The organism is Aquimarina sp. KJ22-3 (assembly GCF_055808215.1).
This window is the reverse complement of sequence record NZ_CM147859.1, coordinates 1-115,343: the sequence shown is the minus strand read 5'-3', so window position 1 is coordinate 115,343 and position 115,343 is coordinate 1. Positions and strand designations below refer to the sequence as shown.

General features: G+C 37.1%; 81 protein-coding genes, 1 tRNA gene and 4 pseudogenes (1 of these 86 running past the window's edge). 32 read left to right on the top strand and 54 right to left on the bottom strand.

The features are described from left to right. The 3 genes from AC0L3Q_RS00430 to AC0L3Q_RS00420 all read right to left on the bottom strand — a co-directional run. On the bottom strand, positions 1 to 245 hold the beginning of the coding sequence (locus tag AC0L3Q_RS00430) for a DUF4837 family protein (RefSeq protein WP_473284126.1). 649 nt of this gene lie to the left of the window's left edge; only the first 245 of its 894 coding nucleotides appear in the window; the start codon lies at positions 243 to 245; the stop codon falls past the left edge of the window. Positions 246 to 353: 108 nt separating this feature from the next. Continuing rightward, positions 354 to 1,973: a lytic transglycosylase domain-containing protein gene (locus tag AC0L3Q_RS00425; RefSeq protein WP_473284124.1), complete on the bottom strand. Its 1,620-nt coding sequence runs from the start codon at positions 1,971 to 1,973 to the stop codon at positions 354 to 356. Positions 1,974 to 2,202: 229 nt separating this feature from the next. Then, complete coding sequence (locus tag AC0L3Q_RS00420; protein WP_473284122.1) at positions 2,203 to 3,390, bottom strand: phosphoglycerate kinase; 1,188 nt, start codon at positions 3,388 to 3,390, stop codon at positions 2,203 to 2,205. 224 nt (positions 3,391 to 3,614) lie between these two features. On the opposite strand from AC0L3Q_RS00420, the gene AC0L3Q_RS00415 reads away from it, so the two are divergent. Both AC0L3Q_RS00415 and AC0L3Q_RS00410 read left to right on the top strand, forming a co-directional pair. After that, on the top strand, positions 3,615 to 4,769 hold the full coding sequence (locus tag AC0L3Q_RS00415) for a DNA polymerase III subunit (RefSeq protein WP_473284120.1): 1,155 nt from the start codon (positions 3,615 to 3,617) through the stop codon (positions 4,767 to 4,769). 62 nt (positions 4,770 to 4,831) lie between these two features. Next, on the top strand, positions 4,832 to 5,230 hold the full coding sequence (locus AC0L3Q_RS00410) for a DoxX family protein (RefSeq protein ID WP_473284117.1): 399 nt from the start codon (positions 4,832 to 4,834) through the stop codon (positions 5,228 to 5,230). A gap of 50 nt (positions 5,231 to 5,280) precedes the next feature. On the opposite strand, the gene AC0L3Q_RS00405 is transcribed toward AC0L3Q_RS00410, so the two are convergent. The 13 genes from AC0L3Q_RS00405 to AC0L3Q_RS00345 form a co-directional block, all read right to left on the bottom strand. Then, positions 5,281 to 11,118 (bottom strand): T9SS type A sorting domain-containing protein, encoded by a 5,838-nt coding sequence (locus AC0L3Q_RS00405; RefSeq protein ID WP_473287024.1) that lies wholly within the window; start codon positions 11,116 to 11,118, stop codon positions 5,281 to 5,283. Next, positions 11,118 to 12,266: a PA domain-containing protein gene (locus AC0L3Q_RS00400; RefSeq protein ID WP_473284115.1), complete on the bottom strand. Its 1,149-nt coding sequence runs from the start codon at positions 12,264 to 12,266 to the stop codon at positions 11,118 to 11,120. Before AC0L3Q_RS00400 ends, AC0L3Q_RS00405 begins: the two co-directional genes overlap by 1 nt. Positions 12,267 to 12,433: 167 nt before the next feature. Continuing rightward, complete coding sequence (locus AC0L3Q_RS00395; RefSeq protein ID WP_473284113.1) at positions 12,434 to 13,390, bottom strand: PorP/SprF family type IX secretion system membrane protein; 957 nt, start codon at positions 13,388 to 13,390, stop codon at positions 12,434 to 12,436. 84 nt (positions 13,391 to 13,474) lie between these two features. Then, entirely contained in the window at positions 13,475 to 28,591 is a 15,117-nt protein-coding gene (locus AC0L3Q_RS00390; RefSeq protein WP_473284111.1) for a T9SS type B sorting domain-containing protein, read from the bottom strand. Between the two features lie 58 nt (positions 28,592 to 28,649). After that, positions 28,650 to 32,519, bottom strand: a complete 3,870-nt coding sequence (locus AC0L3Q_RS00385; RefSeq protein WP_473284109.1) for a PorP/SprF family type IX secretion system membrane protein — start codon at positions 32,517 to 32,519, stop codon at positions 28,650 to 28,652. Positions 32,520 to 32,523: 4 nt separating this feature from the next. Continuing rightward, on the bottom strand, positions 32,524 to 33,864 hold the full coding sequence (locus AC0L3Q_RS00380; RefSeq protein ID WP_473284107.1) for a T9SS type B sorting domain-containing protein: 1,341 nt from the start codon (positions 33,862 to 33,864) through the stop codon (positions 32,524 to 32,526). Between the two features lie 17 nt (positions 33,865 to 33,881). Continuing rightward, positions 33,882 to 34,580, bottom strand: a complete 699-nt coding sequence (locus AC0L3Q_RS00375) for a hypothetical protein (protein WP_473284105.1) — start codon at positions 34,578 to 34,580, stop codon at positions 33,882 to 33,884. 568 nt (positions 34,581 to 35,148) lie between these two features. Beyond that, positions 35,149 to 35,673: an OmpH/Skp family outer membrane protein gene (locus tag AC0L3Q_RS00370; RefSeq protein WP_473284103.1), complete on the bottom strand. Its 525-nt coding sequence runs from the start codon at positions 35,671 to 35,673 to the stop codon at positions 35,149 to 35,151. A gap of 229 nt (positions 35,674 to 35,902) precedes the next feature. After that, positions 35,903 to 36,772 (bottom strand): class I SAM-dependent methyltransferase, encoded by an 870-nt coding sequence (locus AC0L3Q_RS00365; RefSeq protein ID WP_473284101.1) that lies wholly within the window; start codon positions 36,770 to 36,772, stop codon positions 35,903 to 35,905. A 103-nt stretch (positions 36,773 to 36,875) separates the two neighbouring features. Next, on the bottom strand, positions 36,876 to 37,355 hold the full coding sequence (locus tag AC0L3Q_RS00360; RefSeq protein ID WP_473284099.1) for a hypothetical protein: 480 nt from the start codon (positions 37,353 to 37,355) through the stop codon (positions 36,876 to 36,878). After that, the gene (mnmG, locus tag AC0L3Q_RS00355) at positions 37,356 to 39,227 is read right to left on the bottom strand and encodes a tRNA uridine-5-carboxymethylaminomethyl(34) synthesis enzyme MnmG (protein WP_473284097.1); all 1,872 of its coding nucleotides are present in this window, start codon (positions 39,225 to 39,227) and stop codon (positions 37,356 to 37,358) included. Between the two features lie 76 nt (positions 39,228 to 39,303). Further along, entirely contained in the window at positions 39,304 to 39,732 is a 429-nt protein-coding gene (gene ybeY / locus AC0L3Q_RS00350) for an rRNA maturation RNase YbeY (RefSeq protein WP_473284095.1), read from the bottom strand. After that, a complete protein-coding gene (locus AC0L3Q_RS00345) occupies positions 39,725 to 43,096 on the bottom strand; it encodes a hypothetical protein (protein WP_473284093.1) in 3,372 nt (1,123 codons plus the stop codon). The genes ybeY and AC0L3Q_RS00345 overlap by 8 nt, the downstream gene beginning before the upstream one ends. A 101-nt stretch (positions 43,097 to 43,197) precedes the next feature. On the opposite strand from AC0L3Q_RS00345, the gene AC0L3Q_RS00340 reads away from it, so the two are divergent. The 5 genes and pseudogenes from AC0L3Q_RS00340 (at position 43,198) to AC0L3Q_RS00320 (ending at position 47,971) form a co-directional block, all read left to right on the top strand. Continuing rightward, the gene (locus tag AC0L3Q_RS00340) at positions 43,198 to 44,238 is read left to right on the top strand and encodes an alkane 1-monooxygenase (RefSeq protein ID WP_473284091.1); all 1,041 of its coding nucleotides are present in this window, start codon (positions 43,198 to 43,200) and stop codon (positions 44,236 to 44,238) included. A gap of 126 nt (positions 44,239 to 44,364) precedes the next feature. Beyond that, positions 44,365 to 45,874, top strand: a pseudogene (gene gltX / locus AC0L3Q_RS00335) (glutamate--tRNA ligase). 107 nt (positions 45,875 to 45,981) lie between these two features. Beyond that, entirely contained in the window at positions 45,982 to 46,158 is a 177-nt protein-coding gene (locus AC0L3Q_RS00330) for a hypothetical protein (protein ID WP_473284090.1), read from the top strand. Between the two features lie 65 nt (positions 46,159 to 46,223). Beyond that, complete coding sequence (locus AC0L3Q_RS00325) at positions 46,224 to 47,177, top strand: SPFH domain-containing protein (RefSeq protein WP_473284089.1); 954 nt, start codon at positions 46,224 to 46,226, stop codon at positions 47,175 to 47,177. 284 nt (positions 47,178 to 47,461) lie between these two features. Further along, positions 47,462 to 47,971 carry a hypothetical protein gene (locus AC0L3Q_RS00320; RefSeq protein WP_473284088.1) on the top strand — a complete coding sequence of 170 codons (510 nt, stop codon included), beginning with the start codon at positions 47,462 to 47,464 and terminating at the stop codon, positions 47,969 to 47,971. 32 nt (positions 47,972 to 48,003) lie between these two features. Here the strand turns inward: AC0L3Q_RS00320 and AC0L3Q_RS00315 are convergent, their stop codons facing one another. After that, positions 48,004 to 50,049: a glutamine--tRNA ligase/YqeY domain fusion protein gene (locus tag AC0L3Q_RS00315; RefSeq protein WP_473284086.1), complete on the bottom strand. Its 2,046-nt coding sequence runs from the start codon at positions 50,047 to 50,049 to the stop codon at positions 48,004 to 48,006. Between the two features lie 160 nt (positions 50,050 to 50,209). Here AC0L3Q_RS00315 and folB point away from each other — a divergent pair. After that, a pseudogene (gene folB / locus AC0L3Q_RS00310) lies at positions 50,210 to 50,564 on the top strand (dihydroneopterin aldolase). Between the two features lie 93 nt (positions 50,565 to 50,657). Then, positions 50,658 to 50,728: transfer RNA gene (locus tag AC0L3Q_RS00305), tRNA-Cys, on the top strand. 31 nt (positions 50,729 to 50,759) lie between these two features. On the opposite strand, the gene AC0L3Q_RS00300 is transcribed toward AC0L3Q_RS00305, so the two are convergent. Genes AC0L3Q_RS00300 through rnr form a run of 3 tightly spaced genes read right to left on the bottom strand, consistent with a single transcriptional unit; the run spans position 50,760 to position 54,414 of the window. Next, positions 50,760 to 51,458, bottom strand: a complete 699-nt coding sequence (locus tag AC0L3Q_RS00300) for a LysE family translocator (RefSeq protein WP_473284085.1) — start codon at positions 51,456 to 51,458, stop codon at positions 50,760 to 50,762. A gap of 39 nt (positions 51,459 to 51,497) precedes the next feature. Continuing rightward, positions 51,498 to 52,172 (bottom strand): head GIN domain-containing protein, encoded by a 675-nt coding sequence (locus AC0L3Q_RS00295; RefSeq protein WP_473284083.1) that lies wholly within the window; start codon positions 52,170 to 52,172, stop codon positions 51,498 to 51,500. Between the two features lie 43 nt (positions 52,173 to 52,215). Beyond that, complete coding sequence (rnr, locus tag AC0L3Q_RS00290; protein ID WP_473284082.1) at positions 52,216 to 54,414, bottom strand: ribonuclease R; 2,199 nt, start codon at positions 54,412 to 54,414, stop codon at positions 52,216 to 52,218. Between the two features lie 240 nt (positions 54,415 to 54,654). On the opposite strand from rnr, the gene AC0L3Q_RS00285 reads away from it, so the two are divergent. The 4 genes from AC0L3Q_RS00285 (at position 54,655) to AC0L3Q_RS00270 (ending at position 56,617) form a co-directional block, all read left to right on the top strand. Beyond that, positions 54,655 to 54,834 carry a hypothetical protein gene (locus AC0L3Q_RS00285; RefSeq protein ID WP_473284081.1) on the top strand — a complete coding sequence of 60 codons (180 nt, stop codon included), beginning with the start codon at positions 54,655 to 54,657 and terminating at the stop codon, positions 54,832 to 54,834. A gap of 83 nt (positions 54,835 to 54,917) precedes the next feature. Further along, positions 54,918 to 55,157, top strand: a complete 240-nt coding sequence (locus AC0L3Q_RS00280) for a DUF2007 domain-containing protein (RefSeq protein WP_473284080.1) — start codon at positions 54,918 to 54,920, stop codon at positions 55,155 to 55,157. A 569-nt stretch (positions 55,158 to 55,726) separates the two neighbouring features. Next, positions 55,727 to 56,158, top strand: coding sequence for a ribose 5-phosphate isomerase B (gene rpiB / locus AC0L3Q_RS00275; RefSeq protein ID WP_473284079.1), 432 nt, complete (start codon positions 55,727 to 55,729; stop codon positions 56,156 to 56,158). A 12-nt stretch (positions 56,159 to 56,170) separates the two neighbouring features. After that, complete coding sequence (locus AC0L3Q_RS00270; protein ID WP_473284077.1) at positions 56,171 to 56,617, top strand: GNAT family N-acetyltransferase; 447 nt, start codon at positions 56,171 to 56,173, stop codon at positions 56,615 to 56,617. A 3-nt stretch (positions 56,618 to 56,620) separates the two neighbouring features. Here AC0L3Q_RS00270 and AC0L3Q_RS00265 read toward each other — a convergent pair whose 3' ends face one another. Continuing rightward, complete coding sequence (locus AC0L3Q_RS00265) at positions 56,621 to 58,027, bottom strand: DUF5689 domain-containing protein (RefSeq protein WP_473284075.1); 1,407 nt, start codon at positions 58,025 to 58,027, stop codon at positions 56,621 to 56,623. Positions 58,028 to 58,038: 11 nt separating this feature from the next. Continuing rightward, positions 58,039 to 60,921, bottom strand: coding sequence for a carboxypeptidase-like regulatory domain-containing protein (locus AC0L3Q_RS00260; protein WP_473284073.1), 2,883 nt, complete (start codon positions 60,919 to 60,921; stop codon positions 58,039 to 58,041). Between the two features lie 139 nt (positions 60,922 to 61,060). Between AC0L3Q_RS00260 and AC0L3Q_RS00255 the strand changes: the two are divergent. After that, positions 61,061 to 62,112, top strand: a pseudogene (locus AC0L3Q_RS00255) (endonuclease/exonuclease/phosphatase family protein). A 44-nt stretch (positions 62,113 to 62,156) separates the two neighbouring features. On the opposite strand, the gene AC0L3Q_RS00250 reads toward AC0L3Q_RS00255, so the two are convergent. Both AC0L3Q_RS00250 and AC0L3Q_RS00245 read right to left on the bottom strand, forming a co-directional pair. Beyond that, on the bottom strand, positions 62,157 to 62,411 hold the full coding sequence (locus AC0L3Q_RS00250) for a hypothetical protein (protein ID WP_473284071.1): 255 nt from the start codon (positions 62,409 to 62,411) through the stop codon (positions 62,157 to 62,159). Between the two features lie 120 nt (positions 62,412 to 62,531). Then, the gene (locus AC0L3Q_RS00245; RefSeq protein ID WP_473284069.1) at positions 62,532 to 64,364 is read right to left on the bottom strand and encodes a cation:proton antiporter; all 1,833 of its coding nucleotides are present in this window, start codon (positions 64,362 to 64,364) and stop codon (positions 62,532 to 62,534) included. Positions 64,365 to 64,642: 278 nt separating this feature from the next. Here AC0L3Q_RS00245 and AC0L3Q_RS00240 point away from each other — a divergent pair, with 278 nt between their 5' ends. From AC0L3Q_RS00240 to AC0L3Q_RS00220, 5 genes are all read left to right on the top strand, one after another. After that, complete coding sequence (locus AC0L3Q_RS00240) at positions 64,643 to 65,503, top strand: MBL fold metallo-hydrolase (RefSeq protein ID WP_473284067.1); 861 nt, start codon at positions 64,643 to 64,645, stop codon at positions 65,501 to 65,503. Between the two features lie 16 nt (positions 65,504 to 65,519). Then, positions 65,520 to 67,199: a S8 family peptidase gene (locus AC0L3Q_RS00235; protein ID WP_473284065.1), complete on the top strand. Its 1,680-nt coding sequence runs from the start codon at positions 65,520 to 65,522 to the stop codon at positions 67,197 to 67,199. A gap of 7 nt (positions 67,200 to 67,206) precedes the next feature. After that, positions 67,207 to 69,039: a M1 family metallopeptidase gene (locus tag AC0L3Q_RS00230; RefSeq protein ID WP_473284063.1), complete on the top strand. Its 1,833-nt coding sequence runs from the start codon at positions 67,207 to 67,209 to the stop codon at positions 69,037 to 69,039. Between the two features lie 70 nt (positions 69,040 to 69,109). After that, a complete protein-coding gene (gene rnpA / locus AC0L3Q_RS00225; RefSeq protein WP_473284061.1) occupies positions 69,110 to 69,523 on the top strand; it encodes a ribonuclease P protein component in 414 nt (137 codons plus the stop codon). A 32-nt stretch (positions 69,524 to 69,555) separates the two neighbouring features. Next, positions 69,556 to 71,178, top strand: a complete 1,623-nt coding sequence (locus AC0L3Q_RS00220; protein ID WP_473284059.1) for a S41 family peptidase — start codon at positions 69,556 to 69,558, stop codon at positions 71,176 to 71,178. 79 nt (positions 71,179 to 71,257) lie between these two features. On the opposite strand, the gene AC0L3Q_RS00215 is transcribed toward AC0L3Q_RS00220, so the two are convergent. Further along, positions 71,258 to 75,871 (bottom strand): T9SS type A sorting domain-containing protein, encoded by a 4,614-nt coding sequence (locus AC0L3Q_RS00215; RefSeq protein ID WP_473284057.1) that lies wholly within the window; start codon positions 75,869 to 75,871, stop codon positions 71,258 to 71,260. 289 nt (positions 75,872 to 76,160) lie between these two features. On the opposite strand from AC0L3Q_RS00215, the gene AC0L3Q_RS00210 reads away from it, so the two are divergent. Beyond that, entirely contained in the window at positions 76,161 to 76,343 is a 183-nt protein-coding gene (locus tag AC0L3Q_RS00210; RefSeq protein ID WP_473284055.1) for a hypothetical protein, read from the top strand. Positions 76,344 to 76,352: 9 nt separating this feature from the next. Here the strand turns inward: AC0L3Q_RS00210 and AC0L3Q_RS00205 are convergent, their stop codons facing one another. After that, positions 76,353 to 77,222: an endonuclease/exonuclease/phosphatase family protein gene (locus AC0L3Q_RS00205; protein ID WP_473284053.1), complete on the bottom strand. Its 870-nt coding sequence runs from the start codon at positions 77,220 to 77,222 to the stop codon at positions 76,353 to 76,355. Between the two features lie 222 nt (positions 77,223 to 77,444). Here AC0L3Q_RS00205 and hflX point away from each other — a divergent pair, with 222 nt between their 5' ends. Then, positions 77,445 to 78,653, top strand: a complete 1,209-nt coding sequence (gene hflX, locus AC0L3Q_RS00200; RefSeq protein ID WP_473284051.1) for a GTPase HflX — start codon at positions 77,445 to 77,447, stop codon at positions 78,651 to 78,653. Here the strand turns inward: hflX and AC0L3Q_RS00195 are convergent, their stop codons facing one another. Next, the gene (locus tag AC0L3Q_RS00195) at positions 78,654 to 79,433 is read right to left on the bottom strand and encodes a DUF3078 domain-containing protein (protein WP_473287022.1); all 780 of its coding nucleotides are present in this window, start codon (positions 79,431 to 79,433) and stop codon (positions 78,654 to 78,656) included. A gap of 376 nt (positions 79,434 to 79,809) precedes the next feature. Here AC0L3Q_RS00195 and AC0L3Q_RS00190 point away from each other — a divergent pair, with 376 nt between their 5' ends. Further along, a complete protein-coding gene (locus AC0L3Q_RS00190) occupies positions 79,810 to 80,247 on the top strand; it encodes a GNAT family N-acetyltransferase (protein WP_473284049.1) in 438 nt (145 codons plus the stop codon). A 64-nt stretch (positions 80,248 to 80,311) separates the two neighbouring features. On the opposite strand, the gene AC0L3Q_RS00185 is transcribed toward AC0L3Q_RS00190, so the two are convergent. From AC0L3Q_RS00185 to AC0L3Q_RS00135, 11 genes are all read right to left on the bottom strand, one after another. Further along, on the bottom strand, positions 80,312 to 81,256 hold the full coding sequence (locus AC0L3Q_RS00185) for a DUF3078 domain-containing protein (protein ID WP_473287020.1): 945 nt from the start codon (positions 81,254 to 81,256) through the stop codon (positions 80,312 to 80,314). Positions 81,257 to 81,436: 180 nt separating this feature from the next. Then, entirely contained in the window at positions 81,437 to 81,946 is a 510-nt protein-coding gene (locus AC0L3Q_RS00180) for a DUF2480 family protein (RefSeq protein WP_473284047.1), read from the bottom strand. Next, the gene (locus tag AC0L3Q_RS00175) at positions 81,946 to 82,161 is read right to left on the bottom strand and encodes a PaaI family thioesterase (protein WP_473284045.1); all 216 of its coding nucleotides are present in this window, start codon (positions 82,159 to 82,161) and stop codon (positions 81,946 to 81,948) included. Before AC0L3Q_RS00175 ends, AC0L3Q_RS00180 begins: the two co-directional genes overlap by 1 nt. Beyond that, a complete protein-coding gene (locus AC0L3Q_RS00170) occupies positions 82,133 to 82,384 on the bottom strand; it encodes a hypothetical protein (RefSeq protein WP_473284043.1) in 252 nt (83 codons plus the stop codon). Before AC0L3Q_RS00170 ends, AC0L3Q_RS00175 begins: the two co-directional genes overlap by 29 nt. Before the next feature lie 34 nt (positions 82,385 to 82,418). Then, positions 82,419 to 82,745 carry an SUF system Fe-S cluster assembly protein gene (locus tag AC0L3Q_RS00165; protein WP_073316059.1) on the bottom strand — a complete coding sequence of 109 codons (327 nt, stop codon included), beginning with the start codon at positions 82,743 to 82,745 and terminating at the stop codon, positions 82,419 to 82,421. Positions 82,746 to 82,790: 45 nt separating this feature from the next. After that, a complete protein-coding gene (locus AC0L3Q_RS00160) occupies positions 82,791 to 83,213 on the bottom strand; it encodes a SufE family protein (protein WP_073316060.1) in 423 nt (140 codons plus the stop codon). A gap of 40 nt (positions 83,214 to 83,253) precedes the next feature. Next, the gene (locus tag AC0L3Q_RS00155; protein ID WP_473284041.1) at positions 83,254 to 83,508 is read right to left on the bottom strand and encodes a hypothetical protein; all 255 of its coding nucleotides are present in this window, start codon (positions 83,506 to 83,508) and stop codon (positions 83,254 to 83,256) included. Between the two features lie 50 nt (positions 83,509 to 83,558). Further along, positions 83,559 to 83,963, bottom strand: coding sequence for a DUF4377 domain-containing protein (locus AC0L3Q_RS00150; protein ID WP_473284039.1), 405 nt, complete (start codon positions 83,961 to 83,963; stop codon positions 83,559 to 83,561). A gap of 4 nt (positions 83,964 to 83,967) precedes the next feature. Next, positions 83,968 to 84,921, bottom strand: a complete 954-nt coding sequence (locus AC0L3Q_RS00145; protein WP_473284037.1) for a zinc metalloprotease — start codon at positions 84,919 to 84,921, stop codon at positions 83,968 to 83,970. 263 nt (positions 84,922 to 85,184) lie between these two features. Then, on the bottom strand, positions 85,185 to 86,330 hold the full coding sequence (locus tag AC0L3Q_RS00140; RefSeq protein ID WP_473284035.1) for a poly(ethylene terephthalate) hydrolase family protein: 1,146 nt from the start codon (positions 86,328 to 86,330) through the stop codon (positions 85,185 to 85,187). Between the two features lie 290 nt (positions 86,331 to 86,620). Beyond that, a complete protein-coding gene (locus tag AC0L3Q_RS00135; protein ID WP_473287018.1) occupies positions 86,621 to 87,835 on the bottom strand; it encodes an aminotransferase class V-fold PLP-dependent enzyme in 1,215 nt (404 codons plus the stop codon). Between the two features lie 78 nt (positions 87,836 to 87,913). On the opposite strand from AC0L3Q_RS00135, the gene AC0L3Q_RS00130 reads away from it, so the two are divergent. Next, entirely contained in the window at positions 87,914 to 89,266 is a 1,353-nt protein-coding gene (locus AC0L3Q_RS00130) for a serine hydrolase domain-containing protein (protein ID WP_473284033.1), read from the top strand. A 56-nt stretch (positions 89,267 to 89,322) separates the two neighbouring features. Here the strand turns inward: AC0L3Q_RS00130 and sufD are convergent, their stop codons facing one another. The 7 genes from sufD to AC0L3Q_RS00095 form a co-directional block, all read right to left on the bottom strand. Then, complete coding sequence (gene sufD / locus AC0L3Q_RS00125; protein WP_473284031.1) at positions 89,323 to 90,636, bottom strand: Fe-S cluster assembly protein SufD; 1,314 nt, start codon at positions 90,634 to 90,636, stop codon at positions 89,323 to 89,325. 4 nt (positions 90,637 to 90,640) lie between these two features. Next, entirely contained in the window at positions 90,641 to 91,393 is a 753-nt protein-coding gene (gene sufC, locus AC0L3Q_RS00120) for a Fe-S cluster assembly ATPase SufC (RefSeq protein ID WP_073316065.1), read from the bottom strand. A 53-nt stretch (positions 91,394 to 91,446) separates the two neighbouring features. Next, on the bottom strand, positions 91,447 to 91,836 hold the full coding sequence (locus AC0L3Q_RS00115; RefSeq protein ID WP_073316066.1) for a hypothetical protein: 390 nt from the start codon (positions 91,834 to 91,836) through the stop codon (positions 91,447 to 91,449). Positions 91,837 to 91,861: 25 nt separating this feature from the next. Continuing rightward, on the bottom strand, positions 91,862 to 93,307 hold the full coding sequence (gene sufB / locus AC0L3Q_RS00110) for a Fe-S cluster assembly protein SufB (RefSeq protein ID WP_473284029.1): 1,446 nt from the start codon (positions 93,305 to 93,307) through the stop codon (positions 91,862 to 91,864). Positions 93,308 to 93,351: 44 nt separating this feature from the next. Continuing rightward, positions 93,352 to 93,681 carry a HesB/IscA family protein gene (locus AC0L3Q_RS00105; protein ID WP_473284027.1) on the bottom strand — a complete coding sequence of 110 codons (330 nt, stop codon included), beginning with the start codon at positions 93,679 to 93,681 and terminating at the stop codon, positions 93,352 to 93,354. 158 nt (positions 93,682 to 93,839) lie between these two features. After that, positions 93,840 to 95,171, bottom strand: coding sequence for a hypothetical protein (locus AC0L3Q_RS00100; RefSeq protein WP_473284025.1), 1,332 nt, complete (start codon positions 95,169 to 95,171; stop codon positions 93,840 to 93,842). Between the two features lie 7 nt (positions 95,172 to 95,178). Next, positions 95,179 to 96,429 carry a choice-of-anchor B family protein gene (locus AC0L3Q_RS00095; RefSeq protein ID WP_473284023.1) on the bottom strand — a complete coding sequence of 417 codons (1,251 nt, stop codon included), beginning with the start codon at positions 96,427 to 96,429 and terminating at the stop codon, positions 95,179 to 95,181. A gap of 178 nt (positions 96,430 to 96,607) precedes the next feature. Here AC0L3Q_RS00095 and AC0L3Q_RS00090 point away from each other — a divergent pair, with 178 nt between their 5' ends. The 3 genes and pseudogenes from AC0L3Q_RS00090 (at position 96,608) to thiL (ending at position 99,545) form a co-directional block, all read left to right on the top strand. Further along, positions 96,608 to 97,852, top strand: coding sequence for a serine hydrolase domain-containing protein (locus tag AC0L3Q_RS00090; RefSeq protein ID WP_473284021.1), 1,245 nt, complete (start codon positions 96,608 to 96,610; stop codon positions 97,850 to 97,852). A 40-nt stretch (positions 97,853 to 97,892) separates the two neighbouring features. After that, positions 97,893 to 98,411: a PPC domain-containing protein gene (locus AC0L3Q_RS00085; protein ID WP_473284019.1), complete on the top strand. Its 519-nt coding sequence runs from the start codon at positions 97,893 to 97,895 to the stop codon at positions 98,409 to 98,411. An 82-nt stretch (positions 98,412 to 98,493) separates the two neighbouring features. After that, positions 98,494 to 99,545, top strand: a pseudogene (gene thiL / locus AC0L3Q_RS00080) (thiamine-phosphate kinase). 7 nt (positions 99,546 to 99,552) lie between these two features. On the opposite strand, the gene AC0L3Q_RS00075 reads toward thiL, so the two are convergent. Together AC0L3Q_RS00075 and AC0L3Q_RS00070 are read right to left on the bottom strand one after the other, a co-directional pair. Continuing rightward, a complete protein-coding gene (locus AC0L3Q_RS00075) occupies positions 99,553 to 99,825 on the bottom strand; it encodes a hypothetical protein (protein WP_473284017.1) in 273 nt (90 codons plus the stop codon). 201 nt (positions 99,826 to 100,026) lie between these two features. Further along, positions 100,027 to 100,809, bottom strand: coding sequence for an alpha/beta fold hydrolase (locus tag AC0L3Q_RS00070; RefSeq protein WP_473284015.1), 783 nt, complete (start codon positions 100,807 to 100,809; stop codon positions 100,027 to 100,029). A gap of 37 nt (positions 100,810 to 100,846) precedes the next feature. On the opposite strand from AC0L3Q_RS00070, the gene brnQ reads away from it, so the two are divergent. Beyond that, on the top strand, positions 100,847 to 102,127 hold the full coding sequence (brnQ, locus tag AC0L3Q_RS00065; RefSeq protein WP_473284013.1) for a branched-chain amino acid transport system II carrier protein: 1,281 nt from the start codon (positions 100,847 to 100,849) through the stop codon (positions 102,125 to 102,127). 117 nt (positions 102,128 to 102,244) lie between these two features. After that, positions 102,245 to 103,588: a cytochrome-c peroxidase gene (locus tag AC0L3Q_RS00060; protein WP_473284011.1), complete on the top strand. Its 1,344-nt coding sequence runs from the start codon at positions 102,245 to 102,247 to the stop codon at positions 103,586 to 103,588. On the opposite strand, the gene AC0L3Q_RS00055 is transcribed toward AC0L3Q_RS00060, so the two are convergent. The 4 genes from AC0L3Q_RS00055 to AC0L3Q_RS00040 form a co-directional block, all read right to left on the bottom strand. Continuing rightward, complete coding sequence (locus tag AC0L3Q_RS00055) at positions 103,585 to 103,968, bottom strand: VOC family protein (protein WP_073316077.1); 384 nt, start codon at positions 103,966 to 103,968, stop codon at positions 103,585 to 103,587. The genes AC0L3Q_RS00060 and AC0L3Q_RS00055 overlap by 4 nt on opposite strands. Positions 103,969 to 104,043: 75 nt before the next feature. Next, positions 104,044 to 105,339 (bottom strand): aminopeptidase P family protein, encoded by a 1,296-nt coding sequence (locus AC0L3Q_RS00050; protein ID WP_473284008.1) that lies wholly within the window; start codon positions 105,337 to 105,339, stop codon positions 104,044 to 104,046. Positions 105,340 to 105,452: 113 nt separating this feature from the next. Beyond that, the gene (locus AC0L3Q_RS00045) at positions 105,453 to 106,151 is read right to left on the bottom strand and encodes a LytR/AlgR family response regulator transcription factor (protein WP_473284006.1); all 699 of its coding nucleotides are present in this window, start codon (positions 106,149 to 106,151) and stop codon (positions 105,453 to 105,455) included. 2 nt (positions 106,152 to 106,153) lie between these two features. After that, on the bottom strand, positions 106,154 to 107,131 hold the full coding sequence (locus AC0L3Q_RS00040) for a sensor histidine kinase (RefSeq protein WP_473284004.1): 978 nt from the start codon (positions 107,129 to 107,131) through the stop codon (positions 106,154 to 106,156). 222 nt (positions 107,132 to 107,353) lie between these two features. On the opposite strand from AC0L3Q_RS00040, the gene AC0L3Q_RS00035 reads away from it, so the two are divergent. From AC0L3Q_RS00035 to AC0L3Q_RS00020, 4 genes are all read left to right on the top strand, one after another. Next, positions 107,354 to 108,214 carry an ABC transporter ATP-binding protein gene (locus AC0L3Q_RS00035; protein WP_473284002.1) on the top strand — a complete coding sequence of 287 codons (861 nt, stop codon included), beginning with the start codon at positions 107,354 to 107,356 and terminating at the stop codon, positions 108,212 to 108,214. 12 nt (positions 108,215 to 108,226) lie between these two features. After that, entirely contained in the window at positions 108,227 to 109,774 is a 1,548-nt protein-coding gene (locus tag AC0L3Q_RS00030; RefSeq protein WP_473284000.1) for a hypothetical protein, read from the top strand. Between the two features lie 90 nt (positions 109,775 to 109,864). After that, on the top strand, positions 109,865 to 112,717 hold the full coding sequence (locus tag AC0L3Q_RS00025) for a VPS10 domain-containing protein (RefSeq protein WP_473283998.1): 2,853 nt from the start codon (positions 109,865 to 109,867) through the stop codon (positions 112,715 to 112,717). Positions 112,718 to 112,853: 136 nt separating this feature from the next. Further along, positions 112,854 to 113,204 carry a helix-turn-helix domain-containing protein gene (locus AC0L3Q_RS00020; RefSeq protein ID WP_473283996.1) on the top strand — a complete coding sequence of 117 codons (351 nt, stop codon included), beginning with the start codon at positions 112,854 to 112,856 and terminating at the stop codon, positions 113,202 to 113,204. A gap of 69 nt (positions 113,205 to 113,273) precedes the next feature. Here the strand turns inward: AC0L3Q_RS00020 and AC0L3Q_RS00015 are convergent, their stop codons facing one another. The 3 genes from AC0L3Q_RS00015 to AC0L3Q_RS00005 form a co-directional block, all read right to left on the bottom strand. Continuing rightward, positions 113,274 to 113,468, bottom strand: coding sequence for a class I lanthipeptide (locus AC0L3Q_RS00015; protein ID WP_473283994.1), 195 nt, complete (start codon positions 113,466 to 113,468; stop codon positions 113,274 to 113,276). Between the two features lie 102 nt (positions 113,469 to 113,570). Continuing rightward, a complete protein-coding gene (locus AC0L3Q_RS00010) occupies positions 113,571 to 113,852 on the bottom strand; it encodes a helix-turn-helix domain-containing protein (protein WP_473283992.1) in 282 nt (93 codons plus the stop codon). Further along, positions 113,804 to 115,306 (bottom strand): tetratricopeptide repeat protein, encoded by a 1,503-nt coding sequence (locus AC0L3Q_RS00005; RefSeq protein ID WP_473283990.1) that lies wholly within the window; start codon positions 115,304 to 115,306, stop codon positions 113,804 to 113,806. The genes AC0L3Q_RS00010 and AC0L3Q_RS00005 overlap by 49 nt, the downstream gene beginning before the upstream one ends. Positions 115,307 to 115,343: the final 37 nt, after the last annotated feature.

Genomic DNA, 115,343 nt, shown 5'->3' with positions numbered 1-115,343 from the left:
TTGGTAAGTACTTGAAAATTGTTTTCTCCTCCCTTATTGATTTGTAAAAACGTTCTATTCTTTCGAGCTAGCCCAGAAAAGGCTGTTTTTGGCATTTGACGCATCGAAAACAAAGGCTCTTCCTGTGGAAGTCCTGGAACTTCGGCTCCAAAATATTTACGTATGGTATCCCCTAGTTTCCCTTTCCATAAATCATTATCAATAACAACAGAAAGCTCATTGATCTTTCCAACAGAGTGGGCCATCGCCCCTTGCGAAGACTTCTTTTTTCAGTTTTGGTTTCTGTGCATGCAAGTAGACACAGCGCACCAATAATGGTGAGTGCTATTTTTTTCATAAGATATTGTTTGCGGTTATGACTTCGAAAGCTTCAGTTTCATACCTGGCTTTATACCACTACCGCTAATATCGTTCCAATTTTTAAGATTTTCGACGCTTATCCCCTTAAATTTTTGCGAAATACTCCATAAGGTATCTCCAGACTTGACAACGTAAGTCTCTATATTAGGGTCAATAGGCTTACTTTTTACGGATGTCTTCTTTTTTACAGGAGCGTCTACAACAGGTCTTCTTGGATAAATAGTAAGTCGTTGCCCTATCCTTAGATTATTGCTTCGCAAACCATTCCATCGTTTAATCTGGCTTACTCGTACACCATATTTTCTTGCTATTCTCCCTAGATAATCTCCACTGCGAACGCGATATCTGATTCTATCATTAGCTTCAAAATATTTTGGCAACGGTTTTTCGCGCTTATCGAATTCTGCCTTAGCCCTTGCGTAAATTGTATCCTCGTTGGCTACAAAGGCTCCCACCTCATTCAAAGGCAATCGAAGTACATAGTCCTCGTCCTTGATGTATGGAATAATATCTAGCTTGTAAGAAGGGTTTAAGAATTGTAATTCTTCAACATCGATATTCATGTATTCTGAAACCTGATCCAAAGTGATCATTTGTTTTACCTTGATCGTATCGGTTTCAAAATATCCAAACTCTGGTCTTTTGGGTTTGAAACCATGCTTGTCGGCATACTCAAAAATGTACATCGTAGCTAGAAATGCTGGTAAATACCCAGCAGTTTCTCGAGGTAGGTTGTGTCGTATATTCCAATAATTGGTATATCCTCCACTGCGTCTAATCGCTTTGGTTACATTACCTGGCCCAGAATTATAAGAGGCCAAAGCCAAATCCCAGTCTCCAAATATTTCATACAGCTTTGCCAAATACTTACACGCCGCTTTGGTGGCCATGATGGGGTCCATACGCTCATCTACATACGAACTTACTTCTAATCCATACATTTTTCCTGTTCCGTACATAAACTGCCATAATCCTGTAGCTCCTACTCTAGATTTTGCTCTCGGCTTCAGTGCAGACTCGACAATGGCTAAGTATTTAATTTCTAAAGGAATATTTTGGTTATCTAGCTCTTGCTCAAAAAGTGGGAAGTAAAAATGACTTAGCGCCATAAGTCGCTCCAGATGCTCATGTCTATTTTTAAGGTATCTCTTGATCACACTTTCCAGAGAAGGATTGTATTCTACATTAAAAGGCGTACGTGCGTTAAGTTCTGCCAATCGGGCCTTCAGTGTATCTGTGGGTAAGTCTACATATTCTACCGGTTCGTATTCGAGTTCGGTTACCGATTTATAGATGCTATCAAATAAACTAGAATTGTATAGTTCTTGTTTCCAAAGAGAATCCAGACGAGATAACTTTGGATGATCCTTTGCAGCATAAATCACACTATCCTTAACACTGGTAGAAGTAACCGTTGTTGTTTGTAACTCAATTCCTGTTTTGATAATCTTGGTGGTATCTATGACCGTTACTGTATCTTGTTGAAGGCCCACATTTTTTTCCAGTACAATTTCCTTGGTGTTCTCTGGATCGGTTTCAGGTGTGGGTTCCTGAGCCGAAACTGTAGTTAGTATTGCCAAAAAACAAAAAAATAATGCATACTTATTTTTCATTCCAATCATCTTACGATACGGTTTAATTCTTTTTACAACTATTTAGGGAATTCTGGGGTAAAAAGCATTGCTGTCAACATGTTATCAACAATACATCAGCGAAAATCGCATTTTTTTCTAAAATCCAAAAGATCAAGACGTTAAAAACATTAAAAAACCGGTTCAAATGACCGGTTTTATCTTAATTCTTACAAAAAATGTTGATTTTCCTACTAAAATCTGCTATTTATTAGTTTTCTATTGCTGCAATTCCAGGAAGTGTTTTTCCTTCTAAACTTTCCAGCATCGCTCCTCCACCGGTAGATACATAACTCACTTTATCTCCAAAACCGAATTGTTTTACCGCTGCTACCGAATCTCCTCCACCTACTAGTGAAAATGCTCCATTTTGTGTAGCTTCGGCAATCGAATGTCCAAGTGCTATCGTTCCTTTGGCAAAACTTTCCATTTCAAAAACACCTAATGGACCATTCCAAAGAATGGTTTTTGATTGCAAAATAACGTCATGAAAATTCGTTAATGTTTCAGGTCCTGCATCCAATCCCTGCCATCCTTCTTTTATGGCATCTACCTTCATGATTTCAGTATTGGCATTGTTATCAAAAGCATCTGCTCCCAAAACATCTACAGGTAAATGTATCTGAACTCCTTTTTCTGCAGCCTTCTTTAAAATTTCTAGTGCCAATTCTTGTTTATCATCTTCGCAGATCGAATCTCCGATTTGTCCACCTTGAGCTTTTACAAAAGTATAGGTCATTCCACCACCAACGATCAAATGATCTACCTTATCCAAAATGTTTTCGATAATTGTAATTTTTGAGGACACTTTTGATCCTCCTAACACTGCAGTAACAGGTTTCTCTCCGCTACGCAATACCTTATCAATACTTTCGATCTCTTTGGCCAATAGGCTTCCAAAACATTTCTGATCCGGAAAAAATTGAGCCACAACCGTTGTAGAAGCATGAGCTCTGTGCGCAGTTCCAAAGGCGTCGTTTACATAAATATCTCCTAGTTTGGATAATTGCTCGGCAAAAGCTTCATCTCCTGCTGTTTCGCTAGGATGGAATCGTAAGTTTTCTAACAACAATACCTCTCCTGGGTTGAGTGCTTCTACAGCATCTTCGGCTTCCTGACCAACACAATTTGCTACAAACTTTACCTGCACACCCAATACTTCGGATACTTTTTCTACAATATGACGTAACGAAAACTCATCCTGAACCCCTTTTGGTCGCCCTAAATGCGACATCAAAACCGCACTACCTCCATCTTCAAGAACTTTGATAATGCTAGGCTTGGCTGCCTGAATTCTTGTATCATCGGTCACCTCGAATCCTTCATTCAAGGGCACATTAAAATCAACTCGTATTAGGGCTTTTTTATTTTCGAAATTATAGTCACTGATTGTCTTCATTTTACTGGTATTGGATTGAGCAAACGAAAATAATTTTATTTCATTAAAAACCTCTGAATTATCAAGAAAAAAATCTACGAAAACGATAGTAAATTTTAAGTTTTATTGATTTTTTACAAAAACTGCTTTTTTGATGGAAAAATGATATTCCATAAACTTGTCACAATCCTAATTAATAGTGCTTCATTTTATGGGGTACCTCATACTTCTTTTTATATTTGCCTATGCTTTTTTCCGAAATTTTAGGACTGCAACATATCAAAAGTTATCTCACTACAAGTGCAGATCGACAACGTATCCCGCATGCACAACTTTTTGTAGGTCCTAATGGGAGCGGCACACTCCCAATGGCAATTGCCTATGCGCAATATATTTTATGCCAGAATAAAAACGCAGAAAACACAGAAGGGAACCACGCCTGTAATATCAAATTTGATCATCTGGCGCATCCGGATTTACATTTTGTATATCCCGTAGCTATCAATTATAAAGTCAAAAAGCATCCTACATCAGATCAATTTGCTGAGGAATGGAGAACATTCGTTAAGGAGAATCCCTACGGAAGTATCTTTGATTGGTATCTCTCTTTGGGAATCGAAAACAAGCAAGGGCAAATAGGAGTTGATGAAGCCTTGGAAATTGTAAAAAAGCTTTCGCTCAAAAGTTATGAAGGTGGATACAAGGTGATGTTGATCTGGATGGCAGACAAAATGAATATTGCGGCTTCCAACAAGTTGTTGAAACTTATCGAAGAACCCCCAGAGAAAACCATATTTATCTTGATTACCGAGGATCAGGAACAGCTTATCCAAACGATCAGATCCAGATGTCAGGTTTTACATTTCCCTCCTTTGGGTGAGCAAGTGATTCAGGAAGCGCTTCAAAAAAACGAAAATCTATCTGATACACAAGCATTAAAAATCGCCCACCAGGCCAACGGTGATTACAGCAAGGCATTACACTTATTGCACCACGATGGTGGTGATGAACAATTTGAAGAATGGTTTATACAATGGGTACGAACAGCCTTTAGAGCCAAGGGTAACAAATCTGCTGTAAATGATTTGATCACCTGGAGTGAATCGATTGCCAAAACAGGTAGAGAAACCCAAAAACGTTTTTTGAACTATTGTCTGGATTTCTTCAGACAAGCACTCTTACTCAATTACGGAGCCGAACAATTGGTGTTTTTGGAACCTCAAACTAGTGGATTTCAACTCGAAAAATTTGCACCTTTTATACACGGAGCAAACATCATGGATATTTGTAATGAATTGCAGGATGCTGCTTATCATATCGAACGTAATGGGAATGCAAAGATCATACTCACGGATCTCTCAATTAAACTCACACGATTGTTGCATCGCAAAAGTGTTTAAGTCCATTATTTTATCTTCTTAAATCTTACCTCTATATTTGAGCTTTACAAAATCGCTCAACTATGGATAATTTTATGACGCATATCGTCTCAATTACTATTCTATTATTTCTCTTAATCACCTTTTTACAATCTGGGATTGACAAATTAGTAGATTGGAAAGGAAATCTTTCTTGGTTAAAAGAACATTTTGCAGCCACTTTTATGGGTAAAATGGTACCACTTTTACTATTGGTTGTTTTGGTGATAGAGGTTGTAACCGCTGTATGCAGTATCATTGGTATTTATCATCTCATTATGGATAACAACACCTATTTTGGTACGCTGGCTATGTTTTTGGGATGTATTACACTCTTGCTCCTTCTTTTTGGTCAACGTGTAGCCAAAGACTATCAGGGAGCACTCACTATTACCTGTTACTTTATTGTTGCTATTTTTGGATTGTATGTAATCACACCATAAAAAAAGGAGCATCGGTAAATGATGCTCCTTTTTTCTTATCAGTTGACTCACTATTCTTTGATGAGTTTTACAATCACTTCTCTACGGTTCGGAGTTTTGATTTTTGCGAAATAGATTCCGTTACGCAAACTAGCGATGCTATATGAGTTTTGATTGGTTTTCATCACCAGTTTCCCCATTACATCATAGATCAATACTTCTTCTACTTCTGTATTTAATCGAACCCTACCTTTTGAAGGATTAGGAAATGCTACAATCTCTTTATCTATAGTAGCTACTTCACTTTTTACTCTGAAATAATAGATTTTTTCGTTGTTCCCAGAACGTGTGATAAAGTTAACTACTACTCGATATTCTCCTGCTTCAGTAAAGGTATTGCTCGTTCCATTTCCTATGTCAAACCAATCTGAAGTACATACAGAGTCTGAGGTTGGGCAGTTATCTTCTAATTCGATATCACAAGTAATCTCATCCAACTTCTGCCATACTATTGAAAGTACATTGAGTAAAGGAAGATCTACCACTTCTCCTTGTTCGTCCTGTATGGTAACTACCGGATAACTTTGACCAGTAATGGCACAAACTAAAATCTCTTCGGCATAAGTAACAATTGGATTTTTATCTTCTTCAACAATAGTTACTGTTGCAGTTTGTACACTACACCCTCCATTATCCGAAACTACTATTTGATGGTCTCCAGCTGCTACCTGGGTAAAGACGTAATTGTTGTCCTCTACAATAATTGGAGCCTCATCATCCAAAGCAATACTGAACGGCCCGTTTCCTGTGATAATATTAACCAGGATTTCTCCATTTTCTCCTGGGTTGGTAGGATTCGTGCCTTCTACCACAATACTTACTTCTTCATACTCTTCTACCAGAATCGTTCCCACAGAGACTTCGCATCCACCTGCACTTAGGGCGCTTCCTTCGTACTCACCAGGCTCCACAGCAAATATTCCTGATGTATTACTCGTTTCTGAAGGATTTGGAGTTCCATTAATTCCCGCTAGCGAGTAAATCACATCTGTGTTTGGTGTATTACTGTCCAATTCTATACGAACTTCATAAACCGGTGTTGGTGTACCACTATCCGAAGCACATGCCGAATTAGCGATTAGTGTTCCCCTAAAATCAATTCCTTCTGAAATTTCTATCGGAAGCGTAACTCTGCAACCATTGGCATCACTAACAAAAACAGTGGTAATACCAGCAGGTAAATTTGTATAACTGAATTTATCGATTACAAAATCAGCATCATTATTAGTGATATTTGTCAAATATGGTGGCGTTCCCCCTGAAATGGCAATAGTAAATTCCCCATCACTATTTCCTGAACAGGTCTCAGGGATTATATTGATCACATTTGCTACAATTGGTGTGGGCTCAGGAATCACAACACTAATTATCTGACTACAACCATTGGCATCCTGAACTAACACTTCATAATTACCAGCAATTAGTCCTTCAAAAGTATGAGCGTTTAACACTCCATCGGATTCATCACTAAAAAACAGACCTGGATTTGAAGCCAAAGCATACGAATATGGTGGTGTCCCCCCTGTTACTTGTACTCTTATGGTCCCATCATTATCTCCTACACATAAAATCGAAGTTGTTATATCCGCTGCCCCAACTAACTCTTGAGGCTGCGTAATCACAAAAGGAATGGTAGACGAACTAACTCCATCGCTAGCCACCGTGTAATTATAATTTCCTGCAGCCAAATCTCTAAACTCACTATTGGATTGTGGTCCAACAGTAATGGTGCTTCCAAAGAAATTAGTTCCAGTAAGTATATATTGATAATTTCCTGTGCCTCCTGTTACATCAGCACTTACCACAGCTGTGCTTTGTGCATAACAATTGATAAAGGTGGATCCAAGATCCAAAGTTACCTCAAGGTTCTCTATTACAGGCTCTTGTAAAGTTACTGGAAATTCTACACGGCAAGAATTACTATCATCGATGCTAACTACATAATCTCCAGGATCCAAATCAACAAATAAATTGGACGTAGCAGTAATTGGCCCAATGCCATCACCGGTTAATGTATAGAAATAAGGCGGTGTTCCTCCCGCTGTATCTATCTCAATTTGCCCTCCGGTTTGCGCGGTTGGATCAGTTACTGTAAAACTGGCTGTTATGGGTTGTGGTTCTGAAACTACTACGTTTGCAGCAACGTTACAAAATGGTGCTTCGGTAGCAGTTATTTCCACGGTATACACTCCGGCCAACAAATTAGTAACAACAAAAGGTCCCGCATTGGTATTTCCTGTTCCTGAAATGGTGGTAACATTGGTTACATTATAGTCATACGATCCTGTATATCCTGAAACTTCAATTGTAATTGAGCCATCACTATCTCCAAAACAAGTAATGTCTGAAGCGACCAATGCCTGTATTTCAATACTGTCAAAAGGATCAATTGAATACGATGGTGTATCAAAATTACATCCTGTCGCCAAATCTGTAATTCTAAACGTATACGATCCTACATTCGATAATGGGAATACTGCAGTTGTTTCTATTCCCGCAGTCGCTCCGTTATCACCAGTGCCCTGGGCAACGGTTTGACTTGTAACAGCTCCATTAAGCTCCTCAAAAAGAAAAGGACCAACACCTTCGGTAATAGAAACAATTACCGTTTCTGGGTTATTACATGAAATTTGTCCTCCATTTATTGCAGTAGCATCTCTAACCACTGTTGGATTATTAATCGGAGACGTAGCATCAAAAGTAAAGCCTTTACTTAATGTACAAGAATTATCAGATCTTTGGGCTGTAAATGTATAGTTCACTCCACCATCCAAAACAAAAATTCCTGAATTCGCATCTCCAGAGATAGGAGCTGGTATAACCGAATATAGATACGCTGGTCCTGCTGGTAAAGCAGAAACAGTTACTTCAATGTTTTGGGTATTGCAATCTATATTTCCAATCGTTGCATTAATGTCATCTATTTCTTGTAATGGATTAACAGTGATAGCAAAAGATGTTGTACAATCACTAGTCCCTTGATTTCGTAAATACAAGGTATAATTGCCTGCAGTACTCACAGGAATATCAAAAGGGTCTGCTACAACTGTGGTAAATCCTCCTGTTGGACTAAGGCTCCATTCGTAGCTTCCTGAACCTCCAGAAATGGCATTAACGTTAATAATTGCATCTTCGGTTCCTGGACTACAACTTAATTCACGCATTACGGATACCGTTGCATTTATTGGTGACGGTATTGTAACGGTTTGCACAGCCGACGTAACTGCACATATAGGATCTCCTGACGGATCGGATGTATTGTTATGCAATACTTCGATATAATAAGATCCCCCAGCAACATTGGCAAACGTTAAATTTCTCTCTGTACTGGTTAGTTTTTCTATTTCTGCATCTGTAGAAGCATCTACCAATCGATAGGTATACGTTCTTCCTGCCACTGCTGGAGATACCTGAATACTGATCTCTCCACTATCTGTTGCACAAGCAGCATTAATGGTCTCTACGTTATCGACGTTTATCGCACTATAAGGAACGATACCCGTAATATTAGCTTCAATAATACAAGGAGGGGTTCCTGCAGGAACATTAGTATCGGTGACAAAGAAAGTATATGTAGCACTTGGATCAGCAGAAATAGGAATTTCAAACACATTATTGGTTTGGAAATTGTCTGAACCATCATCATACAAATAGTCTCCCGCTCCCGAAGTTACATTTACCTGAACTAAAGCCCCTGTATCACATGTTTCCGGAGCTATTAACACTGCCTCTGCTGTAAAATTTGGTGCGCTATTAATGGTCACTGTTTCGGTAAACACACAATCCGTCGCTGGAAGATTAGTAACCACCTCAACTGTATAAGTTCCTGGCGCAAGACCAGTTTGTGTGTAGATTCCATTATTAGCATCACTATTGAGAACAACAATTGGTGAGCTCAAATTCCCTCCAGAAATAGTGTATTGATATTCTGGTATGCCTCCAATTACTTCTATGTTGATTCTTCCAAAACCATCACCATTGGCATCGTTGATACAAGTGGGATCTGTAGCCGTAATCTGTACTGTTGGATTAATTTCAGGAACATTGATGGTTGCTGTATACTCGCATCCTGGGAATGTGGTATCTATGGCATACACCGTAATGTCTCCTCCACTTCCTGAAGGTATAGGGAAAACAGGTGTATTACTATACGGTCCACCTGAAGTCAAACTAAACTCAAAATTTAAAGGCGCATTGGTTACCTCAACGCTTCCAGCATTGCCGCATTCTATAGGTTGCATAGTGAGTTCGGGCTGATAATCGGTTTTGGATACACTAAAATAAAATGGAGTAAAACATCCCCCGTCAAACTCTGCCAGGATTCTATAGTCTCCTTCTTCAGAAACTGTAAAACTAGGCGTATTCCCTCCTGGTTCCTCTACCCAATTTGTATCCGTACAGTCTCCTGATAATAAAGAACAAGGATCATTTGTATCTGATACACATGCACCACTTGGTGCTAATCGTTGCCACGAGAAGGATACTAAATTAAGCGTTGGATCAAAATTAGTTTCTAATAAAAAGTCCTGATCTCCACATAGCAGAATTTGTGGAATTTCTATACCACTACAATTTTCAGAAATGACATTAGTTCCGTTTACATAATCCAAAATCGGATTAGAAATGGCTCTAAAACTTGAAACATTAAATTCTTCTGTAAGCGCTACACAAGTTCCATCAGCTGGATTTGTATCTTCTTTAATTACGGTATACGTTCCTTCTTGAGCGTTGGCAAGGTCAAGAATATTGGCATTAGCTCCTGTTTGAACTATTGGCGATATTATTCCCGGCCCTGACCATGTATATTGATCGTATCCTAATCCTGCAACCAATTGTAAGCTATTCGAACATATCGTAACATCCGTACTACAAGCAGGGATACTTAGCAAAAAGGTTGTTGATTGCCCATTTCCAACCCCACAGCTATCAGAAGCAGTGCTACTTGGAGTTCCAGTTACCGAAACCCCCGACAATTCTCCCACATAAGAAGAGATCGCAGAACTTTGGATATTCTCTGAGCAAGTATCTCGAAGAGATGCACAATCACTTACCAATTGAGCTCTGTATCGAATAAAGATGGGAGCATCTGACGTCTCGACAATCCCTGCAGGAATAGAAAAATCTATTTTACCGGGTGTCGATTGATCATACACCACGCCTGCTGGTAAAGTTGCATCTACTACATTTACCAAATCCATATTTGCAGGGATTTGTGCAGAAACGACTATTGTACCATCCAATAAATTTTCATTTCCGGTATTTTTTATCTCTAACTCATAAAACAATTCATCACCCAACTCTAAAGTGGATCCAGTGATGTCTGTTGTGCCATCTGTTGCGCTTATTCCTCTTTTAAGTACTCTTAGCTCGGGTTCGACAATTTCTGTCGCAAAAGCCGTTAGAAACACCCTGTAGCTATCTTGATCTGTTCTCAGTCTAAAACTTACTTCTTCCTGATCATTTCCAATCAAAGTATTTCCTGCATTTGGTAAATCAAAAATGTCAATATCAAATCCAAGGGTATTTTCTGAACTTGGATTTCTGCTCGTTACAAAAGCATTATTGTTTGTAATTGAACTGTTGAAAAAATTTGAAGAAGGATTATTTCCGCTTACCTCTCCTAAAGGTACATATATGCTTGAGGTATTTAAAATACTCACACCATCTCCTCCGAGGCCTTGATCTCCTTCTAGAGACGAAATTCCAAACTTGGCATTGATTGGTAGCGGTGCAGGAAGTGAAGGCACCCCTGTGTAGGTAAAATCTATATCTGGATTGCTACTTACAATCTGTACGAAACCATCGTTGGTACTAATAAACTTTGGTGTTGCTTGTGGATCTTCATACACTATAACCAATGTCCACCCCCTACAGCTCCAGAAACTCCAGAAGTTTGACCAATTGTAGCATTCATATTAGCAATAGTAAACGTACCATTGGTGTTGTTTTGATCAATAAGATTCGTAATATCTGCGTAACACACGTACGGCACATCGTCTTGTGCAACGTTAGATGGATTTGTTGGTGTATTTCGATATCCGTCGTAAATTATAGAAGTAGCAGTAACATCCGTATAAGAACCTCCAGGCACTTTTACTTTGATGTTTCTAAAATCCGCATCCCCCACTTTTCTGGCATCAAGCAGTGATAAATCAGTTAACTGTTCATCTCCAGTGGTAGTATTGACTACATTGGCCAAAGTTGCATTAACTGTATTTAAAGCCATTTCTGCAATAATAAGATCTCCGTCTTGCTGGCTAAGTCCTACAGTGGGAATGGTAATTGCAGCATCCCCTCCTGCCGGGGCTACAGTTCCACTTTGATTATTTACTATAATAACGGCAATTGCGCCTGCATTTTGCGCATTGATGACCTTTTGTGTAAAAGAACAACTTCCGCGTCGCAATACGGCAATATTCCCTGTTAATTCGGCTCCATTTACCAAAGCGGTGCATCCATCTTCAGTGGTATCCGTATTATCATCTACCAATACCAAATTAGCGGTAATTCCAGGATCTGCTGGAATTTCGACATTTCCGGGAGAAAATTCATTGTCAACTACAGCATAATTGCCTGCAAGGGTAGTGTTGTTGATGCTAAATGTCAATTCGGTTTGCGGAATTCTTTCAAGGTAATACGTAGCAGACCAATACAGTCCCGCATAGGCAATGGTAGTACAACTTGGGTTTGGTGTTACCAAGTCTGCACTACTAGAACTAAATGTAGATGCATCACCATCGATATCGATATAAGCCGAAATGCTATTTCCATTGTTCAAATTTCCATTGTAAGCTGCATTTGGGTCATACACTATATTATCTGTAAAACTATCCTCTAATCCAACGATAGAATTTCCTATCATGGTGAGATCTCCTTGGACCTGATTTAGCTTTACCCTTTCCGCAAGAGGAACAATCTCTTGAGCATAACTTCTTAGGCCATTAAAAATTAATAGTACTCCTAATACCAATAATTTAAAGTGTAATGGTTTTTTCATTCATTTATAGGTTAGTTAATAAAATTAATTTAGGTGTTGTTTCTATAAGTGTCGGTTTTCGAAAAACATTACCCTAAAAAGTGAGAAAAATTTTAAATGGATAAATAAATAATGTTTTGGCGTAAAAAACCACCCTATTTGGGTGGTTTTTACCTGTATGTATTTTCTTAGTAAGTACATCCACATTTACTCTGCCTACAACCAAAGTCAAGTCCTAATGTAATCAAATGTGATCCAGCTGCTGTGGTTGGCTGTAATACTTCATTTACATTCACTTGATATCCATAGGCTACATAAAAATTAGCTTTTTTGATTCCTATCATAGGAGAAACTGATAAGGGTTTAAAATCCTGATCTACCAATGATCTAAGGCTAATTCCTGCCCAATAGTAGTCTCCTCGATGCAGTTTACGCACCTTCAGGTTCAAATCGGTAGTAGAACGGCCATCTCCTGCAAAATTCTGATACAATACCGAAGGTTCTATCTCTATATCACTAAAACGATGATAGAACGTATATCCGGTATAGATGTAATAATTCTGGATGGTAGAAGGTTCTGTTGGATTAAAGTCGTCTATTTCCTTTTGTAATAAGTTTACCGCATTGGCACTCAAAAAGAATCGTCCTAAACGATATAGCAACGCAATATCAAAATTAGAATCATTTACGCTGATATCTGCCAATCCAGGAATTACCGGATTGTCAGGGTCACCATTGTTAAACTCTGAAGTATCAATACCAAACTGGGTAAACTTATAGCTTATACCAAAAGAGAGGTACTGATTATTATATTCACTCAGTGTTAAATGGTGCGCAAATGACAACTGAATCCCTCTTTGGGTAGTAAAACCATTCTGGTCATTAAACAGAATAGCACCTACTCCCGAACGATCTGATATCCGACCATCTATCGAAAGGGATTGTGTTCCCGGAGAGTCTTCAATACTTACCCATTGTTCAAAACCAGAAGCTCTGATCTGCCAACAATCTCCGATTCCCGCATATGCCGAGGATATCAAGTAAGGGTTATCTGCGATGTATTGATTCTGCACAGGAGCAAAAAACTCTTGAGCAAAGGTGCAATAGCTTGCAAACAGACTTAATATTACAATATACTTCTTCATCTACTATTTTTAATTACTGACCACTGACTTTTCGGTCGTTTGGCTATATCCACTTTGTTTTATAACTCACTTCTAATCTATATATTATCTATACAAGGTGAAGTGACCGGTAAACTCTCTATTGTCTATATCATTAAGGATAATCGTATACCAGTAATCTCCCGAAGGAAGTTCTTTACCTTGGTACGTTCCTTTCCATCCTTGCTGATCTCCTCTATACTCTGCCAACATTCTACCGTATCTATCGAATATGGTTACTTCCATATTTTCGAAGAAGAACGGATCATCGGCATTTGGAGTTATCTGTCTTGGATACCAGAACCTTTCTTCGGTTGTCGCGTTTGGATCATCCGGAGTAAAGTAGTTTGGTATACGGATATTGATATAGGTTAAGAACTGCGTTACAATCACCTCACAACCGCTTGAGTCTACTACACGTATGATGTAGTCTCCTGTCTCACGGATTGCAAAAATATTGTCTTCCAACTCTATTTCATTTCCGTTGAAGGTCACAAAATATGTATACGGTGGTACACCATCTGTCACAATAATCTCATACTCGTTAGGATCCTGAGGATTATTGGTCATTTGCGCTACTGGCACAGACAATGGAACGTACTCTTCGATAATAATCGTTCCAACATCTTCTGGACATCCTCCTGCATGTAACATAGTACCTTGGTATTCTCCTGGTGCTACTTCAAACTCTCCTGTTAAATTACTATTTGGTGCAGGATCAGAAGTACCATTAATACCGGTAAGGGTAAAGATGATATCTGTGTTCACCGAGTTCGGAGATAATTCAAAGTCGATGAAATATCTTGGTCCTGTAGTAATATTTGCCGGATTGTTTGGATCTCTTACCGGGCACTCTAATCTAGGTACAAGTTCTGCTTCAAGCAGTACACCTGGATCAATAGTAATCGGTAGACTAATACGACAGTTATTAGCATCTCTAATAAATACTTCGGTAACTCCTGCGGGTAAATCAATATAACTAAACTGATCCACTACAAAGTCACTATCGTTATTCGTGATGTTCGTCTCATACGGAGGTGTACCTCCAGTGATTTCTATCGTGAATGCTCCATCATTATCTCCGAAACATGTTTCTGGCATATTGAAGGTCTCTGTAGCCATCAACGTATTTGGTTCTAAGATTTCTCTTGTAAATGTTACATCACAACCATTAGCATCCTGAGCCAATACCAGATAAATACCTGGTGCTAAGTTCTCGAAGGTGTGCTCGTTAGGAATACCATCTGAAGCATCGTTAAAGAATGTTCCAGGCATAGAGTCTATCGCAAACGAGTACGGTGGTGTACCTCCTGCTGCAACAATTCTAATGGTACCATCATCTTCTCCATTACAGGTTACATTCGTAAAGAATGCCTCTGGTTCGAATAAAGGAGGGTTATCTATGGTAAATGGACGAGTCAACGTACAACTATTATCACTTACAGATCTCGCCGTGTACTCATAGTTACCTGGTGGCAGATCTCTAAACTCTGTTGTAGACTGAGGTCCTAAAATTGTTGCTGTATCAAGATTTTCTAAGATAAACTCATAATCTCCTATACCACCACCCAGATCAGTAATATTAATGATCGCCGTAGCTTCATCACGACAGTTGATCATAGCTGCACTTAGATCCAATTGGAAAGTAATTGGATTGATTGGTACAACCGGTACTGGGTCAGATTGTGGTGATCTACATCCATTAGCATCTATTACATAGAACACATACTCACCTTGAGGAAGGTTAAATATATTAGACGTTGTTGGTGTAGACTCCACTGGATTAAGAGGATCTGTTACATTAATCTGAACAAACTGAGGCGTACCTACTGCATTAGTAGCACTTAGTGTTACTGTAGCAGTATTATCACTACATGTTACTGGGTCGATATCTACGATATCAATTAGTACTTGTGGTACATCATTGATTACAGCTGTAGTTTGCGCAGTACATCCTAATTGGTCATATACCGTAATGGTATACGTATCAGGACCTAGGTTCTCGAATCTGTTTACGGTTTGTTGTACACTTTCTGGTCCTCCAGTTGGTGTAATCGTATATCGTAATGGAGTATCCGTTGCTGTTGCAAGTACCGTAATTACTCCATCCGTTTCTCCGAAACAGCTAATACTACTATCAGGGATTGGCGTAATTGCCACATCGTCTGCTGGTGGCGTTACTGTTATGGTATCATCATCGGTACATGTAAATGTTCCATTATCATCTACAGCTGTTACTGTAAAGGTAAATACCCCTGCAGTATTCGTAGCCTGAGTAATTGATAATCCCTCAAACAATCCTGTAGTGTTACTAACTCCTGTTTCTACAAGTGTATAGGTTACATTTCCTCTTGCCCCGCTTACGCTTGTCTGGAATGAGATATCACTAGCAGGATCACAACTTTCCTGATCGTTGATTGGTACTAAAGTAATCTCGAACGGAGTTGCAGGTCCATCTATCGTTACAATATTAGAGCTTCCTGTACATAATGGTGCATTACGCTCTATGATATCTACTCTATAGTTACCCACACCTAACCCAGCTGGTGGAGGTGGGATCACAAACGTATCTGCTGTTGCAGGATCTACATCTGTATTTAGATCTACTGTACTAGTGAATACAGTAACTTCTGGTGTTACACCCACATCAACGATTGTATATCCAAAGGCTCCTACATATTGTGAAACTGCAATCTGGATAGAACCATCCGCATCTCCGAAACATGTTTCTGGTGTTTGTTGTGTAGCTACAATCTCAACCAAATCAAATGGATCAATTGTATAATCTACCTCAACGAAACATCCTGTTGTTTGATCCGTGATTCTAAATACATATAATCCTACATCAGTAAGCGTAAAGTTTACATTCGTAGCATTGGTTTCTACAGCAGGAGTTCCTGGGTTGTCTGCGGTTCCTGCAGGCACATTATTTTGTGGTGCTACTGCAACTGGACCACTGATTACTTCAAAGTTGAATGGACCTGCTCCATCAGTAACACTTACCGTCACATCTTCTCCTGCAGGACAAGTGATTGCAGTAACTTGTGTTACTGTAGGATCTTCCATGATTGGTAGATCAATGGTTTCTTGAATTACCATCGGTACGGTTTCACAACCATTACTATCGGTTACTTCAATATCATAAGTACCCTCTTCGGCAGCTGTAAACTCATACTGCACTCCTACAGCTACCGCATCAGCATCTGTAATGTTAGTATCAGTGATTGTAGCTCCAGAAGGTGTAGTATAACTTACACTATACGGTGGTGTTCCATCTTGAATAGTTACCGTCACCGTTGGGAAGTTTTCTGTTGTTCCTGTACAAGTATAGTTCCCTGGATCAACACTAGCTATTACTTGAGTTGCATTTGGTATTACAAAAGCAACCAAACCAGAACATCCACTAGCCGAAGTTACCTCTACCAGGTACTCACCTGCTGTAGGATGTGGCGCAGGAAGTGCATCAAAAGATAAACCTGTAAACGTTGGGTTATCTATTTGTGGTGCTCCTATTGCTGCTCCAGTAATGGCAAGAGTTCCTCCATTATTTTCATACAACTGGTAAGAATATGGACCGTCTCCATCAGTTCCTGCTTGTAGGGTGATTACAACACTTCCGTCGCTATCACCAATACAAGACACTCCAACTGGCGAAGCAGCTGCAGGTACTGGATCAACAGGTACATCAAACGTAACCGTGTCGGTAGCCGTACATCCTGAACCAGTAGCTGGTGTTACATTATCGTCAAATACAGACACCGTATATGTTCCTGCTGACAATCCTGTGAACACATTTCCTATTCCTGGAACTCCTGTTTGTACAATCGGTCCGACCGGTACTGGTGTTCCAAATGGATCTGTTCCTGTTCCGGTAAGTGTAAACGTAAAGTTTCCAGAATTGGTTGTGTAATCAGAACCTCCTATAACATTAACTGTTATGGTTCCATCTGCATCTCTACAATCCGGATCTGTAGTAAACTCTGCATCAACTATTAATTCTGGTAAAATCGTAATTGTGTCATCTGCAGAGACACAACCATTCTCATCATACACTCTTACGGTATATGTTCCAGGAGTGGTTACTGTAAAGTCGTGAGTAGTACCATTTACGTTACCTGGTACTGCTCCGCTACCTGCTGGTCCTATTTCAAAGGTAAGTGCATTGGTGGTTGGAGCCACAACAGGTACATTACTAGTACCTACTACTCGTATCGTATAGTTATCATCAAACACACAAGGATCTGTCCAAGTTACTGAGTCTACCGTTGGATCTTCAGTTCTATCTACTGTTTCAGTAATTGAAACTGGTGTAGATTGACAACTATTGTCGTCAATTACACTAATGATATAGGCTGTTCCTCCAACCACAGCTGGTAATAAGAATGTTTCTGTAGTATTTGCAGTAGTCGTTTCAAATAGGAATGGTGGTAAACCGTCATCATCTGCTCTAAATGTATATGGGCCTGTTCCTCCAGTTACAGATACTGTTAACCTTGCATCTTCATTACAATTCGCATTGATATTCTCGTCAATTGCTAATGTTAATGGGTCTGGTTGCGTAACAACAACTGGATCTGTTACAGTATCACAGAATGGTGCGTCTAGCGCCTCGATCTCTACAACATAGGTTCCTGCTGGTACACTATTTGCAAGTCCTCCAATACGCACAGGATTTGTAAACCCTGCTGTAACATTACCCGCTGTTTCCGGCAGGGTTGTTACCGTGTTTCTTACAATATAATTAAACTCTCCTGTATAATTTAATACTGTTAAATCCAATTCTCCTGTAGAAGCTCCATTACAATCTACCGGAGTAGCTTCTACCGCACTAGCCTCGATAAAATCAAATGGATCAACCGTATAAGTAGGCGAATCTACCGGACAAGCTCCGTTAGCGTCTGTATCTGTGATCGTAAACTGATATGTTCCTACTGCAGGTAAAACAAAAGTTGCCACAGTTTGAACACCTGGAGCAGCAGTATCGCCTGTTCCTGCCACAATACCATTCTGTGCAGGCACAGCACCACTTGTTTCTACAAAATTGAATGGTCCTACACCTCCTGTAATAGTTACTGTAACTGTTTCTCCATTATCACAAGAGATTTCTCCATTGTTAGCAGCTGAGGTATCTCTGGCTACTGTTGGATCTGTGATTACAGGGAAAGGAGCTATAGTTTCTGTCGGTTGTGCTGTTGGACAATTGTTACTATCAAATATGGTAAATATGTAGTCTCCCGGTATCACTGCAATAATCTGAATACCTGCTGTAACAGCATCAGTATCTAAAGTAGCAGGATCTACAGGTGAAGCAACAACTGGAGTACCATCAACTGTATAAGAAATTGAATATGTTGATCCTGTTCCTCCAGAAATATTATCAATTGTAATCACTGGTAAGCTTTCAGTTCCTGCCGGGCAACTATAATTCGTAGATGTAATTGTCGACGAAACCGCAGTTGGATCATTAATAATATAGTCATCTGTATCAAAACAGAATACATTTAATGCTCCATTTGGTTTCGTAACTCTTACTTCAACCGTATATGTTCCGTCATCCAAGTTAGGGAATACAGGACTTGTTTGATAAGGTGTTGGTACCACTGCTGGTGTGGCAGAAGTACTAGCTGTAATTCTATATTCATAAATTACTGTTGGATCCGAATCTGTAGATGCCGGTGTGATTGCAGCTGTCACTACACCATCGGTATCACCTATACAGGTGACCGTAGTAGTTGCCGGAACCAATACTGGTTCTGTTGGAGCTTCTATGCTTACTGGTGCCGTAAACGTACATCCAGGTGCTACTCCTCTACCATCGTCGGTTACTTCAACGATATAACTACCAGGAGCTACATTGGTATAAATTCCAGTCGCATCTCCAGAAACATTACCCGTAGGAGTTCCTCCTGAATCCTGTAATTCAAAAGTTAGCGTTCCTATTGCTGCTCCAGAAGTGATAGTAGTTGTAATCGTTCCTGTTGCAGTCGCACAATCAGGTGCAACTGTAAATGCTGCACTAATTTGTAATGGTCCATATACTGTAACTGGTGTAGAAACCGTACAACCAGAATCATCAGTCACCGAAATTGTATAAGTACCTGGTGTTGACACAACAAATTCATGGTTGTTGTTGTCAATACTACCTGTAACGGCTGTACCTCCATCTATTTGGTATAACAACGTTCCTGTTCCTGTACCATCTACATCAATTACGTTACTATTATCATATGCACAGTCATCAACAAAGTTTGCAACTACCGTTGGATTTGGAGTTACTACTGTTGTAACTGTGAAAGGTCCATCAGTACACCCATTTGCATCAACTACCCAAATATCCTGTACTTGTCCATTGGTGTTTCCTAAATCAATTACATTACTTGTAAGAGGGAAAACACCCGGAACAACTGATGGAGATGCTACTAAAGCATAATTATATCCATCTGCAGAAGGTGGAATAGCAAACGGAGTTCCTCCCGAAGTACTCATAATTACTTGAGCATTTACTGTACCACAGAAGTTTGCTGGCGTTTGATTTGTTGGCGCTGAGGTTAACGGATCTGGTTCCTCAATAGTAAACTCTGCAGAAAGTCCTGGACACATCGTACCAGAAACTTCTGTAACTCTTATAACATAAGTTCCCGGTGCTAAAGTTCCAATAGGTCCTATAGTTTGTGGATCACTAACTGCTACTACTGGTGCTACCGAAGATTCAATGATATTCGTAGTATCAAATGCATCAAGAATATCCCAAGTAAACGACTGTGTTCCTCCATTTGGATCATATCCACTTACTTCAATCGTTACTGCACCATCATCATCTCCATTACAAGTAGAATCATCAGTATCCGTTACTGTGACCGTTGGACTACTAGGAGGCGTAGGTGTGAAAGAATCCTGATAGGTACAACCTGTCGCCAAGTCAGTTGCTAAGATTACGTAGGTTCTTCCGAATGGTAATCCAAAATAAGTATGTTGAGTAATAGGTTGTGCTGGTGCTCCACCATCATCTCCTAGAGCAATAACTGATAATGGATCTCCGATAATTTCTATTTGGAAACCAGGAACAGTTCTTGGTGGTCCTGGATCTACACCCGAACCTTGAATAATATCTATTTGTAAATCAAATCCACCTGGACAGGTTCCTGTTGAAGCTGTTGGAAGGAAGGAGAATCCACTTACTACATTCTCTACTTCATACGGACCAAATAAGGCCGTACAATTATTTCCATCAGTCACTTCGATTGTATAGAAACCAAAATCTAATCCATCAAATAATACTTGTGCCGGATCAAGTGCAGGAGCTGGTGCAAAAACCGGTGCCACCGGTGGTGCGATTACTGTTCCATTCCTAGTTAAAACATACGTATAACTTGCTGCATCTGCATCTGGAGTACCACCATCTAAGGTTAGTGTAATAGAACCAAGTGTATTTCCTCCTCCAATAACACCACTACAAGTAATTGGCACTACCGTTTCTGTTCCTCGAATTGGTTCCGGTTGACTAACATCAACACTACCGTTAGTTAAACATCCTCTACTACTTCTTACTGTATAATTATAAGTGGTAGTATTGGTCAATGGATCAGCATCGCCAGCATCTCCGGATAAATTCGGGAATGATATCTGAGTTCCTACGATAGTTACGAAACCTGCTCCGTTGAAATCTATCTCATATGGAGGTTCTGGTCCTGTAACATCGATTACTACCGTTCCTGTATCACCTGCACAATCTAATGTTACATCAGGATCTGTTATTGTAGGTGCGACAGGATCTGTAACGGTAAATGGACTAGTTGTGAATACACAACCTGTACCTCCATTTCCATCATCTGTTACTCTGAATACATAAGTTCCAGCACCAGTAGTAGCAGTATAATTAGCGAATGGAGCTGTTCCATTAGTAATAATATCGGTAAATCCGCTTCCGTTGAAAGAAACGGCTATATCATATGGAGAATATCCTCCATTCACTGTAAAAGAGAACTGTGCATCTACAGGATTTCCTAAAGCATCACACGTAATGTCTGAAACCGGAGTAACAACTAGTTCTACAGGGTCTTCTACTGTAGGAACGTTGATCGTTACCGGACATCCATTTGCATCAGTAATATTAATCACATAATCTCCAGGAGCTGATAAGTCCGGAGATGTCGTAAAATCTCCTGGCACACCAGTATCAGGAATTACAACAACTCCTCCTAAAGTAACATTATACGTATACGGTGCTGTTCCTGTATCTGTAGCATCAATTACTACTCTAAAGTTTACGGTTCCATCTGCTAAACAGAAATCAGAATTAGCAGCATCTAATGTTGCATCAAACTGCTGTAGTGGATTAATATCCAATGTTTGTGCCGCTGAATCACAGCTATTACCATCTGTAACAATGATTTCATATCCTGTACCATTTGGTACATTCAAATAAGGATCTGTAACTGGTCTACTAGGGCCAACTGGTGTTCCGCCAGAATCGTTCAATACATAAGTATATCCTGTACCACTACCTCCTCTTGGATTACTAATCGTCACTGTATTTGTATTCGTAGCACAATCCTGAATTACTGGATCAATATCGAAGTCAACTACATCCGGTTGGTCAATTGTTACTGTAGCTGTAGCATCACAAAGCGTAGCTTCATCTGTAACCGTAATGGTGTAAGTACCTGCTGGCAATACATCACCTGTGGTGATTGTAGCTGCAGTTTGACCAGTAGCTGTAATCGGTGTAATCGCCGGAGTTCCTCCGGTAATTTCATATTCATATGTCGCTGTTGTAGGAATATCGATACCTGATACTGTAAATGACAACTCTGCATCACTATCTCCATTACAAGTTGGCTCATTTACCGGTGTTGCGTTCACTAAGATTTGATCAATGTTTTCAACTACAAAATTCTCGCTATACACACAGCCATCATCAGTTCTTACCAAGAACGTATATGTTCCCGGAGCTAAGCCTGGGAATACATTAGATGCTTGCGGTCCTACTGCAATAGGGGCTGTAATTTCATATTCCACAATACTACCCCCTCCAGTTATCACTGGATTGATCACTGAAACATCAGAAGTCAGTGCAGGACATTGAACTGCAGTAGCGCTAAAGTCAATATCCGTTACTTCGGTAACTGGATCAATGGTGATATTTGTTGTTACCGGACAAGTTTCTGGAGAGCCTTGATTCGCAACGTATACCGTATACACTCCATCTGTAGTAATTGGTATATCTACAGGGAATGCTCCAATGTTTGTATATCCAGTAGATGGGTCTAAAGTAAATGCCCAACTTCCTGAACCTCCAGTAACTCCTGTGATACGAATGATCGCGTCCATAGGAGCCACACAACTTAAATCTCTTTGTATAATGATTGTAGGAACAATCGGATCTGGATCAGTAAGTGTTGTTGTGAAATCAAACGTACACGCTGGTGTAGCTCCAGAACCATCAGTAATAGTAACTGTATGTGGGGCTGGAGTATTATCAACATTGTTAAACGTTACTGTGGTATCTCCTGTAGGTCCAATCTGCGTAGTTGGGTCTCCATTAAGTATATAAGTGAATGGTCCCTGACCTGCAGTAACCTCTACTGCTATCGATCCATCAGTCTCTCCTGGACATGAAGGGTTAGTAGGTGTTAAAGTAGCGGTGACAGCGTTAAACGGAGTCACTGTTACCGTATTCGAAAATGCAGTACAACCTGCATCGTCAACAACTCCTACTACGTAATCTCCTGGTACCAATATGGCACTGGTAAACGGAGAAGCAATATTCCCTCCTCCAGCGATAGGAGATCCTAAGGATCCCGCAGCATATAAATCGAACTGTGTATATGTTCCACTTCCATCTGCCGCCGTAAATTCTATCGTAGCTTCTGGGTTGTTACAATCTATATCTTGGGTTAAAGTTGCTGTTATCGTTAACTCTGGATTAATCGTAAAGTTTTCTACCGCAGTTACACAGTTGGTAGTTGTATTGGTTACCGTAACTGTATATGCACCAGGAATTAGTCCAGGAATCTCAAAGGTATTTGCCGGAGCCGATACCGGAGGTGTAGTTGATAAGAATGTAACCGCAACATTATTTGCCGTAACTGGCCCTGTTAAGGTATATTCGAATGGCCCTAAAACAGGTGGTACCGGAGATGTACTTGGCGTGATTGTAATCCACTGTGTTGCCGGATCTGTATCCACACATGCATCTCCTCCAGCCACTGCTGCAATTGTTGGTGGCACAAACTGATCTACTACACGTACTTCTGAAATTTCACAGGCATCGGTAGAGTTTCCGTCTCTTACAAATACGGTGTAATCACCAGCCGCAAGACCGGTAAATACATTATTTGTATTCGGATATGCAAATCCAGTAACCGGTAAACCAGTTCCGTTGTCTATCAATTGGAATTGATACGTTCCACTACCTCCATTTGCCGTAGCTGTTATTGTACCGGTATCGGCACCACAATTGGCAGGAGTTGAAGATGTGCCCAGTGTTAAAGCGTTAGTTGGTTCTGTTATTACAACAGTCTCACTATCTGTACAGTTTGCAGAAGGAGGTGTTAAAGCATTATCAGTCACATCAATGGTATATGTACCTGCTGGTAAAGAACCTTCTGTGATGGTTATAGGATCTGTTCCCGTTCCTGTACCTGTTCTGTTCACTGGTCCTGTGATTTCGTAATCGAAATTTGTACTGTTAGCAACTGTAAATGTCAATTCTCCATCAGCAAATCCAACACAACTTACAGGGTCACTTTCTACGGCACTTGTAATTTGGATTTCGGGTATACTGTCTTCAGTAAATTGCTCAGAATAGGTACAGTTATTAGCTGTATTTGTAGCAGTAACTGTATATATTATACCTCTTCTTAATCTAAATTCTCCCGCTCCAGGACCACTTGATACTGGTGCTGGTACTACACTATAGGTATAGGTAGGTCCTGCTGGAACAGCAGTAGCCGTTATATTATAGGTTTGAGCCGAACAGTTTGATGCTCCCGGTACAGTAAAGTCAATATCATCTACAGTAACCAAAGGATCAATATCTACCGGATAACTTACAGCACAAGTACCTGTACCTTGATTACGAATATATACCGTATAACTTCCTGCAACACTTACCGGAATATCAAATGGATCAGAAGTAATATTAGCAAATCCAGATGTGGGATCAAAACTCCACTCAAAAGTAGATGATCCCCCTGATAATCCGGAAATCGTAATAATTGCTGTATCATTTGGTGCTGGGTTACAGCTTAATTGCCTTGTTGCCGCTACTGTAGCTGTAATATCCACTGGGCTAGCAATTGCAAAGTCAGTACCATCTACAGGGCAAATAGGTCCTGCCGTTGGATCTGTAGTATTGTTATGGAATACTCGAACTCTATAGGATGTTAAGTCTGGTACATTTACAAATGTAATGTCCCTAGAGGTAGATACGATTTCTTGTACTACCGTATACACCGGACTTACCGGATCCATATCAGTAGTATTTAACAATTGATAGGTGTATTCTCTACCGGCTACTTCTGGAGATACTTCTACTCGTACCTGTCCGCCATCTCCGGGACATGGAGGTTGTGTTACGGTTACATTATCCAGAACAATAGGTTCGTAAGGAGAAATACCAGTAATGCTCGCCTCGATAATACATGGAGGAGTTCCTGCTGGTAAACTCGTATCACTAACAAAGAATGTATAGGTTGTTGAAGGATCCGCAGGTCTAGGAATTTCAAACCTATTGCTTGGTCCAAACGAACCAGTACCATCATCAAACTCATAACTACCAGATCCTGAAGTCACATTAACTTCTACAATTGCTCCACTATCACAAGTTTCTGGAGCAACCAATACCACATTTGCCGTAAACGGAGTGGCTGGATCAATCGTTACTGTTTGTGTCTCGATACACTCAGGGTCTGGTCTGTTTGAGATCACCTCTACAGTATAGGTTCCTGGGTTCAAGTTATTTTGTGTGTAGTTACCATTGTTGGCACTACTGTTTGGAATAATAATTGGCGAAGTAAGTCCTCCTCCAGAAATGGTATATTGATATTCCGGAGAACCTCCTGTAACCTGAATCTGAATGCTACCCGTACCTGTACCATTATCGTCGTTTGTACATGATGGATTAGATCCTGTAATTGTGAAGGTAGGATTAATCTCAGGAACGTTGATTGTTGCTGTATACTCACAACCAGGGAACGTAGTATCAATACCATACACAGTAATATCTCCTCCTGCACCTGGGGCAATTGGAAATACTGTTGTATTGCTATATGGTCCTCCTGATGTTAAACTAAACTCGAAATTTGTTGGAGCATTAGTTACACTTACACTACCTGGGTTACCACACTCAATTGGCTGCATTGCCAGAGTAGGTTGGAAATCATTTTTAAACACACTAAAGAAGAATGGGATCAAACACCCTCCGTCAAACTCTGCAAGAATTCGATAATCTCCAGCATCAGAAACGGTAAAGTTAGGCGTATTTCCTCCTGGCTCTTCCACCCAGTTGGCATCGGTACATGCTCCTGACAATAGTGAACAAGGATCGTTTGAATCCAACACACAAGAACCACTTGGGGTTAGACGTTGCCATGAGATCGATTGTAAGTTTAAAGATGGATCAAAGTTTGTTTCTAATAAGAAATCCTGATCACCACATAATAAGATTTGTGGAAGTTCTAAACCACTACAATTTGCGGTAATAACACTTGTTCCATTTACGTAATCCAGAACTGGGTTTCGAATTGTTCTGAAGTCTGCTACGGTAAACTCTTCAGTAAGTGTCATACAAGTACCATCGGATGGGTCTGTATCTTCTTTGATTACGGTATACGTACCTGCTTGTGGATTAGTAGGTGTAAATATATTTGCGTTTGGTCCTGTTTGTACCACTGGTGGTGCAATTCCTGGTCCAGACCAGGTATATCTATCATATCCACCACCTGCAACCAACTGCAAGTTGTTGTTACAAAACGTTACATCAAAATTACATGATGGTACATTTACCAGGAAATTAGTGGCTTCTCCATCAGTATTACCACAGGCTCCAATCACACTACTACTGTTATTGGTTGCAGTAACCCCTGATATAGCTCCTGTAAAGGTAGCCAAAGCTGAGTTTTGAATCACATCAGAACATGCATCTCTTAACTCTTCACAACTGTTCACCAGCTGCACTCTAAATCGTATAAAAATGGGGGCATCATTTTCTTCAACGATACTAGCAGGAATATCAAAGTCGATGATTCCTGGCACAGAGTCATCAAAAGTAACTCCAGGAGGTAATGTAGATGTCTGTATACTAATTAAGTTTACATTGGCAGGAAGCACATCACGAATAGAAACTGTACCATCTACTAAATCTTCGTTACCTACGTTTTCGATCTCTAAATCATAAAACAGTTCATCACCTAGCTCTACAGTAGCATTGGTGATTTCGGTAGTCCCATCGGTATCAAAGACTCTCTTGATGATACGCAATTCGGGTTCTATAATTTCTATAGAAAATGTATTTAAGAATACCCGATAGGTATCCTGGTCGGTAGATAATCGGAAAGTTGCATCGGTTTGATCATTCCCGATCAATTGGTTACCTGTATTGTCTAGATCAAAGAGGTCAATATCAAATCCTAAAGTATTTTCTGAATTAGGATTACGACCTGTTAGATATTGATGATTAAAAGTAATCGAACTATTAAAAAAGTTGATCGTTGGATTAATATCGAAATTGTTAGCCGGAGCAGTATTATCTTCTCCAAGCGGCACAAAATTAGAAGGTGTATTGGTGTCTTCAATTAATAACTGATCTCCATTAGGCCTAAAAGTCGTAGCACCCAGACTACGGTCACCTTCAAGAGCAGCCACACCATAACGTACTTCTACCGGCAGTGGTGCTGGTAAAGAAGTAAATCCTGTATAGGTAAAATCTACATCAGGATCACTATTTCGTATTTGTACGAACCCGTCATTGGTACTAATAAACTTACTACTTTCGAGTGGGTCTTCATAAATAATCACAAGTACCCATCCTCCGGAAGCTCCGGAAGCTCCTGAGGTTCGACCAATGGTAGCGTTCATATTTGCTACAGTATAAGTACCATTCGTATTATTTTGATCAATTAAATTAGTTACATTCGAATAACATACATAAGGTACATCATCAGTTGCATTTGGGTTTTGAGATCCATCTGCTAAAAGGTTTGTTGGCGTATTTCTATACCCGTCATAAATTACATTTTGAGCAGTGATATCTACATATGATCCGCCTGGTACTCTAAACTTAATATTTCTAAAATCTGCATCACCCACTTTTCTCGCATCTGCTAGAGGCAATCCCGTTAATAACTCATCACCTGTGGTAGTATCTGTTATACCTCCTAAAGTAGCATTAACTGTACCACTTGCTATTTGGGTAATCAATGCTTCACCATCTGTTTGATTGATCATTACCGCAGGAATGGTAATTCCACCATCACCTCCACCCATAGCAAAGGTTCCTCCTGCTACGTTGTTTACTACAATAACTCCTATAGCCCCAGCATTTTGAGCATTGATTACTTTGGTTGTAAATCCACAAAACCCTCTTCGTATTACCGCAATATTACCATTAACTGCAGCGGCATTTACCAATGCAGAACATCCATTTGTCGTGTCCCCAACTCCGTCATTTATTAACACCAAATTAGCCGTTATCCCAGGATTTGGCGGTGGAACATTACCAGGTGAAAAACCATTATCCTGAATATCATAGTCACCAGCCAAACCAGTATTATTCACCCTAAGCGTGGACCTAGTAATAGGAATCCTCTCCAGATAATACGTGGCACTCCAATACAGACCTGCATATACAATCTCTGTACATTCTGGTCTTGGGGTGTTGATATCTGCACTACTCGAGCTAAATGTCGTTGGATCACCATCGATATCGATATAAGCCGATGTACTGTTACCGTTATTAAAATTACCATTGTATGCAGCATTAGGATCATATATAACATTGTCTTCGTCACTATCAACCAAACCAACAATGGAGTTACCATTCATGATCAGGTTACCATTAATCCTGTTTTGCGTCTCCCTTGTAGAAAGGGGGATAATTTCCTGCGCATATAAAGTGCTTATGTTACTGGCGATCATCAACAACATCACCAAAACTATTTTGAGGGCTATTTTGGTTTTCATAAGCTGAGTATTTAGTGTTTTATTTTGGGTCATTATGGTGTTTACGTTAGGCATTCATTTACTGTATTTTCAAGATGTACAAGTCTCCACTAAACGATCCTTCTACATTCGAGAATAAACTCTGTTTCGCACTATCCAGATCATCAAATCGTTTCAGATACACATAGATATAGTTATCTTTTGGGTTTCTGAAATATTGTGGCTCAAGCCCTTGTGATCTCAATTTCTCCATACCTCTTTCGAAATAGTTCTCTCTTTTGAAAATATTAGTAATCAAATAATATCCATTTTCAATATTATGTCCTCCGATATAAGATAGACTCTCAGTCAATACCGTATCGTCTTTTACTGTATCAGTGATCAATCTCGTCTCTTGTAGCAGTTTCTTGTAGGATGCTACTCTACTCTTCGCTATATGCAGGATCCACATATCTCCATAGTATCTGTTATCGATACTGTTTAGATATTTCTCGGCCGCCTCATCCTTATCTTCATAGTATTCGATTGCTACGTACTGGAATTGGTTTTCTGGGTTTAAGATGATCTTAGAATTATTAAATCCAAGATCACTTAATGTCTCCGTAAACTTTTGTGCATACGTTCCACCCTTGAACACATTACCGATCAGGTAATAACCTTCTGGATATCCAGGAATATACTTGGTCGCATACTGTGCTTCAGGTCGAGTTGCATCAGCAAATTTGATGAACCTGTTATTTGCAGAAAGTCTCTTAGAACTAGTTGGGTCAGAGTCTTTAGCTTCTTCGGCATCATCATTCATGCTTACTAACGATTCTAATAACTTATTAAATCCTCGCTTATCTACGTTTAAGCTTGTTGTTAATAATGAGTCTCTTCGTGCAAATAGTTTACTAGAGATACGTGTATTGTCATCAAGTTCTTTCTTAATTTCATCAAGACCCTCTTCATTTTCTTCAGCGGCAGCGGCGGCAGCTTCCTGTCTCTGTCTTTCCTCTTCAGCAGCGGCAGCGGCTTCTTCTTGTCGTTGTCTTTCTTCTTCGGCTAATCGAGCAGCTTCTGCTTCTTTCTCGGCAATCTTAGCATTAAGTTCTCCTACCAGACCATCTACATCCGCCTGTGGTAAGATATCGCTTCCTTGTACTATTCCTAACTGTGCTTTTAAAGCTTCCAGATCACCATTGGCGATAACCGTTCTGGTCTGATCAATTAACTCCTGAACTCTACGCGCCTCTTCAGCCTGACGTTGCTCCTCTGCTAATCGAGCAGCTTCTGCAGCTTCCTGACGTAATCTTTCTTCTTCAGCCAATCGAGCAGCTTCTGCTTCTTTCTCCGCGATCTTAGCATTAAGCTCTCCTACAAGGCCATCTAAGTCTGCTTGTGGTAAGATCGTACTTCCTTGTACGATGTCAAGTTGTGATCTTAAAGCATTCAAGTCTCCATCGTTAAGTACTAATCTCGTCTCATCAATTAATGCTTTGATACTACGCGCCTCTTCAGCTTGACGTTGCTCCTCTGCTATACGAGCAGCTTCTGCAGCTTCCTGACGTAATCTTTCTTCTTCAGCCAATCGAGCAGCTTCTGCTTCTTTCTCCGCGATCTTAGCATTAAGCTCGGCAACAAGACCATCTACATCTGCTTGAGGTAAAATTGTACTTCCTTGTACGATGTCAAGTTGTGATCGTAAAGCATTTAAGTCTCCATCGTTAAGTACTAATCTCGTCTCATCAATTAATGCTTTGATACTACGTGCTTCTTCAGCCAATTGGGCAGCTTCTGCTTCTTTCTCAGCGATCTTGGCATTAAGCTCAGCAACAAGACCATCAATATCAGCCTGCGGTAAAATAGAACTTCCTTGTATTATTCCTAACTGAGATCGTAGCGCTGCTAAATCACCGTCGCTAATTACTGATCTTGTTTGTGTAATCAATTCCTGAATATTTCTTTCTTCTTCTGCAGCAGTAGCAGCTTCAGCTTCTTTCTCAGCAATCTTAGCATTAAGCTCACCTACTAGACCATCAATATCAGCCTGTGGTAAAATAGGGCTTCCTTGTACTATTCCTAACTGAGATCTTAGCGCTGCTAAATCACCGTTACTAATTACTGATCTTGTTTGTGCAATCAATTCCTGAATATCATTAGCCTGTTGCTCCGCAATCTTCGCATCGATATCCGCTAATAATCTTTCTTTTTCTGGATCTGGAATAAACTGATTAGATCGTACTAAGTCTGCTTGACTTCTTAAAGCATCAGAGTTTCCATCATCTATAACTTGTTGTGTCGTTCTTTCTAATTCTCTTAAACTTCTAGCGGCTTCTTCTCTGCGTTGTTCTTCTGCTGCTATACGTGCAGCTTCCTGCTCTTGCTCTACTCTTTGTTGTTCTGCCAGTCTCTCTTCTTCTTCAGCTTGTTGTTTTGCAGCTTCTGCTTCTCTGGCAGCTTCTTCTTGAGCAACACGTGCATCTTCGGCAGCTTGCTGTTCGGCAGCCTCTGCTTCTCTAGCAGCTTCTTCTTGCGCAATACGAGCTTCTTCTGCTGCTTGTTCTCTTGCAGCTTCTGCCTCTCTTTCTGCTTCTTCGGCAGCTATACGTTGCTCTTCAGACTCTTCTACTGTTACTTCTTTTTCTATTTGTTTCTGAGAAGCCAGTCGTTGCTCTTCTTCTCGTTGCTCTTCTAATTCTCTTTCAAGCTCTCTTTGTGCGGCTAAACGCTCTTCTTCGGCTTGTTTGTTGAGTAATTTTACTTCTTCTTCTCGTTGTAACTCCAGTTCTCTTGCTGCTTTTGCTTCTTTTTCTTTAGCTTCAGCAATAGATCTTTCAAGTTCACTCATCGCTCGTTGTTCATTACTTTGAGTGGTTCCTTGTTCATCTTGAAGTTCTCTAATAATCTTATTCTGTTCAAGAATTTCTTTCTTCAATCTTCTGATTTCAGAATCTCTTTCTTCATATGCTTTTTGAGTACTAGATTTTGGTCCTCCTCTTCTTCGTCTAGGTTTTTCTTTCTGGAAATTATAGGCTAGTCCAACCTCGTGCGTTGAACCAAAATTACTGGTATCACCAAGACCCATTTCGTAAGTATACCCCACAGATACATTTTCGGTGATATTACCACCAATACCCAGAGAAGCACCATAAAAACTGTTATAACCAGCTTGCGCCCAACCTAATTCTGGAAACTCTACAATTACATTTCCACCATATCGTAAACTTGAATCGCTTTCAGCTTCATCGGCGCTGGTTAGCATATTGGCATATGCCATACCTCGTATAGTTTTGTCAGACCTTCTTTGTAAGCTTGTAGTGTACATTACATGACCTGTAAATGCCATGTTATCGGTAAGTAATTCGCTACCACTTAGGTTATATGCTGCAAGATTGGATACAGATACACCTACGTCAAACTCTGCATAATTAAAGTTTACTCCGGGTGATAGGGTAAATACGGAGCTGTTTTCAAAATTTAATATTGTTGGATCACTTACTTCAACTCCATTATTCAACACAATACTAGTGGCAGAATCGATATTTGATTTAAGACCACTTTGAGAGAACGCCAGGTTTAACCCAAACGTAAAATTCATATCTCTATCGAACTCCAGATTGTATGCAAAATTGGCAATACCTCCAAAATATCTGTAAATACCTTCATTTTGCTGATGAAGACCTATACCAACACCCGTTTTTTCATCAAAATTGGCAGTATAGTTGATCAAATAGGTTTGTGGATTATCATTGAAACCTGCCCATTGTGTTTTGTTATAGGCATTGATTGATTTTTTGTTTTCGCGAACTAAAGAAAAGGTGGGGTTGAAGTAAAAACGATTGTATTTTACTAAGTTATGGGTAGGTATATCCGTAGGAAGCACCCCAAAAACTGTAGCGTCTTCTTCTTGCCCTCTAACCATGTTAAGAGAAAAACATATTATTAATACAAGTAATTTTCTGACCATAAAATTATCTCATTACCGTTATCGAACCTTTTCTGACGACGGAGTTGTTTTTAGTTATTATGTAATAATATATCGGATTTTGACCCGACGATTTAGAATTCTCAAAGGGCCAGTTATTCTGATAACTTACCCCTGAAAAATCAACTTGACCATTGATATCATAAATTGTTACTTCTACATCTGCCTGATTGAACAAAGAGTCCGGCAAAAACCAATTATCATTGATATTATCACCATTTGGTGTAATGATGTTTGGAATAATCTCAGTTACGCCTTGCGACCCAATAGTAATTGGACCTAATCGCACCTCACAAATAGCAGAAACTATGTTCACTCCATATTCGCCTTGTTCTGTAACTACCAAAGTGTTATTGGTTTCTCCATCGATCGGTACATCTTCTCCATCAACAACACGGAACCACTGATAGGTATATCCTGGATCGGATGGCACAGACAAGGTTACCGAACCTCCTTCTGTAAGCACCAAAGGATCTGCAGTAATTACAGTACCTGGTGGTATTGGAGCTACCGTTAAATCGTTTGATGGAACATCCACAAATTCTCCCGTTCTCAATGTTGCAAAAAGTGTATATACATCTCCGATATCTGAGCTTGATACGGTTATCGATGTAGTGGTATCTCCTGTAGGGATACCATTTCGGCGCCATTCATAATCAAAGAACCCTAATTGTTCTTCGGTTAACGGTACTTCTAGACCATCTACTGTAGTTTGACCAATGATTTCTTTGAGTTCTAGCACAAAAGAATCAGAATCACAAACATTTTCTCCTTGAGGACCAATTACTACATTAAAACCAGTTGGCGCCAACAAGTTCGATTCTGAAAACAAGAAACTATTACAAGCGTCAATTGCATCGATTTCTACTCGGTACAATCCTACGAACGTGGCTTCCAATGAAGTTGTTCCCCCCGACAAAACCCCCTGTGTTTGTGGATTAGTTTCTACAAACCATCTAAAGGTACTCCCATCGGGAGCATCTGTCATGATTTCCAGGTTAATTGTTTGTGTTGGTAAAAGAATTAGATTTTCTGGTAATGGTTGTGTAATCGAAGAACCTTCATTAATTACAGTTACCGGTGCTATTTGATTCTCATCTAACGTACAGTCTTCGCTTAGACTGATACTTAACGAATACACCCCTGCAAACTCATTGGTAGGTAAGGTTATCGTTGGTCCTACTTCGCCATCGATCGCTACTCCATCCTTGAACCACTGATAGGTAAATCTGGTGTCTTGCAGACTGGATTGTAATACTTTGGTATCGTTTGGACAAAACGCAAAATCACCCATTGGATCTGCATTTTCTATAAACGCCGTAGACACATCTATTAAAGATACGTCTACTCGGTTGGTTTCTTCGAATGTAAAAAGTTTTGACAGTTACCCAGCGGGATCCTGGCAAAATAGGTGCCGACCTCGGTGACGACCAGATTTGGTGTTGTCTCTCCTACAATGAGAGACCCGTTCCTAAACCATTCCCACTCAAAAGAATCGGCGGGGACAGCATTGCCATCCAGATCTTCGAGTCGTATGGATAATGTTTTGGAGAAAGAACTTACGTTACAGAAGATCACGTCCTGTCTTTCATTCAAAAATAAATCGATATCGTTTCTAAAAAAATGAAACGCGGTTGGATCGGACAAAGTACTAAAAATCGGAGGATCCGTAGTTGTACGTACTCTTAACCTGTAATTGTCGCTATTGGCATTCTCCGGAATCGAAAAATTCTCAAAACGAATTTCCGACTCTGAAGCCGAACCATTGTTTGGACCTGATACTGTTGCGAGCACTGTTATTGCACTTGCATCGTCAAAACTACCATTGGGATCAGAAAGTTCTAGCACGAACTCATTATTAGAAGGAAGTGCATCCCCAGGAGAGAGTGTTGCAATGACGGTAAAGGAGTTGAAAAAGCTATCGGCACAAGCCGCAAAATCTTGAAGTTCAGGAGCCCCAATAGTTCTTTGCGACCAAAGTTCATTGCTATTAATGAACGATAGCGCACAGAAGAGCATTATGAGGTTAAGTTTACTTTTCATGATATCACACTTTTAAAGGGGTGGATATACTAATTATCAACGAAGCGATTTGGGGCGCTTGTTAATAATATTGTTAATATATTTTTTACCAAGTCATAAAATTATAAATTAAATATTTATATCAAACGAAAATTTTAATTTTTTTGTAATAATTTTCTGACTTATTTTTTAGAGCCCTATTGGACTCATTCATAAGATATGTCCTTATAATTGAATAATATACATAAATTTTTGTTAATCAAGCAATTGTATTACGTTAAAAAAAACAAATGGACCCCAAGAAAAGGCTAAAATCTCCCTCAAAAACGATCATAAAATTGCAGAAAAGCATAGAAAATCATTAAAAAAAGCTGGATTTTACCCACATTTTAAACGTTAAATAAATTCAGAAAAAGGCACTTTTTTTCGATAAAGTGTAAAATAGTAAAGTTAAAATCTCCCTCATTTTGTTGCTAAAACATGCCAAAAAAAGAATGGTTTATTAACAATTTTTTTTCGTAAAAGAGACATAAAAAAACTCCATCAATGCGTATTGATGGAGCTTATGTAACGTATAAAAAGTTATACCTTATTCTTCCGTTTTGGCTTCTTCACCGTTCAATTCTTTTAGAATTTTTTCGGTAATATCTAACTCTTCTTTTCCGTACAGAATATTACTTACTTCGGTATCTCCATAGATATACGTATATCCATTTTTCTTACCGTAGTCTTTGATAAAATTCTTTACTTTATTGATAATAGAATCGATCTCTTTCTGGCTTCCTTGTTGAATTTCTTGCATTCTAGCCTGTTGTTCTCTTTGAAGCTCTTGTTGCTTTACTACCAATTCTTGTTGTTTCTTCTCTCTATTAGATTTAGACATTTGGTTCATGATATTTTGGAACCCTTGTACTTCAATCTGAAACTGCTTGGCTTTTGCTTCAAGTTCGGCTCTAACCTCATTGTTACGTTTTGTCCATTTTTCTTGAGCAGTTTTCATTTCTGTAAAATCAGAAACTACTTTTGTATTATTTACGTAAGCTGTTTTTTCTACTTGTTGATTACATGATCCCAAAACAAAAGCGATGCTTGCAATCCATAAAAATTTTCTCATGTTTCAAAAAATTAGTTCTGGGCAAAAATATCAAAGTTCATCTCATAAAATTGATTATTGAGTTTAAAAAAACAATATATAAGTAAAAACAATACTTATTTAACCTATCATTTATAAATCCTATTAAAATAGAGCTAAAATAAGCCGATTTAAGCCCTTTTTTTAAAAAAGTGATGGAGTTTTACTAGAAAGGGTAAACAATTAGATAAAAAATACCTCAAAATTGGAATTAGGAATTTTTGAGCACGTAAATATGAGACGAATACTCTTTTGAACGTATTGCTTTTATATTAGAACGAAAACCAATCCAAAACGCGCTCAAAAAATTCATTTTACTTGTTTTATATTTTTCAGACAATAGTGACACATAATATGCATCAAAATGCATGGGCAAGATTTGTGTTAAATTCAGTTCTTGTTCTGCAAATAATTTTTGAATTGCATTTTTCGAAAAATGCCACAAATGTCTAGGAACGTCAAAAGCAGCCCAAAAAGATTTGTAGTAGGTAGCATCGTAAGATTTAAAATTAGGAACAGCTACAATAACATATCCTCCTGGTTTTAGTAATCGTTTTATTTCTTGTATTTGATGCTGCAAATCAGGAACATGTTCCAGTACATGCCAAAGTGTAATCATATCAAAAGAGTGGTCTTCAAAATCATCAGTGTTTGTGTGCAGTAAAACCTCTTTTTGTTGGGCTAATTGTTTTGCCTGTTCGTTTGGTTCTACTCCAGACACTGTCCAACCTTCTTTTTTTGCTTTTGACAAAAAATCACCAGTACCCGCTCCAATATCCAAAATAGCACCCGATCCATTGTTCAGCTTAGTAATCAATCCAACTTTTTTGCGTAATGCATAAGATTTTACCAAATGGTATATTTTTTCAAAAAGGGATCGTTTATGATCGGTATGAGAAATATAATCTTCACTTTCATAGTATTTCCCTAAATCCTCTTCTTTAGGTTTTGGAGTAGTCACTAACATATCATAGTTCGTATCAGAAATCAAATGAAAAGTTTCTCCAGAAACTGTATGATCTTTGCAGCTCACAAAAATGGGTTGTTCTTCTTTTTGTTTTTTCTCTTCCAAAACATTCACAATTTAGTACTGGTATTTTGTTTTAAATTAAATACAACTCTCATGACAAAATGCAAAAAAGTATCTACTATGGGATACTTTTCATTTTGTGTTCCACGTGGAACTATTCTTTGGTGGTGTCGTAAATTTCTACCTCCAACATTTTACTTAACTCTTCTGCTTTTTGTAATGCTTCTTTATAATTCTCCGTTTTAAACAGAGAAACAAATTTGTTTCCTGTGAAAAAACGAACTACTAATTTTTCATGTCGCTCTTTGGTTCCGATTGCGCTTACTGCTCCCCATTCATTATCCACAGAAAATGATCCTGAGAAAACTGAAATATAATCTGGAAAGTCTAATTCAAGTTTTGAACTAAAAATTACAACGCCAAACAAGGAGTACAATTTTCTGTTCTGAAAATTCTCTGTAATTTTATAAGAAACAGAAAAACCAAACAATAGCAAACTCCCAACCAAAAAAAGAATTCTGCTTACTAATGGCTCTGAATTTTGAAACGTATAAAAAATGGCAAAACACAAAATTAAAGCAGAAAGTATTTTTCCTTTTAGTGCTCTATCTTGTTTACAAATTACACTCTTCATTTATCTTCCCATATAAACTAATAGTACAGAAATATCACTTGGTGATACTCCACTAATACGAGATGCCTGTGAAACAGTTACGGGTTTAATCTTAGACATTTTTTCTCTCGCTTCATACGACAACGATTTCAATTTGGTGTAATCAAAATTAGCTGGAATTTTAATATCCTCTAATCGATTTAATTTATCTGCGTTGTTTTTTTCCTTTTCGATATATCCCGAATACTTTACTTGAATCTCGGTTTGTTCCAAAACTTCTTTGTCCAAATTTTGATCCTTAATATATTCCTGAACCTTTTTAAACTTTTGAATATCCTCTAGAGTAATTTGAGGTCGAGCAAATAGTTTAAACATTTTTCCGCTCTGTTTTACAGGAGCAGAATTTTTTGATTCCAAAACTGGATTTGCCTCTTCAGGGGTTACACTTGTATCCTTAAAGAACTGAACAAAGGCTGAAGATTTCTTTTCCTTATCCTCCATCCTTTTCATTCGCTCTTCTGTCGCTAAACCAATTTCAAAAGATTTTGGCGTTAATCTAAAATCTGCATTATCCTGTCTTAACAAAGTTCTATACTCTGCTCTTGACGTAAACATTCGATAAGGCTCTTCTGTTCCCTTAGTGATTAGATCATCAATCAACACTCCTATATACGCTTCACTTCTTTTCAAAATGAAAGCATCCTTTTCCTTAACTTTTAACGCTGCATTTATTCCTGCCATCAAACCTTGAGATGCTGCTTCTTCATATCCTGTAGTTCCATTAATCTGACCAGCAAAAAACAAACCAGAAACCAATTTTGTTTCTAGTGTATGTGTTAGTTGAGTAGGTGGAAAATAATCATACTCTATTGCATAACCCGGTCTAAAAAACTTCACGTTTTCAAAACCAGCTACAGAACGCAATGCTTTAAATTGAACATCTTCTGGCAAGGAAGTAGAAAATCCATTTACATAAACTTCGACCGTATTCCATCCTTCTGGCTCTACAAAAATTTGATGTCTTTCTTTCTCAGAAAAACGATTAATCTTATCTTCTATAGATGGACAATATCTAGGACCTATACTTTTTATTCTTCCATTAAACATTGGAGAACGATCAAAACCTTCCTTCAACAAATCATGCACCAACGGAGAAGTGTATGTCATAAAACAAGATCGTTGTTCGGTAAGCGGTTTTGTTTTGTCACTATAACTAAATTTCTCTGGAAGTTGATCTCCAGGTTGCTCTACCATTTTTGAATAATCCAAAGATCTTCCATCCACTCTAGGAGGTGTTCCTGTTTTCATTCTACCGGCATCAAAACCTAAATCGATCAACTCTTCGGTAATTCCTGTTGCAGCTCTTTCACCTGCGCGGCCACCTCCAAATTGTTTTTCTCCTATATGTATTAATCCATTCAAAAAGGTACCATTGGTTAAAACAACTGTCTTGGCTTTTACCTCAATTCCCAAAGATGTTTTTACTCCTTTGATCTCTCCATTTTCTATCAACAGACCACTCACCATTTCCTGATAAAAATCTAAATTCTCGGTCTGTTCCAAAAGCAATCTCCACTCTTCTGCAAATCGCATTCGGTCACTTTGAACTCTTGGACTCCACATAGCAGGACCTTTTGATTTGTTCAACATCTTGAACTGAATTGCTGTTCGATCACTCACAATTCCACTATACCCTCCGAGCGCATCAATCTCTCGAACAATTTGTCCTTTTGCAATTCCTCCCATAGCTGGATTACAACTCATCTGTGCAATGTTTTGCAAATTCATTGTAATCAACAATGTTTTACAACCCAAATTAGCGGCTGACGCCGCTGCTTCACTTCCTGCATGTCCTCCTCCAACTACTACAACATCATACTCTGTATCAAACATAATTTTATCTCATTGTTCCACGTGGAACGTTACTCGTTTTACTAAAAAAATTTGTTCCACGTGGAACAAATTTATTTTACAACTTAGGATGTTCCACGTGGAACATCCTAAGTTTCTCATCTTCTTTTTGTCTCATAAGAGAAGCCTCCTTCTCCGTCTTATCCTTGAAACCACAAAAATGCAACAGTCCATGAACCATCACTCTTCTTAATTCATCTTCTATCGAAACAGCATAGTTTTTTGCATTATCCACAACCCTCTCATGAGAGATAAAAATATCTCCATTTAATAGATTTCCTATGGTATCATCAAAACTTATAATATCCGTATACGTATCATGATCCAAAAACTTCTTATTAATCTCAAGCAGGTATTCATCATCGCAAAAGATATAGCTGATTTCTCCTATATTTTTATCTTCAGAACGAGCAACAACGTCTAACCAATCCATTAATTTAGATTCGTTCAAATGCTCTATGCCTGTCTCGTAATAAAAGTTAATCATTGTCTTTCTTGAAATACTCTTGTACCTTTTTCTTGTAATTTTGCCGCAAAGGTAATACTTGTCTGTTTAATATCTCTGTAGTATTGAAATATTGTTTGGCATTTTCTAATTGAGTCTTTCCGGTATTTTCAAATAACCTTTGATTGGTTTCACTTTCTCTTCGCTCTTCCTCACCTTGCTCAAAAGTAGCGTCTTTAAGTTTCAATAGCTCATGTTTTAAATTCAACATCTTGCTTAATGTTCTTTCATTAAAACCTTTGTCCAACAACTCTTGCTCGACCTGTTCCATTCTACGCAACAACTCACTTCCTTCACCATTACCTTTTCCCAACTTCTCTATTCGATCAGATAATGCATTTCTTAATTCTTGTTGCTTCTTATAGATTTCGTATAGCTCTCCATTCAAATCCTCCTGCAACTTATCCTGTTGACCCTGCCCATTGTTTTGTTCTCCATCGCTATTTCTATTTCCCTTTTTTCCTTCCTTTCCTTTTCCTTGTTCCCCCTCTTTTTGTTCGCCCTGGCTGCCTTCATTTTGTTCTCCTTCTTGCTGACCATTCTTCTTCTCTCCTTTCTTCATACCCTTCTGCATTTGTTCATTCAACTCCCCCTGTTGTTTAATGATATCTGGTAACTGAAATTCATTTTCACCGCTCTGTCCTTTACCTGCAGCAGACATGCTATTTTGCATTTGGTCCAAAGTTCTACTTAACAAATATGCCAGATCATTAGAACCTGTAATTGTGTACTGCTGGTTAGCCGTACCCTGAACTATTTGATTTTCGGCTAAACGCTCTAAGGATTTATCGATATTAAATTCTATATCTGTCAACTTCTGAGTAACGCTTTCTGTAATCTGAGGAGTCCTCAACGCCAAAGCATACAAACTGTCATCTATATGAATAAAATTTTCCCTTAATACACTTTGCCTTCTTAGCTTTGTTGAATAGATTGGGTTGTCTCTATCTATACCTTTGAAGTCCTTCATTAGGTCTTCCTGCCCTAAAGAAAAGTCAATCAGATTATCCAATATTTGTCTTAGCATTTCCATGTCCTCCATCTGCTGTTCTCCTCCTGCCATGTTCATCTGCATCTTCATATTGTTACTCATCTGCTTCATCTTCTGAGCAGCACTTTTTTGATTCTTCTTTGCTTCGTTATTCTTTTTATTCTCTAAATTCTCCTTAGCCTCATTCTGATCTTTTTCTATATCCTGTTCATCTTTTTGATCCATTTTTAGATCCATTGGTTGTTTCAAATCTTTATTGGCCTTTCTCAATTCCTCCAATTCTTTTTGGACATCCTTGAATTCATCATTCAATTTTTCTTGTTCTTCCTTGGTGTTTTCGTCCTCATTTTTCTCAGACAACTTCTCTTGCTTATCAGATAACTCTGATAACTTCTCCACCATTTTTTCATGCTTTTCTGTTACATAATATCGCTTTGTTAACTCCAGTAACTGTTCCAAATTCTTCTTCAGATTCTTGTTTTCCTTACCTAGCTCGTCTAGTTTTTTAGTCAACTCCTCCTTCTGAATTTTATCAGATAACTTTTCTATTTCCTCTAGCAACTTTTCATTCTTCTTTAATCGTTCTTCATTTCTTTCCAGTCTTTCCTTTAATGCATCTTTAAAAGGCTCTTCTTTTTCCTTGTTAAATTCTTCCAAATTATCCTTTAACTGTTTTGAAAAATCCTGCATCATCTTTTCCTGTTCCTTCTGCCTCTTTAGAAAATCTTCCAACTTTCTCTTATCATTAAAATCTAATTCTTTCTTTTCTTTCTGAAGTTTACTAATACTCTTTAACTCCTCTTCTTGCTTTTTGAATTTATCCAACGACTTATTTAATCCTGAAATCGCTTCATTCTGTTTCTGTAATAATTCTTCCTCTTTTTCTATCTCAGTTAACTTTCGAAAATCAAAAACCTGACTTTTTGAACTTTTGTAATTATGTATTACATCGTTATCGAAAACTTCAAAATAGAATTCGTAATTGGCACCATCAACCAACTGCAAATCCCCAGGAAAAGCATAAATGAACTCGTCAAAAACCGAACCTTGTATAGGAAGATTTACTGTTTTTCTATTGTCCAATTCTTCCGTATTATAATACACCAAACGTAAACTACTCAACCCATAATCATCACTTATCCTTCCAGAAAAATACATCGTTCTATTATCCAAAGTATCTTTCTCTGATCTTAAATTAAGCTCTGGATATTGATCTTTTACTACATTTAAAGTAAAGGATAGATTATCATAATTTTTTACATTATCATTAGAGGTAGTAATCTCGTAATCCAGATTAGAGAAAACCTTCATTTCATGATTAAACTCATCTTCATCTCCATTCAAGGAAATGATACTATCTCTAGTTTTGATATCCACCATCTCGGTATTTCTAGTAAACACTGTCCACTTCACTTTTGTTCCTTCTGGTATAGTTGCATTACCAGAACTTTTTAAACTTTCATCCACCTTCTTGGTATACCCTGGATAATCTAAAAACATCGTAAAATCCAAAAGCGCAGGAATAGGAACCACATTTAATGTATATGAATTTGTGCTAATATTATTAGCACTTATCACAAAATCAATCGATTCCTTAGGTTGTACAAAAACATACTCGAACTCACCTACGCCCGTATTCTTCATAAAATACACTTCATCATTATAGGTCAACGTAGCAGTTTCTGGTACAATCTCACCCGTAGTTCTCACCTTAAGTATATAATCCTTATGTTCAAAAGCATTTAATTCTTCATTGACAATAAAGAAACTAAACGGCGCCGGTGGTTCATAAGCAACATTGTAATTTACCACCCGATCGTAGCTATCAGAAATCCAACTTATTCTGTTGATAGCCAATAGAACTAAAAAAATAGTTATAGGAATTGCTGCATATTTCAGGAACTTGATATTTCCTTTAAAATTGATCGCTAATGAAAACGGAATCGGACGTAACTCTTTTGATCTTTGATCTATACTTGCAAGCAATAATGAAGATTCCTCGTTGCTATCTTTAAGCTGTAGAAGATTCAATAATTTATCATCCACTTCAGGAAAATGATTTCCTATAATTGTAGAAGCATCTTTATAATCTATTCCTTTTGCCAGACGAAACAACTTAGCAATAGGTATCAAAATAAACTTAACAAACAAACCAAACTCTACAGCTACAAATAACCAAAACAGAATTGTTCGACCTAACGGGCTTAACCAAAGAAAGTATTCTATCAACATCGTTAAAAAGAAATACAACACTCCTATTGCAAAGAAAAGAATCACTCCCTTTATCAAATCATTGATGTAATACTTCCTTACAAATCCCTCTAACTTATTCTTTATAATATCAAAATTCTCCATAAAACCTTTGTTCTTATGCCAGTAACTTTTAAAACTACAACTTTATTTTTAATAGAATTGTTATATTTATGATAATTCAACCCATTAGCTCCTAATAACTTATGAAAGATCTAAAATATATCACCGCCTACACCATTCCTTTGATGGCTATTATTGGTCTTTTACTACAAGGATATTTTACCTATTTAACCCTAATCTATGCCTTTGGTTTCATACCAATTCTAGAGTTATTTACAGTTGCTTCTACACGTAATGATGATCAACATCTAAAAAAAGAAAAGTCCAAAAACAAACTTTTTGACTGGATGCTCTATCTTAATTTACCTATAGTTTACGGTATCCTATTTGCAACACTTTATGTATGTCATAATACCAATCTTGAAACCTTTGAAATTGTCGGTATCATACTTTCTACCGGAATCGTTCTAGGTACCAATGGTATAAATGTTGGCCATGAATTAGGCCATAGATTCACCAAAGAACGCTTTATCGGAAAAGCACTTCTTCTGCCTTCATTGTATATGCATTTCTATATTGAACATAATTTTGGCCATCATCTTAAAGTAGCTACAAAAGAAGATCCAGCCACCGCCAAATATAACCAACCCGTTTACTTCTTTTGGCTCTCTTCTACCCTAGGTCAATATATAAGCGCATGGCGTATACAGCTCAATTTATTGAAACAAAAGAATCAATCTTTTTTATCTATAAAAAATGATATGCTTTGGTACCTTCTTATACAAGCATCATACCTCTCACTAGCTTATTTATTATTTGATTTTCAAGGGTTAAAAATTGCTTTCTTTAGTGGGATTGTTGGTTTCTTGCTTCTTGAAACCATCAATTACATTGAGCACTATGGATTAAGACGCAATAAAACTTCTTCTGGCAGATATGAAAGAGTAAAAGAGATTCATTCCTGGAATTCTAATCATTCTCTGGGAAGAATTATACTTTACGAATTAACAAGACACAGTGATCATCATCATCGCGCCTCCAAAAAATATCAATTATTAGATCATCATGATCAAAGTCCACAACTACCATTTGGTTATCCTACATCCATGGTACTTTCTCTACTACCTCCCATTTGGTTTATGATAATGAACAAAAGGGTTCCACGTGAAATGAAAACCTCATAATTTCATAATCAAACGGATACACATATCCTCCAAAAAACTCTTTATTTCCCTACGGAAGATTGTATCTTTGTGCATGATTATTTTATGATAATACGACTATCATAAAGCGCATAAAATTACACGATCATGACAAAACAAGTTAGGGTACGATTTGCTCCCAGTCCCACAGGTCCTTTACACATTGGTGGAGTAAGAACCGCTTTATTTAATTATTTATTTGCAAAAAAACAACGGTACATTTATCTTACGTATTGAAGATACCGATCAAAATAGATATGTACCTGGAGCAGAACAATACATAAAAGATGCCTTAAACTGGTGTAACATACCTTATGAAGAAGGTCCAGATAAAGAAGGTTTATTTGGTCCCTATCGTCAAAGTGAAAGAAAAGATCTTTATAAACAATACGCAGATCGTCTATTGCAAAATGGAAAAGCATACTATGCATTTGATACCCCTGAAAGTCTTGATCAACTAAGAAAAGAACACGAAGCCAATAAGAAAACTTTTATTTACAATTGGCATAATAGAAACGAACTCGATAATTCTTTAAGCTTATCTGCAGAAGAGGTTAATAACAAATTAGCATCTGGTATACCTTATGTAATTCGATTCAAATCTCCACAAAACGAAACATTACATCTCAAAGATGAAATAAGAGGAGATATCAAAATAGATACTAACACTTTGGATGACAAAATTTTATTCAAAAGTGATGGTATGCCCACCTATCACCTTGCCAACATCGTAGATGATCATTTGATGGAAATTACCCATGTGATTAGAGGTGAAGAATGGTTACCATCATTAGCGCTTCACTTCATGCTATATGAAGCATTAGAATGGGAAGCTCCCGTTTTTGCTCACCTACCTTTAATTCTAAAACCTGTTGGTAAAGGAAAACTAAGCAAAAGAGATGGTGACAAATTAGGATTCCCTGTATTCCCATTACAGTGGACCGATCCCAAAACCAACGATCTTTCTGCTGGATATCGTGAAGATGGTTATCTTCCTGAAGCCGTAGTAAACATGCTTGCCTTTTTGGGTTGGAATCCTGGAACCGAGCAAGAACTTTTCTCCCTAGATGAGTTGATTCAACAATTTGATCTTTCAAGAGTGAACAAAGCCGGGGCCAAATTTGATCCAGAAAAAACCAAATGGTTTCAACAACAACACTTACAAAGACTAGATAATTCTGAACTGGTAAGTGCATTCAAAACCATATTAGAGCATAAAAAGATCACTACCGATGCTCCTATTGAAACAGTAATTGAAGCAGTAAAAGAAAGAGCGGTATTTGTAAATGATCTCTGGGAACTGTCCTCCTACTTCTTTTTGCCACCTACTCAATACGATGAAAAAGCAACGAAGAAGGCATGGAAAGAAGATACAGCTCACCTCATGCACGAACTAACTCGGATACTTAGCGATATTGATGACTTTACTCAGGACAATGTTTCCCAAATCGTAAAAGCATGGATTACTGGAAAGGAAATAGGTTTTGGAAAAATAATGATGCCTTTACGGGTAGCTCTAGTCGGATCATTGCAAGGAGCGGATCTATTTCTGATCGCTTCTGTAATTGGTAAAAAACAGACTATATACCGAATTGAAAGCGCCATAGAACAGCTTTAAAACGCTAAGTTTAGCGATGCCATTTTTGTAGTTCCACAGCGAACATATGTAACGTTTTGTAAAAAACTTACACATATATAATACTATAATCAACAAAAACTACAGCAATGGCAAAAACATTTAGAGTACTAAAACTATCCAATGTATGGTCGACCGAAAAGCTAAGGAAAGAGGTTGAAGATACCCTTAATCGTGTTTCAAAAGATGGTTGGGAAGTAGTTTCGGTAGCATTTGGTTCAAGTAATGCACAAATTGCCACTGCTATGATTACCATTTCAAAATAGTGTATTGCTATACATTTATTTTGTAAATTCATTTACATAACTATTAACTTTAATCTGAAAAAACAATGGGTATATTATTAATTCCGGTACTAATTTTTGGTTTTATTGTTTTGTTCTCCTCATTCTTTGTAGTGAAACAACAAACCTCTGCCGTGGTAGAACGTTTTGGAAAGTTTTTGAGCTTCCGTAATTCAGGACTCCAAATGAAAATTCCAATAGTCGATCGTATCGCTGGTAGAATCAATTTAAGAATTCAACAGCTTGATGTAATCGTTGAAACGAAGACAAAAGATGATGTGTTTGTACGTTTAAAAATTTCTGTACAGTTTCAAGTTATTAAAGAAAAAGTATATGATGCTTTCTATAAACTAGAAAACCCACATGATCAAATTACCTCATATGTTTTTGATGTTGTACGTGCAGAAGTTCCAAAAATGAAACTGGACGATGTTTTTGAAAGAAAAGATGACATCGCTATTGCGGTAAAAGCAGAATTAAATGAAGCGATGATCAATTACGGATATGATATCATAAAAACTCTTGTAACTGACATTGATCCTGATTTACAAGTTAAAGAAGCTATGAACCGTATTAATGCTGCGGAACGTGAAAAGATTGCTGCAGAATATGAAGCCGAAGCTGAGCGAATCAAAATTGTAGCAAAAGCACGTGCTGAAGCCGAAAGTAAACGATTACAAGGACAAGGTATCGCCGATCAGCGTAGAGAAATTGCAAGAGGATTGGAAGAAAGTGTAGACGTTCTAAACAATGTAGGTATCAATTCTCAAGAAGCTTCAGCTCTAATTGTAGTTACTCAACATTATGATACTTTACAATCTATAGGAGAAGAAACCAACAGTAATTTAATATTACTTCCAAATTCTCCTCAAGCAGGAAGTGATATGTTAAACAACATGATTGCTTCTTTTACAGCTTCCAATCAAATTGGTGAAGAAATGAAAAGACAAAATGCGGCTAAAGGAATCACCAGAAAGAAAAAACCTGGAACCGATGAATAACATTTTTTTGTCATAAAAATCAACCCGACTTACAAACATAAGTCGGGTTTTTTATTTTTTTGTTGCAAACTTCTGAAAACGGGTTTATTTTTGTTAAAAAATCATTTACAGCGTTTTTAGCACAGTTTTTGATTTTCCAATATAGATTTACATGCTATTATTTTTTTAATCGTTTAGAAAGCTTTATTTAACGTTGTTTTTAATAAGAAAAAGTGATAAATATTGTAAATTTATAAATAAAATTTATAGTCGTAAACTTAACAATTTTTATAAAACATAGTCCCATGAAAAATTACTTTTTACTGTTACTTTTAATTACAGGGAGTGTTTTTTCGCAAAACGTAAACACTCTTAAAAAAACTGCACTTAGAGATGCCAAAGCAACATCAAAAGCATCTGTTGATAGAAATTTAAGTCAAATGCTTAAATATACCCATCCAAATATTTTTAAAGCTTTTGGCGAAGAGCAACTGATGGAAACCATGAATGACAATTTCAGAACCATGGATGCTCAAAACATCAAAGTCAAAAAATCCAAAATCGACGAAATTGCAGAACTTAAAAAAGAAGGAAAAGAATATAGATGTCTGATAAAGAATACCGTAGAAATGGACTTTAGTGGTAGATCCGTAGTGATAAAAGGTTCTTTATTCGGGTTTTATGATTCCAAAAAATCACAATGGTACTTTGTAGAATCTAACAAATTAATAGATGATCCGGATACTCAAAAATTGTTTCCAAATTTCAAAACAGATATTGATATACCTCTTGATGAACATATTGCAGAAAACTAATAAAAAGCCCTCTATTTGAGGGCTTTTCTTTTTTAGTTAATACTATATTTTTTGGCAATTTCTTTAGCTTCCGTTTGTAGTAATTCGTTGCTATCTTCTACTCCTTTCTGAATAAATGCTATTGCCAATTCATCTGGCTTCATATTCTTGGTTTCAAGCACTATACCCAACGCAATTGTAGTAGCAATACGGGTTCCTACCTTTTTTGCCGCTGTGTTATATAGCGGAATCAACTCATCAATTTCAACTTTTTTTGCTGCCTCAATGATCTTATTTTTTAGCACTACTCTCTTCTCTTCGGGTAAATTAGTGTACTTCTTCCCTGCTCTCTTTACCTCTTCTATAGCAGGAACCTCTCTCTGCTGATTTTGAGCTGGTTTATTGGTGCTATTTTGGGATGGTACAGGTTTAGCCTTTGCCCAAGTATCTCTTAATCCTACAGTCTTATTAAATACCAAAAGATCACCAGAACTATCAGGATCAACATTAAAATATCCTAGTCTTTGAAATTGAAATTGCTCCAACGGTTGAACCTCTTTCAAGCTAGGTTCTACATACCCTGTTATGATCTTAAGGGACTCAGGATTAAGGAACTCCATAAAGTCTTTATCCTTATGTCCTGCAGGTGCTTCATCATTAAATAATCGATCATATACCCTTATTTCTGCAGGTACCGCATGTGCCATAGATACCCAATGTAAAGTTCCTTTTACATTGCGCTTAGATGCTTCTGTACCACTACCCGATTTGCTTTCTGGATCATATGTACAATGGATTTCGATGATGTTTCCTTCATCATCTTTTACCACACTTTCTCCCTTAATGATATATGCATTTTTTAAACGAACTTCCTTACCTAAAGTAAGTCTAAAAAACTTTCGACTTGCTTCTTCCTTGAAGTCCTCTTTTTCTATATATAACTCTCTAGAAAACGGAACTTTTCTAGATCCTGCACTATCATCTTCAGGGTTATTTTCTGCTTCCAACCACTCCTCTTGTCCTTCAGGATAATTCGTGATTACCAGTTTTACTGGATTCATAACCGCCATTACTCTTGGCGCTATTTTATTAAGATCTTCTCTTACACAAAATTCTAACAAAGAAACATCGATAACATTTTCTCGCTTGGCCACTCCTACTGTTTCCACAAATTTACGTATCGAAGCTGGAGTATATCCACGCCTTCTAAGACCAGAAATCGTAGGCATTCTTGGATCATCCCATCCTTTGACAATACCCTCTTCTACCAGTTTAAGGAGCTTTCGCTTACTCATAATGGTATAACTCAAATTAAGCCTGGCAAACTCCCGCTGTTTGGGTCTTATATTCTCACTATACACCTGATCCAGAAACCAGTCATATAGTTTTCTATGAGGTTTAAACTCCAAAGAACATAAGGAATGAGATATATTCTCAATATAATCGCTCTCTCCATGTGTCCAATCATACATAGGATAGATACACCACTCATCACCTGTTCTGTGATGTGATTTTTTAAGGATACGATACATTAATGGATCCCTCATTAACATGTTTGGATCAGCCATGTCAATTTTGGCACGAACTACATGTTCTCCTTCATCAAATTCTCCATTTTTCATCCGTTCAAAAAGATCCAAATTTTCGGCTACAGACCGGTCTCTATAAGGACTATTTGTTCCAGGTTCTGTCGTTGTACCTTTTTGCTCTGCAATAGCTTCTGCAGTTTGAGAATCCACATACGCCTTACCCTCTTTAATTAACTGAACTGTCCAGTCATACAACTGTTGAAAATAATCAGAAGAATAGCATTCTCTATCCCATGTATAGCCCAACCAGGCAATATCTTCTTTAATTGCATCTACATATTCCTGCTCTTCTTTTGCAGGATTGGTATCGTCAAACCTAAGATTGACAGGAGCATTATATTTTAATCCCAAACCAAAACTTATTCCTATAGCTTTGGTATGTCCTATATGCAGATATCCGTTAGGTTCTGGTGGAAAACGGAAACGCAAATTGTTGGTATCCATTCCATTTTCAAGATCCTCTTCTATAATATGCTCTATAAAATTGAGCGATTTCTTCTCTTCAGTCATTACAAAGTAAATAAACCACAAAACTACAAATTCTTATCCTGCTTCACTACATCAAAAAACCTTTAATTACATTATTTTAAATATGATCACATCCATGCGATAACCAGAATTTTTGACTCGAATATTAATAAAGATTCCTTTACCTTTGTCAAAAACATCTGTGGGAATAATTAAACTGAAAAACATCAAGATATATGCCTATCATGGATGTCTTGTTGAGGAAAAAAATAGGATCTGACTATAGGGTTGATCTTAAAATTAAAGCAGATTTAACTCAATCTGCAGGGTCAGACCGTTTGGTGGATACTGTAGATTATGTGCATTTAAATCATATTGTAAAAGAAGAAATGGCTATACGATCTAAGCTCTTAGAACATGCCGCAGAACGAATATTAGTCAGAATACTCAAAGAATTACCCCTGGTTGAAAAAGCAACAGTAGATGTTTCAAAAATTAATCCACCCATTGGAGGAAATGTTGAAATGGTTACTATAACCCGAAGTAAAAATCGTTAACTTTGTACTTTCGTTATATTGGAATGCAGTTTTAATGCAATTTCTTACTAAGAAATAATAAATTTTTTTACATTTGCCTTCCAACCAAAAACTGGTGTCGTGGCCGAGTGGCTAGGCAGTGGTCTGCAACACCATCTACAGCGGTTCGAATCCGCTCGACACCTCAAAAATCCTGTACATTTTGTACGGGATTTTTTAGTTAAAAGCAGGAGCTTCTGGAGTTATTTTTTCTATTTCATTTTGTATTCTCTCCTCCATGGTATCTGGTAAAACTCCTTTTAATATCAAAAACACTCCAAAAACAACCATCAAAATACTAATTACTCTTTTGGTCATATATGTTCTTTTTGGAGTCAATTTTCTTTTTAAGCGTTTGGCTAATAACATTTTAAACACGTCAATAAACAAATACGTACCTAGAACTATACCGAAGAAATACAATATTCTATTGGTATTCATATCCAATTGTGGTCCAATAACAATGATAATACTTAGCCAAAAACCTAATACTCCGATATTGATAAAATTGAGCAAAAACCCTTTTACAAAGAGCATCAAGTAATTCTGTTTATTGATTATTTCTACCGAAGTATCTCGAAGTTTATTATAGTTTTTACGCTCCTGAATAAAAGAAATTACTCCGTAGGTAGCTAACAACATCCCACCAAAAATAAATAACGCAGGATCATCTTTAATTTTTTCAAGAATTTGATTGGTACTAAAATATGCGATAAGAATAAAGACAATATCAGCAAAAATTACACCCAGATCCAAGGCTAATGCAGCTCGAAAACCTTTAATAGCCGCTGTTTCTAAAAGCACAAAAAAAACAGGCCCAATCAAAAAGGCTAATAAAAATCCTAATGGTATTGCGGCCTGAGCATCTTGAAGCATATGATAAGTGTGTCTATACTACAAAGGTAAAAAAACTACTTAGTTAACTTCTATGATTTTACCTCCCAATAATTTTTGAGTATCCATTTCTGTAGGATTCCCAAAAATCCTAATGGTACCTCCAGCATTGGTATTGGCTTTGATGTACTTTCTGGCAAATACTTCGGCAGTTCCTCCCGCGCTTACTCTTACCTGTACTTCGTTACTTTCAAGCTCACTAGCGTAATATTGCCCACCAGAGTTAATTACGATTTCCTGCTCTTTTGCTTCACCTTCCAGATCAATTTCTCCACCTGTTACCGCTTTTCCGTACACAAAATTGGCATCTACTTTCCCAATGACCTTTCCACCTTCTTGTGCACGGATATCTAAATCTCTTGATTTGATAACATCCTTGGCGATAATCCTGGCACCTTCATTGGCATCAATCTTTTCAATTTGTTTATAATACACGATTACTTTGGTGTTGTTATTATCCCAAATATTATCTACAAACATTCGTATTTTCAATAGATCATCTTTCAGAACCACATCTACTTCGCGTCTTTTTATTCCGGTTATTTCAACCTTATTTTCATCACTCTCCACCAAGGTTACACTGATTTTATCAAATACCTTTAGTTCGGTAAAATCTCCAATGTTTTTGGTCACTACATCCTGAGCATTTATCGAGAGTAATGGTAACCATACCCATAAAAAAAGAATCTTTTTCATATCAAAAATATTTTAAGATTTGTGTGTTATTATCTATTGAATTTTATTCTACCTCTTCTTTACTTCCGATAAGTGTAAAATCCAGATGCCTTTTGACCAAATCAGCACTTTTTACCTTCACATAAACTTCATCTCCTAGTTGGTAAACTTTCTTTGAAGTCTGACCTACTACCGCATATTCGTCTTGGTCAAATACATAATGATCATCATTCATATCACGTAATCTGATCATTCCTTCACATTTGTTGCTGATAATTTCTACATAAATACCCCACTCGGTAACTCCAGAAATTACACCCAAAAAATGCTCGTCTTCATGATCTTTCATGAACTTGATCTGCATGTATTTAATAGAATCTCTTTCTGCATTTGCAGCAAGGTTTTCCATACTACTGCTGTGATTACACTTTTCTTCGTATTCTTCTTCAGCAACAGATTTTCCATTATCCAGATAATGTTGCAGCAAACGATGTGCCATAACATCAGGATATCTTCTAATCGGCGATGTAAAATGCGAATAATAGTCAAATGCTAATCCATAATGCCCAATATTATGGGTAGTATATTCCGCTTTGCTCATACTTCTAATAGCAAGCGTATCTACAAGGTTTTGTTCTTTTCTACCTTGCACATCCTTTAATAAACCATTTAAAGATTTTGTGGTAGTTTTTCGGTCTCTTAAATCTAATTTATATCCAAATCTCCCAATGATGTTTTGTAGTGCTGCTAACTTTTCGTCGTCCGGTTCGTCGTGTACTCGATACACAAAGGTTTTCTTTGGATTTTGTTTTCCGATGAATTCTGCGACTTTTTTATTAGCAAGTAACATAAACTCCTCGATTAACTTATTAGCGTCCTTAGAAGTCTTAAAAAAGACTCCTGTAGGTTCGTTATCGTTGTTTAAAGAGAACCGTACTTCTACTTTATCAAAAGAAATAGCTCCATGTTTCATTCGTTTGGAGCGCATGATTTTGGCCAATTCATCTAATTTAAGAATCGCTTCTTTTATCTTATCATCCGCTGCATAGCTTTTCCCGGTAAGTGAAATTTCTTCAGGAATACCACTTTCTTTGGTCTCTATGATATGTTGCGCTTCCTCGTAAGCAAAACGTGCATCAGAGTAGGTTACTGTTCTACCAAACCATTGATTTTTGATTTCTGCCTTATCGTTAAGCTCAAAAACTGCAGAAAATGTATACTTTTCTTCATGAGGTCTTAAAGAACATGCATTATTAGATAAAATCTCTGGTAACATCGGTACTACTCTATCTACCAGGTATACAGAAGTTGCTCTTTCGTAAGCTTCATCATCAAGAATTGATCCTGGCTTTACGTAATGTGATACATCTGCAATGTGAATACCAATTTCGTAGTTTCCATTCTCCAGAATTTCAAAAGATAAAGCATCATCAAAATCTTTGGCATCTTTCGGGTCAATGGTAAACGTTAAGATATCTCTCATATCTCTTCGTTTCTTGATTTCAGATTCCTGAATACTCGTATCTAATTGATTGGCAAATTCTTCGACTTCCTCGGGAAATTCATAAGGTAACCCATACTGAGCTAAAATTGCATGGATTTCGGTATGATGTTCTCCTGGTTTACCCAGAACTTTTACTACTTTACCAAAAGGTGATTCTGCATTATCAGGCCAATCTTCTAACTTTACCAATACCTTATCCCCATGTTCAGACTTGCCTATTTTATTCTTCGGTACAAAAATATCGGTATACATTTTACCATCCTGAACATTTACAAAACCATAATTTTTTTGTAGCTCAATAACTCCTACAAACTCATTTCTTTTACGATTAATAATTCTTGTAATTTCTCCTTCGCTTTTCCCTCTTCTCTTTCTACGGTACACATATACCTCTACTTCGTCTCCGTCTAATGCTTTGTTTAAATTATTATTTGGAATAAAAATATCGTCTTCAAGATCCTCTACCACTACATATCCAGTTCCTTTTGCGGTGATCTCTAATCTACCTGTAAATGTATTTATATTAGGAATGATCTTAAACTTACCTCGCTCTACTTCTTCAATTTGTTTCTTTGCCGCTAATTGGGCTAACTTCTTGATAATCTGATTTCTACTACTGGCATCATTTACACCGAATTTAGCACCTATTTGTTTGTAATTAAAAGTTTTATGAGGTTCTGATTTAAGTATTTTGAGTATTCCTTGGGTGATATTCTCTATTTTGGGAGACTTTTTTCTTCTTCTACTCTTTCTTTTCATTAATGTCAATTATGTTATATCTGATAAAAGTACTGTTTATTGTTAAAGATCTATAATTTTAGGTTTAAACTTTTTATTAATCATTGCATTCTCTTTATGTTTAACCTTAAAAAAATGTATTATCTGTAAATCAGTAGTTTATATTTATATTTTCTAAACAATTTCCTGCTTTTATCTTAAAAATTACTTAATTTTATTTTACTATACTAAACAGTCATAGATTGCTGTTTCTATATAACGATGGCTAAAATCAAAAAAGTACATAAAGTAATATTCCTTTTCGTTCTAATATTCTTATTAGGAGTGTATTCTTTTAGTTTATATATCAGTAATACCCTGGATAAAAAAAATGAAACAATCAACGAATCAGAGATAAATGGTTCTGCAACATTTGGAGAAGAGACTCTAGAGATCAATTAATGATCAGTAGTTTATCTCATTTTATCACTACTTTACTGATCCCTTTTTCTTATTTCGTATATTTAGCTATTGATTTTCTTTTAATGAAAGACTTTATTATTGTAAAAACCTTTACTTACCCCTATGAATACGCTATATTGAAGCTTCTTCTAGATAGAGAAGGCATATCGTATTTCTTCGAGAATGAAACAATGATCGGCGTTTTTCCTTTTTACTCCAACGCTCTGGGAGGAATCAATCTCAAAGTTCATCAAAGAGACAAAGAAAGAGTACTACAAATCATAGACGACTTAAATACCAATTCATATCTACGAATTGTATAAGAACATTCTTTATTTTCAATTTTTAAATTCAAAGATACTTTTCAACATATATTTAATATATCTTTTTTCTTTTTTGAAATTTAAAATTAATAATGATACTTATGATGTAGTGTGAATAGCGGTATAACTTTTTTAAGTTTTTTTTGCTTTTTTCTTTTTTTGAAATTTTCAGAAACATATAAACAAGATATCAATATGATAATTGCTTGAAAATGTAATAGAAATAAAAAATAATCAACAGTTGTTAATAGCATATTCACAGGTATAATATTTAATAGTTTTTCAAAAAAACGGGAGTTCATAACATTAATTTAATGTTTGAAAACTCAACCAAAAAAAATGAATTTATTGTTTTGAAAATTGCAGATGCCTCTTGTATTCTAATAAAAAATCAAACAAGCAAAAAAATGTTATAAATTTTAGGAACCATTTATTCACATACAATGTTAACACAAGGTTATGAGTTATTAACATTGAGGTAATATTTACGTAATTATTTGACTTTTTGAAGGTTACTTTTTTGGATTAAATTATCTTTGTAGTGTAACTCAAACAGACATCAAAAACAAATGAAAATAGCTATAGGAAACGACCACGCAGGAACAGAATATAAGTTTGCAATAGTAGAATATCTTACTTCTCAAGGAATTGAGATAATTAACCATGGTACCAACGAAGATTCTAGTGTAGATTATCCAGATTTTGTGCATCCTGTAGCAAAAGATGTGGATAGTGAGAATGCGGATTTTGGAATTTTAATTTGTGGTAGTGGTAATGGTGTTGCCATGACTGCTAATAAATACAAAAATATTCGGGCTGGTCTGTGTTGGACAAAAGAAATAACAGAACTTACCAGACAACATAATAATGCAAACATTATATGTATCCCTGCAAGATTTACTTCTGCACCACAAGCTTTAGAAATGGTAAAAACATTTTTAAACACTGCTTTTGAAGGAGGTAGACACTTAAATCGGGTAAAGAAAATACCGATGTGCTAATACTACGGATTTATGAGCCTTAAATTTATGGTAAAAAGCTTTGATGAGTTTACAGTATCAGAGCTCTACAAAATTTTGCGCTTACGCGCAGAAGTCTTTGTTGTTGAACAGGATTGTGTATATCAGGATATCGACAACAAAGATCAAAAAGCACTGCATATAATTGGCTATAAAGATGATCAAGTAGTCGCTTATACTAGAATATTTAAAGCAGGCGATTATTTTGAACACGCCAGTATTGGCAGAGTAGTGGTTGCCAAAAAAGAAAGGCAATACGGATATGGGCATGATCTGATCAAAGAAAGCATTACTGCCGTCGAGAATCATTTTAAAACAACGACCATCAAAATTTCTGCACAAACCTATTTACAACGATTTTACGAATCCCATGGGTTTGTTATGGTAGGAGAGGAGTACCTCGAGGATGGTATCCCCCATATTGGAATGATACTAGAGTAAAAGTTAGTTACCGGTTATTTTGATGTTATCAATGTGATACCGTGTAGTGACCTTTGGATCACCGCCTAAATATCTAAACCCTATTCTCGCCGTACCTTCTACACAATCCAAACCAATAGCACCAGAGGGGAAAAGGTCTCCAAAAGCATTTAATGGTCCGCGTGGTACGGTTACGTCTAATTTAGACCAGTTGGCAGTCGAGATATCATCAACAAAATCAGTACTGATAAACACCTCCAGAATATTACCATTATCAAACCCGGCTTGGACATCAAAGTTCAAAACTTCTGAATTTGTGGTACCTAAGTCAATTTCAGGAGTAATCAACCAAACTTCGTACAAACCTTCATTTGATCTAAACCCTGTGATTTGAGCATATTTGTTATTGGCAAACTCTCCTATTTTGTACTTCAATTTACCTTGAGTTTGATTGATATTCAACCAACCTTCTTTTCCCAAATCAGAGGTTTTAAAATCGCTAAAATCCTGTTCAAAAATAAGCTGATCTCCTTCATGTTCCTGAACGCATTCAAACACTTGAGGATCACACCGCTCTTCGGTATCAAATAAAAGTCCATTGGGATCATTGAGTACCAGATTATATCGATCTCCAAGGAAATTCTTGGTGAGAATTCCTTGAAAACTGCCCCTGTCTTGAGGCAGTTTTAAGCCTTTAAAATCAGAAAAAGTACTAGTGCTTAGGATGGTGTTTCTTTGAGTATCACAATCTTCTATGATTCGTTCCCCATCAAAGGTATCATTCGGTTCTGATGCAAAAGAAAAAACATTATCATTTTGCACAAAGTTTTTATGAAATTGAAGATTATTGATCTTTATAAAAAGATGGAGATACTGATCAGAAAAATCTGAGATACTTAGTTCTAAAGGGATAATTTCTCCTATTTCTGAACCTCTTATTATTGTGTTTTCAGTTTGAAATGAAGGTATTGGAGCAATCGTATTTCCATCGAGAACTCCTAATGTAGGTACCCCATTTTCTATACCTATAGATAAACCATTCAGAGGAATAAATACGTTTCTTCCAAAATCGTAAAAGGTAAACAGAGGGTTAACATCTACCAATACTCTAATCCCTGCAGTAGGATTATCCTTTTTGTTTTGAATGATGAGCTCTTTAAAAAAATTACTAGCACGGTCACTTGAAACCACATATCCACTAATAAAATTATCAGTATCCTCAAAGATCAATTTCGCATTTTCTCCTTCTTTTTCTAGTTCCTGACCAAGCATACCTAATAAGGATTGTATATCAATAGAAGTACCTGTAATTTCTGGTTCTTGAGTCGATATGGATGGGGTGTCAAAATTTTGTTGTGGAGTGCAGTATAAAAGAATTGAAGCTAGGAACATATAGCAAATCGATCTGCTGGTTTTTGGTGTGAATATCATTTGATTGGTGTTTAAAATCGTACATAAAAATTAAGGTAGTATGAGGTGCTGAAGCCATAAAAGTACTTTGGGCCAAAAATGGGCGTATCCCTTCTGGATTCTTCTAATGCTAGTCTATAATTGGCATTTCTGGTTTGTTCAAAACCACCGGTTTTGTATTTCTGGTCAAGGATGTTAGTAATGGAAGCAAAAAAACCTAAAGTATAGTTGTTAATTCTCCATGATTTTCCACCAATAGCATTTACAAGAAAGTAGTCTTCCAGTTGTTCTTGCCGTAACAAAGATTGAGCTACAGTTTCATCAATGTCATTAAAAGGCAAACCATCACGATCTTGATAAAAATTAGAGGTTCTTGCAAATGGACTCACATTGATAAAGGCGTTAGAAAAATAGTTAACAGTGGTTCCAAACCACCAGAAATTAGGATCACGGTATTCGAATCCCAATTGAGCCACGTTTTGTGGACCCACAGGCAAATAATATCCCTTGATGTAGGATTTGCCGAAAGAACGAACACCTTGTACCTCTGCAAAAACATCACTTGTACTGGCTAGTGCTAGTTCTGGGTTGTTATTGTATCTAAATTCTCCAATCGCTGCTGCGGATTTGAGTTTTAAGGTTGGGGTAATCTGAAATTCAATACCTAGTTCACCTCCATAGTAAAGCTTATCGATATCGGTTACAATCTCTTGTACAAAACCAGCTTCTGATCCTGAGATAGCTTGAGTGTAAAAAAAGGAAATATCTGTTGCGTCTTCTATTTTGGTATAATACCCGCTCAAACGTGCTTTGATGTGTTTAGAACGAAATAAATAGCTAGCATCTACGGTTTGAATGATTTCATTTGGTTGTTCTGTTCCGGTAAGCTCAGAAACGGTCATGTTATTTTGTCTTGGGTTTACAAAAACATTTTGAAGGGTAGGGGCTTTACTAAAATATCCTGCATTGACCTGAAAAGTCTGTAACCCATCGATTCGTAACGTAGATCCTGCTTTTATGCCATAATTTAGAAATTGCTGTGCGGTACTTTTTCCAAAGGATTGATCGCCGGGAAAATAACCATTTTCATACAGCCCGTCTCTTTGAAAGGAAGATTGAGATATCTTACCACCGATAAAAAAATCAATGGTATTAAATTGAAAAGATGTTTGTAAAAACCCATCTAGAGTAGCTGCTTCTAGTATATAGTTGTAATCATATCTGTCTCCTTCGGATACTATTCTATTTGGGTTGCGCAGATCACTTTGCGCTTGATTAAGCTGTGTGTCATGGTCTAAGGAAGAAAAGGATATAGCAAAGAGATCAACATCCAAAAAACCGTTACCCCCTAGTAAATCGATCACTTCTGCAAAGTTTTCACTAGATAAGGAACGATAAGACATGGAAGCATTTAAATTGATATGTTTGGATATCTCACTACTTACAATCACATTACCCACCAACTGAGTATCATCCGTACGATCTTCATATACAATGTAAGTGGCATTATTTCCTAACGCAGTATTGTTAAGATTTGTAGCTACAAGAGAGTGCCAATCGATCTGTCCATTGTTGATTAGGTTTTCTCGAGCTAAAAAAGCATTCTGAAAATCTAGGCTAGTTGGGTTAGGGTTACCAAGAAAAAAACTAGGTAAGTTACTTTGATGAACAGGGTTGGTTTGTGTACTTCTTCCTCCCCCGGTAAATAGCTGTTGTCCACTTGAAGTTATAAAAAGATCTCCTCCTGTGTTATCAATGCGACTGTTCCCTACCTGTCCGGTTTGATATGCTAAATTGGTATTGATTAGGGTATTTTCTGAAAGCTGCCAATAATGATTTAGCATAAAGATAGGTTCTTCTATTCTTCGTTGTCGAGCATTTCTTATTTTACCATTTTGATATCCCCAATTTGGATTGTAATTAGGTCCTTTGATACGAGCCACCTCTTCGGTAATTGCAGTAGATCGACCTCTTTGACTGGGCGTGTAGAATCCGGTAAAATTAAGACTGTGTTTCTCATTTATTTTTTTCTCTACCGATGCAAAAAAGGAGTGCGCATTGTATCCTGTGCCTTCAAAAATTCCTTCCTCACCAAATCTTTTAGAAAACGATAATGAATATGCCCATCCGTTTTGTGAAACTCCAGAATTATAGGTCGCCATTACCCTTCCTTGGTATGTGCGGTTTGAAGTGGCATAAGAGACTCTCCCTCCTTTTCTGTATTGGGAGGCTCTCATAATGATATTTGATGTCCCAAGGAGATCACCAAAGGAATAGCTATTTTCTGAAATCCCCATAGAAAATTCCTGGTTGCGTTGTACATCATTTAACCCTCCCCAATTGCTCCATTGTGGTCTTCCATTGTAGATTTTGTTGAAAGCAATTCCGTTAATCAAAAGTTGACTATTTTCATTGCTTATGCCTCTTGGGCGAAAAAATGCTGCGCTAAAATCATATGCTGCGGCATTCAGAAAGATGTCTTTTCTAGCTTGTAAGAGTGCTGGAATATTAAAGGAAACATCGTTCTCTTCTTCCAGTTCCAGGTCGCTGATTTCGATAGTAGCAATTTGTTGATCCTCTTCACTAAAATCATAATCTAATCGGAGGATTTTAAGATTAAGTGTTTGTGCTTTGTTAATTACAATAGGAAATCGTTTCGAAAGGTATCCACGTTTTGAAATGACAAGAATCTGCTCTCCAAGAGGAAGTTGCTCATCATTAAAGCTAAAGGCACCAAAAGTATTGGTGCGACAAGAGATATTGGTTTTTTCAATTGACACCAAAGCATCAACAATATTTTCATTGCTAAAAGTGTCAATAACTCTACCTTTTATATTAGTTTCCTGAGCATTTAAGAAGGAAACACAAAACTCAAATACCAGAGCGAGGTTTAATATGGATATTCGATTTATCATGTCCTTTACCTAATTCTTTTTTGGTGATAAAAAATTATGAGTAGGACGACGTTGTGAGAGGCAATATTAAATTACATCAGTTTCAAAATCTGAAACTCAGAACATTAATATTTGTGAGAACGATTAAACGATTTGTATTATGGTTGTGATTAAAAGAGTACTGAAGATCTTTTTGTTTTTTGTGCCTGCGATACTTCTCTCACAACAACAAAAAACCTATAACATTCAGACCGTCGCTTTTTATAATTTAGAAAACCTTTTTGATACCATAGATGATCCTTTGACATTTGATAACGATAGAACTCCAAAAGGCCGATATCATTGGACGGATAAATTGTATAAAGAGAAATTACAAAACATGGCATTGGTGATTTCGAAAATTGGAAAAGAACAGACAGGAAGTGCTCCGACTATACTAGGGGTTGCCGAAATAGAAAATAGAAAGGTACTAGAAGATTTGATTAGAGAACCTATTCTTATACAAAACAAATATGGGATTATACATGAGGATTCTCCGGATCGCAGAGGAATAGACGTGGGTTTATTGTATCAAAAAGAACGGTTCAAACCGAAACACTTTAAAACCTATGAGTTGTACCTTTATGATGAGGTAACACAAAAAAGAATATATACAAGAGATCAACTAGTAGTAAGCGGGTATTTGGATGGTGATTTGATCCATTTGATTGTCAACCATTGGCCATCGAGAAGAGGAGGTGAGACAAGAAGCGCATATAAAAGGAAAAAGCAGCAAAACTGAATAAAAGAATAATAGATTCAATTTTTGTTTTAGATCCCTACTCAAAAATAATTACTCTGGGGGATTTTAACGATGATCCTAATAGCCCAAGCATAAAAAAGGTATTAGGAACGACCTCTAAACGCATGGATACAGATTTAAAAGAGTTGTATAATCCTTTGGCCAAAATGAAGAATAAAGGTGTTGGTACGCATGCCTGGAACGACGGTTGGACTATTTTTGATCAAATCATATTGTCAAAAGAGTTACTTCAAAAGGATTATAGTTCCTACAGGTATTACAAAGTAGGAATATTTAGTGAAGCATTTTTAATAACTACCAACGGGAGGTATAAAGGGTATCCTTTTCGGAGTTTTAGTGGCCAAAACTATGTAGGGGGCTATAGTGACCACTTACCGGTATACATGTATTTGATTAAAGAAAAAAGGTGACTCCAAATAGAGTCACCTTCATAAGATTTAGTTAGCTAGGCCGATTATTGACCGATTGTTATTCCAGCATTACAAGTGGCTTCAGCAAATGCTTCAAAAGTTGTTCCTTCTGGAAGTGTCTCAGTAGCAGACTGTCCTAATGCAGTAACAGTTACTGTACCATCACCGTTGTCACAAATAGAAGTTGCGATACCAATAATTTCACACTCTCTACAGTTTCCTCCTCCATCATCATCACTTCCACAAGAGGTCATAACTAAAGCGAATGCACATACGGCAGATAACATAAGTTTTTTCATAGTATTTGGGTGTTTAATGTAAATTTATGAGCCCAAATATAGAAGTTATACCCTAATTAACAAAAAATTAAGTTAAAAAAATGCATTTTGTCGGCAAAAAATGTTTTTTAGCGATATTTTTTACACCTCTTCAATATCAAAAGGTTTACCAATATAGGCTAAGTAACTGTCTTCCTGTATCTGTTCTATTTCTCTGCTGTAGGAAGAGATAATACGAAGGTTTTTAGTGCTGTTTTTTATGAACAGAGGAATGATGTCTGCATCTTCTTTGGTAATCTCAATGAGGGTTTTGTAATGCTTTTTGTCTTTAATTTTTATTTCCTGGATACTAGGATACTTTTCGGCAAGTGCAATAAGTTTGTAGTAATCATCGGTATGAGAAAACAATCCTTCTTGTGGATTGTTATTGGGATTATCCATTTCGTCCGAAGTGATTAATCGAAACGAACCATTCTCCCCAAATTGATCTTTAAACTTATTAATTGCATATTTGTTGATATCACTATTGGCAGTAAGTGCCATAAGATATCCAACGTCATTTAGCTCGATATTATCTTTTAATTGCTCACCGTAAATGTTTGCTTCGATAGCATCCAGTCCCAAATCTTTGGCTTTGTTAATGTTATCTCTATTGCTATCCACGAGCACAACATGTTTGTTGTTGTTTTTGATGTATAAAGCAATAAGCCTGGAAATTTTTGAGGCGCCAATAATTAAGATTCCTTCAGATTTGTTCAAAAATACGCCTACTAATTTGGCCACATATCGAGCGGTAGTGGCGTTTAGTAATACTGTCCCTAGTACGATCATAAATACCAATGGGGTGATATATTCGGCTCCAGGCACTCCTTCTTTATACAACTTTAATCCAAATAAGGAAGCAATCCCCGCTGCTACAATCCCTCTGGGTCCTACCCAACTAATAAAGAGCTTTTCATTGGTTTTTAGACCAGATTTCCAAGAACTAAGAAAAACCCCAAGAGGTCGCACGATAAATACAACAACAGCAAAAAGCAATCCCGCTTTCCAGTTATACACCAATTGTAAGTCTTCGAGGTTAATATTTGCCGCCAAAAGAATAAAAAGAATCGAGATTAGAAGAACACTCAGAGATTCTTTGAAATATAAAATTTCATCCAGATAAGGTAAGTTAATATTACCCAAAACCATGCCCATTACTACAACAGACAACAGACCAGATTCGTGAGCAAAAATATCAGAAAGCACAAATACTCCAAGTACCGTGGCTAGTGTTACTACATTCAATAAATAGTGCGGAACAATTTTTCTTTTCAGTGAGAAAGCAAGACCATAGGCAAACGTAAAACCAAACGTAAAACCTACCAGAACGATTTTACTAAACTCGACAAGTGCCGTAAAGGTAAACTCTTCACCCCCACCAACACGTATAAACTCAAAGACCAAAACGGCCACCAAAGCCCCAATGGGATCGATAAGGATACCTTCCCATTTGAGTACTGCCGATACATCTTTTTTGAGTGGTATATTTCTTAAAATCGGTGTGATTACTGTTGGTCCCGTAACTATAATTAATGACGAAAAAAGAAAAGAAATAGGCCAGCTTAGGTCAAAAATAAAATGGGCCGCCAAGCCAGCTCCAAAAAAGGTAACCACTACCGCTAGGGTAATAAGTTTAATGATCACCGGACCTACATTCAAAATTTCACTACGCCTTAGCGTTAATCCGCCTTCAAATAGAATGATACTAATGGCCAGAGAAACAAAATAAAACAAACTTTCACCAGGAAAAAGCCCTTCGGTTCCGTTCCAGATAGGTTGAATGAGTTTTGTGCCATCACCTGTGTATAATGTGGCAAGAGGACCCACCAGGAGCCCTATTAGGATTAGAGGTAAGATTGCGGGAATTTTAAATTTCCAGGCCACCCATTGTGCCAAAATTCCCAATATAATGATTCCTGCTAGTGCTAACATGAGTAATTTATAGATTCAATTTTGTGTAGAAATATCGTAATTTTTTTAAATATAGTTGAAATAAAGGGGATTTTACGAAACAAAAGATGACTTTATTTTATAGTATTATATATCCTATCAATAGAGCGTTTGGATAAGAAATCGTTACAGTTGAAATGTGGATTCATAAATGATTTGCAGTTTTTGGCACCATATCTAATGAAATATTGTTAAAAAGTCTAAAAAATAAATCCTCATCCTTGCCATTTTTTCTATTTTGCAAAGATTTTTATTGATACATGAACTTATATCCTATCAAAGCTGGAAATTTTAAACTAGACGGAGGCGCAATGTTTGGCGTTGTCCCCAAGGTGCTTTGGAATAAAACAAATCCAGCAGATGCTAACAATCTAATTGATATTGCAGCGAGATGCTTGCTTATCGAAGATGGAGAACGATTAACTCTTATCGATTCTGGGATGGGGGACAAACAATCAGAGAAATTTTTTGGGTATTACTCGCCTTGGGGAGATGATGATTTGGATAAATCCCTAAAAGAAAAAGGATTTCATAGAGATGATATTACCGACGTTTTTATTACCCATTTACATTTTGACCATTGCGGAGGAGTAGTACAGTGGAATAAAGACCGTACAGGATACGAATTAGCATTTAAGAATGCTAAGGTATGGAGCAACAAAGAACATTGGGATTGGGCGGTACAACCTAATGCCAGAGAGAAAGCATCATTCTTAAAAGAAAATATTTTACCTATTGAGGAAAGTGGGCATCTTAACTTCGTTTCGAGAACAGCAACTGCTTTTCAAGAACAAACAGAATTAGGTTTTGGCGTACTATTTGCTGATGGTCATACAGAAAAACAAATGATTCCACATATTACACACAAGGATAAGACCATAGTTTTTATGGCCGACTTGCTGCCTACAGTGGGTCATATTCCCTTGCCCTATGTAATGGGATATGATACCAGGCCTTTGTTAACCTTGGATGAAAAAAAGTTGTTTTTAGAAACAGCGGCAGACAACGGATGGTATTTGTTTTTGGAACATGATGCGCACAACGAAATAATAACAGTAAAACACACAGAAAAAGGCGTTCGACTTAAAGAAGTTTTTAGCTGTGAAGATATATTTAATTAAAAAAATAAAATTGAAAATGAAATTTTCCACAAATACGATTTTTTCAGTGGTAACCTCTTCTTTGATCTTAGTAGGATGTGGAGGTGCCCCAACCATAGTTTCTACACCTATAGAGAATATTGATGCAGTTCCTTTAAAACACGATCAGCTTACAGAAAAACAGCTGAAGAATTGGAATTCTTACGATTTGGTGACCGATACTATACCTGGGATGAGCGTTATTAAAGCGTATGATGAATTGTTAAAAGGTAAAAAAGGGCAAACGGTAATAGTAGGAGTTATAGATAGTGGTGTCGACATTGAGCACGAAGACCTTGAAGGAGTGGTTTGGAAAAACCCTAATGAGATTGCAGGAAACGGAAAAGATGACGATAACAACGGATATGTAGATGATATCTACGGGTGGAATTTCTTAGGAGATTCTAATGATGAAAATCTGGAATACGTAAGAATTATCAAAAAATTAAAACCAAAGTACGAGGGTAAGAACCTTTCTTCGGTTGCAGATAATGAAAAAGAAGAGTACCAACAGTATATAGAAGCCAAGGCCGAATTTGAAAAAGAGTATCAAGAGGCTTCTCAAAATAAAATGCAGTATGAGCAAATCTTGCAGCAGTCAAAAATATCTCACAAAGCCATTGCAGCTGCAATTGGCAAAGAGGATTATTCAAGCGAAGAATTGCTAAAGGTAGAAGCAAAAACAACAGAAATGCAGCAGCATGTTGCTTTTCTGTCTCAAATGTTTGGGTTTTTGGATCCAGGAGATACCATTCCAGATTTTATCGAGAACCTAAAAGAGGGTGTTGAGCATTTCACCAATCAATTAAATTATAACCTTAACCCAGAATTTGACGGAAGATCAGTAGTGGGTGATGATGTTGATAATTTCGACGATAGAGATTATGGTAACAATAAAGTGATGGGACCTAATGCAGATAAAAAAGGAATCAAGCATGGAACTCATGTTGCGGGAATTATTGCTGCTGAAAGAAATAATGGTAAAGGAATGAATGGTGTTGCCAAAAATGTTGAAATCATGGCAATCCGTGCTGTACCTGATGGTGATGAGTATGATAAGGATATTGCTCTAGCAATACGATATGCGGTAGATAACGGAGCAAAAGTGATCAACACTAGTTTTGGTAAGTATTACAGTACACACCCAGAATGGGTATGGGACGCTATAAAATATGCAGCTTCAAAAGATGTGCTTATCGTAAACGCAGCAGGAAATGAAGGTATAGATCTGGATGAAAAACCAGTATATCCAAACGATCAGGTTGCCAATTCCGAAGAAATAGCTGATAACTTTATCACTATTGGTGCCTTAAATTATGAGTATGGATCTAATTTGGTTGCCAATTTTTCTAACTACGGAAAAAACAATGTAGACGCTTTTGCTCCTGGAGTAAAAATTTGGGCTACAACTCCAAATAACAAATACGAATACCTTCAAGGAACTTCGATGGCTGCTCCTGCAGTTGCTGGAGTAGCAGCTTTGATCAGGTCTTATTATCCTAAGTTAAAGGCAGCTCAAGTAAAAAACATCCTTATGGATAGTGGATTAAACACCACGACTTCAGTAATCCTTGGTGGTGAGCAAACAAATTCTAAGCCATTTTCAGATATTTCAAAATCTGGAAAAATGGTAAATTTATACAATGCATTAATCCTTGCGGATAAAATGTCTAAATAAAAGTATTATGATGCGTAATAATGTAATTCTAATTTTTCTTTTTGTGGCGTGCGGCGTATGGGCACAAAACAATGGCTCATATTGGCAACAACGTGTAGCGTACAAGATGAATATAGATATGAATGTTGAAAACTACCAATATTCAGGAACACAAGAATTAACCTATACCAACAACTCTCCAGATACGTTAAGCCAGGTTTTTTATCATTTGTATTTTAATGCATTTCAACCTGGTAGTGAAATGGATGTTCGTTCTCGCAATCTTCCGGATCCAGATCCAAGAGTAGGAGACAGAATTAGCAAATTAAGTCCAGAAGAAATAGGATACATTAAAGTTGCTAGTTTAAACCAGAATGGACAACCTACAAAGTATGAGGTTGCGGGTACTGTTTTGGAAGTAAACCTGGACAAACCGATTCTTCCTGGAGAGAAAGCCACATTCGACATGGAGTTTACAGGGCAAGTACCTGTTCAGATCCGTCGTTCGGGAAGAAACAACAAAGAAGGTGTTGCACTTTCTATGACACAGTGGTATCCAAAGATGGCAGAATATGATTTTGAAGGGTGGCATACAGACCCCTACATCGCAAGAGAATTTCATGGGGTATGGGGAGATTTTGATGTCACAATCTCTATAGATAAAACGTATGTTTTAGGAGGTTCGGGATACCTTCAGAACCCTAATGAGGTAGGACATGGATATGAAGAGCCTGGAACCAAAGTAAAAGTGAAAGGGAAAAAAATAGCATGGCATTTTGTAGCTCCTAATGTTCATGATTTTACTTGGGCTGCAGATCCAGAATACATTCATGATTCGGTACAAATACCCGATGGACCAAAGCTTCATTTTTTATATAAAAACAACAAAGACATTATTGATAACTGGAAAGATTTACAGCCTAAGTCTGTAGATTTGATGAATTACTTCAGTGAGCATATCGGTAAATATCCTTATGATCAATATTCGATCATACAAGGAGGAGACGGTGGTATGGAGTATGCGATGTGTACGTTAATAACCGGAGAAAGAAAGTTTGGAAGTTTGGTGGGTGTAACCGCTCATGAAATGGCTCATGCATGGTTTCAACATATTTTGGCAACCAACGAAGCCAAACATGAATGGATGGACGAAGGGTTTACAAGCTATATTTCTACCTTGGCCATGAATGAAGTGATGAAACAAAACAATCCAAATTCATTAAAAGGGTTGTATCAGGGATATATGCAATTGGCACTTTCAGGAATAGAACAACCGCAAACAACGCAGGCAGATCGTTATGCACATAACTCGGCTTACGGAGCATCTGCTTATGCCAAGGGAGCTGTTTTCTTATCTCAATTGGGATATATCATAGGAGAGGATAACTTGAAGAAAACCATCAAGAGATACTATAAGGAATGGAAGTTTAAACACCCTACACCAAATGATTTCAAAAGGATTGCAGAAAAAGTCTCTGGAATTCAGTTGGATTGGTATTTAAATGATTGGACACAAACGACAAATACCATTGATTATGGTATTAAAGAAGTTACAGAAGAGAATGGTAAAACATTAATTACTTTAGAGCGTGTTGGGCAAATGCCAATGCCAACAGATTTGTATGTAGAATATGGAGATGGATCTATAGAGTCATTTTATATGCCTATAAGAATGATGAGAGGACAGAAAGGAAATCCTATCGATTCGATGCCAAGAAAGGTAATGCCAGATTGGCCTTGGACGAATCCAACGTATACCATTACGATCGAAAAACCGATGTCAGAAATAAAATCGGTGAAATTGGATATCACTAAGCTTATGGCAGATGTAAATCCAAGTAATAACACGTACATGAACTAGTTCGTTTAGTTCTTAAGATAATTTTCCGGCTATAAAACGTTGTTTATGGCCGGATTTTTTATAATTTCTAGTGATCAAATTTGATGGTCATGTTGATATGATGAGTGAGTCCTTCGGAAAAAAAGAAAAATTAAAGAGTAAAAAGGAAATAGAATTACTATTTGCCGAGGGGAAATCTATTGCCAAATACCCGGTAAGATTAGTTTTTAAAATGGCTTCTTTTGAAGAAGATGTAGCTTTCAAAGTTGGTACATCGGTAAGTAAGCGTTATTTCAAAAAAGCGGTGGATCGCAATAGGATAAAGCGATTAATGCGAGAAAGTTATAGAAAAAATAAGTATATTGTAGCCAACACTACTCATCAATTCACTTTTATGTTTTTATATACTGGCAAAGAAATGCCAGCATATGATCTGATTGAATCAAAAATAAAAGGAATATTACTAAAATTTGTTAAGCAAGAAATAGAACCAAAATCGAAGTAATACATCGTTGGATGTGCTTTAAATATATGCTCATGAAAAAGAGAATTTTCTATCCCGCTATTGCTGTTGTGATTCTGTTATCAACAGTAAGTTTCAAATCTGATTTTTTTGAAATCGCAAAGCAAATCGAAATTTTTACAACCATGTTTAAGGAGTTAAACATGAACTACGTAGATGAAACCAATCCTGCAGAGCTCATGGATACCGCTATAAAAGCAATGCTGGATGATTTGGATCCTTATACCAAATATTGGAATGAGCAAGATGTCGAAGCTTCCAAAATTCGTAATGCAGGTGAGTACACAGGCATTGGAGCATCTGTAAAAACGATTAAGGACAAAATTATCATCATGGAGCCTTATAAGGGATATCCTGCCGATAAAGCAGGTCTTAAGGCTGGAGATGAAATCATTCAGATTGGAGATGTCAAGGTTTCTGATTTCAAAGATGATGCTGGAGAACTACTGAAAGGTGCTAGCGGAACCACAGTAGATATTACCTACAAAAGACAAGGAAAAGTAAATACAACTGTACTTACGCGTGAAGAAATTGAGGTAGATGCAGTACCTTTTTATACTTTGCTAGAAGATAACACAGCATATATTGTATTGTCGAAGTTTAATAGCAAAGCTTCTTCAGAAACCAAAGATGCTTTGGAAGAACTAAAAGCACAAGGTGCCAACAAAGTGATCCTGGATCTAAGAGGAAATCCCGGGGGATTGTTAAGCGAAGCTATCAATGTAACCAACATTTTTGTACCCAAAGGAGAGCTAATTACTACGACTAAGTCGATAGTTAAAAAGTACAATAAAGAGTACTCTACAAAAAGAACTCCTATAGATACCGAAATTCCATTGGTAGTATTGGTAAACGGAAGAAGCGCTTCGGCTAGTGAGATTGTAGCAGGTAGTATTCAGGATTTGGATAGAGGAATCGTGATAGGAGCAAGAAGCTTTGGAAAGGGATTGGTACAACGTCCTAAAAAACTTACTTATGGGACACAGTTAAAGATTACCATTTCGAGATACTACACACCAAGTGGAAGATGTATACAAGCATTGGATTATTGGAATCGTGATCAAGATAACAAAGCCGTTCGTATCGATGAGAAGGATTTTAAAGCGTTTAAAACCAAAAACGGAAGAACAGTGTATGATGGAGGAGGAATACAACCAGATATCGAATTGGAGACGTCTAAATTCAGTAAAATTACTACTGCATTGCTAAAGTCTGATGCCATCTTCAGTTATGGAACCAAATATTACTATTCTCACCAATTACAAAAGCCTGGTGATTTCAAATTTACAGACAAGGACTACGAAGATTTTAAGAAGTTTGTAAAGGATAGTGATTTTAAGTTTGAGACCGAAACTGAGAAGTCTCTTGAGGATGCTTTGAAAGTTGCCAAAAGAGAAAAACTAGACCAGGATATTTCAGCAAGTTATGATGCGTTGATTGCAGCGATAGCTACTTCAAAAGAAAAGGGATTAGATACGCACAAGAAAGAAATCATGAATTTGCTTACCGACGAGATCATTAAGCGCTATTTCTATAGAGAAGGATTGTACAATTATTATGTTTCTCACAATCCAGAGATCGCAAAGAGTAGGGAGATCCTAAACAATAAAAGCAAATACGACGAAATACTAAAGTAACCCTTAATGAGGTTTATCACAATAAAAAAAGAGCCGGGTTATTCGCCCGGCTCTTTCGTGTTTAACAGTTAGTATATTACTATTGCTTAATTATTTTTTGTGTGTTGCTAAAGTTGCCTTTTACATCAGAAACCTTAACCACATAGAAACCTTTTGGATAACGATCCATGTCTAGAGATAATTTAGACTCTCCAGCATTAAGTCGAATCGTTTGAAGGTATACAGTTTTTCCAGTTACATCGGTAATCGAAATGTTCACATCACTTTCTAAGAAAGTATTGAAACTAACCGACAGTTGGTCAACAACCGGATTTGGTGTCAACGCAACCTGCAAGTCTTCAGCTTCAAAATCTTCATTCATTAATTCACTTTCTAATGCCGTCGGATTTTCAGCCAAAGCTACGTTTTGCTTATTTACCAAACGCTCTCCGTTTTCTAAGCATACGATAGCATCAAGATCATATCCATCCGCAAACCAAGGGAACAAGTACTTATCACTAATATCAACAACCTTGATGTATTTTGCAGAAGCTAAATTACCAGCCGCCAAATCAAATTCTCCGTCCTGGCAGGTAGTTCCCAAAGAAACGAATTCTACTCCGTCTTGAGAAGCAAATACCTCTGCAGATTCTGGGAAATAACGACAAGGTATATTATCAAAGAAACCAGTAGATTCAAAAACTGCAAATTCGTTGGTATCTGCATTGTCAAAGATTTCATTGTTAAGTTCGATAGTGATTGATCCACCATAACCTAAACTTACAAAGTTAAGATATCTTCTTTCTCTAGGGTACCCTAGAGCACGTTTAGGCTGACTTCTTAATCTTGGAATTCTTCTTCCATCTCTTCTTCTTCCTTGTTCGAAAGCTATAATAGATCCCCCTACACATTCGTTATCCACAAATTCTGGCTCTAATAAGAACCTTGCAGATACCGGGAAGTGATCCGAGGTGGTGAAGGCATAGTCGTTATCGTAAACTTCATAATGCACAGTTACCGAATTTTCGATGTAAGCATCGTCAAGCTCATTGGTAATCGCAATATGATCGATCATATTTTCTCTAAATACGAAAGAACGCAATCCAGCTTCACTTAAAGCTGAAGAAACAATGGTGTAATTTTCGGTATCATCAACGTATTCCTGGAAACTTGATACCGTAGAAGGAATATCAGCAACGGTTTCATCTACATCATCATTATAATCTCCTAGAAGTATTACTTTATTGTTGGCAAAATTCACATCAAGAGAGTCTTTGAGTACCTCTACATCATAACGACGCATATCATATCTCCCTTGGGCATCGTTACCACTGTTGGCTCTTGCATGCAGTGCGATAAGATCTATGCGCTCTGTAACTCCGTTAATGGTAACATCAGCCGTCATTAAGAACGGTAATCTACCACTTGCAAAGAAACGTGAGGTATCGTTAGGATAGTCTGCTATTGCTGAATCATCTCCACCATTGTACAATGGGTGAATAGAGGTGAACATAGCTCTGGTGTTTACTACAGATACCGTTTCGGTATTATAGATAAATCCAACTTTTTGGAATGGAGGAGATCCACCAGGGTTGGATGTAGCATCTGAAAGGATATAGTCGTATCCCGGCAATTGTGCTACCAATTCTGCAAAAAGAGCGTCGTCTGCAATTTCTTCTACCGCAAAAACATCTGCGTTTAATCGTCTCAATACAGTAGCCGTACTATCTCTTTGAATGGCATCAGACATTGGATTTTGTCCTACAGGTGAGTTATTTTCGTCTCCAAACCATTCGATATTCCAGGCAACCACATCAAAGGTATCCTCTTTTGGGAAACCAACAGTATCACCAGGAGGAATAAACTCTAACGCACATGAGATATCTGCTTCTTGTCTTGGTAGCAGTTGAAAAAATTCTCTAAAACGACCTACGACACCAGTAATCTCTGGACAAGTTACAGGTTGTACTTTACCTACGATAGATTCTACATCATTCTCTATTCTAAGCTCTCCAGAACCGCTAGCATCTGTAAGAGTAAAGTTGGAATTACCGAATAAAAGATCGCCAGGGTTAGGGAAAGTAGTGTTTACCACTTTTACCAATTCTCCTGGGTGATTTCCAAGCTCAGCTAAAGTAACCTCTTGAGCAACGATTGGATTTTGCGGAGCTCCATTGTTGATCACTTCAACGACTCCACTGATTTGTACCTGATCGTTGAATGCGGCTCTAAGCCCAGTTAAGGTGATAGAGTCTCCTACTTTTAAGGCAATGTTTGCATGCACCAATTCGTCAAAAACAGCAATACCACCAGTAGCATCTTGTACAAATGCAGGACCATTAAAACTGTCGGTAACCGTTAATACTCCGCTAATAGTTACCGGAGTTCCTTCTGCAGTAGCTCTGGCTTCTGCAATAGAAATTGGTTCTCCCGGAGTTACTACAACTCCATCATTATCTGTACCCGGTGTTGGAGCTTTGGCAACATAACCTTCAGTATTTCTTGCACCACCTTGTCCGTTAGGTGTTCTTTGTAAAGACTCTGCGTCTTTATTTCCATTAACATCCTCGTTAAGCTGAGGTTGACCAGCATTTAATAAAACCAATAATTCTGCATCATCGGCATCGTTGGTGTCATACACAACGGCATCGATAATGTTTTCTGTAACCACAGCAGTTCCATTTGGGAAACTAGTAGCATCTCCAAAATAAAGTACTACAGCATCAGCCCCATTTTGGAAAGAGTTTCCAGGCACTACTAAGTTTACGTTTGCTACATCGGCATTACCAATTACAAAATACCCTTCGGCATTTGTAGAAAATCCATCCAAATCAAAAGCATTATAACTGGTGTTATTGCTTCCGTTATAGTTTACCAAAACAAAACCATCTAGTGGTGTGTTTCCTGCGCCACCATCATATAGTTCAACAAATTCCAAAGCGTCAGAACCTTGTGTATCTGCATCAATTTCATTGATGATCAGGTTAACAACTTCGGTAGCGTTGGTATTGGCACTTCCAGGAGTAGGTATAGCTTGTGTATAGGTTGACGTATTTCTTAATCCTCCGGATCCGTTAGGGAAACGTTGTAACGAATGGAAATCCTTATCTCCATTACCATCTTCATTAATTTGTGGCTCACCAGCATTCAAAAGAACTAAAAGCTCGGCATCATCCCCATCATTAGTATCATATACAATAGCATCGATCAAGTTGTCTGTAGTCACAGCAGTTCCGTTAGGGAAACTTGCCGCATCTGTTTTATAAAGTGCTACTGCATCTGCTCCATTTTGTAAACCATTCCCAGGAAAAGTAACAGAAACGTTTGCTACATCTGGATTACCGATTACAAAATACCCATTGGCATTGGTAGTTAATCCTGCAAGATCGTAAGTTGCATAGCTTTGATTGTTTGATCCATTGTAGAATACTAGAATATGACCATCTAAAGAGGTATTTCCTTCACCACCATCGTATAATTCTACAAATTCTAAAACATCAGAAGCTTCGGTATCTGCGTCAATTTCATTAATTACGATTACTGGATCGTTTCCTCCACCATCTTCGATTACTACATTTTCTCGGTTCGGGGTATTTACTGCCTCTCCCGGATCCGCTGCTACAGTTGGGAAACTAGGCAATCCACTTCCGTCAAAATCATTTCTAGTCCAATCGATTGCAGCATCGGTATCCTGACCATTAGGAAATCTTGAAGCTCCACCTACGGTAAATGAAATTCCGTCGAATGATTGTAGTAAGGTTACAGAAGCATAGTTAAGGTCAGAAGCACCTCCGTCGTTTACTCCAATGTCATCAGTGATTTCTTCCCAAGGGGTTACATCAAAAGCACCATCATCATTGGTATCCAAATCTTGGCCCAGCGTACCGGTAAAGTTTTTTACCAAAAGAATAGCAAGTGTTCCATTTTCAAAAACATTGCTTCCAAAAGGAGTAGTAAAGTATCCATTGATATCGGTAGTTCCTAATTGGATGACTTCATCTATGGTTCCCAGACCATTGCTATCACCTTCGATTTCAAGAATCCAATATTCGCTTAGATCTGTTTCTATGCCTGCTAGAATTTCTACAAACTCGTCGGTATCAGAACTAGTGTGATTCAATACAAACTCATTGATTACAGGAATGATAACCGGTGTTCCAAAAGTTTGATTGGTATTTACAGCTCCATAGGTATTTGCTGTAATCGCTTCCCAAACAAAATCAGAAGCCATAGTTCCTGATCCTGAAAGCTGTAATGAAGCCCCAACTTGCGTACTACTAGATTCTGAAACTCCTATATCAGTACTTGTCTGTCCAGAAGCAGGACCATCGGTCGCGGTAAGGGCACCTTCGTAGCTTAAGAATTGAATCACAATATTGGCGTTGTCTACCAAGGCGATTCCATCTGGCGCTCCATTTTGAAGCCCATTGGTAGGTAGTATTTCTACAACGGTTCCAAAACCATTCTGTTGATCAGCTATTGTTCCCGAAAGCGCAATAGTGTTATAAGCCGTTCCATTGGATCCATTATATAAAACCAAAGACCAACCGGTAAGATCTGTTCCTGCAGCACCTGCAATTTCGATAGCCTCGTCTACATCGGTGCTGGCATTATCATAATGTATTTCGTTAATAAATACGGATTGTGCAATTCCATGGTGTGCCCCCAAAACAAATGACATAACCAATGGAATTAAAAGTAATTTTAATTTCATGACAATTAACTGTTTGTGTGATTTTTTGCGTAGCGCAAGGTATAGCATTAGAATCATTCCATCACCCTAGTTAGGTTAAAAAAACATTAACAAATTATGGTTTTCGCCTATTAACCCAGTATTCATCAAGGGTTTGATAATTGATCTGTTGATAACTATTTATTGGTGCGCAACTCTTTAGGGTAAAATACCCCGTATAAAATGGGATATAGTACTCTTTTGTGTTGATTTTCAATAGGTTAAATTTACAACTCAGTAAAGGGGAATTAACAAATAAAGAAAATGTAAGATGAAAGCAGTAAAGGGAATTATAATGGGTATAGGAATGATGATTGGTGCTGGGTTTTTTACCTCCTGCGAACAACCAGACGGGGTTAATGAGTTTATTAACACTAATGAAGAAACCAGTAAAACAGAAAACACAACTTCTGTGGTTTTACAAAAGGAACAAGACACTCTTTCTTTAAAATAAGGGGAAGAATTAGTTCATTTTTAGTTGGATGTACACAGGAAAATGATCGCTATATCCCCCCATGTATTTTCTTCCAATATAGGTTCTAAAGGGGTTTCCCTTATATCGCCCTTTGTAGATTTTTAGAAAATCCTTTTCAAAGATAGCGGCATCAGAAAAACAGTGTTTTCCTTTTTCATACCTATGGAAATTATGACTAAAAATGATTTGGTCGAATAAGTTCCATTGACTGCGATAGTTTAAACTACCTTGATAACGGGTTAGCAAACGTTCCATAGGGTTAAACAAATCCTCTTGCACCAAATGTTCTTTTATACTCTCACTGTGGGGATCGTCGTTGAAGTCGCCCATAATGATGATTTTTGCCTCAGGATCCTCTGCATTTATTTTAGCGATTAATTCCCGGTTTTTATCAGCAGCAGCAACACGTTTATATGAGGTAAGTGCTGCCCCATCTCTACGTGAAGGCCAGTGATTCACTAACACATGAATTTTTTCATTATTCAAAAAGCCAGTGACCCAAAGAATATCGCGTGTATAATCCCGTTCGCCGTTTTGGTTATTCACCATTACAGGAATGGTTTCAGAATTCAATACTTCAAAATAGTCTTTTAGATATAGAAAGGCTACATCGATTCCTCGCTCATCTGGGGAGTTGTAATGTACAATGCCATAGTTTTTATTCTTGAGGTGTTTGGTTTGTATCAAATCTTCGAGAACCTTTTTATTCTCGACCTCTGCGACACCCACCAAAACCGGAGGTCTTCTGGTTTTTGAAAACCCTATATTAGAAATTACATTTCCGAGCTTAAAAATTTTCTTCTCGTATCGTTTGCGGTTCCAGCCCTTTTCAGAATCTGGCAAAAAATCCTCATCCAATGTGTTGGGATCGTCTGTTACGTCAAAGAGATTTTCTAAGTTATAAAAAGCAACAGTGTAATGGTTGGTTTCTTTTTTTGAAAGTAGTTTTTTCTACTCATAGTGGTTATTTTTTAACAAACTGATCAAGACTTAGGACTCCAAGTATATAAAAGTCGTATTTTTGTAGCCTTATCAAAAGCACAATATAGTAAATAAAGAGAAAGAGATCATTTTTAGTAAATGTTAGAGCGTAAGGAAATTGCATACGAGAAAACGGTTTTAATAGGAATTGTTACCAAAAGTCAGGATGAGGATAAACTCAATGAGTTTTTAGATGAACTGGAGTTTCTTACCTATACTGCCGGAGGAGAAGTGGTAAAAAGATTTACCCAGAAAATGGATATACCTAATTCTAAAACCTTTATTGGTACAGGGAAGATGGATGAGGTAAAGGCCTATGTAGAAGAAAATGAAATTGGCACGGTGGTTTTTGATGATGAATTAACGCCAGCGCAATTGCGTAATATCGAGCGTATCCTAAAAGCAAAGATCATCGATAGAACCAATCTAATCTTGGACATTTTTGCGCAACGTGCTCAAACCAGTTATGCCCGTACACAAGTAGAACTTGCTCAATATCAATATTTATTACCAAGACTTACTGGTTTATGGACACACTTAGAGAGACAACGAGGGGGTATTGGTATGCGTGGTCCTGGAGAAACCGAGATTGAAACCGACCGACGTATCGTAAGAGACCGCATTTCTTTACTAAAAAAGAAATTGCAAACCATAGACAAGCAAATGGCTACGCAAAGAGGGAATCGAGGGAAATTGGTTCGCGTTGCATTGGTAGGATATACCAATGTAGGAAAGTCTACCTTGATGAATGTGGTTGCCAAAAGTGAAGTGTTTGCAGAAAATAAATTGTTTGCTACCCTCGATACTACCGTGCGAAAAGTCGTGATTGGTAATCTTCCGTTTTTGTTGAGTGATACGGTTGGATTTATTAGAAAGTTACCTACCCAGTTAGTAGAGAGTTTTAAAAGTACGTTGGATGAGGTACGAGAAGCAGACCTATTACTACATGTTGTAGATATTTCTCATCCACAATTTGAAGATCATATCGAATCCGTAAATAAGATTCTGGGAGAAATTGATTGTACAAATAAGCCTACCATCATGGTGTTTAACAAGATCGATGCGTATGAGTATGAAACAATTGCTAGCGACGATCTTACTACCGAAAGGACTAAGGCTCATTACACCTTGGATGAGTGGAAACAAACCTGGATGAATAAAATTGGAGACAATGCGCTATTTATTTCTGCGATTCATAAAGGGAATATCGATGAATTCAGAAAACGAGTATATAAAGAAGTAAGAGATATTCATGTTACCCGATTTCCGTATAATAATTTCTTGTATCCAGAGATCGTAGAGGAGTAATCAAAACTCATAATTCAATCCTAATCCAATAACTTCTCTGATCTGAAAAGCGCTGGTGGCATTATCATCATAGATGGCCTGAAAAGCAAAACTACCGGTAATATATTTGTTAACTACCAGATTTAGGTTGAGCGTATAATCGATATCGATATTGGCAGGATCTTCGATGTAATTCGAGTAGAGATTCAGCAAGTTTTCCATGGTCACATTTTTGAACAACTTAAATTTGGCGTAAGCAGCCAAAGATCCCCCAAATTCGAACCTGGAACTCTCTCCAGCATCTACACCAAAATAATCCCCATCTACATAATCTGGACCGCTGGTAAATTGATCATCCACAAAAATCATACGAACGGTAACGGGAGCAATGTTGAGGTTAAGATCGTCACTTTTTTTCCACAGCAAACCGGGACCGATCTGTATAAAAGCAGGGGAGAAAAAGTGAGTCTCTTCGGTACGGATCGTCTCATCGGTATCTGGGTCTTTGCTAAATCGATATCCTTTGGCAAATTGAGATCTAAAGTTCACAAAGAGCGAGTAATTCCAAAACCCTTCGCCTATACGCTGACCAATACGGGAATTGAACTCTATTCGGTCATTGGTTTTGCGTGCAAAGTTCTCTCCTCTTAAAAAAGTGAGCCCGTAATCTGCCAAAATCTTATTATCCCAGGTAAAACTCTTTTTCTTGTAGTTAAATTCATAGTTCAGCACCGTATTTCCGGCAACATTGGAGGTTCCCCCACCTTGCCAATCAAAATTAAATGCCGATTGGTTAAACAGTAAAGAGAATTTTGCTTTGGTTTTCCAGCCTATCTGTTCTGGTGGTTTGGTTTTTTTGGTTTGATCTCCTTTAGTTTTTGTTCTAAAACAATAATATTGAGTGTGTTAGGAGTGTTTTTAAGCAAACTGTCTAAGGACCGTTTTAGTTCTACCTGAATAGAGTCCAGATATACTTTTTTCTCCCTCCTCTTGAGCTGCGGATTCTATGGTGTAAAAGACAAGAAAAAAACTACCAAAAATCGGTTCATATATTCCTTTGTTGCAGGGTAGAAAGGCAAATATACAGGAAGCTAACGGCTTTATCAAACCTTTATCCAATGGTAATCAACAAAATATAAAGGGAATTGAATTATATTCGTTGATATAAATGAAAAGCATGTCCAGTAAATCAGATATAAAATTGATAAAAGCCAAAATCGAAGACAAGGATTTTTTGTTTGATTTACGGAAACAAACCATGGTCGAACATTTAGAAAAGTCAGGACTGTTTTTATCTGATGAAGAACATAGAAAGCGGGTTGACAAAAGCTTTGAAAACTCTTTTGTGGTTTTGCACCAGGAGCATCAAGTAGGCCTAGTAAAGTATGAAGAAAATGAAGTGATGTTGGAAGTCCTTCAAATACAAATACTGCCAGAGTATCAAAATAAAGGAATAGGAAAGCAAGTATTGCAATACTTGTTTGAAAAAGAAAAGATCATTCAGTTGAAGGTGCTAAAAGATAATCCTGCAAAAAACCTCTATACAAGATTAGGTTTTATTACTGTGGGAGAGGATGAGCACGAATACCATATGGAAAAGAAAGTTGAATTATAGCATCAAAAACCCGATTTGATCAAATCAAACCGGGCAGTATTGTAAAGGAATCTAGGATAAGTTATTAGAAAGAATAGCTTAAACCAATATTCCAGAAAGATTGTAAATCGTTATCTGTAGTCTCAAGAGTAGGTAAAACAGCAGGAGGAGGCACTGCGGCTTCTGCTTGAGCCAGAGCAAAGTTAAATGCCTCTTGTTTGTTGCTTCTTAAACCAAAATCAAATCCTACTCCAATAGCTTTCCATAAAGTGTACGAGAATGAGTTGGTCCATGTCCAGTTAGAGTAATCAGCATCTTCATAACTTAAGAAAGCGGATAAATTGGTTTTGAAATTGATAGCTCCAATTTTACGGGTGTAATCTGCAACCACTTTGGCACCCAAAGAAGATTCGTATTGTGTAGCACCATCACTAAACACAAAATTGTAGTTAAGTGGGTGTACTACCACAACTAAATCTTTGATTGGTGTCCAGGTAGCACCGACACCAAGATCCAAATATCCAGGATTATTAAAGTTATTAAGAAGTGTGGTTCTATATTCACCCAATGTTGATACAGCAAGAGTTTCGGTTAATTTATAACCAAACAAAGAAGTTACAGTAAACACATCTACTGCTTCTCTAAACTCATCGCTATCCGTAGGGTCGTCTTCATTATCCAATTTTACCCAAGAGAGATTGATATTAGCACTGTTTCTCCAGAAATATTTTTCTTGAATAAGGTTAGCATATGGATTGATAGTAATACCGATATTTCCTGAAGAGTTATTAGGAATTCCTTGAGCAAACCAATTGTTGAATTGCGAAATGCTTCCACCAATGGTACCAAAAGCTCCTATTCTCCATCCTGGCATAGCATCCAATTGCGCCTGAATTGCATTTACTCTTCCCTGAATCGCAGCAATAGAGTCTTTTTTCTTAGCTTGTTCTGCTTTTAGTTCTTCTGCCGTCTGCGCAGATAATGAACTAATTCCGAAAAATACGGCAGTAACTAAAATTAACTTTTTAATCATTGTAAATAGGTTTAAGTTTTGATTTTTCATGATAATTGTGGTTAATATCTAATGCAAGATAAACCAAAAAGAGATCTAATCTGGGGCAAATATATTTTATGAAACGTTTTTTGTTTCGGATGTATGAAGTCTAGAAGCGGTTTTTCGACAAAAAACCTAATTAACCGATAAAGTGAGTTACGTACGCTTGTATAGAGGTACAGAAGAGCAAGCTTCGCCGTACATTACGCTCTTTGCAACGGGTTGTAGTTTTTGTATTAGTGCAATATAGGCACCTTCGGGAACGGGCTTATTAGCGCAGCCTTTTATAATTAGAAATTTATCTTGATATGGGCTAAGATCAAGCGCAGCAATGATATCGTTGTAAAGAATGGTTTCCAGAGTTTCCAGAGAACCTACAGCCACTTTTTTTGTATAAGGAACCAGGGAGCTAGTTAATAAAAGATAGGCCCAACCGGGGATGATAGCATCTGTAGAGCAGGTTAAAGCGATATATTGGTCTTTGTGCTGACTCCAATCGTAATCGGCTACTTGTTTTCTGAAATCTTGCTCTCTGAGTAATAAACCTTCAAACAACCAGTCTTTGATATCAAAAAGGACTCGTTTCCCTTCTGGATAAAAATCCTCAAGATCTACAGTAACCAGTTTTTGGTTATTCGCAACTCTATTTACAATTTCTTCAGCCATTATTGATATCCTATTTTTTCAGACAGTTCTATTTTACTTTTCGCAAAATTACCGGTGCCAAATGCTATTTCTTTTCCGTCTTCGTTGTACAAAACAGATTCTGCTACAAACAGATTTCTGGATTTAAATTTCACTTTCCCCACAGCTTTCAAGGTTCCTTTGCTTGCAGGTCGAGTGATATTGATATTAAACGATGTGGGTGAGTACAAAAGCATCTTCTACTATCGAATTTACAGCAAAAAAGGCAGCATCATCCAGTAATTTAAAATACACCGAGCCGTGTATGGCTCCCAAAGCATGAAAATACTTATCACCTATATCTAGTCCTATTTCAGCAATCCCATCGCCAATTTTTGCCGTAGTGGTATCAAATATCTTGGTGTTGACATTTGATTCCAAATACATCCTTTCTAATTTGCGATAGTGTTCTTTATTCATTGATTACGATTAAGAATTTGAATGCGAGGTGTTGTTATAGCATTCCCAACTCGAGCTTTGCTTCTTCGCTCATTAAATCCTGGGACCAAGGCGGATCAAAAGTAAGTTCCATTTCTACATCATTCACCGCATCCAAAGACTTTACTTTTTCTTGCACTTCCTGTGGTAAGGACTCTGCAACAGGGCAATTAGGAGAAGTAAGTGTCATAAGAATTTTTACATCATAATCCTCATTAACGAATACATCATAAATTAATCCCAGCTCATAGATGTCTACAGGAATTTCAGGATCGTAAATTGTTTTAAGAACTCTTACGATCTTTTCTCCTAGTTCGTTTGTATTTATAACCGTTTCACTCATAGCTTTCTTTTAAGTCGATTTTGAAAGGATATACCTAACAAAAAATTAATTCAATTGGGTTTGGTAGGCGATAGCATACATTTTTAGTTGTTTAATCATACTTACCAGTCCATTGGCACGTGTTGGAGACAAATGTTCTTTTAATCCAATCTCGTCGATAAAATCCGTATCTGCATCTATAATATCTTTGGGATGTTGTCCAGAAAATGCACGCACAAGAATTGCAATAATCCCTTTGGTAATAATAGCATCACTATCTGCTGTGAAGTTTATTTTATCATCTTCCATTTCGGCATGAACCCATACCTTACTTTGGCACCCTTTTATGATATTATCTTCGGTTTTATACTTTTCATTAATCAACGGAAGCGATTTCCCCAATTCGATCATATATTCATAACGCTGCATCCAATCATCAAACATACTAAACTCATCAACAATTTCTTCCTGAATTTCTTTTATCGTCATTATACGCAAATTTTCAACAAAAGTACAACAAGATTCGTTGCTATTCAATACTTTCTGCCAATGATAAGATAGTATTAACTAATGGTTTGATCTCTTCTGGAGGATTACCATGATCAAAACTCTTTGAAGTATACGTTTGTGAAGTAGTTATAATTTTTAAAGTAGCATGCAAAGCAGCATCTGTTGTTCTTTTGTCCGTTGGCGATACAAGCTTATCCAAAGCCTTTAGGTCTATAGTTTTAATGGTTGTGCTTAAAGTTTTCCAATCATTACTTGAACACGCTTTTGAATCCAATTGGGTTGTTCTTCTGTCTTTAGTTCTTTGTATAAATTCTTTATCAATAATTACTTTGAAATAAGCGCCTCGTGTACTGGCTTCGTAAATGATTTTAGATAGGTTTTCCTGAGAGGCAGGGGTAGAAGAGATGGTATGTTGACCCAAAGGTTGGTTTTTTCTTTTGAAAGAACCTTAACCAAACGGTATTCTAAAGAAGACCCATCAGCTGGAGGGTTTTCAATTTTGGTAACCATTACCTCAAGGATATAGTTATACCCTTCTTGATAATCAAACCCTTTTATAGGATCGTAAAAATAGGTCCACTCATCGTTTGCATTTTCTTTAATCAACAGGCATTGTTGAGGTGCTACCCCTTCGCAATCTACAAGATGATTCGCAACATATAGAGTTTGAGTGTCTTTGCAGGACATGATTAGCAATGTCAAACTGAAACATATAATTAGTCTTCTCATTTTCTTAAGGGTTTTGAACAAAGCTGGCTCTTGGTCCGTCGTTGGCAAAAACTGCTCTCATTCTATCTTTTTGACCTTTTGTAAACATGTGCATACAGGCATCATCCACATAATCCATATAATTCATGGTCATATCATTCGAGTTACATCGAATAGTAGGGTATGTGGGGCATGCAAAATTTGGGTTGTCAGATAAGGGGGTGTCCTCAACCATATCATCCTGACTACAATCTCCATCACCCCAAATATGGCGTAAATTTAACCAATGTCCAACTTCATGAGTGGTAGTACGCCCTTTGTTGAAAGGATCGGTTACAAATCCTGTAGTTCCAAAGAATTGGGGAGAAACAACAATACCATCGGTTGTTAGGTTATCTCCTGGAAACTGAGCATATCCCAAAATACCTCCACCAATAGTACATACCCAGATGTTTAATTTTTTATCGGGTGAAACAACATCTGATCCACCATTAGCGGTAAACTTCACTTGGTCGTCTATACCCCATTCCTCTCTCGTAGAGAATACTCGGATAATGCTGTCTAGCTTAAAATTGATATTAATATCAGCTGCTAGATCCGAAAACTCCTCCGGGATTTGGTTAATATCAGTATTAGATTTTGAAAAGTCCTGATTTAACACGGTAATCTGAGAAAGAATTTGATCATTACAGATATTCTCTTCTGGTTTGTTATATACCACATGCACGACTACAGGTATGGTTATCGTATCTAGTGTTTTGAACAAACCACTTTTCCGAAGCTCGATAAAAGCCTGACATTGCTTTTCTATAGTATCCATTCTAGAAGTTAAACCAGGGTTGGTAGTAATATGATTCCGCAGTACTTGCATAGTGGCACACCTTGTATTCATTTGGGTACTGGCAAGGGAAGAAGAAATTTTTGTGTTTTCTGCATCCATACATTGTGGATCAGTATCCTCTTTTTTTCTCGGGGGCATCCTAGAAACAATAGTATTGCTGCAAAGAAGCCGAGCATCATTAGCTTTTTCATGGTTAAGAGTATTGTGATTTTATAACGAAAAAATCAGTGTTTTGTTTTCGGTATTAACAGAAACAAAACAATATTTAACAATATGAATTACAATTTGTTAATACTAAGTCGGTTCTTATGTAATTTACTAAATTATGAAGTGAAATCCAATAAAAAAGAGGGAGACAAACTCCCTCATTCTTACGTACGAAAAATATATATTTGATGAAATTACCTTTGAATAACGACCTTCTTGGTAATGCTCATTTCACCTACATATATTTTTGCCAAATAGTGACCAGGATGTAAATGAGATACATTAACTTGATTAGTGCTTGAAGAATGTACAAGTCTCCCAGTCTGATTAAAAAACTCAACTTTACTCAACTTTTTATTGTTTAATATCTTGATATTTAGAAGTTTATTGGTTGGATTTGGAAATGTTTGTAGTTCCACCATTTCCGGCTCATAAATTACCTGTGGATTATCGCAAGTATCCTCTGAAGTGACATCGGAAGAAGTTGCTAAGTCCAGCAGAAATGATTGTTGTGCACCAGAATCCCCTTTTAATTTATAAGCTAACCACGAATTCAAAAACTGAAAAGTGATTGCTTGTTGCTGATCTCTTGTGATTTGGATATTTCCTGAAGAACTGTTTTCTCCAAAATCACAGAAAAAATTACTGTTAGCGTAGTAGCAATGAGCTCCTCCTGTAATATTTATCAAATACTTGCAGTCAGACCCAAGGTTATTGTAGATCGGAATATGATGCTCCTCGGGTGGAGTCACTTCATCTTCGGTTCCCGAAAAAACAATGGCATCTTCTGAAACATTGGAAGCAGGGGTTAAGGTGTCAAATCGAAGTAAAGCTGGCGCAAAAGTGACCAATGTTTCTACCTCTACCAAAGAAGCAGCTACTGTAGCAGCTCCACCACCCATAGAATGACCAATAAGTGCTGTTTTGTCGGCTACGATGCCGGATAAAACAGAGCCCGAATTGTTGTTTTCTGCCTGGATCGCTCCTACAATGAAAGCTAAATCCTTAGAGTACGCATCGTGATTGGCAAAAAATGATCCTTCAGTATTTACGAAAACTACTATATACCCTTTGGGAACAAGATTGTCGTAAAAGTTTTGATAAGCGTCAGATCCCATTACAAAACCATGACCAAGGACAACCACAGGAAAGGGTCCTTGGGTCCGATTGGTTTTGTTTTCTCGTGTGATTTTAGGATAATAAATACGTGTGTTTACCCTTCGATTTCTTCTACTTGCATCTCTGAAAGTTTTAGAGCTTGAACTTACGTCGTAGTCTTGGGCAACGCCACTACAGACTACAAAAAGCATTGATAAAATACTTAGCAGTACTTTTTTCATAATATATTTATTTTTGGTTAATGTTGTTGGTTAAAGGTATTTTTAAAATTAGATTTTTGCAAGTTTAATCTAATTTTTTTAACATTTAATCTAGATATTTAGTCATTATTGACTTATTTGTAAGATACTGAAATATAGTTTGTTATTTCGTAATTTTAACAGTATTACTGGGATTGACGCAGATTTTTATTCTAAGTTTTACACAAAAAACAAAGAATAAAATACCAGCAAAAAATAATTTATAAAAAGTGGAATTTTCCCCGAAAATATCTAAGAATTAAGAATAATTTTTAAGAAAGCATGGTTTTAGCTTTTTGAACAGCTGCTACCAAAGCATCAATTTCTTCTTTAGTGTTATAAAATGAAAAAGAAGCTCTTACTGTACCAGGAATTTTATAGAAATCCATGATAGGTTGTGCGCAATGATGACCGGTTCGCACCGCAATACCTAACTTATCTACAATAGTACCTATGTCGTAAGGGTGGATGTTTTCGATATTAAAGGAAATAACTGAGGTTTTATTTTTGGAAGTACCATAAATCTTAAGCCCTTCGATTTCCAAAAGCTTTTGAGTTCCATATTCCAGTAGATCATTTTCGTAGGCGGCTATATCGTCAAAACCGATACTATTCATATAATCAAGGGCTACTCCAAATGCAATACCCCCACAGATATTAGGTGTACCTGCTTCGAATTTGTGAGGCAAACCGGCATAAGTGGTCTTTTCAAAAGTAACCTGATCGATCATTTCACCACCACCTTGATAAGGAGGTAACTTCTCCAACCACTCTTCTTTTCCGTATAGCATACCCACTCCTGTAGGTCCACAAAGCTTATGCGCCGAGGCAACATAGAAATCTACATCCAATTCTTGTACATCAGGTTTGATGTGCGGGCAGGATTGAGCTCCATCAATAAGTACGGCAGCACCTACTTTATGCGCTTTTTCTATAATTTCCTCTATCGGATTAATGGTTCCTAAAGCATTCGATATATGATTGGTAAAAACAAGCTTGGTTCGTTCGGTAAGTAATTCATCATATACGCTCATCACCAACTCTCCCTCTTCGTTCATTGGGATAACCTTTAGAATAGCACCTGTTCGTTCGCATAACATTTGCCAGGGTACAATATTAGAATGGTGCTCTAAAGCAGAAACAATAATCTCATCTCCTTTGGTTAAAAGATTAGTAAATCCTGTAGCGATAATATTGATACTGTGTGTAGTACCAGAGGTCAAGATGATTTCGTAAGAATGCTTAGCATTAAAATGTTGTTGTACTTTTTTACGTGCTATTTCGTAGGCATCTGTAGCCTCTTGAGACAAGGTATGCACTCCACGATGGATATTGGCATTGTACGAGCTATAATAATCTACTATAGCGTCAATAACAACTTGAGGAGTCTGCGAGGTAGCAGCATTATCAAAATATACAAGAGGTTTCCCGTTTACAGTTCTCTTCAAAATAGGAAAATCTTCTCTTACTTTTTGTACATCAAACATTGCAATTTCTTTCTGCAAAAATAAGAAGTATTTCTAATAAGGATTGTTTATTTTTAGAATGGTTTAATGTTTTTTCTTATGAGGCGATTAATAAAGCGTATAGGGCTTGTCTTACTGTTTTTAATTATTGTGATTTGTATTGCTGGAGTAGTTAACTACCCTAAGCTTACGATCCTAACGGGGTATTCTGCAAAGCATATGAATTCTTCTGTTTTTATTGGAGAAAGATCGGTAGAATTTACTGATACCAAAGACAATAATTTTGCGCCGGTACATCTTGCTGATGACGAGGTGAATTTTGAACAAAAAATGTCTATCGCATCGGTATTTGGTCTACAAGAAAGAAAGGCAGTGTATCGCAAAGGCGTAGGTAGTGTCCTGATCAATGATGATTTTGATGAAAATGCCCCTGTTGTGACTCCCAACCGGAGCAAAGCGAATACGGGCTTGTCTTACCCTTATGGCGATTTACCACAGAAAGATACTGTTTTTGCTAATCTCGATTATCCAAAAATAAAGGAAGCTGTACACTCGATATTTGATAGCAATGATGAATATGTGAAAAAAACAAGAGCTGTTTTGGTGATCTATAAAGATCAGATCGTTGCAGAAAAATACATAGATGGTTTGGATCAAACCTCTAAACTACCCGGTTGGTCGATGACCAAAAGTATTTTGGCCACAGCCTATGGTGTATTACAAAAACAAGGAGAGATATCTATCCATGATAAAGCACCTGTTGAGGAATGGCAGAATGATGAAAGAAAAGAAATTACCATCGATGATTTGTTGCAAATGAATTGTGGGTTAGAATGGGAAGAAGAATATGGTTCTATTTCTGATGCAACAAAGATGTTATATCTGGATACCGATATGACCAAAGCGCAAATTGATAAGAAGGCTATTGCAAAACCTGGCGAATATTGGTACTACTCTTCTGGAGTATCCAATCTGTTATCCGGAATTTTACGCAAAAAAATGAACAGCTATCAGGAGTATTTGGATTTTCCGTATCGGGAGTTTATCGACAAAATTGGGATGAACTCTATGCTTATTGAAACCGATATTGCTGGCAATTATGTTGGATCCTCTTATGCCTGGGCTACTGCCAGAGACTGGGGGAAGTTTGGATTGCTATATCTACATAAAGGAAACTGGAATGGAACACAGATTTTTAATCCGGAGTGGGTGGATTATGTAACTACTCCAACACCAACTTCTGAAGGAGATTACGGAGCCCATTTTTGGCTAAATGCGGGAGGTTTTTATCCCGATGCACCCAAAGATATGTTTTCGGCAAATGGATACCAGGGACAGCGCGTATTTATCATTCCGTCCAAGGACTTGGTTATTGTTCGGTTTGGACTGATTGGTGATGCTGGAGTAGATTTCAATACGTTCTTGCAGGAAGTTACCGAAGCTGTACAATAAAAAAACCAGGCCGTTAAGAACCTGGTTTTCGTATCGTGTTTTTAATTACGTTCTATCTATAGATCAAAACCAATATTTACACCAAGTTTATTGGCGATTAATTTGTTGATTCTGGTTTTGAGTTGAGGTATTTTTACGCTTTCTAATACATTGTTGGCAAAAGCATACATCAATAACGCTTTGGCTTCTTTCTCTCCAATTCCTCTAGCTCTCATGTAGAACAATGCATTTTCATCCAACTGCCCAATGGTACAACCGTGAGAACATTTTACATCATCAGCAAAAATCTCAAGCTGAGGTTTTGAGTTGATAGTAGCTTTATCACTTAGTAGGATGTTATTGTTAGACTGGAAAGCGTTGGTTTTTTGAGCAATTTTATCAACGATTATCTTACCGTTAAATACTCCAGTAGCTTTTTCGTCAAAAATACCTTTGTAATCCTGATGACTCTCGCAATTAGGCTCTGTATGATGTACCAACGTATTGTGATCTACATGCTGTTTACCTTCTATAATCGTCACTCCGTTAAGAATAGAGTCTATGCCTTCGCCTTTCTGATAAAAATTGAGGTTATTTCTGGTTAAATTTCCTCCAAAAGCAAAAGTATGCACCGAAGCTACACTTTGAGCCTGCTGCTCTATAAAAGTATTATCGATTAACGAAGCATGTTCGTTGTCATTCTGTATTTTGTAGTAATCAACAATTCCTCGTTTGTCAACAAATATTTCGGTTACCGAATTGGTCAATACCGGATTATCAGTCAAACTTTGATGACGCTCAATGATTTGTACATGAGAATTTTCTTCTACAACGATCAAATTACGAGGCTGTAGCATTTGAGCAGATTCTTTACCTGTAGAGAGGTGAATAATCTGTATAGGCTTATCTGCAAGTTTGTTTTTCGGAATGTAGATATAGGCTCCTTCCTTAGAAAATGCAGTATTTAAAGAGGTAAGTCCATCCTGACGTGCTATTTTATTAAAATAGTTATCAATTACGGGCTTATACTTGTCATGCGACAATGCAGAAGACATCAAACAAACGTCAATTTTATCGTGAGTAGTCTCTGATAGGTGAGACGAATACTTACCATCGATAAAAACGATTTTGTAGGTATCTAGATCGTAAAGAAAATATTTCTTTATGTCTTTAAATTCTAAAGCATTTTCTTCCTTAGGAAAAATACTGTAGTCATGTTTCAAAACAGCATTCAAGGAAGTGTATTTCCAAGCCTCTTCTTTCTTTGTAGGAAACCCTTTTTCTTCAAAAACCTTTATGGCCTGACTTCGGATATCATGAATTGGCGCATCGACATTCACAGTATTTTCAAAGGCCAAAAAAGAGGATACTAATTTATCTTTTAATCCCATGGTCTTATGCGTTTATCTCTTCTTTAATCCAATCGTATCCTTTTTCTTCCAATTCTAGAGCAAGTTCTTTTGTTCCTGATTTTACGATTTTCCCATCGTATAATACGTGAACATAATCTGGAACGATATGATCCAACAATCTTTGATAGTGTGTAATCACGACAATAGCATTGTCTTCACTTTTTAGTCTGTTTACACCATTAGCTACAATACGTAAGGCATCGATATCTAATCCAGAATCGGTTTCATCCAGAATGGCTAATTTTGGTTCCATCATTGCCATTTGGAAAATCTCATTTCTCTTTTTCTCACCTCCAGAAAACCCTTCATTCAAAGATCTAGATAAGAATTTACGATCGATTTCTAACAACTCAGATTTCTCTCTGATTTTTTTGAGCATGTCTTTTGCCGGCATCTCTTCAAGACCTTGTGCCTTGCGAGTTTCATTGATTGCCGTTTTCATAAAGTTAGTTACCGTAACTCCTGGAATCTCTACGGGATACTGAAAAGACATAAACACTCCTTTGTGAGCACGCTCTTCTGGAGCTAGCTCTTCGATATCTTCACCTTCCAAAAGAATTTCTCCTTTGGTAACTTCATAATCTTCCTTACCGGCAACGATATTGGCAAGTGTACTTTTTCCGGCACCATTAGGTCCCATTACTGCATGAATTTCTCCGGCATTAACCTTTAAATTAAGACCTTTTAAAATTTCCTTTCCTTCAACACTAGCGTGTAAATCCTTTATTTCTAACATTGCTTATAATTCTTTAATCTATAAAGAGATGTATTATTCTGTTTGTTTTCTATTTAATTTCCTTCAGAGGTGTTTTGCGTTTCAGAAGCCTTAATTTTTGTAGGCAATTCTGATGTTGGCGCACTAACACCTACAATTTCTTTTATTTCTACAACCTCTCCCCAACCTTGATTGGGATTGGATTTTATAATTCCTTTGATTACCACAGGAACCATATCATATTCTTCTCTTTGCAGAGGCTTTATTTTTTCTGCTAATTCTAAAGCCGCTTCATCGATCACCACACCATAAATAAAATCATTCCCTTTAATCACTGCGGCATCTTCAATTAGAATAAACTCTCCCCTAATCAAAGTAACTTCGCCATTTTGATTTTCGGAGTTGTTTTTTTTACAAGAAGAAATAATGAGCAGTACGGCAATGAGTAAAGTTGATGGTTTCATTGAGGTCGTTTAGATGATTTTACATTTATCCTACAGAACCTTCAAGAGAAATCTCAAGAAGTTTTTGAGCTTCAACAGCAAATTCCATCGGAAGTTTGTTCAATACTTCTTTACTAAATCCATTTACGATCAGGGCTATCGCTTTTTCGGTATCGATACCTCTTTGATTACAGTAAAAAATTTGATCTTCTCCAATCTTGCTAGTTGTAGCTTCATGTTCTATTTGAGCAGTTTTATTTTTTGCTTCTATATAAGGAAACGTATGAGCACCACATTCATTGCCCATCAGTAAAGAATCACATTGTGAAAAATTACGGGCATTCTCAGCTCTACTATTAATTTGAACCAGTCCTCTATAACTGTTTTGAGATTTTCCGGTAGAAATCCCTTTTGAAATGATAGTACTTTTGGTATTCTTACCCAAATGAATCATTTTGGTCCCTGTATCGGCTTGCTGAAAATTGTTAGTCACAGCAATAGAGTAAAACTCACCTACAGAATAATCTCCTTTAAGTACACAAGAAGGATATTTCCAGGTAACCGCAGATCCGGTTTCTACCTGAGTCCATGAGATTTTAGCATTAGTCTCACAAAGTCCTCTTTTGGTAACGAAGTTGAACACTCCTCCTTTACCTTCGGCATTACCAGGATACCAGTTTTGTACCGTAGAATACTTGATCTCGGCATCATCTAAAGCGATAAGTTCTACTACAGCCGCATGCAATTGATTTTCATCACGCATAGGAGCAGTACAACCCTCTAGGTAACTTACATAACTACCTTCGTCAGCAATAACCAGTGTTCTTTCAAACTGTCCAGTTCCTGCTTGATTTATTCGGAAATATGTAGACAATTCCATTGGGCATCGAACTCCCTTTGGAATGTAACAAAAAGAACCATCACTAAACACTGCAGAATTTAATGCAGCATAAAAATTATCTTTTTGCGGTACTACACTACCGATATATTTCTTTATTAATTCTGGATGCTCCTGAATGGCTTCAGAAATAGAACAGAATATAATTCCTTTTTCGGCCAGAGTCTCTTTAAAAGTAGTCGCAACAGAAACGGAGTCCATTACGATATCCACCGCAACGCCTGCCAATTTCTTCTGCTCTTCTAGAGAAATTCCTAGTTTTTCAAAAGTTTCCAACAACTCTGGATCTACCTCATCAATACTATTGTATTTTGGTTTTTTATTGGGAGCTGAGTAATAAGAGATATTCTGAAAATTAGGTTTCTCGTAGTTTACGTTTGCCCATTCTGGCTCTTCCATCTGCTCCCAGATTCTAAAAGCTTCCAGTCGCCATTCGGTCATCCACTCGGGCTCTTCTTTTTTCTTAGAAATTGCTCGAACAATATCTTCATTCAAACCAACGGGGAATGTATCAGACTCTATATCTGTATAGAATCCGTACTCGTATTCCTTGGTTTCTAATTCTTTCTTTAAGTCGTCTTCTGTATATGCCATCTTCTTGATCCTAAATTTTATTCAGGACTTTTTTCATGTCCAAATTAAAGAGAAAAACTCTCTCCACAGCCACAAGTTCTTGTTGCATTGGGGTTATTAAATACAAAGCCAGTTCCATTTAAACCACCAGAATATTCCAAAGTGGTTCCTACAAGGTAGAGAAAGCTCTTTTTGTCTACAATGATTTTTACACCGTTGTCTTCAAAAACTTTATCTCCATCTTGCTGTGATTTGTCGAACTTCAGATCATAAGACAAACCAGAGCAACCGCCACTTTTTACACCTACTCGGATGTAATCAGTAGTGATATTGTACCCGTCTTCGCTCATCAATTGGATGACTTTATTTTTTGCTATGTCTGATACCTTAATCATCTTCTTATTAAATAGATTAATTCTAAATGAGTTGCAAATATACTACATAAGTGCATCTTATTCATAAAACCTAACATTTATCTAACATATATCTATATTGATAAAATCTATTCATTTGGTTTTATATAGATTATGAGATGCCTTAGTTCTTATTGTCCTTACTTTATTTTGATCACCATCAAGTCCAGAAGCCCTTTGTTTTCAGCCTGATCAAGATCATTGCTGTTTGTTTCTCCAACTGCCAAAAGGTGACCTGTTGAGGTTTCAATGACATCATACGAAAAATCGAAACCGGCACCACCAAAGCTCTTTTGCCATTGCAAGTTTCCGGAATTGTCTATTTTGATCACCCAAAAATCGTTATCTCCATGGTTAGCACTAAGATCGCCACTACTACTTTTTGATGCACCCGAAATGACAAACCCACCATCAAAGGTGGTATCAATAGATCTTGCCACATCAAACTGTAATCCTCCAAAGGATTTTTTCCAGATTAAGTTTCCATCATCATCTATTTTGATCACCCAAAAATCAGAATCTCCATGATTATCCGTTACATCGCCATCATTACTTATAGTTTGACCTACGACCACATAAGAGTTATCCGCAGCAAGAACAGCTTCGTACGCAATATCAATTCCGCTACCGCCATATGTTTTCTGCCATACCATTTCACCCGAAGCATTTATTTTTACGATCCAAAAATCATAACTTCCGTTATGGCTGGTGATATCAAAATCGGTGCTCTCTGTAGCACCAAACATAACAAAACCTCCATCTGCAGACTGAAGCACACTGTAACTTCTATCATTATTGGTGCCGCCAAAAAAGTTACGCCACTCTAATTCTCCTTGTGCATTTATTTTTTGACCCCAAAACTCTCCTACACCATGTTTGGTCAAGCCTCCTTCTCCTCCAGAAGCCGTAATATCCAAAAATCCAGCACTAAAATATCCGCCATCCTGTGTCTGAATTATAGCATAACTATGATCATGCCCTGCAAAGCCATAGCTCTTTTCCCATTCGATATTACCACTGCTATCCAATTTTACAAACCAATTGTCATGAAAACCTTCATTGTTACTGGCATCACCATCACTACTCATACTGTATCCAGTGATAAGAAAACCATTATCCCGGGTTTGAATGACTTCCTGACCCTGATCATCGCCACTTCCTCCAATAGTCTTGTTCCATTGTAACGCACCTTCGGCATCTAATTTTAATAACCAATAGTCGTTTACGTTCAAGGTTTTGTCGGTAATATCTCCATCTGTACTTTTGGTAAACCCCAAAACTGCATATCCTCCATCAGAAGTTTCAATAACAGAGCGTGCAGACTCCTCGTCGGATCCACCAAAGGTTTTTATCCAATCAATTTCTCCCTGGAAATTAATGACATCAGAATTGTCGTTATCATCATCATTCGAGCAACTACACAATAGTATGCTTAAAAGAGCCACCAGGCTAATTTTTATATTTCTTCTCATATGCATTTTATTGTTCTTTGACCAAAAGGAATCCGGCATTGATATCACTGATTATTATGTTTCCGCTTGCAAAAAAAGGATAGACGTTCCAGGCTCCACTAAAATTTGCACTGTTTGCGGTTGGGAAAGAATCGAAAAACCCTATTTCGGTTAGGTTTCCGCTGGCAATATCAGTAAGGTCAATTACTCGCAATCCGGCTTGATAGTTTGCCATATAAAATTTATTGTCTTTTACATATCCATTATGATCAATAGCTCTAGTTGGGCCAGTATAAGTCATATGGAAAGCGGGATTGTCTAAATCCTGAAAATCGAATATAATGGTTCGAGTATTAAACCCGGCATTGGTTTCGTCTAATTCATCCCCTAGAAGAAAATATCGCATATCTTCGGTAAACCAACCTTGATGAGTATATCCTACCTGGGAATAGCTAATCTTGGAAATATTAACGGGGTTGTTTTTGTCTGTGATATCAGCAATTACAATCTCTACCTGATTGCTTCCAATTAATATTTCCCTGCCTTGATAATCAGGATCAGGCCCATTATACGTTACTACCTGAGCATCATGAGAATAAGGATCCGTACCCACCGAGGTAAACCCACCTTCTCCCAAAGGGTTTTTAGGGTCCTGGATATTCACGAAAATAGGACCTCCACCAAAAACCAATGCGGTTCCGGTGGTGTTTCTTGCTCCAACCGGATAGGCATAGCCTGAAGCCTCATTAATCACAATATTATGAGCACTACCAAATTCTGTAAATCGGGTATCGGCAGTAAAATTTTGCGGAGGGTTTGTTATGCTTCTAAGTCGAGTAAGATCAAAAACCTGCATACCATGACCTTGGGCTTCACTTACTATAAAGGCGTGATTTTGATATACTTTTACATCTCTCCAGTTGCTACTAACCGTTGCCGTTGGTAATTTTCCTAGATATATTGGATTCTCAGGGGTAGAGATGTCTATAAATGCGGTACCATTATCCAATCCAATAATAGCATATTCTTTTCCGTCTTGAGGGTCTGTCCATCCCCAGCTATCGTTTCCTCTTGCTGCTTCCATGACTCCCAGATTAATTGAGGAAACCAAATCAAGACCGTTACAAGGATAAAAACCTGCAGCTGTACCATTAATACATTCGTTGGAAGCATCAGGGTCTGGACCTGGATCCACAGGAGCACCTGCATCGTCATCTCCGCTACAACTCAAAATGAGTAAAAGAAGGAGACAGCCGATGACACTATTTAACTTTTTCATGAGACTATCATTTTACTAAAGATACCAAACTTTTTTCATTTCATTTAAATATATGAAAAACAAATACTTATGAATTTAAAATTGAATTTTTTGCTGGAGATTTTTCAAAAGAGGGTAACAATATTTTTACCCATCTGATATAGGGATGTAAAACAAAAAACCACTAAAAATTTTAAGTATGGAAACTTCAATTTTAAAGAAAACGTTGATTACATCTATTAAGAGTACACTTAGTTTATTAATCTATGTACTTGTTTTTAGCGCATGCGAAAAAGATGATCCACAACAGTTTTGTGATCCTGCACCCAAGTTTGATATTGATGCATTTGTAGAAGGACTACAAGAAAGATTAAATAATGAAGACAACCCGAATGTGGGTTATCAATTGGTAATTAATAAAGATGGAAACTTATATCATGCCGAAGCAGAAGGGTTTGCCATTCATGAAAATGATAGCGATGGACCTGTAGCCATGTCGGTGGATACACGAATGAATGTGGCTTCTGTTTCAAAATTTATAGGCACAGTTGCCCTGCTAAAAGCGATGGAGGAGCATAATGTAAGCCTGGAGTTTAACGTAGTTAATTATCTTCCAGAAACCTGGAAATCGCAGGTACATTCTACACATTCTGATGTGGATTCTGATGCGTATTTGACATTTCGCAAATTGTTACAAATGAATACGGCCATCAATTTTCCTGGGGATGATCCTTTTCCTGGTATTATGCCTACCGAAGCTCAAATGTTGGCAGGGTTAGCCGCTACTCCTGCGATGAACCGTATCGGAGAGTATCAAAACGGGAACTTTACGTTGATTAGAGTATTGATCGGTCAAATCGTTTATGAACTTGATGAGACAGCCAATGAATATTCAACCGCATGCACGGATAAATATTTTGAGTATGTCAAAGAAAAGATCTTTGACCCTTTGAATATCAATCCTCCATCGTCTGCAAACGAAGTAGAGAACTATTATGATGGGATTTATCCTTGGGGATATCAATGGCCATTCAACCCTGATTTTCAAAATGCTTCTGATGGTGCCTTGGGTTGGAAACATAGTAGCAATCCGTACCGTAATGGAGGATCTGGCGGACTGTTATTGTCTTCGATGGATCTGGCAAAAATCTTAGCCTTTTTTAAGCACGATCAAAGCGAAACCATCATTTCCAAAAAACAAAGAGAAAGTATTCTGAATTCGGAGTTAGGATTGACTGAATCCATAGATGGAACCTATGGCAAGTATTTGTCAAAAGGAGGATTAAGAGGTGCAGATGATTGTTGTAGTCGAGCATTGCGATCCCGTATCATGATTTTTCCAAATGGCGTAGAAGCTGTGTTATTAACCAATGGTAATAATACCACCTTGGGTAGTATTTTAAGGGATAGCTATGATAATGCCTGGAAATCTAACTGTCAATAAAAAGAAGAATAAAGTATAAAAAAAACAAAATAGTAAAGTCATGAAAAATCAAATTTTAAAAACCATTTTAATCATTGCAGGAATAACTTTTGCGAGCTGTTCAAATGATGATGATGCTACTCCAGAAGTAGTAGGAGTAACTTCTTTTGAAATAGAAGGACAATGGAATTGTGGACTAGGTGAAAATTGTGAAGATGTTTATCAGTTTGAATTCAAAAAAGATTCTAAAATATCGATTAGTATAAATGATGTAACAGGAATGTCGGCAGTATCACTTGATTTATCTGCGGAATTTGGACAGTTTGGAGGACCTAATTTATTAAATGAAGGAAGTCTTACTTATTATGGATGTACAGGTCAGGATGAAGACGTTTCCATAACAAATATTACTGTTTCAGAAGCTGGTACATACAATTTGTCTGTCGCAAGAGATTGGGGATTAAGTGCTGGAGTTGAAGGTACTTACACCTTAGCCATAATTTCAGATACTCCATTTACAGAAGGTGTAGCTCCAATTGATGATGTCGATGCACAGAACTATGAAAGAGAATGCTTATAAATTCATATTATAATCCTTAAAAATCCTGATTTTTCGGGATTTTTTTATGAGATAGAATCACAATGTTGGCTACCTTTGCAGCATGATAGAAGATAAAAATAGCGCTAGAACCCCTTTGTCTGAATTAGGTGAATTTGGATTAATAGACCATCTCACAAAGAATTTTGAGATCAAACAACCTACAACAGATGTTGGTATAGGAGATGATGCAGCAATTTTGGACTTTGGAGACCAAAAATGTGTGATCAGTACAGATTTGCTAATTGAAGGAGTACACTTTGACCTTTCTTACGTTCCTTTAAAGCATCTGGGATATAAATCGGTGATGGTTAACCTTTCAGACATTTATGCGATGAATGCTACTGCAAGTCAGATCACAGTATCTATAGCTGTATCTAATAGATTTCCGTTAGAAGCATTGGAAGAATTATATGCAGGTATTCAAACAGCAGCCAATTTATATAACGTAGATGTGGTTGGTGGAGATACCACTTCTTCCACTTCAGGATTAATTATAAGCATTACTGCTTTGGGATATGCCAAGCAAGAAAAATTACCTACAGAAGTGGAGCAAAAAACAATGACCTCTTGGTCGTATCTGGAGATTTGGGTGCTGCGTATATGGGGCTTCAAGTTTTGGAGCGAGAAAAACAGGTTTTTAATGTAAACCCAAATGCACAACCAGACTTGGATCAATATACCTACTTAATCGAAAGACAACTTAAACCTGAGGCTCGTAAAGATATTCCGGAATTGCTTAAAGCACTTGAAGTACAGCCGACAAGTATGATCGATATTAGTGATGGTTTGTCTTCGGAAACGATACACCTGTGTACAAAGTCTGAAGTAGGGGTACATCTTTACGAAGAAAAAATACCGTTGGACCCGGCAGTAATCTCAATTTGTGAAGAGTTTAATTTAAACAGTACTACAGTAGCCCTCAACGGTGGTGAGGATTATGAGTTATTGTTCACGATAAAACAAGAGGATTATCCAAAAATAAAAGCAAATCCCAATTTAACGGTGATCGGGCACATGACTGATAAGAATGACGGAATGGGATTAGTTACTCGAGCCAATGAGAAAATAGAGTTACAAGCTCAAGGGTGGAATCCTATTAAAAAAGAAGAGTAGAATGATACTATGATGCTGCTTGAAAAGGAGTAGTTTTTGTTTCTTTCCTGGCCGCTTTTTTCGCATGCACTTGTTCTAGGGCATTATTAATCTCTTTTAATTTGGGGGTTAACACTTCCAAACGACCTCTGCTATTTGTTGTTGCTTGCTCTCCACAATGCGAACAAGTATATTCTTTTATATGATGGGTAACATGTTTAGAAAGAACGTAGTCATGACCAAATAGGGAACAATAGATTTTGGAAAAGGAGAACGTAGAACTAGGGGTAGACTTTTTCATATTTTCTAGGGGTTATAAGTGCATAGAAGGGTGTTATGGGTTCATTATCAATACAATAATAATATTTTTTTTGACATAAACTAAATTTTGTAAGAAAAAATTGTCTTCAAATGTTGTTTTTTAACTAAAAAAAGCCAAAAAATAGGTTTTTTGGCTAAAAAAAATGTATTTCATCTGATAATTTTGGAACTAAGCCGTTACCTATGTAGGGTTCTGTAGATGATTTTGTAAAGCAGCTATAAACTCTTTTTGGTTTTCAATATAGGTCATATGTCCGCCGTCAAAAGAAATGAGATCTACCTTGGCATAATTGGCTTCTTTCTCATTTTGAGAAAACGATAAAACAGGATCTTTTTCTCCAGCAAAAATTACTTTAGACCCATTAAATTCTTTAAGGATATTAGATCGATCTTTTCTGATTTTCATACCTTCTAATGCAGAAATGATTCCTTGCAATGACGTTTTAGACGCTTGTTCTTTTATTTGTTTGATCTGTGGTTCGTAAGCAATCCTATTTTTTTCAGCAAAAAGATTAGCAATGGCCATACTGGTATAGGCATTAGGATTTTTCTTAACAATATCGATGGCTCGGGTCCTGCTAATTTTACGTTCTTCACTGTCTGGATAAGATGTAGAGTTAAGCAGTATTAATGAAATTGCCTTTTTAGGGAAAAGATCTACAAAAGCAAGCGAAACATATCCACCCATAGAGTGTCCGATTAGGGTAAGATCGGTTATTTGTAATTCGTCTAATACCGTATTAACGGCTAATGCCATGTCTTCCATGGTATGGATATATCCCAAAGACTCAGTATCCCCATGGCCCAATAAATCAATTGCAATGCAATGATAGGAGTTTTCGAGTAAGGCGATGGTTTGTTCCCACATGGTTATATTCTCTAGAAATCCATGTAAAAAAACGATCGATCTCCCTTTTCCGGTGCTCTTATAATTTATTTTGATCTCTTTGTACGTCAAAGTCATTTTGAAATTTTATTTTTAGGCACATAAACCTAATTAAATGCGATTTAATAAAGAAACTTTCGTTGCAGGATTTGCTCTTTTTTCTATGTTTTTTGGTGCGGGAAATCTAATGCTACCCCCACTATTAGGACTTAAAGCCGGAGAATCCTGGTCGATGGTTACTTTGGGCTTTGTTATTTCTGCAGTGCTTATCCCTATATTAGGTATCGTAGCTCATGCTCGATTACAAGGAACAATGCTGGATTTTGCCAAAAGAGTTTCTCCGGGATTTAGTCTTGTATATTGTGTTTTGGTGTATTTGATTTCGATTACTTTACCTTCTCCAAGAACGGCATCGGTAACTCATGAGATGGCTATTCAACCATTTTTTGGTACTAGCGCTTGGCTAACCAGCGGAATTTATTTCGCATTGGTACTCCTATTTGTACTCAATCGGTCAAGAATATTAAGCCTACTGGGGAAATTCTTATCTCCTATACTATTTATTGTAATACTATCTATTGTAGCACTAGGTGTTTTTGGAACCCTGGATCCAACTCTGAATCCTTCAACTTTTGAGACACCAGTAGTTACAGGATTATTAGAAGGCTATCAAACATTTGATGCTATAGGGGCGGTAGTTGTTGGTGGGGTGATTATTATTTCACTCAAAATCAAAGGAGAGGAAAATTTTGAAAGGATACGCAGCCTAATTATTAGTTCTGGAATTGTTGCCGGTTTTGGTCTCTTTATCATTTATGCAGGTATGATCTATAATGGAGCTCTTTTTGGTGCTGAAGTGGATCCAAACATTTCTCGAATCGGCTTGCTTTCCGAATTAAGTTTAAAAACCTTGGGTAATATCGGCAGATCCTGCTTAAGTGTTTTGGTTGGTTTGGCTTGTTTTACAACTGCCGTTGGTATTGTTACTGGTACAGCTGATTTTATGAAAGGTATCTTAGGAGAATCCAAAAAAGCATATGTAATCACTGCTATTGTAGGATGTATTCTAGGAGTGGTAATGGGGCAGTTTGATGTGCATTATATTATTGATGTTGCAGTGCCTGCTTTGATGCTTATCTATCCAATTACTATTGTATTAATTCTGCTTAATGCCATACCCGACAATTTCACTTCAGATCTCACTTTCAAAATAGTGGTTATTGTTACCATCATTTTTAGTATTCCTGATCTTTTGGCGTCCATAGGTATGGGAGAATCTGTACAACCGTTGTTAGAGGCGCTTCCCCTTGGAAAGTATAGCCTTGCTTGGTTGCTTCCAGCTGTTGTTACCTGGATTATAATCAACCTATTTTCATTAGTAAAAAGAAAGTCATAACATAATTGTTTTTAAGGGTAATTTCCCCTTTTTCCATTATTCGTTTTTTAGTACATTCGCGGCTAGGAAAACAACCACATTTCAATAAACAAACCTTTAAAAGTATAGATTTATCTTATGAAAAGACTATTTCTAGCTGCAAGTCTATTATGTCTAATAGTTTCTTGCGGTAATGACGACAATTATGTACCTATCGAATCCAATTTAGACGATCAATTAAAAACATTGCTTACCGAAGCTTCCGAGGGAAAAGGGCTTTCGTATTTCATGTTTCCAGAAAGTGATGATTACACCAACATCCCGCAGGACCCCCAAAATCCGATTACCAGAGCCAAAGTTGATTTAGGAAAACTACTATTACATGAAACGGCCTTAGGTAGAAACCCTAAAATAGAAGAAATGAGAGGAACTTATTCCTGTGCATCTTGCCATCAGGTTGGAGCTGGGTTTAGCGCTGGGATACGACAAGGAATCGGAGAATGCGGAGTAGGTTTTGGTATTCGTGGAGAAGAAAGAACTATCAACCAAAACGTACCTGTAGATTCTGTAGATATCCAACCACTTCGATCCCCTACTATACTCAATGTAGCCTACCAGGATGTGATGCTTTGGAATGGACAATTTGGAGGTACAGGAACCAATCAGGGAACTGAAGCCAATTGGGAAAATATTCAGGAAAACTTTCTAGGACTTCAGGGAGTCGAAGTACAAGCGATCAAAGGACAAGGTGTTCATCGATTATTAGTAGACGAAGACTTTGTAAATCAAGCAGGATACAAAGCAATGTTTGATGCAGCTTTTGGTGATGTTGCCGAAGAGGACCGGTATACTACCTTGAACGCAGCTTTGGCTATGGCAGCTTACGAAAGAACGTTATTGGCGAATCAAGCACCTTGGCAGGAATGGCTGAAAGGACAAAGCGATGCAATGACTGATGCCGAGAAAAGGGGAGCCATTGCTTTTTTTGGTAACGGAAAATGTTATGAATGTCATACAGGTCCTGCATTAAACGATAAAGGATTTCATGCCTTTGGAATGGGCGACTTTGATAATTCGAATACCGCTATTGTTTTGGATGAAAATGGATTTCAAAATGTAAAAAAAGGAAGAGGAGGATTCACCAAAAATCCAGATGACGACTATAAGTTTAAAACACCAACGTTATACAATATTGCAGATAACGGATTTTATGGTCATGGATCTACTTTTACTTCGGTAAAAGAGGTGATTCGTTACAAAAACGATGGGGTACCACAATCCAACGAGGTTCCCGCAGAGAATTTGGCAACACAATTTGGAGCAACAGATTTAACCGATCAGGAAATAGATGATCTTACTGTTTTTATCGAAAGTAGTCTGCGAGATCCCAACTTAACCCGTTATGTACCAGAAACAATAAATTCAGGATTATGCTTTCCTAATAACGACGAGCAATCGAGATCAGATTTAGGATGTAATTAATACAATGTGGCGATCCACCACGTATTTCCAAAAGGGTCTTTAAAACCGGCGCCTCTTGCTCCGCTATCCTCATCCATAGGTTGCATGAGTGAGACGGCTCCGGAATCTAAGGCGTTGTAGTAGGTTTGATCGGTATCGCGAACATACACATACATGGATCCAGGTTGAGCAGGATAGTCTGCAGAAGCTTCTGAAAGAAGAATAGTACTGTCACCGATTTTAATCTCAGAGTGCTGAATACGGTGTTGCGCATCTGTGCTCCTGATCATCTCCTGTGCGTTGAATATTTTACGAATGAAATCAATAAAATCTTCGGCTTTTTTCACCACTAGATAGGGCATAGCCTGTTGGTGACCTGCTGTAATCTTCATTCGTTGCATAAGATAAAAGAGAGTTTTTTATTGGTAACGAATGAGTACCGATAAATATTCTATAGAGGCAATAAAAAAACCGATCTAGGATCGGTTCATTAATTCTTCAATTTCTTCAGCTTCGATTGGGATGTTGGCCATCAGATTAAAAGGGGCTCCCTTTTCTTGAATCACTACATCATCTTCTAGTCGAATTCCAAACCCTTCATCAGGAATATAAATCCCTGGCTCTACCGTAAATACCATGTTGGCTTCCATGGGTTCGGTTAGGATTCCGTAATCATGCGTATCCAAACCAATATGATGAGAAGTTCCATGCATGAAGTACTTTTTGTAGGCTGGCCAGTCTGGATCTTCATTTTGTACATCCGCTTTATCCAATAAGCCTAAACCTAATAATTCTGAAGTCATTAGTTTACCTACCTCAACATGATAGTCTGCCCAAATAGTGCCAGGCACTAGCATTTTGGTAGCTTCGTTTTTTACTCGTAAAACAGCGTCGTATACCTCACGTTGTCTTTTGGTATAGGTCCCAGATACAGGTATTGTTCTAGAGAGATCACTAGAGTAATTCGCATACTCTGCGGCAACATCCATCAAGATAAGATCACCCGCTTTACACTGTTGGTTATTTTCTATATAATGAAGTACGTTGGCATTGGACCCACTGGCAATGATCGGAGTGTAAGCAAAACCTTTGGATCTGTTATTAATAAATTCATGCAAAAGCTCAGCTTCAATATTATACTCCCATACATCAGGTTTTACAAAATCTAATAGCCTTCTAAATCCTTTTTCGGTGATATTACAAGCAATTTGCATCAAATCCAATTCTATTTGATCTTTTACAGAACGTAGGCGTTGTAGGATAGGATTACTCTTGGCAACCGAGTGCGCGGGATATTTGTTTTTCCACCATTTGGTAAATCGATCTTCTCGTGTTTCGGTTTCTACATGAGATCGGTAATGCTCATTGGTATTTACATATACCGTATCACATTGGGTCATGATTTCGAAAAAGATTTTTTCAAGATCCGAAAGCCAGTATACGGTTTTGATCCCCGAAACTTCGAACGCTTTCTCCTTAGTCAATTTTTCGCCTTCCCAAATGGCAATCAATTCGCTGGTTTCTTTCAGAAACAATACCTCTCTATGTTTTTCTTTTGGCGCATCAGGAAAAAGCAATAAAACACTTTCTTCTTGATCTACACCACTGAGATAAAAAATATCGCGGTGTTGTTCAAAGGGCATCATACTATCCGCACTAATTGGGTAGATATCGTTACTATTGAATACAGCTATACTATTAGGCTTCATCTGTGCAGTAAAATTCTTCCTGTTTTTGATGAATAGGTTTTTGTCTATAGGATGATATTTCATGAGTTGCTATTTTGAAATGTGTTTTCAAAAATAGTGTTATTATAGATTCTAATAAGAAAGGAACCCAAACAATTTTGAGTTCCTGTATAAGTTAACTTCGTAAACCCAAAGTTTTATGAATAATCGATTTTGTCAATCACATTTTTTCGATACGATTTACCAATGGGTAGTTTACTGTCATTTTGTAACACAAATTGATTTCCATCTATAAATTTGAGCTGATCAAAATTGACCACAAAAGACTTATGAATTCTCAAAAAAGATGGCGGCAGTTTTGCCATAAAATCGGTAAGTGTTTGGGAGGTAAGAATCATTTGATCCGTATAAATTTTTATATAATTACCGTAGGCTTCGATATAAGAAATATCATAGGTATTTAGTTTAATGATCTTTTTATCACTTTTTACAAAAATGGTTTTCGAAGTATCTTTTTCTTCTTTTATCACCGTTTTGTCAGCTTCTTGTTTGGGTTTAACCTTATAAATAGCTTGTAAAAATCGTTCTAATGAAAAAGGTTTTAATAAGTAATCCGTGACAGAGAGTTCAAATCCCATAACTGCATGTTCTGGGTATGCCGTGGTAATAATTACAGCAGGTTTTTGTTGTAAAGTTTTAAGCAGGCTTAACCCTGATAATTTGGGCATATTAATATCGAGAAACAGAATATCCGGAGATTCTTTTTGCAAAACTTCTATAACTTCAAAAGCATTTTTGCAAGAGGCAATAAGCTCAAGATTCGGAATCTCTTGAATATAATTTTCTAAAATCTGCCTGGCGATGGGTTCATCATCTGCTATAATACATTTCATCATGATCAAAACTGTAAAGTTAATTGCACATCAAAAATTTCTTTATCGGCCATAATTTTTAGTTGATGTTTGTCAGCATAAATCAAATCTAGTCGTTTTTTGGCATTTTGTAAACCAATACCACTTTTTCCTGTTTCCAAATTTTCTTTATTCGCAAGATTATCAGTGTACGTATTACTGCATGTAAATTTCATTTCGGTTTCAGAAACCGATAAAGTAATATGAACATTGCTTTCAGAATTTGTGGAAGCATCCAAATGCTTAAAAGCATTTTCTACAAATACGATCAAAAGCATAGGAGCAACCTGCTTAGAAAAGACATCACCGCTTCTATCAAACTGAATTTTTGTACTACTTTCTAATCTGATTTTCTCTAAAGAAATGTAGTTTTCCAAATACTGTATTTCCTTTTCTAGCGGAACAAAAGTTTCTTGTGTGTCATAAAGACTATAGCGCAAAAGATCAGATAGTGTGAGCATCAAATCTGGTAATTTTTCAGATTTTACGACTGATAATCCGTACAGGTTGTTTAAGGTATTGAATAAAAAATGAGGATTAAGTTGAGCTTTGAGTAACTTTAATTCCGCATCTTTTTCTTGTTGTCTTCTATAAAAACTATCTCTTGCAAGTTTGATGGTAGAAGAGAAAGATAATGCCAAAGTCATAACCCCTACAAAATTAAGCCACATCTTCCATTCAAACTCCTGATCGCTAACAATTCCCATAATGTAAACAAGAATGGTGTTCCATATCATGAGATGTACAAGAAATAAAGCAATACATTTCTTTAGGTTTTTTTGTAGGTACGGAAGAATATAAAGATTGTTAATATATACCGAAGGAGCCAATAATAACACTACAAATAATGCTGCCAACCATCTGTTATCCGCTTGTATAGTAGCCAATAGAATGATAAAGAGCAGTAACCAAATAAAAAGGTTCTGCACAATTTTGTTATCGATCCAAGAATCTAGTTTTGACATGTAGACGAAATAAAACCTAAAAATAAGATATGGTATTCAAAAACGTACTTTTTAATGACAAAAGCCCCATTTTTTGGGTTCAACTAATACAATTTTAATGATGACAGGGTAAGAAAAGGTTCATCATTTTTGTCAATACACTCATCATTATTTATTGAATTTATGTAGACCAACATAGACTTTTGACAACAGAATATTCTTTAACCGTAAAAGCAAATAAAGATGAAGCTAGAAATCAATAATGTCTCAAAACGATATACCAGAAAAAAATATGGAGTACAGAATTTTTCATTAACAGTAGAAAAAGGAATTTTGGGTCTATTAGGACCCAATGGTGCTGGAAAATCTACATTGATGAAAATGATCGCTACCGTAAACAAGCCTACCGAAGGCATCATTCTGCTGAATAAAAATAATATTGTAAAGGATGCCAACTATATGCGGGGACAATTAGGTTTTTTACCCCAGGATTTTGGAGTCTACCCCAACTTGAATGCTTTTGAGTTTTTACAATACATAGCAGCTATCAAAGGAGTTGGGGGAAGCGGACTGAAAGACAGAATCGAAAAGCTGTTAGAAGGACTGAACTTAATCGATGCGGCATCAAAACCAATAGGTAGTTATTCTGGAGGGATGAAACAACGAGTAGGAATCGCACAGACACTGCTCAATAATCCCAAAATCATCATTTTTGATGAACCCACTGTAGGTTTGGATCCCGAAGAACGGGTTCGATTTAGAAATCTTATTTCAGACTTAGCGAGTCAGAGTATTGTAATATTATCTTCTCATATCGTATCAGATATTGATATGATTGCCGATACTGTTGCCATCATGAAAAATGGAACTTTGATCACCCAAGGAAATAGACAGGATATTATAGATCATCTAGAAGGCAAAGTATTCGAAATCAAAATTGAAGATGAAGCTGTATCAGAATTTAAGAATCGGGTAACCACATTAAGTACTGCACGCTATAAGGGCAAGACTACTATTCGGTACATCTCAGATAAACTAATGAGCAATGCAAGACCTCAAAAAGCAACTCTAGAAGATGCTTATTTATACCTAACCAAAAACTAATCCTTTGTACTCATGAGATCCTTTTTGACCATTATAAAGTTAGATTATCTAACACGTATCAGAAGTTATTCTTTCTTAATTACACTTTGTGCAACTTTGGCTATTTCATATACCTTTGTTCCAGAACCCAATGCCAGTTATTCTACCATTAGGATTGGGGATTATGTTGGCAACTATAATTCGGCATGGTTTGGATATGTAACCGCGATGATGAGTAGTGTGTTTTTGTCTTTGATTGGCTTTTATTTGGTAAACAATAGTATCCAAAAGGACATCAAAACTAAAGTAGGTCAAATTCTTGCCACTACGAGAATTAAAAACTTCAGTTATTTATTGTCTAGAGTTTTTAGCAATTTTTTGGTGCTAATTACCATTGTATGCATTACTTTTTTGATGAGTATTCTTCTTTTTGTTTTATATAACGATGGGTTTGATTTTGAGATCTTGCAGTTTGTTAAACCTTATGTAATTATTGCACTACCAGCAATTTTTTGGATTTCGGTCTTAGCAGTATTGTTCGAGGTAATAATAGGCAGATATACTGTGATTCAAAACATACTCTTTTTTGTGCTATTTTCTTTTTTGTTGCTGTTTTCATCTCAAGACAAAATGAAATATAATTTAGATGTTTTTGGAAATAAAATAGTGATGAATGCTATGGAAGAAAGTGTTCGTAAGTTATTGCCTGCTCATAAGACCTCTAAAATGACCATAGGATATGTTTTGGGAAATACCACCAAAGCAAAGAAATTTAATTTTGAAGGAATTGATTTCCCTTCTTCTTTTATAGCAAGTCGCTTGGGATGGATTTTTTTCGGAATTCTTCTCATTGTAATAGTTACCCCTTTCTTTCATAGATTCAATACCAAAGAAAGAACATCACCCACAAAAACAAAGCAACGTATGATATCGAGTTTTGGATCTAGGGAGATCCTACTATCTCAATTACCCAAGCCTCAAACAGATCAAAGTATACTGCCATTGATTAAAACAGAACTGTTTTTATTAATGCGAAAAGGGAATAAGTGGTTGTGGATGGTCAATGCAATAGGGATGATCTTATTGGCGTTTTTAAACATTGATATTGCCCATCAAATGGTGTTACCTATATTGTGGTTTTTGCAGGTACACAGGTTATCAGATCTTACCACAAAAGAACTGGAAAATGATGTATTTTATTTTACTTTTTCAGCATTTAGACCTTTGCGTAGAATTTTGATTTCGCAGATAATTGCCGGAGTGATATTAATGATAGGTTTGGCATTTCCTCTACTGTTTCTTTACGGATGTCTTCTGGATATTAATGCGTTGATGTCTATTTTGTTGGGTGCTGTTTTTGTCGTATTTCTAGCGATGTTTTTAGGAATTTTTACGCAAAGTAAGAAGTTGTTCGCGGTATTGTTTTTCTTCATTACTTATGCAAACATAAATAAGATTCCGGTTTTCGATTATTTCGGAGGGATTTCTCCAGATACAACTCAAATTCTATATGTATCTGCTTTAATCTTAGGTTTAGGTACTATGAGTTTTCTTAAAAGACGGAGTGACCTCAGAAAGTAAAGGCATATTTGTGAAGTAGTTAAACAATAACTAAAAATTTTGAGATTGTTTTAACAATATCTACTTTCAGGCCACTAAATGACGGTCAAAATGAAAACACAAACACTCACCTTAGCTTACTTTATTTTTTCCTGTTCTCTTTTTGCGCAACAACCAGTAACCAGTGCTGAAGATATGATCGGCGGATTGTCGCAGAAAAAGGAAATGGAAGCTACCTCTATAGTCAAAAATGTTCCTTTTACAAACATCGGCCCTTCAGTAATGAGCGGAAGAGTAGTAGATGTAGATGTTAATCCAGGGAACACTTCTGAATTTTATGTGGCTTATGCCTCTGGGGGATTATGGTATACTGCAAATAATGGTACCACTTTTACTCCGGTGATGGACGGTGCAGAGACGATTAACATTGGTGATATTGCCATAGATTGGAAAAACGGAACGATCTGGGTAGGAACTGGAGAAAACAATGCATCGCGATCTTCGTATGCGGGAATAGGAATTTTGAAATCTACAGATAAAGGAAAGACCTGGAAAAATGTAGGTTTATCAGATTCTCATCACGTCGGTCGGATTGTGATTAATCCAAATAACCCTGATGAAGTAGTCATTGGGATAACGGGTCATTTATATTCTATAAATCAAGAACGAGGAATCTATAAAACAACTGATGGGGGTGCGACATGGAAACAAACCCTATTTATCAATGATCAAACGGGAATCATTGATGTAGAGTATGCCCCTAATAGTTTTAATACGATGTATGCCACTGCTTGGGATAAAGATCGGAAGGCATGGAATTTTAGAGGAAACGGAACAGGATCCGGTATTTATAAAAGTACGGATGCTGGGGAAACCTGGAATAAAATCTCATTAGAAAATAGTGGGTTTCCCACTGGCGATGGAGTGGGAAGAATTGGAGTTGCCGTTTTTGACGAAAATACAGTCTATGTAGTACATGACAATCAGTTTAGAAGAAAGAAAAATCAAACAAAAGGCAATACAAGCAGGTTAACTAAGGAAGATTTTAAAACAATGTCTAAAGACGATTTTTTGAAAATCGATAACAAAAAATTGAATATTTTTCTGAAGACCAATGGATTTCAGGAAAAATACAGAGCTGATAATGTAAAGCAAATGGTTCGAAGCGGTAACGCTCAACCTAAGGACTTGGCCAAATATCTAGAAGATGCAAATTCGATGTTGTTTGACACCCCAGTAGTTGGTGCCGAAGTATATCGAAGTGATGACGGTGGGAAATCATGGAAAAAAACACATACTGATTATCTGGATGATATTTACTTTAGTTATGGATATTACTTCGGACAAATTCAGGTCAACCCAAAAAACAAAGAGCATATTTATATTAGCGGTGTTCCCATTCTGAAATCAAAAGACGGAGGTAAAACATTTTCTAGCATACAAGGAAAAAACGTACATGCCGATCATCACGCTTTATGGATTGACCCCAATAATCCCAATCACCTAATTAATGGAAATGATGGTGGGATAAATATCTCCTACGATGATGGTAAACATTGGATCAAGGCTAATCAGCCCAATGTAGGACAATTTTATGCTATTAATATCGATCATGAAACACCCTATAATGTGTACGGAGGTCTGCAGGATAATGGCGTTTGGGTAGGTCCTAATGATGCCGAAGAAAGTTCGGAATGGCACCAAAGTGGTCATTATAATTGGGAGAGTATTCTAGGAGGAGACGGTATGCAGGTACAGATCGATAAGAGAGATGCTAATATTGTATACACCGGTTTTCAGTTTGGTAATTATTTTAGATTAGATCGAGCCAATCAACAACAAACCTACATCCAACCAAAGCACGAACTTGGAGAGTCTCCGTATCGCTTTAATTGGCAAACACCGATTCTACTTTCTTCTCATAATCAGGATATTTTATATCTGGGAGGGAATAAGTTAATGAGATCCATGAATCAGGGAGATGATTGGACAGCCATCTCAGGAGATTTAACGCAAGGAGGCAAAAAAGGGAATGTAGCGTATGGCACCATTACCACTATTTCTGAATCTCCATTTCAGTTTGGATTGATTTATACAGGTAGTGATGATGGATTGATCCAAGTTACCAAAAATTCTGGAGGAAATTGGAGCAATGTATCTAGTTCACTCCCAAAAGATCTTTGGGTATCGAGAGTGGTAGCCTCTGCTCACAAAAAAGAACGGGTATATGTTACTTTAAACGGATATAGAAACGATGATTTTACGCCTTACGTATTTGTAAGTGAAAACTATGGAGCTACCTGGCAAAATATAGGACAAAAAATCCCATTATCTTCTGTAAATGTTATTCAGGAGGATCCTAGAAACGAGAATGTACTGTATCTGGGTACAGACAATGGGGCTTATGTTTCTCTGGATAGAGGAAAATCATGGCAAGTATTCTCAAAAGGATTACCTAATGTAGCTATTCACGATTTAGTCATTCAACCCGAGGAAAGCGATTTGTTGCTAGGAACCCATGGAAGAAGTATTTACAAAACGGATATTGGTGCATTACAAGCGTTTGATGATGAAGTAAAAAGTAAATCACTACACATTTTTGATATTCAAGACATCACCTGGTCAGAACAATGGGGTGTTTCCTGGAGCAAATGGCTGGAGGCTAGACAACCATCAGCGACGATTGAGTTTTATACCGCACAAGGAGCCGATGTATCTGTACAAATAATGACTCTAGAAGGTAGTGTATTACAAGAGTTTTCAGCTAAGGCAGAAAAAGGATTTAATCAAGTTGAATACGATGTTACGATGACAGAAAAGGGTAAAGGCGTTCTAGAAAAAGAATTTCCTGATGAAGAAGTGGCAAAGAGAAAAAATGGAGCTTACTATTTACCGGTAGGAAAGTATTATGCTCAAATTTCTATAGGAAAAGAGACAGAAAAGAAGATTTTTGAAATCAAATAATGATTGACTACGTTTTGTCATGAAACGTTTGTCATAGTTTTTGGAACAATGTTCATATACAACAATTAGCGATCACAATACTTTTACGAAGTAATGGAATTCTTATGGGATAAGAATATCGAAAAGTTGTAATCGTATGTATATAGAAAACCCTCATTTTGAAAATTTTGTTCACCTTATAAAGACTGAAAAAATACATTTGGACCCTTTGTTGAACTTGGATGTAGTAGCAGAAAAGCTGGAGATAAGCTCAAATTATTTGTCACAAATTATCAATAAAAATACAGGCAGAACATTTTGTGACATTATCGGTAAACTTAGAGTAGAAGAAATAAAAAAGATGCTGGATAACACACAATATGATAAGTATACTTTATTATCTATTGGTCTGGAAGCTGGTTTTAACTCTAAATCCGTGTTTTACCGTACTTTCAAAAAGCACACAAGGATGACACCTACAGAATACAAAGAAAAATTCGTTTCGTAAAAATATAAAACCCTTCAACATCATGTTGAAGGGTTTTTAAAATATCAAGAAGTCTAACTTAAAATCCAATTACTGTAGGAGCTGTACAATCGGCACGACGTGTTTCACATCTGTCAGCCATAGAATTAAAGATAATATCATCTCCACCTTTACAATTAGGTTCTCTACTTTTTTCCCTCCTTTGAGATTATACATATTACGATCACTCAACTTAGCAACACTAAGTTTTTTCAATTCCAGTTTTTTGCCCTTTACTTTTTTCATCTGTCCTTAGTTTATTAAATGTTTTCCGGTTTTAAAAATAGAACAAAAAAAGTAAAAAGACTCAAAATGAGGGGATTATTAGTCGAAATTCACGGAATTTCGTTAATGTTCCTGCGTATCTAACTCATGTAATTTCTTAATAAAGTAAGAAGTTTTGATGCCGGTGGTCTTTTTGAAGGCCGAAGAAAAAGACTCTGCGGTATTAAATCCCATTTCTTCTGCAATACCCTGAATCGTGTAGTTTTTTAACATCTTATCGGTTTTTAATCGATCCACGGCATAGGCAATTCTAAGATCATTAATATAGTTGGCAAAGTTTTTTTCTTTATAATGATTTATGATTTTAGAAAGGTATTTGGTATTGGTCTTGTTGTCTTTTGCCAAAGAAGTAATACTGATGTTTTTTTCAGGAAAAGCTGCTTTTTTTCAAAAGCTTCGAGTTTTTTCAAAATATCTAAAATAATCTCTTCAGGTACTCCGATATCAGCTTTCTCGGTTTTTTCCAAAGTAGACGTGGTGTTGTTTTTTGTAATGAGCTGCTCAAATTTTGATTGATACTCTTTTTTCTTTCTGTAGAGTTTGTAAAAGAAAATGGTTACAATTAGTGTAAGTACCGCAAGAAAAGCCACTAACAGATATAGGTTTTTGTTAGTTCCTTTTAGCTCATCAATAAGTTTTTCTTTCTCTTTTAATAATATAGGAGTATCAAACTCCTTAAAAAGTCTTGAAGAAACAAATGAAGCCTCGCTATTCGTGATACTATCAAAAGAAATGAGTTTGTTAATGTAGTCCAACTGCATTTCTTTTTGTTTTTTATCTTTAAAAAATTGAATTAAGAATTCGTAACTCTCTCTTACTTCGAGTGGTGCTTTTTTCTCTTTTTGAAAAACAGAATCCACAACCAAGAATTGTTTTTTTGCTTCGTTAAGATCCTTCTGTATACGTTTCAATTTACCCAAGTAAAATGAACCCAAAATATAGAATTTTTTGTTTTCTGCATTTTGTTGATCTAGCATACTAATCCCTTCGAGAATACTTTTTTCTGAGGTTTTGTAGTTCCTTTTAAAGAAATCAGTAATACCCTTATTGATCATTATTTTACCATAAAACCTATGATAATGATATTCGGAGTTTTGAAGTTTTTCAAGTGCTTTTTCGTTGGTTATCGATGCAGAATCTAACTTATTATTGTATCGATAAGATTCTGCCAGTGCAATAGAAGATTTTAAATATCGGGTAGTATCAATATTTTTTCTTGTGCTATTACGGATAAAATTTTCTCTGAATAAAGGTAGTGCCTCATCATGCTTTCCAATTTCCGTTTTTATACGGGCAATATTATGTCGGGTTATATAAAGGTACTCTTGATTTTGTACTTGTTCTGCAATAGGTAATATTTTTAAATAGTTGTCAAGAGCAGCAACAATATCTCCTTTTTTCAAGAAATACCCTCCCTTGAAAGAGTAGGCTTCAATAGGATAGGTTTTATCTCCAGAACTAGCACTCAACAGTATCGATCGATCCAGTAATCTTAATTTCTCAGATTCTTCTTTGGCATAATAAGAAAGCAAGCAATAGGCCTTAGCCATCTCTATCTTATTGTTTTCGCCAACCGCTTTTTTTAAATAACTATTTAGGTAAACAGTCGATGTTAAGGTATCTGGCCAGGTTTTTATATACGTACGGTATAATTCTTTATAATCTAACCCTTTTAAAGAATCAGGAACTTTAAATTCTTTTTCTTGAGAAATAAGAGACTGAATGCTCAAAAATAAAAAAGCTAATATGACCTTAGGATAAAAGGAAATAACAAGAGAGTATGCTTCTTTAATTTTCAAAAGCAACAGGGAATTTAATAGGTTTACGCGCTTTAAA

Bases quoted from the DNA above. Each gene is read 5' to 3' on its own strand.
- AC0L3Q_RS00240 (WP_473284067.1), top strand. From the start codon at position 64,643: ATGAACTTATATCCTATCAAAGCTGGAAATTTTAAACTAGACGGAGGC.
- rpiB (WP_473284079.1), top strand. From the start codon at position 55,727: ATGAAAATAGCTATAGGAAACGACCACGCAGGAACAGAATATAAGTTT.
- sufC (WP_073316065.1), bottom strand. From the start codon at position 91,393: ATGTTAGAAATAAAGGATTTACACGCTAGTGTTGAAGGAAAGGAAATT.
- sufB (WP_473284029.1), bottom strand. From the start codon at position 93,307: ATGGCATATACAGAAGACGACTTAAAGAAAGAATTAGAAACCAAGGAA.
- AC0L3Q_RS00230 (WP_473284063.1), top strand. From the start codon at position 67,207: ATGATGCGTAATAATGTAATTCTAATTTTTCTTTTTGTGGCGTGCGGC.
- AC0L3Q_RS00410 (WP_473284117.1), top strand. From the start codon at position 4,832: ATGGATAATTTTATGACGCATATCGTCTCAATTACTATTCTATTATTT.
- AC0L3Q_RS00070 (WP_473284015.1), bottom strand. From the start codon at position 100,809: ATGACTTTGACGTACAAAGAGATCAAAATAAATTATAAGAGCACCGGA.
- AC0L3Q_RS00340 (WP_473284091.1), top strand. From the start codon at position 43,198: ATGAAAGATCTAAAATATATCACCGCCTACACCATTCCTTTGATGGCT.
- hflX (WP_473284051.1), top strand. From the start codon at position 77,445: ATGTTAGAGCGTAAGGAAATTGCATACGAGAAAACGGTTTTAATAGGA.
- AC0L3Q_RS00270 (WP_473284077.1), top strand. From the start codon at position 56,171: ATGAGCCTTAAATTTATGGTAAAAAGCTTTGATGAGTTTACAGTATCA.
- AC0L3Q_RS00265 (WP_473284075.1), bottom strand. From the start codon at position 58,027: ATGATATTCACACCAAAAACCAGCAGATCGATTTGCTATATGTTCCTA.
- AC0L3Q_RS00345 (WP_473284093.1), bottom strand. From the start codon at position 43,096: ATGGAGAATTTTGATATTATAAAGAATAAGTTAGAGGGATTTGTAAGG.
- AC0L3Q_RS00190 (WP_473284049.1), top strand. From the start codon at position 79,810: ATGTCCAGTAAATCAGATATAAAATTGATAAAAGCCAAAATCGAAGAC.
- AC0L3Q_RS00135 (WP_473287018.1), bottom strand. From the start codon at position 87,835: ATGTTTGATGTACAAAAAGTAAGAGAAGATTTTCCTATTTTGAAGAGA.
- AC0L3Q_RS00400 (WP_473284115.1), bottom strand. From the start codon at position 12,266: ATGAAAAAACCATTACACTTTAAATTATTGGTATTAGGAGTACTATTA.
- ybeY (WP_473284095.1), bottom strand. From the start codon at position 39,732: ATGATTAACTTTTATTACGAGACAGGCATAGAGCATTTGAACGAATCT.
- AC0L3Q_RS00415 (WP_473284120.1), top strand. From the start codon at position 3,615: ATGCTTTTTTCCGAAATTTTAGGACTGCAACATATCAAAAGTTATCTC.
- AC0L3Q_RS00170 (WP_473284043.1), bottom strand. From the start codon at position 82,384: ATGAATAAAGAACACTATCGCAAATTAGAAAGGATGTATTTGGAATCA.
- AC0L3Q_RS00105 (WP_473284027.1), bottom strand. From the start codon at position 93,681: ATGATTAAGGTATCAGACATAGCAAAAAATAAAGTCATCCAATTGATG.
- AC0L3Q_RS00100 (WP_473284025.1), bottom strand. From the start codon at position 95,171: ATGAGAAGAAATATAAAAATTAGCCTGGTGGCTCTTTTAAGCATACTA.
- brnQ (WP_473284013.1), top strand. From the start codon at position 100,847: ATGCGATTTAATAAAGAAACTTTCGTTGCAGGATTTGCTCTTTTTTCT.
- AC0L3Q_RS00320 (WP_473284088.1), top strand. From the start codon at position 47,462: ATGAAAAATTACTTTTTACTGTTACTTTTAATTACAGGGAGTGTTTTT.
- AC0L3Q_RS00015 (WP_473283994.1), bottom strand. From the start codon at position 113,468: ATGAAAAAAGTAAAGGGCAAAAAACTGGAATTGAAAAAACTTAGTGTT.
- AC0L3Q_RS00325 (WP_473284089.1), top strand. From the start codon at position 46,224: ATGGGTATATTATTAATTCCGGTACTAATTTTTGGTTTTATTGTTTTG.
- AC0L3Q_RS00160 (WP_073316060.1), bottom strand. From the start codon at position 83,213: ATGACGATAAAAGAAATTCAGGAAGAAATTGTTGATGAGTTTAGTATG.
- AC0L3Q_RS00090 (WP_473284021.1), top strand. From the start codon at position 96,608: ATGGAAACTTCAATTTTAAAGAAAACGTTGATTACATCTATTAAGAGT.
- AC0L3Q_RS00165 (WP_073316059.1), bottom strand. From the start codon at position 82,745: ATGAGTGAAACGGTTATAAATACAAACGAACTAGGAGAAAAGATCGTA.
- AC0L3Q_RS00050 (WP_473284008.1), bottom strand. From the start codon at position 105,339: ATGAAATATCATCCTATAGACAAAAACCTATTCATCAAAAACAGGAAG.
- AC0L3Q_RS00420 (WP_473284122.1), bottom strand. From the start codon at position 3,390: ATGAAGACAATCAGTGACTATAATTTCGAAAATAAAAAAGCCCTAATA.
- AC0L3Q_RS00260 (WP_473284073.1), bottom strand. From the start codon at position 60,921: ATGATAAATCGAATATCCATATTAAACCTCGCTCTGGTATTTGAGTTT.
- AC0L3Q_RS00040 (WP_473284004.1), bottom strand. From the start codon at position 107,131: ATGTCAAAACTAGATTCTTGGATCGATAACAAAATTGTGCAGAACCTT.
- AC0L3Q_RS00130 (WP_473284033.1), top strand. From the start codon at position 87,914: ATGAGGCGATTAATAAAGCGTATAGGGCTTGTCTTACTGTTTTTAATT.
- AC0L3Q_RS00370 (WP_473284103.1), bottom strand. From the start codon at position 35,673: ATGAGAAAATTTTTATGGATTGCAAGCATCGCTTTTGTTTTGGGATCA.
- AC0L3Q_RS00385 (WP_473284109.1), bottom strand. From the start codon at position 32,519: ATGGTCAGAAAATTACTTGTATTAATAATATGTTTTTCTCTTAACATG.
- AC0L3Q_RS00060 (WP_473284011.1), top strand. From the start codon at position 102,245: ATGAAAAGACTATTTCTAGCTGCAAGTCTATTATGTCTAATAGTTTCT.
- mnmG (WP_473284097.1), bottom strand. From the start codon at position 39,227: ATGTTTGATACAGAGTATGATGTTGTAGTAGTTGGAGGAGGACATGCA.
- AC0L3Q_RS00330 (WP_473284090.1), top strand. From the start codon at position 45,982: ATGGCAAAAACATTTAGAGTACTAAAACTATCCAATGTATGGTCGACC.
- AC0L3Q_RS00315 (WP_473284086.1), bottom strand. From the start codon at position 50,049: ATGACTGAAGAGAAGAAATCGCTCAATTTTATAGAGCATATTATAGAA.
- AC0L3Q_RS00175 (WP_473284045.1), bottom strand. From the start codon at position 82,161: ATGCTTTTGTACTCACCCACATCGTTTAATATCAATATCACTCGACCT.
- AC0L3Q_RS00215 (WP_473284057.1), bottom strand. From the start codon at position 75,871: ATGAAATTAAAATTACTTTTAATTCCATTGGTTATGTCATTTGTTTTG.
- AC0L3Q_RS00280 (WP_473284080.1), top strand. From the start codon at position 54,918: ATGAAAGACTTTATTATTGTAAAAACCTTTACTTACCCCTATGAATAC.
- AC0L3Q_RS00295 (WP_473284083.1), bottom strand. From the start codon at position 52,172: ATGAAAAAGATTCTTTTTTTATGGGTATGGTTACCATTACTCTCGATA.
- AC0L3Q_RS00395 (WP_473284113.1), bottom strand. From the start codon at position 13,390: ATGAAGAAGTATATTGTAATATTAAGTCTGTTTGCAAGCTATTGCACC.
- AC0L3Q_RS00220 (WP_473284059.1), top strand. From the start codon at position 69,556: ATGAAAAAGAGAATTTTCTATCCCGCTATTGCTGTTGTGATTCTGTTA.
- sufD (WP_473284031.1), bottom strand. From the start codon at position 90,636: ATGGGATTAAAAGATAAATTAGTATCCTCTTTTTTGGCCTTTGAAAAT.
- AC0L3Q_RS00425 (WP_473284124.1), bottom strand. From the start codon at position 1,973: ATGAAAAATAAGTATGCATTATTTTTTTGTTTTTTGGCAATACTAACT.
- AC0L3Q_RS00145 (WP_473284037.1), bottom strand. From the start codon at position 84,921: ATGCCCCCGAGAAAAAAAGAGGATACTGATCCACAATGTATGGATGCA.
- AC0L3Q_RS00085 (WP_473284019.1), top strand. From the start codon at position 97,893: ATGAAAAATCAAATTTTAAAAACCATTTTAATCATTGCAGGAATAACT.
- AC0L3Q_RS00055 (WP_073316077.1), bottom strand. From the start codon at position 103,968: ATGCAACGAATGAAGATTACAGCAGGTCACCAACAGGCTATGCCCTAT.
- AC0L3Q_RS00045 (WP_473284006.1), bottom strand. From the start codon at position 106,151: ATGATGAAATGTATTATAGCAGATGATGAACCCATCGCCAGGCAGATT.
- AC0L3Q_RS00035 (WP_473284002.1), top strand. From the start codon at position 107,354: ATGAAGCTAGAAATCAATAATGTCTCAAAACGATATACCAGAAAAAAA.
- AC0L3Q_RS00210 (WP_473284055.1), top strand. From the start codon at position 76,161: ATGAAAGCAGTAAAGGGAATTATAATGGGTATAGGAATGATGATTGGT.
- AC0L3Q_RS00235 (WP_473284065.1), top strand. From the start codon at position 65,520: ATGAAATTTTCCACAAATACGATTTTTTCAGTGGTAACCTCTTCTTTG.
- AC0L3Q_RS00020 (WP_473283996.1), top strand. From the start codon at position 112,854: ATGTATATAGAAAACCCTCATTTTGAAAATTTTGTTCACCTTATAAAG.
- AC0L3Q_RS00250 (WP_473284071.1), bottom strand. From the start codon at position 62,411: ATGAAAAAACTTATGTTATCTGCCGTATGTGCATTCGCTTTAGTTATG.
- AC0L3Q_RS00245 (WP_473284069.1), bottom strand. From the start codon at position 64,364: ATGTTAGCACTAGCAGGAATCATTATATTGGGAATTTTGGCACAATGG.
- AC0L3Q_RS00025 (WP_473283998.1), top strand. From the start codon at position 109,865: ATGAAAACACAAACACTCACCTTAGCTTACTTTATTTTTTCCTGTTCT.
- rnr (WP_473284082.1), bottom strand. From the start codon at position 54,414: ATGAAAAGAAAGAGTAGAAGAAGAAAAAAGTCTCCCAAAATAGAGAAT.
- AC0L3Q_RS00150 (WP_473284039.1), bottom strand. From the start codon at position 83,963: ATGAGAAGACTAATTATATGTTTCAGTTTGACATTGCTAATCATGTCC.
- AC0L3Q_RS00140 (WP_473284035.1), bottom strand. From the start codon at position 86,330: ATGAAAAAAGTACTGCTAAGTATTTTATCAATGCTTTTTGTAGTCTGT.
- AC0L3Q_RS00360 (WP_473284099.1), bottom strand. From the start codon at position 37,355: ATGAAGAGTGTAATTTGTAAACAAGATAGAGCACTAAAAGGAAAAATA.
- AC0L3Q_RS00115 (WP_073316066.1), bottom strand. From the start codon at position 91,836: ATGAAACCATCAACTTTACTCATTGCCGTACTGCTCATTATTTCTTCT.
- AC0L3Q_RS00300 (WP_473284085.1), bottom strand. From the start codon at position 51,458: ATGCTTCAAGATGCTCAGGCCGCAATACCATTAGGATTTTTATTAGCC.
- AC0L3Q_RS00285 (WP_473284081.1), top strand. From the start codon at position 54,655: ATGGCTAAAATCAAAAAAGTACATAAAGTAATATTCCTTTTCGTTCTA.
- AC0L3Q_RS00180 (WP_473284047.1), bottom strand. From the start codon at position 81,946: ATGGCTGAAGAAATTGTAAATAGAGTTGCGAATAACCAAAAACTGGTT.
- AC0L3Q_RS00095 (WP_473284023.1), bottom strand. From the start codon at position 96,429: ATGAAAAAGTTAAATAGTGTCATCGGCTGTCTCCTTCTTTTACTCATT.
- AC0L3Q_RS00375 (WP_473284105.1), bottom strand. From the start codon at position 34,580: ATGAAAAGTAAACTTAACCTCATAATGCTCTTCTGTGCGCTATCGTTC.
- AC0L3Q_RS00075 (WP_473284017.1), bottom strand. From the start codon at position 99,825: ATGAAAAAGTCTACCCCTAGTTCTACGTTCTCCTTTTCCAAAATCTAT.
- AC0L3Q_RS00030 (WP_473284000.1), top strand. From the start codon at position 108,227: ATGAGATCCTTTTTGACCATTATAAAGTTAGATTATCTAACACGTATC.
- AC0L3Q_RS00390 (WP_473284111.1), bottom strand. From the start codon at position 28,591: ATGAAAACCAAAATAGCCCTCAAAATAGTTTTGGTGATGTTGTTGATG.